The sequence below is a fragment of the Hallella bergensis DSM 17361 genome (assembly GCF_000160535.1).
In the GTDB taxonomy this organism is placed as follows: Bacteria; Bacteroidota; Bacteroidia; order Bacteroidales; family Bacteroidaceae; genus Prevotella; species Prevotella bergensis.
Genome location: NZ_GG704781.1, coordinates 828582 through 943924, shown reverse-complemented (window position 1 = coordinate 943924; position 115343 = coordinate 828582). Strand labels below are relative to the sequence as shown.

The 115343-nt window shown below is 48.8% G+C and carries 84 protein-coding genes and 3 tRNA genes (1 of these 87 only partly in view); 57 read left to right on the top strand and 30 right to left on the bottom strand.

Translation table 11 applies throughout. From position 1 onward, the window contains the following. From HMPREF0645_RS07760 to HMPREF0645_RS07670, 19 genes are all read left to right on the top strand, one after another. Nucleotides 1-889 carry the 3' portion of a sulfatase family protein gene (locus HMPREF0645_RS07760; RefSeq protein ID WP_007174397.1) on the top strand. The gene continues 656 nt to the left of window position 1, outside the view, so 889 of the gene's 1545 nt are visible here — the last part of the coding sequence; the start codon falls outside the window, past its left edge; its stop codon occupies nucleotides 887-889. Nucleotides 890-1130: 241 nt separating this feature from the next. Continuing rightward, nucleotides 1131-4274, top strand: coding sequence for a SusC/RagA family TonB-linked outer membrane protein (locus HMPREF0645_RS07755; protein WP_419185643.1), 3144 nt, complete (start codon nucleotides 1131-1133; stop codon nucleotides 4272-4274). Between the two features lie 14 nt (nucleotides 4275-4288). After that, complete coding sequence (locus HMPREF0645_RS07750) at nucleotides 4289-6001, top strand: RagB/SusD family nutrient uptake outer membrane protein (protein WP_007174395.1); 1713 nt, start codon at nucleotides 4289-4291, stop codon at nucleotides 5999-6001. A gap of 175 nt (nucleotides 6002-6176) precedes the next feature. Continuing rightward, the gene (locus HMPREF0645_RS07745) at nucleotides 6177-8105 is read left to right on the top strand and encodes a heparinase II/III family protein (protein WP_044123379.1); all 1929 of its coding nucleotides are present in this window, start codon (nucleotides 6177-6179) and stop codon (nucleotides 8103-8105) included. Between the two features lie 115 nt (nucleotides 8106-8220). Then, nucleotides 8221-9438 (top strand): glycoside hydrolase family 88 protein, encoded by a 1218-nt coding sequence (locus HMPREF0645_RS07740; protein ID WP_044123469.1) that lies wholly within the window; start codon nucleotides 8221-8223, stop codon nucleotides 9436-9438. Between the two features lie 197 nt (nucleotides 9439-9635). After that, entirely contained in the window at nucleotides 9636-10862 is a 1227-nt protein-coding gene (locus tag HMPREF0645_RS07735; protein ID WP_044123378.1) for an anaerobic sulfatase-maturation protein, read from the top strand. A 211-nt stretch (nucleotides 10863-11073) separates the two neighbouring features. After that, nucleotides 11074-14241, top strand: a complete 3168-nt coding sequence (locus tag HMPREF0645_RS07730; protein WP_007174390.1) for a SusC/RagA family TonB-linked outer membrane protein — start codon at nucleotides 11074-11076, stop codon at nucleotides 14239-14241. A gap of 25 nt (nucleotides 14242-14266) precedes the next feature. Next, entirely contained in the window at nucleotides 14267-16003 is a 1737-nt protein-coding gene (locus HMPREF0645_RS07725; RefSeq protein ID WP_007174389.1) for a RagB/SusD family nutrient uptake outer membrane protein, read from the top strand. A gap of 36 nt (nucleotides 16004-16039) precedes the next feature. Further along, nucleotides 16040-17071 carry a DUF5017 domain-containing protein gene (locus tag HMPREF0645_RS07720; protein WP_007174388.1) on the top strand — a complete coding sequence of 344 codons (1032 nt, stop codon included), beginning with the start codon at nucleotides 16040-16042 and terminating at the stop codon, nucleotides 17069-17071. Between the two features lie 25 nt (nucleotides 17072-17096). Continuing rightward, nucleotides 17097-20129, top strand: a complete 3033-nt coding sequence (locus tag HMPREF0645_RS07715; RefSeq protein ID WP_007174387.1) for a chondroitinase family polysaccharide lyase — start codon at nucleotides 17097-17099, stop codon at nucleotides 20127-20129. 30 nt (nucleotides 20130-20159) lie between these two features. Then, nucleotides 20160-20993 (top strand): hypothetical protein, encoded by an 834-nt coding sequence (locus HMPREF0645_RS07710; protein ID WP_007174386.1) that lies wholly within the window; start codon nucleotides 20160-20162, stop codon nucleotides 20991-20993. 12 nt (nucleotides 20994-21005) lie between these two features. Beyond that, nucleotides 21006-23444 (top strand): DUF4955 domain-containing protein, encoded by a 2439-nt coding sequence (locus tag HMPREF0645_RS07705; RefSeq protein WP_245544013.1) that lies wholly within the window; start codon nucleotides 21006-21008, stop codon nucleotides 23442-23444. A 583-nt stretch (nucleotides 23445-24027) separates the two neighbouring features. Further along, entirely contained in the window at nucleotides 24028-25128 is a 1101-nt protein-coding gene (locus HMPREF0645_RS07700) for a phosphotransferase enzyme family protein (RefSeq protein ID WP_007174383.1), read from the top strand. 7 nt (nucleotides 25129-25135) lie between these two features. Further along, nucleotides 25136-25807: a carbohydrate-binding family 9-like protein gene (locus HMPREF0645_RS07695; protein ID WP_007174382.1), complete on the top strand. Its 672-nt coding sequence runs from the start codon at nucleotides 25136-25138 to the stop codon at nucleotides 25805-25807. A gap of 119 nt (nucleotides 25808-25926) precedes the next feature. After that, complete coding sequence (gene nagB / locus HMPREF0645_RS07690) at nucleotides 25927-26718, top strand: glucosamine-6-phosphate deaminase (RefSeq protein ID WP_007174381.1); 792 nt, start codon at nucleotides 25927-25929, stop codon at nucleotides 26716-26718. A gap of 43 nt (nucleotides 26719-26761) precedes the next feature. Continuing rightward, nucleotides 26762-28753 carry a glucosamine-6-phosphate deaminase gene (locus HMPREF0645_RS07685; RefSeq protein WP_044123375.1) on the top strand — a complete coding sequence of 664 codons (1992 nt, stop codon included), beginning with the start codon at nucleotides 26762-26764 and terminating at the stop codon, nucleotides 28751-28753. 83 nt (nucleotides 28754-28836) lie between these two features. Further along, on the top strand, nucleotides 28837-30132 hold the full coding sequence (locus tag HMPREF0645_RS07680; protein ID WP_007174379.1) for an MFS transporter: 1296 nt from the start codon (nucleotides 28837-28839) through the stop codon (nucleotides 30130-30132). A gap of 269 nt (nucleotides 30133-30401) precedes the next feature. Further along, a tRNA-Ser gene (locus HMPREF0645_RS07675) sits at nucleotides 30402-30488 on the top strand. A 19-nt stretch (nucleotides 30489-30507) separates the two neighbouring features. Next, nucleotides 30508-30579, top strand: a tRNA-Glu gene (locus HMPREF0645_RS07670). A 117-nt stretch (nucleotides 30580-30696) separates the two neighbouring features. Here HMPREF0645_RS07670 and HMPREF0645_RS07665 read toward each other — a convergent pair. Next, nucleotides 30697-30987, bottom strand: a complete 291-nt coding sequence (locus tag HMPREF0645_RS07665; protein ID WP_007174378.1) for a hypothetical protein — start codon at nucleotides 30985-30987, stop codon at nucleotides 30697-30699. A 929-nt stretch (nucleotides 30988-31916) separates the two neighbouring features. Between HMPREF0645_RS07665 and HMPREF0645_RS07660 the strand changes: the two genes are divergently transcribed. From HMPREF0645_RS07660 to HMPREF0645_RS07645, 4 genes are all read left to right on the top strand, one after another. Then, nucleotides 31917-32414, top strand: a complete 498-nt coding sequence (locus HMPREF0645_RS07660) for a DUF4251 domain-containing protein (RefSeq protein ID WP_007174377.1) — start codon at nucleotides 31917-31919, stop codon at nucleotides 32412-32414. Nucleotides 32415-32416: 2 nt separating this feature from the next. Further along, nucleotides 32417-33532, top strand: coding sequence for an energy transducer TonB (locus HMPREF0645_RS07655; protein WP_007174376.1), 1116 nt, complete (start codon nucleotides 32417-32419; stop codon nucleotides 33530-33532). 11 nt (nucleotides 33533-33543) lie between these two features. After that, nucleotides 33544-34515 carry a glycoside hydrolase family 25 protein gene (locus HMPREF0645_RS07650; protein WP_007174375.1) on the top strand — a complete coding sequence of 324 codons (972 nt, stop codon included), beginning with the start codon at nucleotides 33544-33546 and terminating at the stop codon, nucleotides 34513-34515. A gap of 489 nt (nucleotides 34516-35004) precedes the next feature. After that, a complete protein-coding gene (locus tag HMPREF0645_RS07645) occupies nucleotides 35005-35517 on the top strand; it encodes a toxin-antitoxin system YwqK family antitoxin (RefSeq protein ID WP_007174374.1) in 513 nt (170 codons plus the stop codon). A 103-nt stretch (nucleotides 35518-35620) separates the two neighbouring features. Here HMPREF0645_RS07645 and xth read toward each other — a convergent pair whose 3' ends face one another. The 8 genes from xth to HMPREF0645_RS07605 form a co-directional block, all read right to left on the bottom strand. After that, nucleotides 35621-36424, bottom strand: a complete 804-nt coding sequence (gene xth, locus HMPREF0645_RS07640; protein WP_007174373.1) for an exodeoxyribonuclease III — start codon at nucleotides 36422-36424, stop codon at nucleotides 35621-35623. Between the two features lie 4 nt (nucleotides 36425-36428). Then, entirely contained in the window at nucleotides 36429-37031 is a 603-nt protein-coding gene (locus HMPREF0645_RS07635) for a DUF4840 domain-containing protein (RefSeq protein ID WP_007174372.1), read from the bottom strand. A 3-nt stretch (nucleotides 37032-37034) separates the two neighbouring features. Next, on the bottom strand, nucleotides 37035-37616 hold the full coding sequence (gene folE, locus HMPREF0645_RS07630; protein ID WP_007174371.1) for a GTP cyclohydrolase I FolE: 582 nt from the start codon (nucleotides 37614-37616) through the stop codon (nucleotides 37035-37037). Nucleotides 37617-37681: 65 nt separating this feature from the next. Further along, nucleotides 37682-38362 carry an SPOR domain-containing protein gene (locus tag HMPREF0645_RS07625; protein ID WP_052300838.1) on the bottom strand — a complete coding sequence of 227 codons (681 nt, stop codon included), beginning with the start codon at nucleotides 38360-38362 and terminating at the stop codon, nucleotides 37682-37684. 181 nt (nucleotides 38363-38543) lie between these two features. Next, a complete protein-coding gene (tpiA, locus tag HMPREF0645_RS14220; protein WP_007174369.1) occupies nucleotides 38544-39308 on the bottom strand; it encodes a triose-phosphate isomerase in 765 nt (254 codons plus the stop codon). Nucleotides 39309-39339: 31 nt separating this feature from the next. Further along, the gene (locus tag HMPREF0645_RS14215; protein ID WP_007174368.1) at nucleotides 39340-40770 is read right to left on the bottom strand and encodes a BT_3928 family protein; all 1431 of its coding nucleotides are present in this window, start codon (nucleotides 40768-40770) and stop codon (nucleotides 39340-39342) included. Between the two features lie 57 nt (nucleotides 40771-40827). Beyond that, a complete protein-coding gene (locus HMPREF0645_RS07610) occupies nucleotides 40828-41370 on the bottom strand; it encodes a DUF1599 domain-containing protein (RefSeq protein ID WP_007174367.1) in 543 nt (180 codons plus the stop codon). Nucleotides 41371-41921: 551 nt separating this feature from the next. Beyond that, nucleotides 41922-42329, bottom strand: a complete 408-nt coding sequence (locus HMPREF0645_RS07605; protein ID WP_044123464.1) for a hypothetical protein — start codon at nucleotides 42327-42329, stop codon at nucleotides 41922-41924. A gap of 95 nt (nucleotides 42330-42424) precedes the next feature. Here HMPREF0645_RS07605 and HMPREF0645_RS07600 point away from each other — a divergent pair, with 95 nt between their 5' ends. From HMPREF0645_RS07600 to lpxA, 5 genes are all read left to right on the top strand, one after another. Further along, nucleotides 42425-43948, top strand: a complete 1524-nt coding sequence (locus HMPREF0645_RS07600) for a CCA tRNA nucleotidyltransferase (RefSeq protein ID WP_044123463.1) — start codon at nucleotides 42425-42427, stop codon at nucleotides 43946-43948. A 164-nt stretch (nucleotides 43949-44112) separates the two neighbouring features. Then, nucleotides 44113-45312, top strand: coding sequence for an efflux RND transporter periplasmic adaptor subunit (locus tag HMPREF0645_RS07595; RefSeq protein ID WP_007174364.1), 1200 nt, complete (start codon nucleotides 44113-44115; stop codon nucleotides 45310-45312). 54 nt (nucleotides 45313-45366) lie between these two features. Next, nucleotides 45367-48645, top strand: a complete 3279-nt coding sequence (locus HMPREF0645_RS07590) for an efflux RND transporter permease subunit (RefSeq protein WP_007174363.1) — start codon at nucleotides 45367-45369, stop codon at nucleotides 48643-48645. Between the two features lie 66 nt (nucleotides 48646-48711). Further along, nucleotides 48712-50097, top strand: a complete 1386-nt coding sequence (locus HMPREF0645_RS07585) for a TolC family protein (RefSeq protein ID WP_044123373.1) — start codon at nucleotides 48712-48714, stop codon at nucleotides 50095-50097. A 126-nt stretch (nucleotides 50098-50223) separates the two neighbouring features. After that, nucleotides 50224-51006, top strand: a complete 783-nt coding sequence (gene lpxA / locus HMPREF0645_RS07580; protein WP_007174361.1) for an acyl-ACP--UDP-N-acetylglucosamine O-acyltransferase — start codon at nucleotides 50224-50226, stop codon at nucleotides 51004-51006. A gap of 679 nt (nucleotides 51007-51685) precedes the next feature. Here the strand turns inward: lpxA and HMPREF0645_RS07575 are convergent. Together HMPREF0645_RS07575 and HMPREF0645_RS07570 are read right to left on the bottom strand one after the other, a co-directional pair. Beyond that, on the bottom strand, nucleotides 51686-53896 hold the full coding sequence (locus HMPREF0645_RS07575) for a RelA/SpoT family protein (protein WP_007174359.1): 2211 nt from the start codon (nucleotides 53894-53896) through the stop codon (nucleotides 51686-51688). Between the two features lie 26 nt (nucleotides 53897-53922). Then, nucleotides 53923-55110: a CobW family GTP-binding protein gene (locus HMPREF0645_RS07570; RefSeq protein WP_007174358.1), complete on the bottom strand. Its 1188-nt coding sequence runs from the start codon at nucleotides 55108-55110 to the stop codon at nucleotides 53923-53925. Nucleotides 55111-55235: 125 nt separating this feature from the next. On the opposite strand from HMPREF0645_RS07570, the gene serB reads away from it, so the two are divergent. After that, nucleotides 55236-56480: a phosphoserine phosphatase SerB gene (gene serB / locus HMPREF0645_RS07565; protein ID WP_007174357.1), complete on the top strand. Its 1245-nt coding sequence runs from the start codon at nucleotides 55236-55238 to the stop codon at nucleotides 56478-56480. Between the two features lie 138 nt (nucleotides 56481-56618). Here the strand turns inward: serB and HMPREF0645_RS07560 are convergent, their stop codons facing one another. The 4 genes from HMPREF0645_RS07560 to HMPREF0645_RS07545 all read right to left on the bottom strand — a co-directional run bounded on the left by HMPREF0645_RS07560 (nucleotide 56619) and on the right by HMPREF0645_RS07545 (nucleotide 60950). Then, entirely contained in the window at nucleotides 56619-58001 is a 1383-nt protein-coding gene (locus tag HMPREF0645_RS07560; protein ID WP_007174356.1) for an aldo/keto reductase, read from the bottom strand. A 71-nt stretch (nucleotides 58002-58072) separates the two neighbouring features. Beyond that, entirely contained in the window at nucleotides 58073-58981 is a 909-nt protein-coding gene (locus tag HMPREF0645_RS07555) for a TraB/GumN family protein (RefSeq protein WP_007174355.1), read from the bottom strand. 20 nt (nucleotides 58982-59001) lie between these two features. Continuing rightward, nucleotides 59002-60045, bottom strand: a complete 1044-nt coding sequence (locus HMPREF0645_RS07550) for a DUF4435 domain-containing protein (RefSeq protein WP_007174354.1) — start codon at nucleotides 60043-60045, stop codon at nucleotides 59002-59004. A gap of 92 nt (nucleotides 60046-60137) precedes the next feature. Next, entirely contained in the window at nucleotides 60138-60950 is an 813-nt protein-coding gene (locus HMPREF0645_RS07545) for an AAA family ATPase (RefSeq protein WP_044123371.1), read from the bottom strand. 110 nt (nucleotides 60951-61060) lie between these two features. On the opposite strand from HMPREF0645_RS07545, the gene HMPREF0645_RS07540 reads away from it, so the two are divergent. The 3 genes from HMPREF0645_RS07540 (at nucleotide 61061) to HMPREF0645_RS07530 (ending at nucleotide 64563) form a co-directional block, all read left to right on the top strand. After that, complete coding sequence (locus tag HMPREF0645_RS07540; protein ID WP_044123370.1) at nucleotides 61061-62011, top strand: DMT family transporter; 951 nt, start codon at nucleotides 61061-61063, stop codon at nucleotides 62009-62011. A 513-nt stretch (nucleotides 62012-62524) separates the two neighbouring features. Then, nucleotides 62525-63472, top strand: a complete 948-nt coding sequence (gene cysK / locus HMPREF0645_RS07535) for a cysteine synthase A (protein WP_007174349.1) — start codon at nucleotides 62525-62527, stop codon at nucleotides 63470-63472. 215 nt (nucleotides 63473-63687) lie between these two features. Beyond that, nucleotides 63688-64563: an AraC family transcriptional regulator gene (locus HMPREF0645_RS07530; RefSeq protein ID WP_007174348.1), complete on the top strand. Its 876-nt coding sequence runs from the start codon at nucleotides 63688-63690 to the stop codon at nucleotides 64561-64563. Between the two features lie 48 nt (nucleotides 64564-64611). Here HMPREF0645_RS07530 and HMPREF0645_RS12980 read toward each other — a convergent pair whose 3' ends face one another. Then, a complete protein-coding gene (locus tag HMPREF0645_RS12980; protein ID WP_156777865.1) occupies nucleotides 64612-65457 on the bottom strand; it encodes a hypothetical protein in 846 nt (281 codons plus the stop codon). A gap of 207 nt (nucleotides 65458-65664) precedes the next feature. Here HMPREF0645_RS12980 and HMPREF0645_RS07520 point away from each other — a divergent pair, with 207 nt between their 5' ends. From HMPREF0645_RS07520 to rpsA, 7 genes are all read left to right on the top strand, one after another. Then, nucleotides 65665-66243 carry a hypothetical protein gene (locus tag HMPREF0645_RS07520; RefSeq protein WP_007174346.1) on the top strand — a complete coding sequence of 193 codons (579 nt, stop codon included), beginning with the start codon at nucleotides 65665-65667 and terminating at the stop codon, nucleotides 66241-66243. A 2-nt stretch (nucleotides 66244-66245) separates the two neighbouring features. Continuing rightward, complete coding sequence (locus tag HMPREF0645_RS07515) at nucleotides 66246-67130, top strand: tetratricopeptide repeat protein (RefSeq protein ID WP_007174345.1); 885 nt, start codon at nucleotides 66246-66248, stop codon at nucleotides 67128-67130. A gap of 298 nt (nucleotides 67131-67428) precedes the next feature. Further along, nucleotides 67429-68331, top strand: a complete 903-nt coding sequence (locus HMPREF0645_RS07510) for a prephenate dehydratase (RefSeq protein WP_083793814.1) — start codon at nucleotides 67429-67431, stop codon at nucleotides 68329-68331. Between the two features lie 7 nt (nucleotides 68332-68338). Continuing rightward, nucleotides 68339-69523, top strand: a complete 1185-nt coding sequence (locus tag HMPREF0645_RS07505; RefSeq protein WP_007174343.1) for a pyridoxal phosphate-dependent aminotransferase — start codon at nucleotides 68339-68341, stop codon at nucleotides 69521-69523. Nucleotides 69524-69533: 10 nt separating this feature from the next. Beyond that, nucleotides 69534-70598 carry a bifunctional 3-deoxy-7-phosphoheptulonate synthase/chorismate mutase type II gene (locus HMPREF0645_RS07500; protein WP_007174342.1) on the top strand — a complete coding sequence of 355 codons (1065 nt, stop codon included), beginning with the start codon at nucleotides 69534-69536 and terminating at the stop codon, nucleotides 70596-70598. Between the two features lie 79 nt (nucleotides 70599-70677). Then, on the top strand, nucleotides 70678-71460 hold the full coding sequence (locus HMPREF0645_RS07495) for a prephenate dehydrogenase/arogenate dehydrogenase family protein (RefSeq protein ID WP_007174341.1): 783 nt from the start codon (nucleotides 70678-70680) through the stop codon (nucleotides 71458-71460). Nucleotides 71461-71603: 143 nt separating this feature from the next. Further along, nucleotides 71604-73376 carry a 30S ribosomal protein S1 gene (gene rpsA, locus HMPREF0645_RS07490; RefSeq protein WP_007174340.1) on the top strand — a complete coding sequence of 591 codons (1773 nt, stop codon included), beginning with the start codon at nucleotides 71604-71606 and terminating at the stop codon, nucleotides 73374-73376. A gap of 225 nt (nucleotides 73377-73601) precedes the next feature. Here rpsA and HMPREF0645_RS07485 read toward each other — a convergent pair whose 3' ends face one another. From HMPREF0645_RS07485 to HMPREF0645_RS07475, 3 genes are read right to left on the bottom strand one after another with little or no spacing between them, the layout of a single operon-like run. Beyond that, nucleotides 73602-74459, bottom strand: coding sequence for an N-acetylmuramoyl-L-alanine amidase-like domain-containing protein (locus HMPREF0645_RS07485; RefSeq protein ID WP_007174339.1), 858 nt, complete (start codon nucleotides 74457-74459; stop codon nucleotides 73602-73604). A gap of 3 nt (nucleotides 74460-74462) precedes the next feature. Next, nucleotides 74463-75566 carry a DUF4421 domain-containing protein gene (locus HMPREF0645_RS07480; RefSeq protein ID WP_156777864.1) on the bottom strand — a complete coding sequence of 368 codons (1104 nt, stop codon included), beginning with the start codon at nucleotides 75564-75566 and terminating at the stop codon, nucleotides 74463-74465. 9 nt (nucleotides 75567-75575) lie between these two features. Continuing rightward, nucleotides 75576-76559, bottom strand: a complete 984-nt coding sequence (locus tag HMPREF0645_RS07475; protein ID WP_044123459.1) for a Gfo/Idh/MocA family protein — start codon at nucleotides 76557-76559, stop codon at nucleotides 75576-75578. 260 nt (nucleotides 76560-76819) lie between these two features. Here HMPREF0645_RS07475 and feoB point away from each other — a divergent pair, with 260 nt between their 5' ends. From feoB to HMPREF0645_RS07450, 5 genes are all read left to right on the top strand, one after another. Further along, nucleotides 76820-79324 carry a ferrous iron transport protein B gene (feoB, locus tag HMPREF0645_RS07470; protein WP_007174336.1) on the top strand — a complete coding sequence of 835 codons (2505 nt, stop codon included), beginning with the start codon at nucleotides 76820-76822 and terminating at the stop codon, nucleotides 79322-79324. 622 nt (nucleotides 79325-79946) lie between these two features. After that, nucleotides 79947-82238: an NADP-dependent malic enzyme gene (locus HMPREF0645_RS07465; protein ID WP_007174333.1), complete on the top strand. Its 2292-nt coding sequence runs from the start codon at nucleotides 79947-79949 to the stop codon at nucleotides 82236-82238. 40 nt (nucleotides 82239-82278) lie between these two features. Next, entirely contained in the window at nucleotides 82279-83505 is a 1227-nt protein-coding gene (locus HMPREF0645_RS07460) for a sugar MFS transporter (protein WP_007174332.1), read from the top strand. A gap of 80 nt (nucleotides 83506-83585) precedes the next feature. Further along, nucleotides 83586-86450, top strand: coding sequence for an outer membrane beta-barrel protein (locus tag HMPREF0645_RS07455; RefSeq protein ID WP_007174331.1), 2865 nt, complete (start codon nucleotides 83586-83588; stop codon nucleotides 86448-86450). A 181-nt stretch (nucleotides 86451-86631) separates the two neighbouring features. Beyond that, entirely contained in the window at nucleotides 86632-87645 is a 1014-nt protein-coding gene (locus HMPREF0645_RS07450) for a class II fructose-bisphosphate aldolase (RefSeq protein WP_007174330.1), read from the top strand. A gap of 118 nt (nucleotides 87646-87763) precedes the next feature. Here HMPREF0645_RS07450 and HMPREF0645_RS07445 read toward each other — a convergent pair whose 3' ends face one another. Continuing rightward, nucleotides 87764-88873, bottom strand: a complete 1110-nt coding sequence (locus tag HMPREF0645_RS07445) for a DUF4831 family protein (RefSeq protein WP_007174328.1) — start codon at nucleotides 88871-88873, stop codon at nucleotides 87764-87766. Nucleotides 88874-88935: 62 nt separating this feature from the next. Continuing rightward, on the bottom strand, nucleotides 88936-90453 hold the full coding sequence (locus HMPREF0645_RS07440; protein WP_007174327.1) for an NAD(P)H-hydrate dehydratase: 1518 nt from the start codon (nucleotides 90451-90453) through the stop codon (nucleotides 88936-88938). 141 nt (nucleotides 90454-90594) lie between these two features. Between HMPREF0645_RS07440 and hpt the strand changes: the two genes are divergently transcribed. Genes hpt through HMPREF0645_RS07415 form a run of 5 tightly spaced genes read left to right on the top strand, consistent with a single transcriptional unit; the run spans nucleotide 90595 to nucleotide 94950 of the window. After that, nucleotides 90595-91131 (top strand): hypoxanthine phosphoribosyltransferase, encoded by a 537-nt coding sequence (gene hpt / locus HMPREF0645_RS07435; RefSeq protein WP_007174326.1) that lies wholly within the window; start codon nucleotides 90595-90597, stop codon nucleotides 91129-91131. Between the two features lie 40 nt (nucleotides 91132-91171). Continuing rightward, entirely contained in the window at nucleotides 91172-91744 is a 573-nt protein-coding gene (locus HMPREF0645_RS07430; protein WP_007174325.1) for an adenylate kinase, read from the top strand. A gap of 56 nt (nucleotides 91745-91800) precedes the next feature. Further along, complete coding sequence (gene obgE, locus HMPREF0645_RS07425; protein ID WP_007174324.1) at nucleotides 91801-93012, top strand: GTPase ObgE; 1212 nt, start codon at nucleotides 91801-91803, stop codon at nucleotides 93010-93012. Further along, on the top strand, nucleotides 93009-93785 hold the full coding sequence (gene pgeF / locus HMPREF0645_RS07420) for a peptidoglycan editing factor PgeF (RefSeq protein WP_007174323.1): 777 nt from the start codon (nucleotides 93009-93011) through the stop codon (nucleotides 93783-93785). Before obgE ends, pgeF begins: the two co-directional genes overlap by 4 nt. A 46-nt stretch (nucleotides 93786-93831) precedes the next feature. Further along, a complete protein-coding gene (locus tag HMPREF0645_RS07415) occupies nucleotides 93832-94950 on the top strand; it encodes a M23 family metallopeptidase (protein ID WP_007174322.1) in 1119 nt (372 codons plus the stop codon). 49 nt (nucleotides 94951-94999) lie between these two features. On the opposite strand, the gene HMPREF0645_RS07410 is transcribed toward HMPREF0645_RS07415, so the two are convergent. Both HMPREF0645_RS07410 and HMPREF0645_RS07405 read right to left on the bottom strand, forming a co-directional pair. Beyond that, nucleotides 95000-95194 (bottom strand): hypothetical protein, encoded by a 195-nt coding sequence (locus tag HMPREF0645_RS07410; protein WP_007174321.1) that lies wholly within the window; start codon nucleotides 95192-95194, stop codon nucleotides 95000-95002. A gap of 21 nt (nucleotides 95195-95215) precedes the next feature. Beyond that, nucleotides 95216-96397, bottom strand: a complete 1182-nt coding sequence (locus HMPREF0645_RS07405) for a phosphoribosylaminoimidazolecarboxamide formyltransferase (RefSeq protein ID WP_007174320.1) — start codon at nucleotides 96395-96397, stop codon at nucleotides 95216-95218. 852 nt (nucleotides 96398-97249) lie between these two features. Between HMPREF0645_RS07405 and HMPREF0645_RS07395 the strand changes: the two genes are divergently transcribed. From HMPREF0645_RS07395 to HMPREF0645_RS07385, 3 genes are all read left to right on the top strand, one after another. Then, complete coding sequence (locus HMPREF0645_RS07395) at nucleotides 97250-98437, top strand: ATP-binding protein (protein ID WP_007174318.1); 1188 nt, start codon at nucleotides 97250-97252, stop codon at nucleotides 98435-98437. A 51-nt stretch (nucleotides 98438-98488) separates the two neighbouring features. After that, nucleotides 98489-102094 (top strand): pyruvate:ferredoxin (flavodoxin) oxidoreductase, encoded by a 3606-nt coding sequence (nifJ, locus tag HMPREF0645_RS07390; protein WP_007174317.1) that lies wholly within the window; start codon nucleotides 98489-98491, stop codon nucleotides 102092-102094. Between the two features lie 305 nt (nucleotides 102095-102399). Beyond that, nucleotides 102400-103086: a hypothetical protein gene (locus HMPREF0645_RS07385; protein ID WP_007174316.1), complete on the top strand. Its 687-nt coding sequence runs from the start codon at nucleotides 102400-102402 to the stop codon at nucleotides 103084-103086. 150 nt (nucleotides 103087-103236) lie between these two features. On the opposite strand, the gene HMPREF0645_RS07380 is transcribed toward HMPREF0645_RS07385, so the two are convergent. The 3 genes from HMPREF0645_RS07380 to HMPREF0645_RS07370 all read right to left on the bottom strand — a co-directional run bounded on the left by HMPREF0645_RS07380 (nucleotide 103237) and on the right by HMPREF0645_RS07370 (nucleotide 104921). After that, complete coding sequence (locus HMPREF0645_RS07380) at nucleotides 103237-103686, bottom strand: DUF4293 domain-containing protein (protein WP_007174315.1); 450 nt, start codon at nucleotides 103684-103686, stop codon at nucleotides 103237-103239. A gap of 18 nt (nucleotides 103687-103704) precedes the next feature. Next, nucleotides 103705-104025 (bottom strand): DNA-directed RNA polymerase subunit omega, encoded by a 321-nt coding sequence (locus tag HMPREF0645_RS07375; protein WP_007174314.1) that lies wholly within the window; start codon nucleotides 104023-104025, stop codon nucleotides 103705-103707. A gap of 62 nt (nucleotides 104026-104087) precedes the next feature. Beyond that, nucleotides 104088-104921, bottom strand: coding sequence for an outer membrane protein assembly factor BamD (locus HMPREF0645_RS07370; RefSeq protein ID WP_007174313.1), 834 nt, complete (start codon nucleotides 104919-104921; stop codon nucleotides 104088-104090). Between the two features lie 113 nt (nucleotides 104922-105034). Here HMPREF0645_RS07370 and uvrB point away from each other — a divergent pair, with 113 nt between their 5' ends. From uvrB to HMPREF0645_RS07350, 4 genes are all read left to right on the top strand, one after another. Further along, complete coding sequence (uvrB, locus tag HMPREF0645_RS07365) at nucleotides 105035-107068, top strand: excinuclease ABC subunit UvrB (RefSeq protein WP_044123369.1); 2034 nt, start codon at nucleotides 105035-105037, stop codon at nucleotides 107066-107068. Between the two features lie 664 nt (nucleotides 107069-107732). Next, the gene (locus HMPREF0645_RS07360; RefSeq protein ID WP_044123368.1) at nucleotides 107733-108395 is read left to right on the top strand and encodes a DUF4468 domain-containing protein; all 663 of its coding nucleotides are present in this window, start codon (nucleotides 107733-107735) and stop codon (nucleotides 108393-108395) included. A gap of 143 nt (nucleotides 108396-108538) precedes the next feature. Further along, nucleotides 108539-108763 (top strand): hypothetical protein, encoded by a 225-nt coding sequence (locus HMPREF0645_RS07355; RefSeq protein WP_007174310.1) that lies wholly within the window; start codon nucleotides 108539-108541, stop codon nucleotides 108761-108763. Then, nucleotides 108764-111088 carry a putative porin gene (locus HMPREF0645_RS07350; protein ID WP_007174309.1) on the top strand — a complete coding sequence of 775 codons (2325 nt, stop codon included), beginning with the start codon at nucleotides 108764-108766 and terminating at the stop codon, nucleotides 111086-111088. 122 nt (nucleotides 111089-111210) lie between these two features. Here the strand turns inward: HMPREF0645_RS07350 and HMPREF0645_RS07345 are convergent. The 3 genes from HMPREF0645_RS07345 to HMPREF0645_RS14325 form a co-directional block, all read right to left on the bottom strand. Beyond that, nucleotides 111211-111293, bottom strand: a tRNA-Tyr gene (locus tag HMPREF0645_RS07345). A gap of 153 nt (nucleotides 111294-111446) precedes the next feature. Then, nucleotides 111447-112115, bottom strand: a complete 669-nt coding sequence (gene rpe / locus HMPREF0645_RS07340; RefSeq protein WP_007174308.1) for a ribulose-phosphate 3-epimerase — start codon at nucleotides 112113-112115, stop codon at nucleotides 111447-111449. A 31-nt stretch (nucleotides 112116-112146) separates the two neighbouring features. Beyond that, a complete protein-coding gene (locus tag HMPREF0645_RS14325) occupies nucleotides 112147-112272 on the bottom strand; it encodes a hypothetical protein (protein WP_007174307.1) in 126 nt (41 codons plus the stop codon). 179 nt (nucleotides 112273-112451) lie between these two features. Between HMPREF0645_RS14325 and HMPREF0645_RS07335 the strand changes: the two genes are divergently transcribed. Further along, the gene (locus HMPREF0645_RS07335) at nucleotides 112452-113687 is read left to right on the top strand and encodes a hypothetical protein (protein ID WP_156777863.1); all 1236 of its coding nucleotides are present in this window, start codon (nucleotides 112452-112454) and stop codon (nucleotides 113685-113687) included. Between the two features lie 123 nt (nucleotides 113688-113810). Here HMPREF0645_RS07335 and HMPREF0645_RS07330 read toward each other — a convergent pair whose 3' ends face one another. Further along, a complete protein-coding gene (locus HMPREF0645_RS07330) occupies nucleotides 113811-115139 on the bottom strand; it encodes an MATE family efflux transporter (protein WP_007174305.1) in 1329 nt (442 codons plus the stop codon). Nucleotides 115140-115343: the final 204 nt, after the last annotated feature.

Below are 115343 nucleotides of genomic sequence, written 5' to 3'. Positions count from 1 at the left end.
AAAGGCCGTGGATTATATTCAGAACAAAGACAATGTGCGCGATGCATCGAAGCCTTTCTTTATTATGGTGGGCATGAACCCTCCACACAGTCCGTACCGTTCGTTGGAAGATTGCATGGAAGAAGATTTTGTACTTTACAAGGACAAGTCTTTGGAAAGCCTTCTCGTCCGCCCCAATGCCAATCATAGGATGGATAAGGCGGAATCGGCCCGCTATTATTTCGCTTCTGTCAGTGGTGTGGACCGTGCTTTTGGCATGATATTGCAAGCGCTCAAAGATGCCGGGCTGGACAAGAACACTATTGTAGTGTTCACGTCGGACCACGGAGAAACAATGTGCAGCCAGAATACCGACGACCCTAAGAACTCGCCATACGCAGAGTCGATGAACGTACCTTTCATCGTTCGTTATCCTGGAAAGATGTCTCACCGCGTGGATAACCTGCTTTTGTCCTCTCCCGATATCATGCCCACACTCCTCGGAATGGTTGGTCTGCATCAGCAGATACCTTCGGAAGTGCAGGGTACCGACTATTCCGCATTGTTCTTTGACAAGAACGCTAAGATAAAAAGACCGGAAGGGGCACTCTATCTTCAGAATGTGGACGGAGAGAAGAATACAGATGGCAAGGTGATATCTTATTTTCCCAAGGCTCGGGGCATCAAGACGGCCGACTATACATTGGCACTTTATATTGACAAGAACCATAAGCTGAAGGAGGCAAAGTTGTTTGATGACAAGAACGATCCGTACCAAATGCGCAACCTTCCGCTGGAAAAGAACAAAAAAATTGTTGCAAAACTCTGCAAGCAAATGGGGCAACTTCTGAAAGAGATAGACGATCCGTGGTACACAGAGCGTATCTTGCCCAATCTTGTTCAATATTGATATAAGCGATTAGCATGGCAAGTGACAGTTTCTTGCCATGCTAAAAAGCTTTTTAATATGCTAAAATGACACTTGGATGATTTATGCTATACAAATGGACAAAAGTGGTATGTGTATAAATCTTATCGATACTATATTTGCAAAGAATAAGTAAACCATCAACCTGTTATACCTATAATATAAACAAAAACCTAACAATTAAACAATGGAAACTTTTAGCAGTAATCAACATTTCAAAAGGATGTTTATAGGGACAGCGATGTCTCTGACATCCATTGTGTTTTTTGCAGGAGTATCCGTGGGATACGCTGCTCCGCCTGCTGCGATTTCTGAAATTGCGCAGGAGTCCATTACCTTAACCGGGACGGTCTCTGATTCTCGTGAAGCTTTAATCGGTGTTACCGTTATCGAAGAGGGAACAAGCAATGGTGTTGTTACCGATTTGGACGGTAAATTCACAATTAAGGTATCTTCCCCTCAATCAGTACTTGTGTTTTCCAGTATTGGATACATAACACAAAAGATTAAAGTAGGCTCTCAGCGTAGTATTCATGTTACCATGCAAGAGAATAGCCGCTCGTTGAACGAAGTCGTTGTTGTGGGTTACGGTACTCAAAAGAAGGTCAATATGACCGGTTCGGTTTCTTCCATCGATGTTTCGGAACTGACAGAGAGCCGTCCTATCACCAATGTTTCGCAAGCTTTGGCAGGTATGGCCGCCGGAGTATCAGTAAAATCAAATAACAACCAGCCGGGTAATGACAATGCTTCTATCTTGGTTCGTGGTCAGGGCACGTTGAACTCTTCTGCCCCTTTGGTTATCATTGATGGTTCGGAGGCAGGTATCAACACAGTAAATCCACAGGATATCGAGTCTGTGTCTGTGCTGAAGGATGCTGCTTCTGCCGCCATTTACGGTTCGCGTGCTGCCAATGGTGTTATCTTGATTACGACCAAAAGCGGTAAGGCAGGCAAAATCAAGGTGGATTACAACGGCTATGTTTCTTTCGAGTCCATTCGTAAGACTCTGACTCCCGTTTCAAATTATGCTGACTACATGGAGCTTATCAACGAAGGCTATATCAACAGTGGCCAGAAAGCTCAGTTCACCGATGATGTTATCAAGGAGTGGAGAGACGATGCCGGTCGTAATCCTTTGAAGTATCCTAATACGGACTGGATAGACGAAACCTTCAAGAGTGCAGTGTCTACCAATCATGTAGCCTCTGTTTCCGGTGGTTCCGACAAGATACGCTTCTACGGTTCATTCGGTTATCTCAACAATCCTGGTGTTATGGCCAATGCCGGCTTCACCAAATACAACGGACGTTTGAATCTTGACGTCGACGTAGCCAAGTGGCTTAATCTGGGCATGCAAATCAGTGGATATGTTTCTGACATGGAGCCGGGAGCTCATGAGATAGACAATGTCTTTACATATACGTCTGCCACAACGCCGGGTATGGTTTTCAAAGCCCCCGATGGCAGATACGGTGCCATGAACAACGGCCAGGATGCTTCCCAGTCTGCCAACAATAACCCATATATCCGAGCTTACCAATGGGCTGGGGAAAATCGCAAGAACAATTTTCATCCACGCTTCCTGGCAACCATCAAGCCGATGAAGGGCTTGTCTTTGGCGCTCAGCTACTCATACGAGTTGTTGGATCAGACTATCAGTCGCAAGCCGGTATTCCTTGACGGATGGAACTTCCAGACAGAAATGCAGACCTATACCAATAAAAAAAGAACAACCTTCTATAATTATAATGGTAAAACCGAGCGTTATTTCAACGATGCGGTGCTGCGTTATGAGAACCGACTCTTTAAGGACAATCTGACCTATAACGTCATGTTAGGTGGTAGTCAGGAGTTGTATCGTTTCAAAGATTTCAATGTCAGCAAGCAGGATATGATAGACCTGAGCATGGATGCGCTCGACGGTGCTACCGGTCAGGCCAATGCAGGAGGCAGCAAGACAGAATGGGCCATGCGCTCCTACTTCGGCCGTCTCAACTTGAACTGGCAAGACAAATACCTCTTCGAGTTCAACCTTCGTGCTGATGGGTCTTCCCGTTTCAGTTCCAACAAGCGTTGGGGTTATTTCCCCTCTGCATCAGCTGCATGGCGTATAGATCAGGAACACTTTATGGAGGGAGCCTTCAACAATAATCTGAGCAATCTGAAGCTGCGTCTCTCATACGGTTCGTTGGGTAACAACGCCGTGGGCAACTACGATTCCCAGTCGTTGTACACCAGCAACAAGAACGCCTACAACTATGTTCTTGGTAACAGTATGGTTACCGGATTGGCACAGAAAGCCCTGGCCAACTCCTTGTTGACATGGGAGACCACCAAGGTGTTTGATATTGGTTTCGACTTCGGATTCTTCAACAACCGCTTCACCGGTACATTCGATTACTTCAACAAGCGCACGGTAGACATCTTGATTAATCTTCCTGCCCCAGCGGTTCATGGCATCACCTCATTGCCTAAGACCAACAGTGCCACAGTGACCAACAGTGGTTTCGAGTTCTCATTGGGCTGGCAAGACAAGATACAAGATTTCACTTACGGTGCAACCGCTAACTTTACCCATGTTACCAACAAGGTAAACAAATTCAAGGGTAAGGACAAGGGCGGCATGGCCATCAGCAATGCAAACCTCATTTGGGAGGGCCACAGCATCAATTCCCAATACCTGCTGCGTGTAGATCGTCTTTTGCAGACCGATGAAGATATGAAGCTTGTTCAGCAGATGATAGACAATGCTCCTCTGGATGAAAATGGCAAGAAGGTCAATCCGTTTGCAGCCTTTGGAACTCCCGAGAAGGGCGACCTGCTCTATAAGGACGTCAATAATGACGGTGTCATTGACAATACCGATAAGGAAATTGTAAGTGACGGTCCCAATCCCAAGTTCTTGATGGGTCTGAACCTCAATGCCGCATGGCGTGGTTTCGACTTCTCTGTATTGTTGCAGGGTTCCTTTGGTGCTAAAATGTTCTGGCGCAACATGGCCTACAACACTCCCACCGTGCGTATCGGTTATCAGATCAACAAGGAGGTTGCCGACGGCCGATGGTACGAGGGGCGCACTGATGCCACCTATCCACGCCTGTTGCAATATCAGGATAGCAGGAACACCAATCTGAGTGATTTCTACTTGGAAGACTTGAGTTTCGTCAAGATACGCAATATCCAGCTGGGCTACACCTTACCCAAATCCTTGACGGGCAAGGTCGGAATAGAGCGTGTCCGCTTCTACGGGAGCTTGGAAAACTTCTTTACCTTTACCGATTACAAGGGCTTCGATCCCGAGGTCAGCGGTATGGCTTACCCATCTATGAAGCAAGCGGTTCTCGGTATTAATGTATCATTCTAATAAAAGCAATCCAAATGAAAAAGAAATATATAATAGCATCGTTGGCTGTCATGACAATGTCCCTTACCGGGTGTTACGACCTTGATCGTGTGCCGGCAGATCAAATCAGCGATAGCAAGTTCTATAAGAACGAAGACCATGCCAAGGCAGCCCTGATGGCTGTTTACAGCAATATGAAATATGATGATGTGTTCGGCCTGCAGTTTGCAATGGACGGACTGGGCGGCATATCCATGGGTTATGACCCACCCTCGTACCAGATTTTCCAGCGTGGTAGGTATGATGTCAAAGATGGCAAGGTACTTAACAAGTGGCGCTATCTCTATGAAGGCATCGCGCGTGCCAACAACGTGCTGCAGAATATCGACAAATGTGATATGGCCGATGCACTGAAAGCGCAGTATAAGGGAGAAGCCAAGTTCTTGCGTGCGCTCTATTATTTCACCTTGATGGACTTCTTTGGCGGAGTTCCTATCTATGATGAGAGTGTGGTCGTGGCCGAAAGCTACAGCGAGATGAAGGCTCCGCGCAACACCGTTGATCAGGTCAGGGACTTTGTGCTCAAGGACTTGACAGAGGCTGTAAATGCCCTGCCCGAGTCGTGGGGAAAGACCGATTACGGGCGTGCCACCAAGTATGCTGCCATTGCCCTGCAAGGCAAGGTGTATCTCTACAACCGCCAATACGACAAGGCCGCCGAATGTTTCAAGACGATTGTGGACAGCAAGCAGTTTGCACTCTATGATGACTATGCCGACCTCTTCAAGCCGGGTGGTGACGAGAGTTCCGAGATGATATTTGCCATCCAGAACATGGGTGGGGTAGGGACCGACCAAGGCATGCCCATGTGTTTCTATATGGGTTCACGTGCATCTTTCGGAAGCTGTTGGAACAATGTCATGGTGTCTACCAGTTTCGTAGACGAATATGAATGTAAGGACGGGAAGCCCTTCGATTGGGAAGCCTGGTTCCCTGGCATTACCACTAACGACGAAAAGAAGGCCAATACGTTCCGTGCTACTTTGGATAAGAAGACAGGCTTGGTGAACAAATATCCCGCAGGAAAGGAAAAGCTGCTGGAAATGTACAAGCAGCGCGACCCGCGTATGGCTGCCAGCATTATCCTTCCTTATACCTCTTATATAGGCTGGTTTAAGAACCAAACCTCACCTTGCGAATATGTCATTGCGAAGGGTGTGGTAGACGGCAAGGGTTATATCCGTGTGAACCAAGGCTATGAAACCTATCTGTGGCGCAAGTTTGTTCCGGAGAGCAATATGGGTGGGGCTATCAACAACCGTGCCCACACGCCCATCAACTTCCCGTTGATTCGCTATGCCGATGTTTTGCTGATGTTGGCAGAGTGTGAGAACGAGCTTGGTCATCAGGCCGCTGCTGTGGAACTGATCAATCAGGTGCGTGCCCGCAAAAGCGTGAACATGCCCGGTATTAACAGTGGTCCCGAATGGCTGAAAGCCACGACCAAGGAAGAGGTGTTTGCACGCATACGCCACGAACGTGCCGTTGAGTTGGCCGGCGAGGGGCATAGCTTCAGCGACATGAAGCGGTGGAAACTTCTCGAAGAACTCAATGGAAGGGCAGAGAAAGACATGACGGGCAAGAAGCGCTACGAGCGTGTTGTCACCGCCCGCGATTACCTCTGGCCTATTCCTGCTGACGAAATTGAGAAGAATGCTGAGCTGAAACAGAATCCCGGGTGGGGATAATCTCTGTTTGATGTGAAGTAGGTTAATGCTCTTTGTTGGCGTATAACGTTCGGAGTACGGGCGTACTCCGAACGTTATACGAATGTATTGCGAACGTGGTACACCTGTACTGCGGGCGCAATACGCCGACAGAGAGACTTATTGATATGAAATGGGACATAAAAACGCTAAAACAATGAAAAGACATCTTGTTACAATCGGTCTGCTCCTTGCGACCCTCATACCCTTGCAGGCCTATGAGGCGCGCAATCTCTTGCAGAAGGCCGCCACAGAGAACGAAGTGCGCCAATCTTTGGTGATGGATCAAAAGTGGATTCCTTATCCTTCCTATACCGACAGGGCAGGGTGGGACAAGTTTTTTGGAGAATACAAAGATGCCATTATCAAGACGGGCGAAGGCTATTTGGATTACCATTGGCGTGTGGTTCGTGCTACAGACTATTTGGAATACGAGAAGTCGGGCAGCCGTGATATCATGCAGGTGCCTAACAACAAGAATGTGCAGGCATTCAGCTCCATGCTGGTTGCCGAGTTGGCAGAGGGCAAGGGGCGTTTTGTTAACGACCTGATGAATGGCATATTCTTTTTTAGCGAAATGTCTTCCTGGGCGGAGTCGGCTCATCTCATGGCTTATCAGAAGACCAAAAGAGCCCTTCCCGACCACCGAGAGCACATTTTGGAGCTGCATCAAGGTGGTATGGCGCAAATGCTCTCGTGGACCTATTATTTTCTTAAAGACCGATTCGATGCCATCGACCCTATCATTGCCAAGCGGTTGCGCCACGAACTTCAGGTAAGAGAGCTCGACCCTTATTTGCAACGCACCGACTTTTGGTGGATGGCCACCAACTATAAGCCGGGCATGATGATTAACAACTGGAATCCCTGGTGCAATGCCAATGCCTTGTTCTGCTTCATGCTTTTGGAGAACAATCGCGACACGCTGACACGGGCTGTATGCAAGTCGATGCAGTCGGTAGACCAGTTCCTAAACTTTGTCAAGAGTGACGGAGCCTGCGAGGAGGGACCGTCCTACTGGGGGCATGCCGCAGGAAAGCTCTACGACTATCTCTCGGCTCTGTCAATGATAACGGGTGGGAAGGTCAACCTCTTTCATCATCCGCAAGTCAAGGCCATGGGCGAGTATATCGCAAATTCGTATATCGGCGATGAGTGGGTGGTCAATTTCGCCGATGCTTCCGCCCGTGCAGGCGAGGTAAACACCGCACTGATTTATCGTTATGGAGCGGCCGTAAATTCTCAGCCCATGAAATCCATGGCGGTGATGCGTGAGAAGAAACATCCTTCCCGAATTCCCACCAACTGGATGGACCTCTATTTAAGGCTCGAAGACCTGCGTACCCGGTCGCAACTCACACAGGAACAACCGCCATTCACACCGCCGACTTTCGTTTGGTATCCCGAAACCGAATTTTGCTATATGCGCCAAGGCGATGCTTTCTTTGCGACCAAGGGCGGTTTCAACAACGAGAGCCACAACCACAACGACGTGGGAACCTTTATTCTCGCGTTCAACAACATACCCGTTATGATAGATGCTGGTGTGGGCACCTATACGCGCAAAACATTCAGCAGCGAACGTTACACCATCTGGACGATGCAGAGCGACTACCACAACCTGCCCATGATCAATGGTGTGCCCCAGCGTTTTGGTTCTCAATACAAGTCGTCTGACGCGAGGGCAGACCGCAGGAAGCAAACTTTCTCTGCCAATATCGCTACGGCATATCCGGCCGAGGCCGAAGTGGAGAAATGGGTGAGAGCCTACCGGCTTGGGAAAAACAAGCTCACGGTAACTGATGACTTTGTGCTGAAGGCAGCCAAGGCACCCAACAAGGTGAACTTCTTGACTTGGGGCGACGTAGATATTTCTGCCAAGGGACTGGTGAAAATTGATGTCAAGGGTGTGAAAGCACAACTCAACTATGATGCCGGGCTCTTCGAACCCTCCATTGAGGAGATCGAGCAGACGGATGTGCGGCTCTCGAAAGTGTGGGGCAAGAAGATTTACCGCATCACACTCACAGCTAAGAACACCGTTAAGAGTGGACGATACCAATACGACATCAAGGCTGTGAAGTAATCGGTACACGCAACGGTTATATGATATTTCATGAATTTATCCATATTATCAACATAGCAATTTTAAGATTATGAATATGAAGAAAAAGATTCTGACACTATTTTTCCTGTCTTCCATGACAGCTGTTATGGCTCAGCCTGCGTGCGACGGCCACCTGTTGGAAACCAAGAAGGCGATTGAAAATGCCAGCGTACAGCTTAAAAATGAGCTGAACGTCATTGAGCGTAGTGGCAAACTCCTGAACCCCGTTACCCTTACCAAGGATAACAAGGTGTTTTATTGCGATTATGAGGACTGGCGCAGTGGGTTCTTTCCCGGCAGCCTGTGGTATATGTATGAACTTACCGGCGACGATTTTTGGGCTAAGAAGGCGACAGTTTTCACCAAGTCTATTGAGCAGGCCAAGACCTTGACCTGGCACCACGACATTGGTTTTATCATCGACTGCAGCTACGGCAACCAGATGAGGCTTTATCCCGAGGGCTACACCGAGGGCAGGGAAGCCATGATAGAAGCTGCCAAGTCGCTCGCCACGAGGTTCCGTCCAACGGTGGGTATTATCCAGTCGTGGAATGTGGACAGAGGGTGGCAGTCGCAGCGAGGATGGGAGTGCCCGGTTATCATTGACAATATGATGAACCTTGAATTGCTTTTCAAGGCTACTGAGCTTACCCGCGACTCCTTATATTATAAGGTGGCCGTAAGTCATGCCGACCGCACGCTGAAAGAACAGTTTCGTCCCGATGGCAGTTGCTACCACGTGGTGGACTACAGTTTGAAAGACGGACATGTGCGTCATCGTCATACAGCACAGGGTTATGCCCACGAGTCGATTTGGAGTCGTGGTCAGGCATGGGCTATCTATGGTTATACCATGTGCTTTCGATACACGCGTGACCAGCGCTATTTGGATCAGGCCATCAAGACTTTCAAGATGATGAAGAATCATCCTGCCATGCCTGCCGACGCCATACCCTATTGGGATATGAGCACCCCGAAGATTCCTAATGAGCCGCGTGATGTGTCGTCTGCTTCGTGTATCGCCTCAGCCCTCTACGAGTTGTGTACTTACGATCTTCAGAACTCAAACGAGTACAAAGCTTATGCTGATAAAATCATGACCAGCCTCGCCTCTCCCGCATATACGGCAAAGCAGGGTGAGAATGGCAACTTCATTTTGATGCACTCTGTAGGAAGCATACCTCACAACAACGAGATAGACAAGCCCCTCAATTATGCCGATTATTATTATTTGGAGGCTTTGGTGAGAAAGGCAAATCTGGAACTCTATTTCCAGAAAATGTTGAACTGTGGAAAGAAGTGCGGACATTAGGACATACTCCATCTTTCTGCAAGGTATGAACCAGTTCATACCTTGCAGAAGGGAAAACAACAAAAATAATGGAAGCCAAAAGTATCGGATTTAAAGATATTTTTCATATATTTGTACCACGATAGAAGATAAGTGAGTTTCAAATCCTTGCACGTTAATTTCCTCATATTGAATCATTATTTTAAATCATAGATCCAATGAGTACAATAGCACCATTTTCACGTCCTTTGTATATCATGTTGAAGCCAGTTGGTGCACATTGCAACATGGCGTGTGACTATTGTTACTATTTGGAAAAATCAATGCTTTATGCTCAGGTTCCGCGTCATGTCATGTCGGAGGAACTGTTAGAACGATTCACGAAGGAATACATCGAGTCGCAAACCATGAATCAAGTGCTCTTCACGTGGCACGGCGGAGAGACCATGATGCGGCCAGTTTCTTTCTACCGGAAGGCTATTGAATTTCAAAAGCGTTATGCCAACGGCCGGCAGATCGACAATGTGATACAGACCAATGGCACCTTGCTGACCGACGAGTGGTGCGAGTTTCTGAAAGAAAACCGATGGCTCGTGGGCATTTCGATTGACGGACCCCAGGAGTTTCACGACGAATATAGAAGCACGCGGACGGGAAAGCCCACGTGGACGAAAGTGATGCAGGGCATCCGACTGCTGAAGAAACATGGCGTGGAATGGAACGCTATGGCCGTTGTGAATGATTTCAATGCTGACTACCCTCTGGAATTTTACAACTTCTTCAAAGAAAACGGATGTACTTATTTGCAATTTGCCCCGATTGTTGAGAGGTTGGTCGAGCATGCCGACGGCAGGCATTTGGCTCATATGAAAGACGGTGCCGATGCTCCTCTTGCCGATTTCTCGGTCACAGCCGAGCAATGGGGGACGTTTCTTTGTAGCATATTTGACGAATGGGTAAGGCACGATGTGGGAAAAACCTACGTACAACTTTTCGATGCCACATTGGCCAACTGGGTTGGAGTTGCGCCGGGGGTGTGTATTTTGGCAAAGGAGTGTGGGCATGCCGGTGTGATGGAATTTAACGGTGACATATATTCATGCGACCATTTTGTTTTCCCCGAATACAAGCTCGGCAATATCTATCAACAATCTATCATAGAAATGCTTTATGGAGAGCAGCAGTCGCGGTTCAGTATGCTGAAACACCAATCACTCCCCCGACAGTGCAAGGAGTGTGAGTTTGAATTTGCATGTCACGGCGAGTGCCCCAAGAATCGGTTTATCAACGACCGTTATGGGAATGCCGGCCTTAATTATCTGTGCAAAGGCTATCTGAAATACTTCAGGCATGTGGCTCCTTACATGGACTTTATGAAGAAGGAATATCAAAACCAACGTCCGCCGGCTAATGTGATGGATGCCGTCAGAAACGGTATGCTATAACTGTAATCAATGACGTGCAATGTTTTGAAGTTGCTTGTTTTAAGTAATGGTCTTTGTACAAAAATGGCATCAATTCGTACAATTTAGTCCATTTTTCCTAAAACTTTAAGTTACTTTTGCATTAACAACCTATCATTGCTGTAATTGCAGCAACCTAAAAGAAAATTTAATCCTAATAAATATGTGTAAATCAAATCTTGGAATATTAAACATGAGGAACGTTCTCGTGTTTTTGATGCTTTGGATTTTTTCAGTGACCGCATTCGCCCAATCTGTGGTGAAAGGTGTTGTAAAAGATGAAACCGGTGAACCTATGATTGGTGTTACTGTAACGGTGAAGAATACAACCACTGGAACAATTACAGGCTTGGACGGTTCGTTTTCGGTAGATGTTAAGACCAAAGAAGCAACCTTAACATTTACGTATGTTGGTTTTGAGGAATTAGAAAAAAAGGTAACGGCGGGTGAAAATGTCTCCGTTGTTATGAAAGAAGACAACAAACTACTCAACGAAGTAGTTGTGGTGGGTTACCAGGAGGTGCGCAAGCGCGACCTTACCGGGGCGGTTGCTAAGGCCGACATGAAAGAGTTGCTCAGCACGCCGGTAAGTTCTTTCGACCAGACTTTGGGTGGACGTATTGCCGGTGTGAATGTTAGTTCGGGCGAAGGTGTGCCGGGATCAAAGATGAATATTGTGATCCGTGGTAACAACTCCCTGACGCAAGACAACTCCCCGCTTTATGTGGTCGATGGTTTCCCCGTGGAAGATCCATCCATTGCAAGCAGTATCAACCCTTCGGACATTGCATCAGTGGACGTGCTCAAAGATGCGTCAGCATCGGCCATATACGGTGCACGTGGTGCCAATGGTGTGATTATCATCACGACCAAGAGTGGCCAGGCTGGCAAACCCAAGGTGCAATATGACGGTAGCATAGGCTGGCAGACTATCACACGCAAGATTCCGATGATGGACGCGTATCAGTTTGTGAGCCTCCAGAACGAGATGTACCCTGATAAAGCAGCCGACACTTACCTTGCAAACTACGAGAATAAACAATGGACGTTGGACGATTATCGCAACATCAAGCAGTACAACTGGCAGGATATGATCTTCCAGACGGCTCCCATACAGAGCCATAGCGTGAGCATTAATGGTGGCGACAAAGGCGTGAGATACAATGCTTCGCTGTCATACTTCGACCAAGATGGTATTGTGATCAACTCCAACTACAACCGTACGCAGGGGCGTTTGGGCACAACGATTGACAAAAACAAGCTCAAGGTGAGCCTGAATGTAAACTATTCACAGACCAACCAAATGGGTGCGTCGCCATCGCAAGCGTCTTATTCGGGTATGAACAACCTCTTTTACAGTGTGTGGGGCTATCGTCCTGTCACTCAACCGGGCCTGCCGCTGACATCACTGTTGGAGAATGCCACCGATGAGGATGTGAATAATTCTAATGACTACCGCTTCAACCCCTATATGTCGCTCAACAATGAGTATAACAAGCGAAACAACACATACATACAGTTCAACGGATTTCTGCAATATGAAATCATGAAAGGACTGAGACTGAAGGTTTCGGGCGGATATACGGACGCTCGTTGGAACTTGGACAACTTTAATAATTCCAAGACACGCTACGGCGGAAAGACATCCAACGATAAGGTGAACGCACAAGTGACACGCTACAAACGTGCCACATGGTTGAACGAAAACACCCTGACTTACCAGACAAACCTGAAGAAACAGCACTATTTCAATACGCTGTTGGGTTTCTCTCTTCAGAATTCTGACTACGAATACTACCAGTTCAAGACCATCAACATTCCCAATGAGAATCTTGGAATGGCTGGCATGAGCCAAGGTACACCCACCCGCACCAATTCTGCGGCATCGAGTTGGTCGATGATGTCCTTCTTTGGTACGTTCAACTACAACTACAAATCCAAATATTATGCTACGTTCACCATGCGTGCTGACGGAAGCTCCAAGTTTAGGGGCAAGAACCGTTTCGGCTATTTCCCATCGGGAGCGTTGGCATGGAGCTTCACTGAAGAAAAGTTTTGGAGTCCCCTCCGCAACGTGATGAGCAACGGTAAGCTGCGTTTGAGCTGGGGTTTGACGGGTAACAACCGCGTGGGCGAGTATGACACATACGGCATTTACGACCTGCTGAAAGATACAAGGGGTAACCTCAGTTCCATGGGTGCAATCCCAAGCGGTGTATATCCATACAACAATGATGACAAGAATGTGGGTATGGTGCCTGTCTCCATTCCCAACAAAGACCTCAAATGGGAGACTACGGAGCAGTGGAACTTGGGTCTTGACCTCAGCTTCCTGCACGAGCGTATCAACATGACGCTTGATTTGTACAGCAAATCCACTCGCGACCTGCTCCTCATGGCCAGCCTTGTACCGTCATCGGGATTCAGCAGCGCGATGAAAAACATTGGAAAGGTTAGAAACCAAGGTGTAGAGTTCTCGCTTAACACAGTGAACGTGAAGACCAAGAAGTTTGAGTGGACGAGCAATTTCAACATTGCCTTCAATAAGAACAAGGTGATGGGCTTGGCCGAAAACCAAAATGCTCTGCTCAGTTCAGCACAGTTCGACCAGAACTTCAACACCCAAACCAGCTACATTGCTAAGGTAGGCTACTCTATGGGAGCTATGTTTGGCTATATTTATGATGGCACCTATAAGTACGAAGACTTCAACAAGTCGGGTAATTCGTATACGCTGAAAGCCAATGTGCCGCACTTTGCCTCTGAGAGCAACACCCAACCGGGTATGCCTAAGTACCGTGACATCAACGGCGATGGTGTTGTTAACGACGAAGACCGTACCATGATCGGCAATGGTCTGCCTATCCACACAGGAGGATTTACCAACACTTTCACCTACGATGGATTTGACATGAGCTTCTTTTTCCAGTGGTCTTACGGCAACGACATCCTCAATGCCAACCGCCTTATGTTTGAAGGCTCGTGGAACAAGGCTCGCGAACTGAACCAATATGCCAGCTATGCTGACCGGTGGACGGAGGCTAATCCTACCAGCGACATTCCCCGGGCAACGACTTCAAGTTCCAATCGCGTGTTCTCCACGCGTGTTATTGAGGATGGATCATTCTTGAGACTTAAGACCTTGACATTGGGTTACACCCTGCCGAAGAGCTTGACAAACCGCTGGGGCATAGACAAACTACGTCTGTATCTTGCCGGACAAAACCTGCTCACATTCTCGGACTACTATGGCTACGACCCTGAGGTTTCCATACGGGACGGCGCTTTGACTCCCGGACTTGACTTCTCGGCCTATCCGCGTGCCCGCAGTTTCAGTTTTGGCGTAAATCTTTCATTCTAAATCATCCATTCAAATTGAACCAGATATGAAATACATTAAATCAATTATATTGGCCATGGCTATGGCAGTTGGGCTCGGCTCGTGCGATTTCCTCGACAAAGAGCCGACAAACACCACATCAGGCAATTATTTTAACGATGAAGCAGAGACCGAATCTTTCCTTCGGGGAGTCTATGCTATACTGACGCAGCCGTCGTTTTACGGTAATGAGTATTACTATCTTGTGGGTGGCGACGACCTCGAGGCATACGGTGGCGCAGGACGCGCACCCAGCAAGTCGGGATTAATTTGCAACAATGCCATCACCAGCGACCCGTCGGTATATTCCTTTTGGTACACACTCTATTCCGGTATCAACCGTGCCAATATCTTCTTGGAAGAGATAGGTAACGTGTCAAAGATGAATGAAACCAACCGCCAGACCTACACGGCAGAGGCGCGTTTCTTGCGTGCATTCTATTATTTCAACTTAGTACAGTGCTGGGGCGATGTGCCTTTCCGCACACATTCCACCCAATCCGTGGTTGGGCTTGACCAAGAACGCACACCGAAAGCTGAGATCTACGACTTCATTTGCAAGGAAATGGAAGAATCCTCGGCCAACCTTGTTAAGGCTTCTGATATTTCTTACAGACCCGGCAGGGTGACTCGGGAAACGGCTTGGGGCATTCTTGCGAGGGTGTATATGTTCCGGGCGGGCGAGCATTATCGTGACAAGACGTCGCCGGACGAGGCTAAAATCAAGGAGTACTTCAAGCAAGCCTCTCTCTTTGCGTCCAAAGTGAAAGATGAGGGTGGCTTTGGTCTTGCCCCCAACTATTGGGATTTCTTCATCGATCAGTGCGCCAACCGCTACAACTCCACAGCCAACGAGAGTATGTGGGAGGCTGAATTCACCGGAAACTACGCCACCGATACCCGTACGGAGGGACGCGTGGGCAACATTATAGGCATTCAGGCACCCGACCTTTCGAGCAAAACAGAACTTACCGGCAAGGCCGATCCGGGATTTGGCTACTGCTTCTTCTGGAGCACTCCAAAACTCTACGAGTTATACGTTGCTAACGGAGACACCAAGCGTATGAACTGGAGCATCGCACCATTCACCTACACCGAGTCTGCAAAGGGCAAGGGAGTGGACGGACGTCTCTTCGAAAAGGGTAAGTTAGCCGAGGTGAAGGGTCAATATTATGACCAGTCTTTCTCTTATGGCGACACCGACTCCAGGGCCAAAAAGGGCGACCGGGAGAAAACCAACGAGACCAAGGAATATGACCTGGCGTGCGGAAAGTGGCGTCGTGAGTACGAGGCTGATAAGAAGAGCAAGAACTTTACTTCTATCAACTTCCCGATCCTGCGCTATGCTGACGTGCTCCTGATGATTGCCGAATGTGAGAATGAGGTGAACAATGGACCCACGGCGAAGGCCTACGAATGTATCAACGCTGTGCGTAAGCGTGCTGGTATCGAGTTGTTGGAAGACGGAATGACCAAAGATGAGTTCCGCCAGGCTGTCAAAGACGAACGTGCCATGGAGTTATGCTTCGAAATGACGCGACGCTTTGACCTGATCAGATGGGGAGAATTGGTGAAGAACATGAATGAGCTGGCACCACGTGCACAAAATGGTACCAACTGGAAGTTTGGCCCCAGCAACGTGTACACCTACTACCAAATTTCCGATGCATACAACTATTTCCCCATCCCGGCTAATGAGATTGCTGTCAATGCACTCATCCATAAGAACAATCCGGGCTGGTAATAACGAACTGTCTAATCACAATCAACTTTAAACGTTATGAAAATAAACAAATATATATTGTTCTCTGCAGTGGCAACGATGTTCATCGCGTGCAACAACGAGCTTACCGAAGAGGTCGCACTGAGCGTTGATGTGACGCAAAATGAGAATGTCTCCAAAGCAAACGACACCTATGTCGTGAAGAAGGGACAACCGGTACAGTTCACCTTTGCGGGCGATCCGGATAACATAGCCTTCTTCAGTGGTGAGGCCGATCATGAGTTTCAATACAGAGACCGTGACCAGGTGTCGCCCGAAGACATCACTTCGTCCAAGCTGACCTTCTCGGTTTGGGCGCAATATGGCAATGGTGAGTGCACGAAAGATGTGCTGAAGATGATGATTTCGGAAGATTTTTCGGGGTTGAATAAAAAAGACTTCAATGCTGACTCCATGTTGGTGGAATCTCACAAGTGGAACGATTTGGTGCCACAGGCAGAGCTTCCACAGGCACCGGGCAACGCCAAGGGAGCGCTATCTTACGAGATCGACCTCAAACCCTATCTGGGAAAACGTTTTGCGTTGGCCATATCCTATACCGGACACAGCAACAAGGCTGCCCAACCTCGCATGAATTTCGTGGATATGAAGATAGAGAACAAGTTGAAAAACGGAACCACCTCTACCCTTTATGCGGGTAATTTCGGTTTCACGCCCCTCAATATGATGTGGCGACACAACTTGAACGATCAGAAAAACATGAAAGACAACAGGGCATACGGCACGGTTACCAACAACATGAGTGGCATCTGGAACCTGAAAGACGCAGGCAAAGGCAACTTCTTTATCCACAGTTCAGGTGGTGGAAAACCTCTCAAATATAGCTGGCTTGTGTCCGATCTCATCATGTCCAATGCTTGCTCGCCTGATCAGGGTGTAGCCATTAAAAACATCACGAAGGCTCTCAACAGTTATTATTACACCTATAACAAGACGGGAGAATACAAGGCCACGTTTGTAGCAACCAACAGCAACTACAAGCACGAGTCAAGAGTTATCCGCGAAATCAAGGTTAAGGTCGTGGATTGATAAAAACATCTTATTATCAATAAGCATGAAAAAAACAGTTTCTATCATACTTTTAGGTGTGCTCGGTTGGTTCTTTGCTCCTATGGGAGCAAAGGCTCAACTCTTCGACGACCCACGAATGCTCTCTTTTGAGGACGGGAAGGATTTGCAAGCTGCGCATACCGTCAAGTCGAGTGTGGAACTTTCGGCTGCCCATTACAAAAATGGCAAGAAGTCATTACAGTGGAATTATACGCCCGACGCGACGCTCAGCTTCAAGAGAGACCTGCAGTTTGAGCCTAAAATAAAGGGCGATAGGGACAACTACCTCTCGGCTTTTATCGTTTGGGTGTACAGCGAGAAGCCCCAACCGGGTAAGACCATTACCTTCCAATTTCTCAAGAACGGCAAACTTTGTACCTCATTCCCCTTTGGCATTGACTTCAAGGGGTGGCGGGGCGCATGGGTATGCTATGAGCGCGACATGCAGGGCAAAGCCGAAGTGGGCATGGACGAAGTCAAGATCGTGGCCCCCGACACCAAGGGCACGCTCTTTTTCGACCACCTCATCACCGCTATTAAGGTGGATCCCCGACAGCAAACGGCCGATTTGCAAGTGCCTTTCGTCAACAAGAAAACCAAGAATCACTGGTTGGTGGTGAACCAAAGCTATCGCATCAAGCCCGACATCGCCTTGCAACCTGTCACTGACGCACAACGTCGCGATATCAAAAAGCTGGAAGACAAGTTTCGCTCTATCATCTACACACCTGCCAAACTCTATCCCAAGCAGATGGATGAGATGCGGACGCAATTCGCCAAATACCGCATCAGCCGCAAAAAGGGAATCATTTCCGGCATGCCGATATGGTTTGTACGTCATGCCGAGGCCTACGAGCGAATGATTCCCAACTGGAACAAGGACATGTTGACACGCACCGGGTTTGAGATGGCCGACTATTTCAAACTCATGCAGCGCATGGCCATTGGCTACAACAATGCCACCGATGAGGCTGACAAGACCGCATTGAAGGACATGTTCATGCTCATGTTCGACCACATCACCGACCAAGGTGTTACTTTTGGATCTTGCTGGGGCAATATTCATCATTATGGTTATAGTCTTAGGGACATGTACATCGCCTACTTCCTGATGAAAGATGCGCTCAAAAAAGAGGGTAAATTAGACGAAGCCGTCAAGACTATGCTATGGTATGGGCAAACCAACAAGCTCTATCAGAAACCAGTTGGCAACGGCATCGACATGGATACGTTCAACACCTCGTCCGTAGGTTGCATGTCGAGCATTCTCCTCATGGACGATTCACCTGAGAAAGTGCAGTACCTGCGCTCGTGCAGTCGATGGCTCGACTGGGGTTGCCGACCTGCCCCCGGACTGTCCGATGCCTTCAAAATTGATGGATCAGGCTATCACCATTGCAACAATTACCCGGCTTATGCGGTCGGAGGACTCAACGGCGCGACGCAGATGATTTACATCTTGAGTGGCACGCAGTTTGCCGTTGGCGAGCTGGCACACCAAACCGTCAAGAACGCCTTGTTGGCCATGCGTTTTTATTGTAACAAGATTCATTTCCCACTTGCACTCTCCGGTCGTCATCCTGATGGCAAAGGTAGGCTCACCCCCATACACTATGCTTACATGGCCATGGCCGGCACACCCGACAAGCAGCAAGACTTCGACCGTGACATGGCTGCCGTCTACATGCGTTTGGGCAACAACCCACGCTCCACTTTGGAGAAGAAGACCTACCAGCGGTTCCAAATCCTGGGCTGTTTTGCCGAAGATGATCCGCAGGGAAACCTTTCACTTAGCTATGGATGCACCGCCGTGCACCGTCGCGCCAACTGGTCGGCCGTGGTTCGGGGTACCAGCCGCTATCTTTGGGGAGCCGAGCATTATGTGGGCGAGAACCTCTACGGACGCTACTTGGGTTATGGCAGCATGCAGATTATGACCGCCCCCAAGGGCACCGACGTTACGCCTAAAACCAGCGGTTGGGTTCAAGACGGGTTCGACTGGAACCGCATACCGGGTGTCACCTCCATACATTTGCCATTCGACGAGTTGGAGGCTAAGATCAGAAACGTGGACATCTCCTCCGGTGTGGAGGAAATGCTATACTCTGACGAGGCTTTCGCAGGCGGGTTGTCGCAGCTTGGCGTGAACGGGAACTTCGCCATGAAACTGCACGAGCACGACAAGTATAATGGTTCACACCGTGCCCGTAAGTCGTATCACTTCTTCGACGGACTTGTTGTTTGTCTTGGCAGCGACATCGAGAACATCGTGGACCGCTATCCCACCGAAACAACAATCTTTCAGTTAGAGGCCAACGATGATGCCGCCCGCAAGTATTGGAAGGACTTCAACAACAACGGCAAATGGTGGTTGGATAATCTTGGAACGGGCTATTACTCGCCGCAAAAGGCAGAGTTCACACCCTTGGTACTACAAAAGTCGCGCAATGAGGAGACTGGAACCGAAACCGAGGGCACATGGACATCGCTTGTCATCAACCACGGCAAGGCACCCAAGAATGCCGAATACGAGTATGCCGTGATGCCTCAGACCACTCCTGAGCAAATGGAGGCATTCGCTCAACATCCCTCATACACGGTGATTGCCAAAAACAGAGACGCGCACATCGTGTCGTCCAAGGCGGTAAACACAATTTCCTATGCCATTTTCGAGAAGCCACAGGGCTATCTTCCAGGCAGTCCTATCGCCAAAACCGATACTTCGTGCTTGGCCATGGTGCGCTATCTCACGCCCAAACGAATGATTCTTACCGTGGCACAGCCCGACCTCGCACTCTATCGCGGTCCCAGCGACGATGTCTATAAAGATGGCAAGCGCGTGGAGCGCAGCATCTATGGTCGGCCATGGAGAGACAATCCGAGTTTGGAGATACCTGTCACCGTAACGCTCATTGGCAAATGGAACGTTCGTGAAACCGACAACATTAAACTTGTAGCGCAAGACGACAAGACCACTACGCTCAAGTTCATTTGCAAGGACGGACTGAGCTACGACTTGGAACTTACACAACAATAACACAAATATAACCAATTTAAATTTAAGCGTATGAAAACTAAATCTTTACTCATTGCAGGGCTGTGTATGGCAGCGTCTGTAGCAAATGCACAAACCGAGGCAAAAACCTATGATTTCACCAAGTTCACACAAGAACAAATAGCCGAGTTTGAAGAGGCTGTTAGCGATGGCACATGGGGAAAACAGGAAAACATTTACAAAAATATGACGCGTATTGGCATAAATAGTCATACAGACAAGAAGAAGGTGCCTATTACCGTGCAAAACATTGTCAATTATGGTGGAAAACTTACTAATAAGGAAGGTAAGGAGTTTACATGTGTCAAGGGATTGTTGTTTGGGATTTATCTTGATGAGAAAAAGCAATTCAAGGCACATTATCCTAGCAAGAAAACCCACCTTGGAAATATTTGGTTTGTGTGCACTCCTAAAAAAACAAATGCTATCAGACTTAACGGTAATAACTTTGCCATCGTAATTCCAAATCTCAAAAAGGGAATGCAAGTCAGTGTGAGCTATCGTGCAGGCAATGGTAAGGACGAAGAGTTCCTCAGTGGGTATAACTTTGACAGTGGAAACACGTTCGTACAACATCCCGGTGAGGGCAAAAAGACACATGTTGCAGAAGGAAAGGTTGCTGAAGATGGTGCAGCGTGGATTGTTACCACCAACGGAGGAGCTTTCATTTACGACATTACCATCAAGGACAAGGATGGCAATGTCATTACCACGGGAATTAATAATATAACACAAGCCACGCAAGACAACAGGGTTTATGATCTCAATGGTCGCTATGTGGGCAATGATATAAACGCGTTGCAATCTGGCTTGTACATTCAGAATGGTAAAAAAATTATCAAATAATTGTTTTCTTTCGTGAAAATCACTACGTTATTTTTTTCTCTCTTATTCACCACCACCCTGCCCATCATGGCAGATGGTGGTGTTTCTAATACTGCCATTGCTTGGCAAGAGTTTGTGAGCAGCTCGCCCAACAACGTGCTCTTGGATTTCTCCTTTGCCGGATACAAGCACGGCGAAGAGGCTCCCGCCGATGTCAATACCTTGGGCTACACCGTCTATGACGTGACAAAATATGGGCTCGACGGCACTGATGACCGCTCTGACCGTGCCGCTTTTGATCGGTTGGTGGCCAAAATCAACGACAAGGCGAAAAAAAACCGCGGACAAGCCAACGCCATTATTTATTTCCCGGCAGGACGATATATTCTCCACACGAATGCGGACAATTTCACAAACAGCGCCGGGAAGCTTGCCTCCAAGACCATTAATATTGTTGCTGGCAACCTAATTATCAAAGGTGCGGGTCGTGACAAGACCCAATTAGTGATGCAAGATCCCAACTTGCCTAAAGACCCCAATAAGATGTGGACCTCTCCCACCATGATTTCTATTAGGAACAACGGTGAGAATCCAGTCCCCGTATGGGCCAACGTGACTGCTGACGCGCCAAAGGGGAGCTTCGAGGTGGCGGTTGACGATACCAGAAACATCCAAGTGGGCGACTGGGTGACGCTCCATCTCAAGAACAACGACCGCACGCTTATCGGCAAAGAGTTGTTAGGACAACCCTTGTACAACAACATGACAAACCTCATCAACGTGGGTGTGCAGGTTGTGGATTACCACCAAGTGGCAGCAGTAAGCAACGGCAAGGTGACGTTCAAGGAGCCGTTGATGCACGCTGTGGAAAGCCAATACGGCTGGACCATCCAAAACTACAAGTGCTTTGAGAACGCGGGTGTGGAAGATCTCACTTTTGTGGGCTATGCCAAACCCGACTTCAAGCATCACGGCTCGTGGGAAGACGACGGTGCATACAAACCCTTGGACATGGTTAGGCTGGCTAACTCGTGGGTGCGTCGCGTAGCGTTTCACAGCGTGAGCGAGGCTCTTACTTTCACTTGGTGCGCCAACTGTTCGGCCTACGACATTCTCATCACGGGCAACCGCGGGCACTCCGCCATTCGCTCGCAAGGCTCTTCGCGTGTGTTTATCGGCAAAGTGGGCGACTACTCTGACGGCATTTACAACGATACGCGCAATGCATGGGGCAAGTGCGTGGGGCAATATCATGCTTGTGGTGTGTCCAAACAGAGTATAGGCACTGTGGTCTGGAACTGCACATGGGGGGTGGACGCATGTTTTGAGGCGCACGCCACACAGCCGCGAGCCACACTCATAGACGCATGCCGTGGCGGACTGATGCAACTGCGGTGTGGTGGTGACAAATACCAGCTGCCTAACCACCTTGACGACCTCACGCTATGGAATCTATATGTGACCAACACGTCGACTCAAACGCTTAAGATGCTGCCCTACCGTTGGTGGGATAAAAATAATATCTGGATAAAGATTTTGCCACCGACCATCGTGGGCATACATGGAGATTACGATATGCAATTTGACGATGGGCAGACCAAACGTGACGAAAGCCACGGTAAGGCCGTGTTCCCCCGTTCGCTCTATGCGGCACAGTTAGAGCGCCGATTGGGCAAAGTTCCAGACTGGCTGGTGGAACTTGAAAAAGCAGACCATAGGAAGGCGCTCGGCAAGACATGGATTCTCAATATGCCGACAGAACAAGACAAGGAAGCGTTTGAGGAGGATAGCTACAACAATAGCCGGTGGAATAGGACGACAGATACTGCCAATAACCTTGTATTTGAGAACACCACGGCAATCGGAACATCGAGCAATGCGGCTGTCGAGGCCAAAGATGTTTCCCAATATGCGGGCAAACTAATAGCTGACGGCAAGGAAGCTGAATTTACACGTGGACTGCTGTTCTGCATATACGTTCCTGAAACCAACATGGTGAAACCGGTAAGCCCTGGCAAACTCCTTGTCTATACCGATCCGGAGAGACAATCTATCAGGCTCAATGCCAAGAATCTGTCCATTGTTGTACCCCATCTGAAAGCCGGACAAACGGTAGAAGTAGGATGTCGGTCGGTAACCAATGCGGGTATCCGCTTTCTCAATGCCTACAACCTTACTATAGAGCAAGGATTTGGAACGGCAGCAAGCTCAAATCTTGAGGAACAGCTCTGTATAGGCAAAGTTGAGCAAAATGGCGATGTTGTCATTGGTGCGAGCAACGGTATCTACGTCTACAGCATCACGGTGAAGGACGAAAATGGTAATGTTGTGGCAGGCGTTGGAAATCCTTCCGGAAAATTCAGGTCGGACGACCCCAAGATATACAACCTGCTTGGACAAAATGTAGGAACCCGTTTCGACTTGCTCCGCCGAGGCACATATATCTGTAATGGGCGGAAAGTGATGAGGTAGGGGAGTGTCGACCTCGTTTTGTGCCTGGCATGAAGACGGGTTCGCAACGACGTGATTTTTCTTTACATACACCTCTTTATATTTCGCGTATTCAAAAATAAATAGTCTTTGACTCGAAATTCGTAAAATTTGCGATGATTTGTAATTTATTGACAGACAGATATTTATCAAAATCCGGATTGCGTGGCAGTTTTGCTCGCTCGCGATTGGATATCAATTGGGATGATGGTTAGGGCTTGATCACGATGTGAAAGCGGTTTTTCCGCGCGTGCATGAAGTCCAAATCGAAGTGCCGTAAGATAGTAATCGCAAGGCCTCGGGAATTTTCTTTTTCACGAAATCGAAAACCGGAGTTGGAACATGGCGCTTTTTCTTCTGGATGTAGAAAAAAGATTTACCGAAAAATGAGTACTTTATTTTACACCTCGTGACCTTTCGACCGGTCTGCACTTTATTTTATAATCACCTTTTTTGCCGTATCAGTATTATTAATTATTTTTGTGACAGTAACGTTTTAAACCATCTCTGGTGCCGGATTTTTTCTTGCAAACAGCCGGTACAGAATCGAACCAAAACCTAAAATATGGAATATCAACAACTAAATGACGTGGTCTCTCATTTTAAAACAGAGGGAGTGACAGAATCAATCCTGCCGCTTGGCAACGGTCTGATTAACGATACCTACAAAGTGAAGACCAAGGGAGAGAATACTCCCGATTATGTTTTGCAACGCATCAACACTGACATCTTCACAGATGTGGAGATGCTGCAGCACAATATAGAAGTGGTAACCACCCACATTCGCCGAAAATTGGAAGAACAGGGAGAAGGGGATATAGGCAGGAAAGTGCTTCGATTCGTGAGTACCGATGAAGGTAAAACATATTTCAAAGATGCGGAAGGGAAGCATTGGCGGGTGTCCGTATTCATTCCCGACGCCAAGACTTTTGAGTCGGTTACCCCGGAACATTCCTACGATGCAGGGAAAGCCTTTGGGCAATTTCAGTCGATGCTGGTGGATGTGCCGGAGGAATTGGGCGAGACGATTCCGGATTTTCACAATATGGAGTTACGCTTGCGTCAGTTCCGTGAGGCCATACAAGCCAATCCCAAGGACAGATTAGTGGAGGTGCAGGATTGGGTCGACGAGTTGGAGAGTCATGCGCAGGAGATGTGCAAGGCGGAACAATTGCACCGTGAAGGGAAACTGAAAAAGCGTATCTGCCACTGTGACACCAAGGTGAACAACATGCTGTTTGACAGGGATGGGAAGGTGTTGTGTGTCATCGACTTGGACACGGTGATGCCGAGCTTCATTTTTTCTGACTATGGCGATTTTTTGCGCACGGCAGCCAACACGGTGGCAGAGGATTCATCTGCATTCGATCAGATTGATTTTCGCATGGATATCTTTGAGTCGTTCACGCGCGGCTATATAGCCTCTGCCCGGAGCTTTCTGGAGCCGGTGGAAATAGAGAATCTTGTGTATGCGGCCAAGCTCTTCCCGTACATGCAGAGTGTCAGGTTCCTGACCGATTACATCAACGGAGACACCTATTATAAGATTGCATATGAGAATCACAACCTGGTTCGCGCACAGAATCAACTTCACTTGTTCCGCAGTGTGTGCAGACACGAGAATGAAATGAAAGCATTTATTGAGGCCTGCATAGAAGACATATAATTGAACGATGAAACAATTAACAATAAAAAAAATAAGCCAACGACCGGCCTCGGCAGCCGATGTCCCTGCGGCATTGGATGCGCTGGGGGTAGACTATCAGGCTATATCAAATGCCAACTGGGCATCTGAGTATCCATATACGCCTCATGTAACCTTTCGGATGGCCTACGATGATGAGGCGATATACCTGCATTATGGTGTGGAAGAAGACAGTGTGCGTGCTGTTGCGCCCAACGATAACGGACACGTGTGGGAAGATTCGTGCTGTGAGTTTTTTTTGCAACCGGCCGATGATGATGTCTATTATAATATAGAGTGTAATTGTGCGGGAACCCTCCTGGTGGGCTATGGCCAAGGGCGGGAAGACCGTGTGCTGGCTCCGCAGGAAATCTTGAACGGCGTAGATCGTTGGTCTTCGTTGGGTCGCGAGACTTTCGAAGAGCAAATAGGAACCTGCAGATGGCAGTTGGCACTGATTGTTCCGCTGAAAACATTTTTTAGACACGCTATAGAATCCTTGGACGGACGAATTCTTCGCGCCAATTTCTACAAATGTGGAGATGCCCTGTCGAAACCCCACTTCCTGTCATGGAATCCCATCGAGATAGAAAAGCCAGATTTTCACCGTCCGGATTTTTTCGGAAGGCTGAAATTTGAACCCATGGAGCATGGTATATAACCAGCGGAGGTGCAATCTGCCCCTGTGTGAAAAAAAATAAAAAAAAATTAGCACAGCGAATATTTTTGTACCTTTGTCCATTATTTTTCAGAGTATTCATATAATAAATTTTTAGTATTATGAGGGTCATTATTAATTCGAATTACGAAGCAATGTCCAAATGGGCAGCCAATTATGTTATTGAAAAAATCAATTCGGCTCATCCGACAGCAGAGAAGCCTTTTGTGCTTGGATTGCCTACTGGTTCCACGCCGGAAGGAATGTATGCTGAACTCATAGAGGCTGTGCGCAGCGGACGGGTTTCTTTCAAGAATGTAAAGACATTCAACATGGACGAATATGTTGGTTTGCCGGAGTCTCATCCCCAGAGCTATCATTCTTTCATGCAAACAAATCTTTTCGACCACATTGACTGTCCGAAAGAAAACATTCACATACTCAATGGAAATGCTGACGACTTGGAAAAGGAATGCCGGGAGTATGAAGAGAAAATCAAGGCTTGTGGAGGCATCGACCTCTTTATCGGAGGTATTGGTCCTGACGGTCACATTGCCTTCAATGAACCCTTTTCTTCACTAACCTCACGCACAAGAATCAAGACGCTGACAACAGACACACTGATTGCCAATTCAAGATTCTTTAACAACAACCCCGCAGAAGTGCCCGGCAAGGCATTGACGGTAGGTGTGGGTACTGTGATGGATGCCAAGGAGGTGCTTATTCTCTGCAACGGCCATGCCAAATCGCTGGCTCTGAAAGCAGCTGTGGAGGGTCCGGTTACTCAGCAATGGACCATCAGTGCTTTGCAAATGCATCGTCACGGAATCATTGTGACGGAGGAAGGTGCCGTAGATGAACTGAAGGTTAGCACATACAAGTATTTCAAGGATATTGAACGTAGTGCTTTGTAAGCAGCCCCTAGTATTAAAGAATTTAATAAATAAAAGCGAAAGCATGGTAAGACTCAATTTAAGTTCTCAAATCGTTTTCAATAAAGTTCCCAGAAATCTGTATCAATTTAAAAACATTCTTGATCGGTCGCAGATTACCCGCATGGAGCGGGTACCGACCGATGTTTTCGCATCGATCAGTGAAGGGGCAAACTCCATAGCCGACGGGATAGAAAAAGTGATCCGCGCCAAGGAGCAGGAGAAAAAGCCTTGTGTTATGGCTTTGGGTACGGGTACCTCTTTGATACCTATCTATGAAGAATTGATACGCCGTCATCAGGCCGGCCTGAGCTTTAAAAACGTGGTTGTGTTTAACGGATATGAATATTATCCGCTCACATCAGAGAGTAGCAGCACCTGTATCTCCCAACTAAAAAAAGTGTTTCTTGACCGGATTGATGTTGAGAAAGAGAATGTATTCTCTTTAGACGGCAAGATAAGTCAGGATTCGGTTTCTGAACATTGCAGGCAATATGAAGAGCACATCGATAAATTAGGTGGGATAGACATTGCGCTTTTTGGCATAGGCCGGACAGGAAATATCGCAGCCAATGAGCCAGGGTCCAGTTCTGCCTCAATCTCGCGTGTCATTCTTACGGATGACCTGTTGAGAGCGGAGATGGCCAGGAGTTTTGGCAGCAACGACCAGGTTCCACCATGTTGTATCACCATGGGTATAGCTACCATTCTCAAAGCCAACAATATCTATATTGCCGCTTGGGGAGACGAGAAATCGATGATTATCCGGGATATAACCGAGGGCAAAATGACGGAGGCAGTACCAGCTTCGTTCTTGCAGTCTCACAATCATGTCAGATTGGTTGTCGACCTGCCGGGTGCTTCGCAACTCACCCGAATCAAATTGCCGTGGCTGGTTACATCGTGCAGCTGGACAGACAAGCTGGTTAGGTCGGCGCTTATATGGCTTTGTAGCATCACGCAAAAGCCTATCCTGAAGCTCACCAACAAAGACTATAATGAGAACGGGCTTAGTGAACTTCTCGCTCTTTATGGGTCGGCATACAATGCGAATATAAAGATATTCAACGACTTGCAGCACACCATTACGGGCTGGCCGGGTGGAAAACCCAATGCGGACGATACCTATCGCCCGGAGAGAGCCACTCCATATCCTAAGCGTGTTCTTGTTTTCTCCCCCCATCCAGATGACGACGTGATCTCCATGGGTGGAACGATTCAGCGCTTGGTGAACCAGAAACATGATGTGCACATTGCTTATGAAACCAGTGGCAATATTGCTGTCGGGGATGAGGAGGTGGTAAGATTCACACACTTTGTCAAGGGCTTCAACAAACTTTTCACGAACGCCAATGACAAGGCTGCCTCTGACAAGATTGAAGAAATCAGAGATTTCATCGCTTCGAAGAAAGAAGGAGAAACCGACAGCCGGGATGTACTGGCCGTGAAGGGACTCATTCGTCGCGGCGAGGCTCGCATAGCCTGCTTATACAACAAAATTCCGCTGGATCATGTTCACTTCCTCAACCTGCCCTTTTATGAAAGCGGCAAGATTGAAAAGCTGCCGATGACAGTGAAGGACGTGGAAATCGTAAGACAACTGTTGCAGACCATTAAGCCTCACCAGATTTATGTTGCTGGCGACTTGGCCGATCCTCACGGTACCCATAGGAAATGTACCGATGCGGTATTGGCTGCCATAAACTTGGAGAAAGATGACAAGGCTGAATGGCTCAAAGACTGCCGTATTTGGATGTACAGAGGCGCCTGGGCTGAATGGGAAATGGAAAACATAGAGATGTGTGTACCCATGAGTCCGGAAGAGCTGAGAAACAAGCGAAATTCCATTTTGAAGCATCAGTCGCAAATGGAAAGTGCACCGTTCTTGGGGAACGATGAGCGTCTTTTCTGGCAACGTGCTGAAGACCGCAACCGTGGAACGGCAGAACTTTACGACAAGCTGGGCTTGGCATGCTATGAGGCAATGGAGGCATTTGTGGAATACAAACCTCTGTAAAACTCATATAAGAAAACTCTAAATTCCGGGTGGGAGTGTGTATGCTCCCACCTATTATCAACACCTAAATCTTAATACAACCAATGAAGAAAAATTATCTTGCAATCATTGTAATGATGTTTCTGTTTGCTATGATTGCGTTTGTTACTAACCTTGCGGCTCCTATAGGTATCATTTGGAAGAATGCCTTTGCAGGGTCAGAGAATGCAAATACAATAGGAATACTGGGTAATGCCATGAACTTCCTGGCTTATCTGTTTATGGGTATCCCGGCGGGGAAACTGCTGGTGAAATTAGGCTACAAGAAAACAGCCTTAGTTGGAGTCACTGCAGGTTTCGTTGGTATTTTCATGCAGTATCTTTCGGGCTTCTTTAGTCTTGATATCAGTGGCTTTTCTGTTTATCTGATGGGTGCTTTTGTTTCGGGAGTTGCAGTATGTGTGCTCAACACGGTGGTCAACCCCATGCTCAATTTACTGGGTGGTGGAGGCAACCGGGGAAATCAGTTGATTCTCATCGGAGGAACATTGAACTCGTTATCCGGTACACTCACGCCGATGTTGGTTGGTTCTTTGATCGGAACCGTAACGGCACAGACACTTATTGTGGATGTTAATCCGGTATTGTTTATCGCCATGGGTGTGTTTGCAGTTGCGTTTGCTATACTGTTTTTTGTTCCCATTGAAGACCCACAGGCGGCTAAAGTCACCGACACGACCGTCTTTGAACATTCGCCATGGTCATTCCGTCATTTCAAGTTAGGCACCTTGGCCATTTTTGTTTATGTAGGCTGTGAGGTTGGTATTCCGAGTACACTGATATTCTATATCTCAGACACCACACTCAAGGGCGGCGGAGCTGGCTTGAGTCAGGCTGCGGCTGTTGCAGGCTGTGTTGCAGGAACTTATTGGTTCTTGATGTTGGTAGGACGATTTATAGCAGGATTCATTGCTAAAAAGGTATCAAGCAAGAGCATGATGACAGTCATGACCGCGATGGGAATTGTTCTCCTTACCTGTGCTATTTTTTTTGGTAACAGCTCGCGTATTGACATGTATGTGTTTGATGGAACCTCGTTCTTCACAGCATACGTGCCTATTGCTGTACCTTTCTTGGTATGCTGTGGCCTTTGCACCAGTGTGCTGTGGCCTTGCATTTTCAACCTTGCCACTGAGGGCTTGGGCAAATACAGCAATGCCGGGTCGGGAATTTTCATGATGATGGTGGTTGGCGGCGGTGTCTTGCCCTTGCTGCAAAACTATGTTGCTGACAGATCGTCTTATATGCTTAGCTATCTCATACCGTTGGTGGCTTTCATCTACATGTTTGTCTACGCAGTCTATGGCAGTAAGAACGTAAATACCGACATTCAAGTTTAAGCACATGTTGGTAACTCTCCGCAACCGTTCGACTTGTAAATGAAATACAGCTGCTCGCTAAAACATTTGAAGGTTTTAGCGGGCGGCAATAAAACAAAATAGAGCTGAATGGCTTTTTGAACTTTTTTTCGAGCAGATATGGTCCAAAAAACGGTAGTGGATTTTTTTGAATTGAAAAAAGTGAGAAAAGTTTGGCAATGTAAAAATAATACATTATCTTTGCAATCGCATTTGAAAAGAATGTCCTAAAGGTTTACAATCCCTGCAAAGGAAGTGTGGGTGAGTGGCTGAAACCACCAGTTTGCTAAACTGACGTGCGGGTTACCGTACCGGGGGTTCGAATCCCCCCGCTTCCGCAAGGATATAACTTTTCTTGGTCGGTTCATCTAGCGGTTAGGATTCAAGATTCTCATTCTTGCCACACGGGTTCGAGTCCCGTACCGACTACTTGTTTTAATCTAAAGCTTCAGACCAAGGTCTGAAGCTTTTTGTTTAACTATCATCTATGCCCTTTCAGTTCAGGCAGCCAAACAGCCACCGTCATAATACGCATTTGTCGCTATATTAATTCCTGACAAGCATTCTTTTTGATCCTTTTTCAACTGGTCCTGAGATATTTACAATGTTCTCATTCTTCACGTCGTCAAGAATCATCATGTGGCGACGGTCTGGAGACAAGGTGCGGAAATGGACATTGTTTACATATAGTCCGTCAACATGGCGTGCGTAAAGTCCATAAGCAGGTGTCGGATCCGCCCAGCGTGGCTCGGGGTAGTTTTTTGCTTGTTCGCGATACTCCTTATCACGAAGAGAGGGATTTCCGCCTCCGCGGTATTCTATCGAAATGTTTTGCAAACGATGTTACGAAATGGTTCATCCTTCATGCCGGTGATGAATTGTGAGCATCCTGTTTTCAAATATGTTCACTTTTTGAGAATTCAATATTATAAACTTAAACTTGTGAGAGCAACGTTCATTTACCCGCGAATAAATCCTTCAACGGGCATCAGCTAAACTATCTACACGTCGTATGTAAATGGAAAAAGGAACCTACTACGACGATTACGCAAATGATCAGGATTGGGCACTGTGTTACTATTTGACGATCAACGAACAGTCTGCCGGACTATAAGAGATCGATATACATTTCAGTTCCGGTGAGGAGTCCTATCTGTTTGTAAAAGACATTAACCAAATTCTGACGGCTTCCAACCGTGCCAACCAGAGCCAAACGCGCCACCTTTTGAAGGCTGCAAACAGGTGGGAAGGGTGGGACTGTCCGAGACTGCGGTGTCGTTAGGTTCTAACGGCACTGCGGTGCGGGCTTTGTGGTCATGCCGCGGAGCCTTCGTCGCAGGACGATTAAGCCTCAATCGTCATGCCATTCCATATGCGATCGCGGCCGATGAAACTGGAATCGCAGCACGATATTTTGTAATTCGCAGATTGACAGCCTGTTGATAAACAGGCGCAAATTTCTCGAATTTCGGGCCGAGACTAACTTTTTTGAAAATACTCAAAGCATTTCAGGGCGTTTGTCAATAAAAATACACAGGATATTTACCGAATAGATCTATCGAAAAATGCTCCGGTAGATTATGAAATTCCAAGCAGCTTATGGTGATCGCTTGGTTCCGGATTTGAGAGATTCAAGAAACAAGTTCGTATAGTGACAAGTGCGACTGATGCTGAACAATTGCAAGAACCATTGCAATTATTAAAAAGAACTAAACACAATGAGTTTACAGAAAAATATAGTAAATTAGCATCATAAATGTGCTGATATGAAACATGTGTTGGGAATACTGGTTGCTGCATGCTGCCTGATGGCATGTGCCACAACCAAGACAAAAGATCAGAGAGAGGCTGAAGAACAGCAGGCTTACAGGCAAATAACCGACTCGGTGCACAATCGTAGTTTCACCGTGGAGATTAATTATGTGACACCCAGGAAGTTGCAACCTCGCTTTCTCACCTCGGAGTACATCGTGCGGGTGCAGGGAGACACGATTGTGAGTTTCCTGCCATATTTTGGAGTGGCTTACCGTGCTGATATCGCCAATCAATCCCGTAGTCCGCTGGATTTCAAAAGTGCCATTACTGACTTTCGCGCAGGATGGACCAAGAAGAAGAAAATGCACATCAAACTGAAGACCAGGAACAATATGGACTACATAACCTACGGCTTGGACATCTTTACCAACGGCAATGTGAGCCTCGACGTTACGCCTACAGATCGGGAGTCTATAACGTTTACAGGCAGACTCATAACAGATCAATAGGCATGGACATGAGAAAGGCTTTGCTTGTACTCTTCCTCCTGCCGATCGCCCTGTTCGGACAGGTATTGGACAACACGTCACAGCAATATGCCATGAGGTATGTGAGGGACCATTGGTATTTGAAAAACGGAGACGACCTGAATGTGATCGACACGGACATAGAATGGCCGGAGGCTCTGAATTACGAGCGCCCCAAGTCGCTGCAAGCCTATATGGCGAAGTTTCTCTTTGGCGAAGACACTGCGAACTTTGACTCGGCATACCATGCGCTTAAAGTCAAGCACGGACAACCCGTGACAGAACAATTCAAAGAGTTGCCCGACGACCGCCGCTATTGCTACATCACGGCATCGGCACGCGTCAAGAACCACTGTCCCGGCAAGTGGATAGCTTATGTGGTCAGCTATGAGGCCAAGCCTGAAAAGCTGTCTCGGATAAAGCCGAGGAAGGAAACACGATATTTTGTATACGACATCGGGCGACAACAGGTGATGTCTCCGGACATGGTGATCAAACAGAAACGGATTCAGGACGGATACGTGGAGCAGGAGTTTTTTGATACCGTGTTTGCGCCTCTGGATGAGCAAGACTATGGCGATATCAGGTCGGCCAGTATCGAGGGTGCCTGGTTTGAGGAAGAGGGCAAGACTTTGGGCTTGCATATCTCCTGCAAAACCGATCAAACCACATTGGGCTACGATGTTTTCATGCCTTATGAAAACGTGCGTTATCTCATCACTAAAAGTGCGCGCAGGCTGGTTGAGAAACCCACGCTCAAGCCTAATCCGGAATACATTGCTCCGCTGGAAACATGGAGAGGTGAGCCAGTGTATAAAACCGTAGACACCATGCCGGTGTTCAGGGGAGGCAACGAGGGGTTGAAATCATACCTTGCCAACGTTGCACCTCCTGCTGAATCGGAAGGCGGAAAAGTCATGGTTTCGTTTGTTGTAGACCAGGACGGCGGAGTAGGGGATATCCGGGTGGTTGGTTCCTTGAACCCTGTCCTTGACCGACATGCTGCAAGTCTTGTGCGGGGAATGCCGAAATTTACCCCTGGTAAATTGAATGGGCAACCCGTCTGCGTAAGAATTTACACGCCCATACAATATAGATAGAAGTACAGCCAATGAACAGTCGGCAGAATACGAACACAGAAGACAGCAGGGATGAGCTCAAGTCAGGTCCTCCGACAAGTCCGGCGGAAGGGCACCCGCGCCACAGACATGAGGATGCTGAAGGCTACCGGCACCATCACAGGTACCGGCATAGCTATGAGGAACACTTGAAACGCAAGATCAGGGCGAAGAGACTTAAACGATGGAAAGCAGTTCGCAACACAGCATTGATACTCTTTCTGATTCTGGCTCTGTTGCTGATCATCACGGTGTTGATTGCCCCGAACCTGTTCTTAAAGTTTACACCCTATGGGACGGAGTTGGGAGGCGGCATTCGTTCCTTTCGGACTGACAACGCACACCTGAGGCTCGACTATGACGGTATTGATGTTTCGCACCACCAGGGTACTATCGACTGGAATCGGGTGGGGCAGGACTCGTGCGTAAGATTTGTATATATCAAAGCCACCGAGGGTCGCACGCTGGTCGACAAGAACTATCTACAAAACATGAAAGGGGCTCGGGAAGCTGGAATTCCCGTAGGGTCATACCATTACATGACGTCTCAAAGTAGTGTTGTCGAGCAGTTTAGAAACTTTTATGGCGTCGTGAATCGCAAGCATCAGGACATTATCCCGATGATCGATATTGAACAGGAAGGCGTAAACAGGTGGTCAAAGCAAGAAATACAAGACAGTCTGGCCAAGATGATTAGCTTGATAGAGCAGCACTATTATTGCAAGCCTGTTATATATGCATACGCAAGATTCTACAACGATAATCTTGCCCCGCGTTTCAACAACTACCATTTGTTCCTGGCCAGATACAACGTACATGAGCCTGTGGTGAGCGGAGCAGGAAACCATAATATATGGCAACATTCTGACCAGGGTATCATCGACGGTATAGAAACACCTGTAGACCTTGATGTATTTGCTCAAGGAACGACACTCAATGATATCAAAATGCCACGGAAAGAATAATCTGCGGTCATCCCTACGCTCATCTCCTCAGCTTAACACAGTTGATTCTGAATCGCAACCGTACGAATTTCGGCTGCAAACGTTGCTTTGTGTTCTGCAAAATAGATGTTTTCTGGCATTTTGATAACTATAAATGAGGTCATGATTCCATTTGTATAATATTTCTTTTATATTTACAAATAAACTCTAAGCTACCCTTGGTTTTGAGCAAAAAATCATGAGGTGATACTTATAGAAGTCAATTAAATGGTGTCATTTAGTCAATTTGTTTGAGGTATAATACGACGCATGGTGGTTTGTAGCTTACGTTTTGATAGATTTAGCCTGTTTTTTATTAATCTTTCAAATTATAAGCTATAGTTTAAAAACAGTAGATTTTCAGATGAAATATAATTATAAAATACTGTTAAATAATTGGTTTTGCCGATATATTATGTGTACCTTTGCAGCACAATTAATTTAAACAACTTATTACAAGAGGACATAAAAATGAAAAATATTGTTCTTATTTCAGTTATGCTGTTGCTGACCGTTTCAAGCTATGGTCGCAAACGTGTTAGTGAAAACGCAACAATCGTTGCTGATACCATCTATTATGCAGCCGACCAAACCTCGGTAACGAATGCGAAACAAGCTTCTTACTACCGCCTTTTACTTTCTCAAGGCAAGGGTATGGACAAGGAAGATGTCTTTACAGACTATTATATGGACGGCACATTGAAAGCAGAAGGCGGTTATAGTTTCATCGATTTGGGTAATGACAAGAATACGATTCTCGATGGAAAAGTAACGACCTACTATGTCAATGGGAAGGAAAAGCTCCATGGTAAATATGTAAACGGCAAGCGTGAAGGCTATTTCACCCTGCAACTTCGCAGCGGAGGCGTGGCAATCATTGCTTATCACGGTGGAAAGTCGAGATTCGACTACTTCATGGTGACCAATCAGGACGGCACGCAGGAAAAGCGACCGCTCTCGGAAATTAATTCTCTCTTACAATAACAATACAATTATTCGCTACTAAACAAAGAATAAAAGCCCGCATTCGTGAGAACGCGGGCTTTTGCTTGTCAGGCCAATGACCTGCCGGCCATGCACTGGAACATTACAGATTCAGTTCCAGTTCCACCGGGCAATGATCACTTCCATATATCTCTGTATGTATCCTTGCATCAACAATCTGGTTTCTCAACCGTTCTGACACGAGGAAATAGTCGATGCGCCACCCGGTATTTCTCTCGCGGGCACGAAAGCGGTAGCTCCACCAACTGTAGATTACTTGTTCAGGATACATCGTCCGGAAGGTATCGATAAATCCATTGTCAAGTAAAATGGTCATCTTTTCGCGTTCTTCATCAGTGAAGCCCGCATTGTTGCGATTGGTCTTGGCATTCTTGATATCGATTTCCTGATGGGCTACATTCAGGTCGCCACACACGATAACTGGCTTGGTTTCATTCAGCCTTTTGATATATGCCCTGAAATCCTCCTCCCATTTCATCCGATACCCCAAGCGCTTGGGTTTCACCTCACCGGGCAGGGATTCCTGCGAGTTCGGTGTATAGACGTTGACGAGATAGAACTCCGGGTATTCCAGTGTTATCACGCGTCCCTCGTTGTCGTGTTCTTCGATACCCATGCCACAGGCTACATTCATTGGCTCGTGCTTGGTATAAATAGCCGTTCCGCTATAGCCTTTTCGCTCCGCATAGTTCCAATACGACCGGTATCCATTAAATTGCAGGTCCAACTGTCCAGCCTGCATCTTGGTCTCCTGCAAGCAGAAGAAGTCGGCATCCAGTTCATTAAAGTATGCCTCAAAGCCTTTGCTGATCACATTTCCCTCAGCATCGACCTTGGGTTTCACACAAGCTCGAAGACCGTTAACGTTCCAAGAAACAAATTTCATAGACTTAATGCTTTGAGGTTGACACAAATTTAAAATAGGTACGGTTGAACAATCCGTTGTCCTGCAAGACGTCATCAAGGTAAAGTCCATACGTGTTCATCATGAATTCAAAGTGCTTGCTTGACTTCTGATAAATCGCAACAGATTTGTCATTATGACTTAGGAACAGCACCTTGCAGTTGCGGGCCTTGTCGCCTGTCCTTGCACTAAACTCCAATGCAAGTGGAACCACGTTCATGGTATGGCCTTTCTCCCCCACATCGTAGAAGCCCAAGTAGCACTTCAAATCCTTTTCGGACAGAGCTTTCACGTCTGCCTTAAAGGTGTCGTCAGCCGATGCAGATAGGCTTTTGGCCAAAACGCTTAGTGGGAAAGCCTTGATCGTCAGCACGGAGTCTATTGTCCATTGCATGTTTTTCACTGTGTCGGGTACGTCTATCAGGTTTGATGCATACACCATATAACCTTCATATGTACCACTTAACTCATTCATGGCCGCACGCATTTGCTCCTGCGTCAGCTCCTTTTCGTTGTCGTCACTGTTCAGGCATGAGCTCATGCCACACACTACTGCAACGAACAAAAAGATGGTTAGAATTCTCTTCATGTCTTATTTTTGATGTATTAGGTTCATAAATTCCGCGCGAGTCACGGCCTGTTTGAATGCTCCGCTGAAATCAGACGTAGTTGTTATGGAGTTTTGCTTTTCCACACCACGCATCTGCATGCACAAATGCTGCGCCTCGATCACCACCATCACCCCGAGGGGTTTTAGTGTTTCCTGTATGCAATCTTTGATTTGCTGGGTAAGCCGCTCCTGAACCTGCAGCCTATGGGTAAAGATGTCCACCACGCGGGCTATCTTGCTAAGCCCCGTAATATACCCATTGGGAATATAAGCCACATGCACTTTGCCATAAAATGGCAGCAGATGATGCTCGCACATAGAATAAAAACCGATGTCTTTCACAATCACCATCTGGTTGTAATCCTCCTTGAACAGTGCATCTGTCAGCACTTTGTGCGCATCCTGATGATAACCACGAGTCAGTGTTTGCATGGCTTTGGCCATGCGCAGCGGCGTTTTCACAAGCCCCTCGCGCTCCGGGTCTTCGCCCAAAAGTCTTAAAACCTCCTTGTAATGAACTGCCAGTTCGTCTAATCCTTCACGGAATTCTGTTTCAGGATTCATCTGCTATATGGTGATTGATGTATGATATATAATGTATTGTGTTGTCTGCCATTTGCTGTGGCATGTTAATACTGTACTGTGATCTGGCCCTTGACTATCGTCGCGGCACCATATCCCATTGCCTTCACCTGCTTCAAGAACTGCTGTGCCTCCTGATAGGCTCTGAAGTTTCCGACGCGGCATATCCACCTTGGCGAATAGAAATGCACATATACAGGCTGTTCGGGATACCTCATTTTAATGGCATTGCCCACCTGCTGAGCCCTCTGCTTGTCGTTGCGGGTGTTGCCTCCGGCAAATGCCTGTACCCGATAGCCCGGCACCTTTCGGCTACGGCGCATCACTTTCTTGCGCATGTCGGCCACGGGAGCCTCTATCTCAGTTTCGTTTCTTTCATTCTTTTCAGTCTCCCGCATCCGAGTTTCAGCCTCCTTGCGGGCTGCTTCGGCCTTAGCCGCCACCGAATGAGTGTTGGTCAGCTCTGCAGGGGTTTTACCGGCGGTCAGGGCATCCGTCCGGGATTTCTTCGTTTCATTTGTCCTGACATCAGGCTTTTTCGCAGCTGAACCGACGGGCGACAGACCCTTGCCATCCACAAGGTCATCAATGGCCTTGCTTTGCGTAACGGTTACACTCCCTTTCCCGGTTTTGTCCTGCCTCAGGTGATTCATATAGTTCTGTGCCCGGACACTGATCAGGGGGCACAGGACGATCATGGCAAATGCTGCTAATTTCTTTCTACTCATTGTATCTTGAACTCTGGTCATTGATTTTAAAGACGCAATGACATGTCATTTTCACCGCTATGTTTCCGAACTCGAACACCGAGCATTCACTCTCCCGCTTCCCGACATACGCATGTCATGTGACGGGAAGAGCGGGAGGGCGTCATGCTCCTTGTTCTATGTTCAACGCTATCACGAAGGGTTACTTCTTCCAGGCGTCGATGATACCCTTGAAGTCGGCAGCCTTCAGAGAGGCTCCGCCAATCAATCCTCCGTCAATATTGGGCTTGGCAAAAAGTTCGGGGGCATTGCTTGCCTTGCAGCTACCGCCATAGAGGATAGAAGTTTCCTCGGCAACATCCTTGCCATACTTCTCAGCTACAATCGAGCGGATATAGGCCAGCATCTCCTCGGCTTGATCCGAAGTGGCAGTCTTGCCTGTACCGATAGCCCAGATGGGTTCGTATGCCAGGATAATGTTCTTCCATTCGTCTTCAGAGAGATTAAACACAGAACCTTCCAACTCAGCCTTCACCACCTCGTTTTGCTTGTTGGCCTCACGCTCCTCCAGCGTCTCGCCACAGCAGAAGATTATTTTCAGACCATTGGCCAGAGCCATTTGCACCTTCTCCTTCAGGATTTCGGCTGTCTCACCATAATATTGGCGACGCTCTGAATGGCCGAGGATGACATACTGAGCACCGGTAGACTTCACCATGGCGGCAGAAACCTCGCCCGTATAGGCACCCTTTTCCTTATCGGCACAGTTTTCGGCACCCAGTCCCACCACGCTCTGATCAAGCTCATCGGCCACCTTGGCCAGATGGATAAACGGCGTGCAGACTACCACGTCGCAGTTTGGCTTGTCGGTTGCAAGCATGTCATTGATTTCCTTGGCCAGTGCCACACCTTCCTGCAGGTTCAGGTTCATTTTCCAGTTGCCTGCTACAATTTTCTTTCTCATCATCTATTTTTTAATTGTTAAACGTTATCTATCATTATTGACGAATCTCTTCCTCGTCTGCATCTTTTTTCTGCTTTCTCATACTTAGTAGCCGGGTCTTACGCCTCAGCCGCATACTCCAGTCCCACGTGCGGTCGGCCAGAGTGAGAAGAATGAGGGGCAGGAAGAACCACAGAAAAACCTTTGCAAGCGTCTTGCCCACCGTGTCGTCAGACATCTGCCCTATCTTCAGTGTGCCAAGCTGTGCTGTCAGCTCGCTGCTCTTGGGCAGCTCGTTGTGGCTCCACTTCCGAATGATAGTGCCGTCCTTGAGCAACAGCAGTCCCGGATTGCTCCTGATGATGGTTTTCAGCGTGGTCTCATCGGTCTGGCAGAAAGGATATTCTGCCCCGGTGAGGTTTTCCCAATGTTCTATTTCCTCTTTGCCCGATGCCGTGAGGCAGTAGAAGGCCACCTTTTCATCCTGTGCATACTCGTAAATTTGGTCGATGTCGCCGAAATTGGTATCGCTGGCTCTTCCCAGGTGGGGGGATATGAGCAGGAACAAATAACCCTTGCGCGCGAGCACCTCTTCGGTGATGTCGTCGCCATCGAGTGTCTGTATCGAAAAATCATGGATGGTCGGCACATATCCTTCCTTGGTCTGCACGGTCTTCGCGTCAACAAACTGCCATGTGGAGTCAGGATAGTTTTCCAGCGAAAACTCCCGGCGCTCGCCGTTTTTCTCCATCACAAATGTTGTCTCAAACTGTGGCTGCTCCGCATCCTCGGGAATCTCCATACTCTCGGGGATATTTGCCCCCACATGATAGGGGCGGAAATCGAATATCGGCAGCTTGTAGAGGCTGTAGACACTCGTCGCGATGATGAACAGCACCGTGAAGTTGAAGGCAATCCACTGGTTGGACCTTGATATGAACCGATACATGCTCAAGGGGTATTTCCACAGTACCACGGCACACGCCAAGAGCACCACGTTCTTGAGCAGCGTCTCTATGTTCGACAACACAATGAAGTCGCCAAAACATCCGCAGTCGCTCACGGGATTGGCCACGGCTATCCATATCGTGATCAGTGTCATCACCCCCATGAACAGCAGTGTCAGCTTGGAGACCAGTCGGCGGCGTATAGCAAACAGCATGAAGATGCCCAGCGAGAACTCTAATGCCGAGAGCAACACCGAAGTGCCCAGCGTTACAAAGTCGGGCACCATGCTGTTAAGGTCAAGTGCTGTCAGGTAATCTTGTATTTTATATTGAGTTCCCAGTGGGTCGACAGCTTTCACATAGCCCGAAAGCACAAAAACCACACCCAGGACAAATCGGCACACGTTCACGGCGAGCTTCGTGAGCCGCCGCCTGCCGTTGCTTGGCCTGCCATTGCGGCTATTCTGCCCGCCAACTGTTGCCTGCGATTCCTGTTGCTGTTCTGGGTTTTGTCTTTGTTGTGTATCCTTGTTGTCCATCTACAACCGGTCTTTCATTTTCTGTTGATTCCGTAGAGGCTATGGCTCATGGTCTACCTATTCTTTCAGCCTAATGCATCCGAACACCGCATAGTTGATGATGTCGAGGTAATTGGCATCCACCCCTTCCGACACCAAGGCGTCGCCACCGAGGTCTTCCAACTCCTTTATTCGTTCTATCTTGGTCAGTATCAGGTCGGTATAGCTGCTCACGCGCATTGATCGCCAAGCCTCGCCATAGTCGTGGTTCTTCTTGGTCATCAGTTCGTAGGCAGTCTTGGCATGACCGTCATACAGTGTCAGGGCCTGATCCACGGTCACATCCACCGTGTCGGCAAAGCCGCGTTCCAGCTGGATGAGTCCCACGATGCCATAATTGACCAGTGCCACAAACTCAGGTCGGATACCCTCGCCCACAAGCGACTTTCCCGTTATCTCGAGCGAGCGTATGCGCTTGGCCTTGATGAATAGCTGGTCGGTGAGCGACGATGGGCGCAGGATACGCCAAGAGGCTCCATAGTCATGAAGTTTCTTGGCAAAAAGCTCCCGGCATTCTGCCATCACGTCCTTGAACTGCTGATCTGTATTTGGTTTAGCCATAACATATGCAAAGTTAGCGAATTTTATTGTAAATCGCACATTGCATCATGAAAAAAATAAAGGTTCCGCCCTGGAACCCCTTTGCCATGTTTCGATTCTGGTCCTCACGGTTGTGCACAGGTTTACTGGGAAGACGAGCTGATTTTGTCAAAATTTCTATACCAAAAACGGTGCTTCCGAATTTCTTGTTCCAGAAGCCGTAAGTCCGTCGCCGGCTGTTAAAAAGGCCAACTTTTCGTCTTTTGTGAATAAGCCGGTTGCCTTAAAGCCCCTTTGACACTACGGTTAGGCCTTAGTCGCGACGCGTGGAAGGCTTAGTTGCCATATGTTTGAGTCTTGATCGTGATGCCATTCGATAGTAACCGCACCCAATTTTCGAGCCTGAAAATCATCCCATAAAGCCTTATTTTTCCAACCAACTGTGCATCAATTGGTTACGAAAATGCTGCTATTTTGGCGTATTTGAAAATCCAAAGCTGTTGGTTTCAAATTCGCCAAAATTACGAGGGTGTTTGTAAGAATATTTCAACGCTATGTTCGAAGGGCAATTGCTAAAGCTCCTTCTGCCGCCTGTGGATCACCCGCACCGTTCCGCACAGCGCGTCATAGCGCACTTGCAGCGAGTCGCGCCTAACGCCCAAGCGGTTGCGCTCCCCGATATTTGTGGCGGCATCAAACGTCTTGTTGGCGGCTTGCAGAGCCGAGTCGGTTCGGGCAATATCTTCCTGCGTCATCTTGAGTGAGGCCTCCTGCCACAATTTCAGGGCACGTTTGCGCGATTCCACCGCCTTGGGGTGGTTTTCGCGGAGTTCTCTGATGGCATTCAGGGTTTTCTGATACTCCCTGCGTTGGTACAGCGAGTCTATTGCCTGCATCGCGGGGGCGGCCTTCTCGTCGGCCGAAGGCTTGCAGGACACCAAGCCGGCTACTGCAAAAAACAGAATGAAAAACTTTTTCATGAACACAAAGATAATGAAAAATTTGAATCCGCCACCCCCTGTTATGCAATATTTTTCGTATCTTTGCAAATCTTTCAGGATGTATCCAAATGATTATGCGACAACTCAGCAACGACGATTTAGCAAGGCTTCTCGATAAAGATATATTTCACAAAATAGGCGATGCAGCCGACAGCCTCAGCATGGAATGCTATGTGGTTGGAGGCTACGTACGCGACCTGTTTCTCCAACGGCCCTCCGATGACATTGATGTCGTGGTGGTTGGGAGTGGCATTGAAGTGGCCACAAAACTCCGGCAACTCTTAGGCGGAAAGGCACACCTAACTGTTTTTCGCAACTTCGGCACAGCTCAGGTGAAGTTCCGCGGAATAGAGGTCGAATTTGTGGGCGCGCGCAAGGAGAGCTACAGCCACGACAGCCGCAAGCCTCATGTGGAAGACGGCACGCTCGAGGACGACCAAAACCGGCGCGATTTCACCATCAACGCCATGGCCGTATGCCTGAACAGGGAGCGGTTTGGCGAATTGGTGGACCCGTTCGACGGGCTTGCCGACATGGAAGACGGCATCATCCGCACACCGCTCGACCCCGATATCACGTTCTCAGACGACCCGCTACGCATGATGCGGTGTGTGCGTTTTGCCACCCAGCTGAAGTTTTATATTGAGGACGAGACTTTCGAAGCTTTGGAACGAAATGCTGAACGCATCAAGATTATCAGCGGCGAGCGCATCAACACAGAACTCAACAAAATCATGCTATCCGACCAGCCGAGCCGCGGTTTTGTAGACTTGCAGCGTTGTGGACTGCTTGCCCTCATCTTGCCGGAGCTGACTGCACTCGACGTTGTGGAGACCAAAAACGGACGTGCTCACAAAAACAACTTCTACCACACGCTTGAGGTGGTGGACAATCTGTGCCAGGCACAGCAACAACGCATGGAGCGAATCAACAAGGAGTTGGCACAACACGCCCCGGATAGCAAGGAGGCCCAAGACCTGCAGGCCGATTTGGAACATCTGCAAGCCAACCAACTGTGGCTGCGCTGGGGCACCTTGCTTCATGATGTCGGCAAGACCAAAACCAAACGTTGGGATCATGCGGCTGGATGGACTTTCCACAACCACAACTATGTGGGCTCCAAGATGGTGCCGGGCATTTTTCGACGTCTCAAATTGCCGATGGACGCGAAGATGAAATATGTGCAAAAACTCGTGGATCTGCACATGCGACCCATTGCCATTGCCGACGAGGATGTGACTGACAGCGCCGTGCGGCGATTGGTGAACGATGCCGGAAACGACGTGGACGACCTCATGATGCTCTGCGAAGCTGATATCACGAGCAAGAATCGGGTGAAGAAACAGCGGTTCCTCGAGAACTTCAGGCTTGTGCGGGAGAAGATAGCCGACCTCAGGAAGAAAGATTTTGTTCGGGAACTGCAACCCTGCATCGATGGTAATGAAATCATGCAGATGTTCAACCTCAAGCCTTCGCGCGAAGTGGGAATATTGAAACAAACCCTAAAAAACGCCGTACTCGACAATGTGGTGCCTAATGAACGGGAACCATTGATGCAGCTTTTGACGAAAAAAGCGAAAGATATGGGACTTTGCTAAAAACATACAATCTTTGTTAAAAAACCAAGGGGCGTCGGCGAGTTTTCAACGTTGTTTTGTATTTTTGCATCAAGATAAAACTAAAATCCAATTGTTAGTTTGGGAAAAACATACATGTCCAGGATAAGAATCAACTGAATATAAATATAAACTATAGAATAGGTATGAGAATTAAGAATTGTTTGTACGTTGCTGCAACAGTCGTTGCCCTTGCATCGTGTGGTGGAAAGGGTGGCAGTGGCATGCCAAAGTTTGGAGACAATGAGTTTCCCGTGCGTACGGTTGGTACCCGGAACGCAGATCTGCAAACCACTTATCCCGCTACCATTAAGGGTATTCAGGATGTGGACGTGCGCCCGAAAATATCTGGATTTATCACGAAGGTACTTGTCCACGAGGGTCAGACGGTAAAGGCCGGACAGGTGATGTTTGTGATAGACAGCGAGACTTATAAGGCCAGTGTGCGTCAGGCGCAGGCTGCGCTGAACACAGCCAAATCGAGAGCCAACACTGCTCAGATAACCTATGAGAACAACAAGAAACTCTTTGAGCAAAATATCATTGGTCAATATGAGTTGTCTTCCTCACAGAACAATTATGCCACGGCTCAGGCGGCCGTTGCACAGGCACAGGCCGGACTTGTTTCTGCTCGCGAAACCCTGGGCTGGTGTACGGTCAAAGCCCCAGCTGCGGGTATCGTGGGGAGTCTTCCTTTCAAGGTGGGAACGCTCGTGAGTGCATCCAATGCGCTGACGACGGTGTCGAATATATCGACCATGGAGGTGTTCTTCTCAATGAGTGAGGGCGAAATTCTCGCCATGTCGAAGAATGTAGGAAGTGCTGCCGCCGCCATCAATGAGATGCCTTCGGTGAAATTACAGATGGCTGACGGCACCATTTACAACCATCCGGGCAAGGTGGTCAAGATGAGTGGTGTGATCGATGCCGCCACGGGTTCTTACTCGCTCATAGCCCATTTCCCCAACCCTGAACGTTTACTCAAGAGCGGTGGAGCCGGACGGATTGTCGTTCCGCAGGTCAGCAGCAATGCCATTGTGGTGCCGCAGGAGTCTGCTGTGCCAGTACAGGATAAGATTTTCGTGTATATTGTGGATAAGGACAACAAGGTGAAATACACCGAAATAAAAGTCCACGACCAAAACGACGGCCAAAATTATATTGTGACCGAGGGACTGCATGCAGGAGACCGCATTGTGACCAACGGCATATCAAAGTTGGAAGACAACATGGAAATTAAGCCTATATCCGAGGCGCAGTACATGAACAAAATCAAGAAAGCCCAGGAAATGGGAGCTGCCCAAGGCGATGCCAGTGAGTTTGCCAAAGCCATGGGTGGAAAATAAGATGCATAGAACCGTCTCCGCGAGACGATTTCAAATCGATAAAACACAGAAAATATGTCATTTTCAAACTTTATAAAACGCCCGGTGCTGTCCACGGTGATATCCGTGTTCTTCGTGTTGCTGGGTTTAATTGGCTTGGTGTCGCTGCCCATCGAGCAGTATCCTGACATCGCACCGCCTACCATCACGGTGTATACAAGCTATCAGGGTGCGGATGCCAAGACGGTGATGAACTCCGTTATCACACCGTTGGAGGAAAGCATCAACGGTGTGGAGGGCATGACCTATATGACCTCCACGGCCACCAATTCAGGATCGGCCAACATTACCATATTTTTTAAACAGGGCATTAATCCCGATATGGCTGCCGTGAACGTGCAAAACCGTGTATCGCAGGCTCAGGCACTGTTGCCAGCCGAGGTGAATCGGGTGGGAGTGACGGTGCTGAAACGGCAAACTTCCAACGTTATCATATACTCACTGACCACGGAGGATGGACGCTACGACGGTAAGTTCCTAACCAACTACAATAACATCAACATTGTTCCGCTGCTGAAACGTGTTGGCGGAGTGGGTGACGTACAGAGCCCATCGGTAGCCGACTACTCCATGCGCATATGGCTTCGCCCGGACAAGATGAAGCAGTACGGGCTGGTTCCGACCGATATCATTGGTATTCTCTCTGAGCAGAACATAGAGGCAGCGCCGGGATCGCTCGGCGAGCAGAGCGATATGTCCTATGAGTACGCCCTACGCTATAAGGGAAGACTCTCTACGGTGCCTGAGTTCGAGAACATTATTATTACGAGCAAGCCCACCGGCGAGACGCTTTACCTCAAGGACGTGGCCAAAGTAGAGCTGGGTAGTCTGATGTATAGCGTGAATCTGAAGAGCAACGACAAACCTGCCGCGATGGGTATGGTGCAGCAAGTGGCCGGTTCAAATGCCACGCAGATTGCCACCGACGTGAAAGAGGCTCTCGATGAAGCACAGAAGAGTATGCCGCCTGGAATGATATATACTATCGAGCAAGACGTGACCGAATTCCTGTTCGCATCGATACAGGAGGTGGTCTTTACGCTTGTCATCACCCTGCTCTTGGTATTCCTCGTGGTTTACATATTCTTACAAGACATCCGCTCAACGCTGATACCGATGATTGCGGTACCGGTGGCACTGATGGGAACCTTTCTTTTCCTTTGGATGTTTGGTTTCTCCATCAACCTACTCACCCTCTCGGCCTTGCTTCTGGCCATCGCCATCGTGGTAGACGATGCCATCGTGGTGGTCGAGGCAGTACATGCCAAGTTAGACCAGGGCTACAAGAGTGCGCTAACGGCAGCGATCGACGCCATGAATGAGATTTCGGGTGCCATCATTTCCATCACATTGGTGATGTCGTCTGTGTTTGTTCCGGTATCGTTTATAGGCGGCACGTCGGGTACATTCTACCGTGAGTTCGGTATAACGATGGCGGTTTCGATCATCATCTCGGCCATCAACGCGCTGACTTTATCGCCCGCTTTGTGCGCCATATTCCTCAAACCCCACAAGGAAGAGGAGGATGAAACGAACGCTACGTTCATAGACCGGTTCCACAACGGCTTTAATCGTGTGTTCAACAGGGCTACCGAGAAATACAAGAAGGGTGTGAGCCGACTGATAGGGCACCGCATTGTCACTGCCATTATTGTTGTGGCAGGTATTGGTGTGCTCATTTTCAGTATGGCAACAACGAGTACTGGTCTTGTGCCTAACGAGGACACGGGCACACTGTTTGTTACCGTGTCTGCGGCACCGGGCACAAGTCAGAGCCGCACCCAGCAAATTGTGGATCAGGTGGACAAAATGCTGGCATCTAATCCGGCTATTAAGCGTCGTGAGGCCATAACGGGATTCAACTTCATTGCCGGTCAAGGTTCAAACCAAGCCACCTTTATTATCAAGCTGCAAGATTTCGATTACCGTGCGCCCAAGAACCTATTTGCCCGGCTATGGGGCGTGATTACCGGCAAGGGCGTAGAGCAACTGTTCATCAATCCGATGGATGCCAACATGGTACTCGGAATGATTTACAAGCAGACGGCTACCATTAAAGATGCCCAGATCCTTGCTTTCGGACCACCTATGATACCGGGATTCTCGGCCAACAACAGCGTTGCAATGACGCTGCAGGACAAGACCGGTGGAGACTTGAATAGGTTCTTTGGCATCGCACAAGGCTATCTGAAGGAGCTTAACAAGCGCCCTGAGATACAAAATGCCATGACCTCGTACAACCCTAACTATCCCCAGTACATGGTCGATGTCGATGTAGCCAAATGTAAACGGGCGGGTACATCGCCCACTGCGGTTCTTGCGACATTACAAGGCTACTACGGCGGCCTCTATGCATCGAACTTTAATGCCTATGGCAAGCTCTATCGCGTGATGGTGCAAGGCGAAGTGGCCAGTAGAATGCGACCTGAGGACATGAGCAACATCTATGTTCGCGTAGGTGCAGGCAACATGGCTCCGGTGTCGGAGTTTGTCACCCTGAAGCGGGTGTACGGGCCTTCTAACATTGGACGCTTCAATCTTTTCACCGCCATCAATCTTAACATCACTCCCAATGCAGACTACACCTCAGGCGATGTGCTGAAGGCCTGTGAGGAAGTGGCTGCCGAATACCTCCCCGAGGGCTATGGCTATGAGTATTCAGGACTGACTCGTTCGGAAGCCGAGTCGAGCAATTCAACGGCTCTTATCTTCCTGCTCTGCTTCGTATTCGTGTATCTCATCCTGAGTGCGCAATACGAGAGTTACCTACTGCCGTTATCGGTGTTGCTGTCGGTGCCCTTCGGACTTGCCGGAGCCTTCCTCTTTACCAACCTCTTCGGTCACTCCAACGACATCTACATGCAGATTTCTCTGATCATGCTGATTGGACTGCTGGCCAAGAACGCTATTCTGATCGTCCAATTTGCCCTGGAGCGTCGTCGTATGGGTATGGCCTTACGCTATGCCGCCATACTTGGTGCCGCAGCCCGTTTGCGCCCCATTCTGATGACCTCTCTGGCCTTGATTATCGGACTTCTGCCCTTGATGTTTGCCTCCGGCGTAGGCAAGAACGGCAACCAGACGCTTGGAGCAGCAGCCGTGGGTGGTATGCTCATCGGTACGCTTATACAGGTTTTTGTGGTGCCGGCACTATTTGTCATATTCCAGTGGTTACAAGAGAGGTTTACACCTATCGTCTTTGACGACGAAGTTAACCACGAGGCCAACGCCGAGCTGGAGCAGTACGCACAGCCGGGAATGCTTTCGGCCAACAACAATCAGCACGACAGATAACCCGCCTCCCTCTCCCCATCCATCAAGGTATGCATGGGGAGCGGGGCGATATACAATGAACAAGTTATGAAAATCATTAGAAATATCATATTAGGAACCCTAACGCTGCTGTCGATGTCGGGTTGTAAGAGTCTCTATGGTAAATACGAACGACCCGAGGTGAATACCCGCGGATTGATCCGCGACTCGCTTTCGCTAACCGACACGCTGGTATCGACCGACACGCTGAGCTTCGGCAACATGGCTTGGCGCGAGGTTTTCACCGACCCACAGCTGCAAAGGCTCATCCAGAAAGCCTTGGACAACAACCCCAATCTGCTCAATGCCGCCTTGAACATCGAGATGGCACAGGCACAACTCAAGGCGGCCAAGCTGGCCTTCCTGCCGCAGTTCGTCTTTACACCGCAGGGTAACATCACCCGTTTCAACGACAATACCACCAAGTCGTACGACCTCCCCGTGACAGCCAGTTGGAACGTTCCGCTCTTTGGCGGTCTGACAGCAGCCAAGCGCGCCGCACAGGTGTCGCTCATCCAGATGCAGGACTACCAGTTGAGTGTGAAAACATCGCTTGTCTCGGGCGTGGCCAACCTCTATTACACGCTCCTCATGCTCGACCGGCAGATGGAATTGGTGCAGGAGATGGAAACTCTGACCAAGAAAACGTGGACGCAAATGGAGGCGATGAAAAACAGTCGCATGGGCTATCGTTCCACCGCTGTGCAGGCGGCGGAGTCAAACTATTACTCGGTGCTCACCCGCAAGGCCGACCTCAAGCGCCAGGTGCGCGAGATGGAGAATAGTCTCAGCCTACTGTTGGGCGAACCTGCACAGACAATTACCCGCGGAAAGCTGGACGAACAAGACCTGCCTGCGAGATTCTCCACAGGCGTAGGCATACAGCTCCTGCGCAACAGGCCTGATGTACATGCCAACGAAATGGCACTGGCCGCATGCTTCTACGACGTGGAAAAAGCGCGTGCCAACTTCTATCCGAACATCAACATCAGCGGAACCGGTGGATTTAGCAATGGTAAGGGCATGATCAACCCGGGGCAATGGCTGCTCTCGGCTGTCGCATCGCTCACCCAGCCCATTTTTATGAATGGCAAAATCGTAGCTGGGCTGCGTGTGGCTGAAGCAAAATATAAGCAGGCATACAACACTTGGCAGAACAGCATACTCACCGCAGGAAACGAGGTGAGCAACGCCCTGGTGCTCTACAACAGTTCCCAGGAGAAGAGCTCCATTGAGGCCAAACAGATCGAAGTGCTCAAGAAAAATGTGGAACAAACCCATATCCTGCTCGACATGGCTGGAAGCACCTATCTTGAAGTGATCACTGCCGAGAGCAACTTGCTCAACGTGCAACTCTCCAAGGTGGCCGATGACTTCAGCAAGATGCAGGCCGTGGTCAACCTTTACCAGGCTCTTGGAGGCGGGACACGATAAGAACCACTCCGACCACCCCGCCCCAAGGGGTGCGGGCAAAAGTATAAATCAACAATCATAACCAGTCAATGACCCCACTGCAACACTGGGCAACCTCCTAAGCCGGGAGGGACGGGGCAGACAATTATGGCAAAAGAAATCAGTCCACAGGCCGTGGTTTCTCCAAAAGCGAAAATCGGAGACGGCTGCAAGATATACCCATTCGTCTATATCGAGGATAATGTGGAGATTGGTGACAACTGCACCATCTTCCCCTTTGTGAGTATTCTCAACGGAACCAAGATGGGCAACAATAACAGTGTACACCAGAGCACAGTGCTTGGTGCCCTACCACAAGACTTTAATTTTAAGGGTGAGGAGACCGAACTCATCATCGGCAACAACAACACCATACGCGAGAATGTGGTGATCAATCGGGCCACGCACGCCGGAGGACAAACCGTTATTGGCGACGACAACTTCCTGATGGAAGGTGCTCACGTGAGTCACGACACCAAGATAGGCAACCACAACGTGATGGGGTATGGCACAAAGATTGCCGGCGACTGCGTGATTGGCAATGGGGTGATCTTCTCCTCATCGGTCATCGAGAATGCTGGGACGCGTGTTGGCGACCTGGCTATGATTCAGGCAGGAACCACATTCTCCAAGGACATACCACCTTACATCGTTGCAGGCGGCAAGCCTGTGAAATACAGAGGCATCAACTCCAAGATGATGACTATGGCTGGAATAGAAGAACGTATACAGAAACACGTGGCCAATGCCCACCGATTAGTGTTCCATGGGCAGAACAGTGCATTTGATGCTGTGCTCCAGATAAACGATCAGGTGCCCGACAGTCCCGAAATCCGCAACATTATCGATTTCATCCAAGCATCCACAAAGGGGATTATTGGTAAGATGTAGACTATCTTTGTTCTGCAAACCATACGCAAGGGAGCCGGCCAAAAGGGTCGGCTCCCTTGCGTATGGGATGGCGGGACTGCATGCCGCGTTGCTGAAGTTTGTCAAATGAAATGACCAAATTCTGACGTTTATTTTCGGAGCATCTAAAGAAAAAGACGCCATGTTTTTGGCGGAATAATTAGTCGGAATGGACGAAAAATAAAGGAGGCTTTGCGGTTGATATCCTTTCGCAGTGCGATTCGGGCTTGACCATCGTGCGACGGAAGCCAATCCGCAGTGCGACTAAGCCTTAATCGCATGGCCGTTCGATACTCAACGGTGAGCGTCGAAACGGATGACGAAAGAGGGGTTTTACTAAATGGTTGATAATCAAAGTAGTGCGGATTGAAGAAGTTTTCGCGAATTTCGGCGTAAGATGTTTTTATTTTCAAATTATCGAAATATGAACGGGTGTTTGTCAAGAAAAATACGAGCCATTCGTGCTTCAGGGTTTTACCCGACACCAACGGGCTTCTTTCTGCTCTTGAACATCCTGAAGGCATTCCGCATGTGCATTCCAATGGTTGGTGTCAAGTTGATAGCTAACTATTTCCACTGCTTTTATTCGCTATAAACTTCTGAACTGCCGGGCGGACAGGCATCCATTGCCTGTACCGTGCCCGTGTAGTCATGATGCGGTTTATATACGTTGCACGTTTTTCACGCCTTTGACGGATTGCAGTTTCTTGATGATCTCTTGCAGTCTGTTGGTATCCTCAAGCTGCACAACAATGTTGCCCGAAAACAGTCCGTCGTTGGAGTCGATGTTGATCGAGCGCATCACCACCTTCTCATCTTTTGAAATGATGTTGGTAATGTTGGATACAACACCGATGTCGTCGTTGCCAATGACACGCAAGGTGATGGCATATTTCGAGGCGTTCTTGCCGCTCCAGCGTGCCTTGACGATGCGATAGCCAAACCGGCGACGCAGTTCGGGAGCGTTCGGACAGTTCTGGCGGTGAATCTTCACGGTGCCGTTCACGGTAACAAAGCCAAAGATACGGTCGCCGTAGATAGGTTTGCAGCATGGTGCAAGCTGGTGGTCAATGCCTTTCAGGTCTTTGTCAATGGTGAGGATGTCTTCGTTTTCCTCCACGATTTCCTTGTTCGGGTTCTCGAACTCGAAATTATCGGCCGACCGAGCCTCGTGGTCTCGTCCCGTGTTTTGCACATGATTGCGAACCTCAATATATCCTTCTATCACCTCGTTGGGGTCGAGTTTGCCATCCGCGATCTGTTTATAGAAGTCGGAAACCTCTTTGAAACCCAGTTTCTTGACGAGTTGCCCCATATAGGTTTCCTCCATCTCGATCTTCCGGTTTCTGAATCTTCGTTCCAGCAATTCTTTGGCATACAGGCCGTCCTTGATGGTGGTTTCTTTCAGCGCAAGTCTTATCTTTGACTTGGCTTTGGTGGTCTTGACAATGCTTATCCAGTCCCTTTTGGGCGTTTGGCTGTTCGAAGTGAGCACCTCCACGGTGTCTCCCGAGTGCAGTTGCTCGCGAATGGGGACTGCCTTGCCGTTGATTTTGCCTCCTACGCAGGTGTTGCCAACTTTGGAGTGGATGCGATAGGCAAAGTCGAGTACTGTTGCCCCGGCGGGAAATTTGATGAGGTCGCCTTTCGGTGTGAACACGTACACCTCTTCCGGAGCCAAGGACATTTTGAACTGATCCATCATCTGCAGGTTGTCGCCGGCTTCGAGTGCCGTCCTGATGTTGGCCAGCCACTCGTCCATCTGTCCGCCGCTCTTCACGCCTTTGTATCGCCAGTGTGCAGCCAGTCCGTGCTCTGCAATGTCGTCCATGCGCTCGGTGCGAATCTGAACCTCTACCCATTTCTTCTCCGGGCCAAGCACTGTGATGTGCAAGCTCTCGTAGCCGTTTGATTTGGGCACCGAGAGCCAGTCGCGCAGTCGCTTGGGGTTGGGCTGGTACATATCGGTCACGATGGAGTAAGCCTGCCAACATTGCTGCTTCTCTCTTTCTTTGGGCGAGTCGATGATAATGCGGATGGCAAAGAGATCGTATATCCCTTCGAAGCCACACTTCTGCTTTTTCATCTTCTGCCAAATGGAGTGAATCGACTTGGTGCGTCCTTTCATGTGGAATTTCAGGCCGGCTTCTTTTAATTTTTCTTCTATTGGGGCGATAAAGCGTTCAATGTATGCGTCGCGTGAACGTTTGGTGGCATTCAGTTTTTCACTGATCATGTAGTAAGCATCGTGCTCCAAATATTTAAGAGAAAGATCCTCCAATTCGCTCTTCAGCGTGTAAAGTCCTAATTTATGGGCTAATGGGGCATACAGATAGCTGGCTTCTTCAGCCACCCGATGCTTGGCTTCGGTGTTTTGGGTGTCTCTGATTTGGCGCATCACGTTCACCCGATCGGCAATCATGATAAGAATGACGCGCATGTCTTCGGCGAAACTCAGTAAGAGGTTGCGAAAGTTTTCGCTTTCGATAACTGGATTTTTTTCGTAGAGTTTTTGTATCTTCGAAAGTCCGTGGATGATGTGTGTTACATTCTTGCCAAACTTCCCGGTTATCAGTTTGGTGGTTTCTTCATCTTCCGGCAGGCTGCCGTAGAGTATTGTTGCCACAATACCATCGCGGCCCAATCCCATGTCTTCTGCGGCGATTTGGGCTGTTTGGAGAGAAGAGAGCACGGGGTTTAACCCAAAAACATCACGGTTGAACCTGCCGTTCATGATGCCCTGGTTTATGAAATCATGGAGCAAGGCCTCGTCGTCATCGTCCAAAGACTGTCCAATGGTTTCTTGGAGATGGGTTCGCAAAGTGATTATTTGCCGAAGCTCATCCGGTGTAATTGTCAACTTCCCTTCCATATATTCTTATCCGTTTGATGGTTTGATTATTCTTCCAGACAGTTGTCCAAAGCGGTTTCTATGTCTTTCCGATTCATGCCTTGGCCTATGAACACGATCTTCTGCATTCTGTCGCCATATTTTTCGTCCCAATCTCTTTGTAAACCTGGATTTTGCGCCATGAAATTGTCAAGTTCATCCTTGGCCATCGTGGCATACCATTGGCCGGCATTGGTGATGTTGAATTGGCGGCCGGCTTGTTCAAACAGGTAGCATGTGTCTCTCTCGTCACTGAAATAACATACGCCTTTCGCCCGGATCACGCTACGCGGCCATTTCCGGGCTACTAATTCGTCAAATCGTCCGAGGTTCATCGCCTTGCGCCTGCAATATACGAATGTCTCTATGCCGTATTCCAAAGCCTCGCCTGACTCTTCATTTTCCAATTCATGGTGATGGTGGTCGTGGTGGTGACCTTGTTCTTCGCCGTGCTCATGGTCGTGTCCCTCGATGGCATCAATCCATCGTGCAGAAGTGGCTACCTGCTCGAAGTCGAATGTCCGGGTGTTGAGCAGTTTGTCAAGTTCCACGTTGCCATAGTCGCACTCCATGATTTTGGCCTTGGGTTGAATCTCACGGATGATGGCTTTCAGGTGTCTTAGGTCATCCTCGCTTATCTCTGAAGCCTTGTTCAGCAATATGATATTGCAAAATTCTATTTGTTGTATCACCAAGCTTGCCAAGTCCTCCTCGTCCTTGTTCGCCTTTTTCAATTCGTCGCCTAATCCAAATTCATCGCGCATGCGCAGGGCATCCACCACTGTGACGATGGCATCCAATCGTGCAATGCCATTCTTCATCATCTCGGGTGCCATCATTTGAGGGTAGGAACAGATCGTTTGGGCAATGGGTGCTGGCTCGCAGATGCCACTGGCCTCGATGACAATGTAGTCGAACCGATTCATGTTGATGATATCGTGGAGTTGTTTCACCAAATCCATCTTCAGCGTACAGCATATACATCCGTTTTGCAAGGCCACAAGGCTGTCGTCTCCCTGTCCCACAACACCACCTTTTTCTATCAGGCTGGCATCAATGTTCACCTCGCCGATATCGTTCACGATGACTGCGAATTTCAAACCTTTCTCATTCGCTAAAATCTTATTTAATAATGTGGTTTTACCGCTTCCAAGATATCCTGTAAGAAGCAGCACCGGAGTTTCCTGAGTATTCATATGATTATTGTCTCCTTAATTATAATGGCTTTGTAAAACTGTAATGCAAAGTTACAAATTAAATGACAAAACGAGTCGGGCAACACATATTTTATATTACCTTTGCATAATAAACGCATTTTAGCATGGAAGGACTCAAAAATAAGGAGGAACAGATATTAATTAGCATTACCGGGCAGGATCGTTTGGGCATGACCTCGTCTATCATGGCCATTTTGGCTCGTTATGATGCAGAGATTTTAGATATTGGTCAGGCAGACATTCATTCCACATTGTCACTCGGCATACTTATCAGGACGGACGAAACCAATTCGGGACAGGTTATGAAAGAGTTACTTTTCATGGCCAACGACCTGGGCGTAAATATAGGTTTTTCGCCGATTACAGATGACGAGTATGAGGCTTGGGTGAACCAACAGGGAAAGAATCGTTATATATTAACGGTCATTGGCCGCACGCTTACGGCACACAACATAGAGCAAGCCACCAATATTATTGCTTCTCAGGGGCTCAATATCGACTCCATTCTCCGCCTTACGGGACGTCTGAGCATCAAGCATCCTGAGCGAAACGTCAGGGCGTGCATTGAATTCTCTTTACGAGGTACCCCTGCCGACCGGCAGTTGATGCAGGCGGAACTGATGAGAGTGTCGCAGGAGATGGGCATAGACTTTTCTTTTCAAAAAGACGATATGTACCGTCGCATGCGCCGTCTGATTTGTTTCGATATGGACTCTACACTCATTCAGACCGAATGTATTGACGAATTAGCCGAGCGTGCCGGTGTTGGTGAACAGGTCAAGGCCATTACGGAGCGAGCCATGAGGGGCGAAATTGACTTCAAGGAGAGCTTCCGGGAGCGAGTAGAACTGCTCAAAGGACTTGATGTGGGCGTGATGCAGGAGATTGCCGAGAGCCTGCCCATCACGGAAGGGGTGCCCCGACTGATGAAAGTTTTGAAAAGATGTGGCTATAAGATTGCGATTTTGAGTGGAGGGTTTACTTTCTTTGGCGAATACCTTCAGAGGCTCTTTGGTATTGACTATGTGTATGCCAATGAGCTTGAAATAGATGACGACGGTAAGCTTACGGGCAGGTATGTCGGCGAGATTGTAGATGGGAAGCGCAAAGCCGAGCTATTGAAACTCATTGCTCAGGTTGAGCGGGTCAATCTTGCCCAGACCATTGCCGTAGGAGACGGGGCGAATGATCTTCCCATGATTAGCGAAGCCGGACTGGGAATTGCTTTCCATGCCAAGCCTCGGGTGGTGGCTAATGCCCGCCAAAGTATCAACACGCTCGGACTTGATGGCGTTTTGTACTTCTTAGGGTTTAAAGACAGCTACTTGGGCGACCAAGGAAAACTATAGGTTCTAACAGCAAGGGCGGCTTGGGTAATCAAGGAAAACTGTAAAATCTAACAGCAAGGGCGGCTTGAGTAATCTTACCAACTCCGCCCTTGCTTTTCTTATCCTTACAGCATCATGTGATGTTGGCCGCCTTGTGCTTTATGCCTCTTCTATCCGTAGCATTTCCACAAGCCTTGCCATTTGGTTGGGAATACGAATCTGCTGAGGACATTTAGGCAGGCACGCTTCACAATCCACACACTGAATGGCTCGTCCTTCTTCTGGAATCGAAGCATTATATTTTTCATAGAAGGCCTTTTGCTTTGCAGCATAATCAGGGGCCGTCTTGTCTGTTGGAGCTGACTTGTTATTCACTGCTTCATTATACACAGTAAAGTTTGTTGGAATCGCAACTCCATATGGGCAGGGCAGACAGTAGTGGCAGTTGGTACAAGGGATGACGGGAATCCCCGCCATGTGGTCGGCAATCTTGGCAATAAAGTCATTTTCTTGTGTTGTACATGGGTCGAGAGGGGAGAAGGTTCTTACGTTTTCCTGTAACACAGCCATGGTTGTCATACCACTGAGTGTCACCAAGATATTAGGATGTGACCCAACCCAGCGAAATGCCCATGAAGCAGGGGAAGCATCGGGTCGTCGTTCTGCAAATTCCTTTCTGACATCCTCCGGTACTTTGGCCAGACGACCACCAAGCAAAGGCTCCATCACAACACATTGCAAGCCGGCCTTCTCACATTTGGCATAGAGATACTCGGCATCAGCGTCAACCTTGTGTCCTTGTTTGGCATGCCTCCAGTCAATATAGTTCATCTCGATCTGCACAAAGGTGAACCCAAACTCCTCGCTGTGATCAATCAACCAATCGAACACCTTGACATCCCCATGATAGGAGAACCCAAGGTTACGTATTCGCCCGGCATCGCGTTCCTTACACAGAAAGTCGAGCACCCCATTGTCCACAAATCGCTTGTTGAACAATCCCATGCCATCGCCGCCACCTACGGAGTGGAGGAGATAATAGTCAAAATAGTCGGTTTGCAGTCGTCTGAACGATTCCTCATACATGGCTTTGCTTGCCTCAAAGCTTGTATCACCGAAGTTAGACATCTTGGTGGCAAGGTGATATGACTTGCGTGGATGCCGGCTTAGAGCTATACCCGTAGCTATTTCCGACCCAGGATAGGCTGGTGCGGTGTCGAAATAGTTGATACCATGTGCAAGGGCGTAGTCAACCTCCTGATTCACCATGTCCTGATCTATTTTCCCATCCTTTTTGGGCAGACGCATCATGCCATAGCCCAACAGAGAAATCTTGTCTTGGGTATGGCGGTTTACGCGATAGGTCATGGCTGCTTTATCTTGGTTGTCATTTCCTTCGTAGAGACGTGCGGGTTTCTTTCTGAGGCCGGCAAGACTTGTCAAAGGTTCAATGCTGAGCAAGGCTGCAGAACCTACACCCATGCCAAGCTGTCTTAGGAACTTTCTACGTGACAGGTTCAGGTCGCTGTTGTTCTTTCCCATTTCTTCTTGTATAGATGTATCTATATTTATGGTTGACAGCACGGATTGTCAACGCTTCTGCGATTGCATAGCTATCGAACTCCCTCCACGGTGTATCCCAGCTTTTTAAGTCCCTCGAGCACTCCTTTTTCACCGGGCAGATGGCCTGCTCCCACAGCAAAGAAAGTAGGCTTGGCAGCCATAATGGCAGGCATTTTGGCAAGCCAGTCTGCATTGCGGCTGTTGATAAGCCGGTCGTCTTCCTCAGGTTTGTTGTCGCAACTGTTGTTCAGCTTTTTATCCATCGCCGCATTCAGGGCATCCAGATCTTGTGCATAGAAGGCCTTACTTATCTCTTCGTTCATCTGCTCAGTGAACTCCGTGTGGTCGAGGAAGCACATCAACAGCTCTACTTGGCGACTCATGGGGAAGCTTTTGAACAGGGTTTCCGTTTGAAAGGCCACTGTCTCCAGCCCGCCCACATACTCGTTGTTCTTCTTGGCCTGTGCTTGGAAATACTGGTCGAAAGTATTTGTGGGGTCAAATTCGCCCATGTGTTTCATCATGAATGAGAGCAAGGTGAGTTGATTGGTCATGGCCATGGGTGTCATCGAACCCATCTGCGCCGCCACCAATGGGTTGCTGAGGTCAACCTGCATGGCTTTTTTCAGATAGGAGTTGAGCTTCGCGTATTGCTCAGCAGTGAGCACGTCCTTCAGTTTTTTCCCCTCTGGCAAAACCATGGCAGCCTGCATGTATTTCAAACTGTCCGGATTCATTGCGTCATCCCACGACAGTTCGCCGTACACTTGATCCGTGTTGGTGAGTGCATCGGTAAGACCGGCGATCTTGTTGACAAACCCTGTATTGGCCAGATGGTGCGTTCCTATGATGTAAGAAGGCTTTTCCAGACCATTTCCAGAAATCTTATAAAGCAGTTGTGCATGAGCACCGAACGTGCATACGCCAATGAAAAGCGCGGTGGTAATCATTTTTTTCATGTGCTATATCTTGTTGATGGTTATGTGTTTTGTTCTTGCTTTGGCGCTTTGTCGTTCATGTTTCTTTCAAAGTTTTCAATAAACTTGGCCACATCTGCCTTGATGACCTGGAATTGTTCAGAACGCATGTATCCGTAGTTCTTCCTCAGCATGGGGATAACGTCTTCCACACTGTTGGTGTAGCACGTCAGTTCGTTGCGACGCTGGGTTCCGTGTACGCTCTGGCTTGTTATTTCTCTCTCGCGTTCCCTCATCAATCTCTCACATATCTTGACCAACATCGGCACCACGACTTTGTTAAACAGGTGATGCCCCTGAATGTAGAGATATGTTGTTTTCGGCGTTACGCCTAACCTCTTGATGTCCTCTTTTACCTGTGCATAACTTTCCCGGGCATTTGGATTCATCTGCTGCAGCTGTTCCACTTTCCTGCCAACCTTGCGCCTGACGTTTCTGATGATATTGCCTGCGTTGTTGAACGAAAAGTGACCGGTTTTTATAATATTAAGGAAATGCGTGATGGTGAACTGGTTGTAGTTGGGCGTTCGGTAATACCATATACTCCACACGAACAGTGGAAAGATAGCTTCTGAATAGTCGGCAAGATATTTTTCAATATCAAAGACGTGGTGGTCGTTCAGCGTTACCGCCACGCACACATTGTGAAGTGACTCTGCATAGCATTGCAGATTCTCAATAGCATAAGCGTAGGTGTGGAAGATATAGGGGTTTGTGTTGATTTCTTTCGATGTGGCGGTGGCCCCCTGTTCCAGGTAGTCGTAGTCTGCATCAACACAGGCAATCATGTTTTGCCCCACCTTGTTGAACAGCAATTGCATCAACACCGCCTTTTTACCACGCTCTAATCGCTTGATGCGTGAGGGCAGCATGACTTCAAAATAGAACTTGTCCGTTTCAAATTGACTCAGAATCTGTCTCCAGAAAAAAACATCATCATAGCTTTCTACATAAGCCACTATCTTCTGTCTGGAGCTTTTGGATTTGAGACGGTTGGCCGCTTCAAAATAGGATGAATTTAGATTGTCGTATAGTCGTTTACCCATGTTTTCTTCGATTGTTTGACTGCTGGCAGACAAGCGGTACGCAACAGTTTGTGGAAGAGCCACACACGCATGCCTGCTGTGGCAGGAACCAACTATTCCGAAACCGTGATGTCACTCACCTCGGTCACCTTGTCCATCCATCCGTTCATAATGACGGCAGGACTGTGCGTTGTCAGGATAATCTGTACGTTTGGATTAAGGTCGAGTATCAGGTCGATCAGCTGCTTTTGCCATTCAACGTGGAGGCTCACCTCCGGCTCATCCATAAATAGAACATAGTTTTGGTTGTCTTGCACAAGCACGGTGAGCAATATGGCAAGAATTTGCTTCTCCCCGCTCGAAAGCTGGTAGGGTACTAATTCTTCACCTATCTGGCTGAAGCGTATCTCGTTTTCTGTCCTGATGATTTTCTTACCGGTGTCGGCAAACAATGAGTCTACGATATCCTGAAATTTCTTTTTCGGCTCTGACAGTTGCTGTGCAGCATCAGAGTTGCCGCTTTGCAACACCTGTATGATGCGATTGCCAATGTTCACCTGATAGTCCAAATATCTACGCTGGAGTTGGAACAGCTGCCAGTCAAGTTCCGTAACGAGAGACAGGTTAATCTGGTTCAACGTCTTGGCATTGAGCAGGGGGCGGTCGAAGCTCCTGATAATATCGTAGCGTATGTGGGTTGTGTCCTCCGGCACACATTTCACGTGTATACCCTGAATCACGTTGTCACCCAGCCTTTTGCCTTCAGCAAGAGCTTTGGTTACCCTGTTGATTATCGTCGATTTGCCCACGCCGTTCACACCGCTCAGAATATTTACCTGTCGGTCGAGATTCCAAATAATGTGCTTGCGGTTTCCCCATAGCGAATCGATCTCTATTTGCTGGATATAATCTGCGTAAATTTCCATGTTGTCAGGTTTCTCGTTTTGTGGCAAATATAGTAAAAAAAACTTTATTCGCAAACCCTCAATCAGTTTTTATTCGTATCTTTGGGATGTTTTTTAGGATATGTAACAAAATGAACAATATTAAACCTTTTCGGGCTCATCTAAGCATGCTTACGGCCGCGGCAATATGGGGGCTGATGGCGCCACTGGGCAAGGATGCCATGAACAATGGCTTGGACGGCATCTCCATGGTGAGTTTCAGGGTCTTGGGAGCCGCTGTTTTATTTTGGACCGCCTCTTTTTTTGTCAAGTCGGAGCGTGTCCCCCGTCGTGACAGATTCCTCTTTGCCGGAGCTGCATTGCTCGGCATCGTGTTCAACCAATGCCTTTACACCGTGGGGCTGAGTTTCACATCGCCTGTCAACGCGAGCATCGTCACAACTTCGATGCCTATCTTTGCCATGATTCTCTCTTTTTTCATCCTGAAAGAACCCATCACGTGGAGGAAGGCCGGAGGCGTTTTTGCGGGATGCTGTGGGGCGGTCATGCTCGTTCTCACCAGTATGTCTGCAGCCGATGGCCGAGTGGGTGATGTCCGGGGTGATCTGATGTGCATGGGTGCGCAAATGTCGTTTGCGCTTTATCTTTCCGTGTTCAATCATCTTATCAAGAAATACAGCGTCGTCACAGTGAACAAGTGGATGTTTGCCTGGTCGGCAATCCTGATACTCCCTTTCTCCGCTGTCCATGTGGTGGGATTGTCGTGGGCCGACATTCCAGTCAAAACCTGGCTCGAAACAGGCTACGTGGTGGTTTTTGGCACATTTGTCAGCTATTTGCTTTCCATTGCCGGCCAGCGTGTGTTGCGCCCCACGGTGGTCAGCGTGTATAATTATGTGCAACCTATCGTGTCGGTTGTGATTACTGTTCTGATGGGCTTGGGCGTCTTTACATGGCCCCAGGCTGTGGCCATCATCCTTGTGTTCACAGGTGTGGGACTTGTGGTGAAGTCCAAGTCGCGAAAAGATCAGCTCGAGGCTGACTCGTCAAAGGGTAATGCACAGATGCGTGGGGTGGAATGATAGGCATTCGAACATGAAGGATTTGTCGTTTTTTCTTGACAAATCCTTCTTCACACTTCGAAAATTCAAAAACAATCTTCCTTTCGCTCGAAAAAATGCTAAAATAACGGATATTCATAGTGTGTTGATAATCAGAATTTTGTAAAATTTTGCCCCTTTAGCCTCGATGGTATCGGCTGCGATTGGATATCTTATGGCAGGGCGAATAGGCTCGAATCGCAGGGCGACAAGGCTGTTTTCGCACGACCGATGAGCCCCAAACGCACGACCAGGAAGCCCGAATCGCACGACCCCTAACATTTTAGTTCCGCTCCAACGGTTTCAGACCGCGCGAAACATGGCGCTTTTTTCTCTGGATGATCCTATACAAAATACCCTGTTTTTTGTCATACTATTTGACAAATTCGAAGCATCTCAGATGAGATTTTTTGTCAATTTTTTCTGAACTTTTGCTTGCTTTTTTCTACATTTTATGTTAGTTTTGTAACTAAACCCTTTAAAAGCAGACAAGATATGACAAAAGTATTTAGGAAAATCACGGATTTAATAGGTCGAACCCCTTTGGTTGAACTGCCTGGTTTTTCAGAGGCAGAGCATTTGAAGTCCCCTCTTGTTGCCAAGGTTGAGTTTTTTAATCCCGGCGGTAGTGTGAAGGATCGCATAGCCCTGGCCATGGTTGAGGCTGCCGAGAAAGACGGGCGCCTGAAACCCGGTGCCACGCTCATCGAGCCAACCAGTGGAAACACCGGTGTTGGCTTGGCTTTGGTGGCTGCTGCGAGAGGCTACAAGCTGATCCTGACCATGCCCGAAACCATGAGCGAGGAGCGTCGCAACTTAGTAAAGGCATACGGAGCGGATGTGCGCCTGACGAGTGGTGCAGAGGGAATGAAAGGTGCAATAAAAGCTGCGCAGGAACTCTGCGAAAGCATCCCCGGTTCAGTGATCCTCGGGCAGTTTGACAACCCGGCCAACCCGCAGAATCACTACGAGACCACGGGTGTAGAAATCTGGAATGACACCGATGGGAAGGTCGATGTTTTTGTCGCTGGCGTGGGCACTGGTGGTACCGTGTCGGGCGTGGGCAAGCTTTTGAAAGAGAAGAACCCTGACGTGAAAATCATTGCCGTGGAACCAGAAACGTCACCGGTGCTCAGTGGTGGGAAGCCCGGATCGCATAAAATACAGGGTATCGGCGCAGGCTTCGTCCCAGAGACATACGATGCCAGTGTGGTGGACGAAGTGGTGAAGGTGGGCAATGACGATGCCATTCGCACCGCTCGTATGCTGGCCGGCAAGGATGGATTGTTGGTGGGTATCTCTTCCGGAGCCGCCGCGTTCGCCGCCGCCAAAATCGCTAAACGCTCGGAAAATGAAGGTAAAACCGTGGTGGTTCTGCTGCCAGACACGGGCGAACGCTACCTTTCCACGGTGCTCTATGCTTTTGACGAATATCCGCTGTAAAATCTTGCGGTTTCGCGGTAACGGGTAGCCAGAATCCCCTTGGAGTAAGCGGCTCTCGTAACCACCGCGCTGCTGACTAATCATGCGACTCTCAGTAGACGGTCGCATGGTTAGTCAGATTTATACGAACTTGAAAAAAGGGCTGCAATCTTTTGGTTTTTCTCTCTTTTTGTCTATATTTGCCTGCTAATGAATAACTTTAAACCCCGACTCCTATGCAAAAAAGCAAATACATGGTTGCCAACTCGCACGACAGCTTATGGGGACTGACCGTGTCGACAGTGGGGTATGAGGAGATAGCTCCGGGGGAAGAATATCCCACCCACGGTCATGCGGACGGATATTATTTTAGGCCGGAAAAGGGACGTATACTCAATGAGTACCAATTGTTGTATATCACAGAAGGCGAGGGCGTTTTCAGTTCGTCATCGGTGAAAAAGGCCAAGCTCAGGGCTGGCGATCTTTTCATGTTGTTTCCGGGGGAATGGCATAGTTACCACCCAACACCCGATGTGGGCTGGAAGAGCCATTGGATCGGGTTCAGGGGCAAGAATGTGGACGACAGGGTGAATGCGGGTTTTCTGTCTCCCCGGAAACCAATATACCATGTTGGGTTCTCAGCACGCGTGGATGATACGTACCGTTTTGCTTTCGAAACCGCGCAAGAGGAGGGGGCATACGTGCAGCAAACACTTGCCGGAGCGGTGAACTTGCTGGTCGGGCTGATGTATTCGCTTGAGCGAAACCTACAGTTGAGATCCAATCACGACCATGTGGACATGGTGAATCACGGCCGTCATCGCATCCGAGAGTCGCTCGAGGCCGATCTCACCATTCAGCAGATTGCCGAGGAAATGAGCGTGAGCTACAGTAATTTCCGCAAACTGTTCAAGGAGTTTGCGGGGGTGTCTCCTTCGCTTTATCAGCAAGAGCTACGCTTGCAGAGAGCCAAGGAACTGCTGACAACAACCGATTTGAGCATCAAGCAAATTGCCTATCAGCTTCGATTTGAATCTCCTGACTACTTCTCTTCCAAGTTTAGAGCCAAGACGGGAATGAAGCCCAGCCAGTACAGGGAACAGACCCGATAGTGTCTCAGTCCGTCAGGTAGGGAAGCAATTCGGCATGGGGTCAGGCTGTCATTGGTTGTCCGGTATCGGATAGTTGTATTTATAGCGGTTGGCATAGCCGAGTTCCGGGGTGGGGTACCAGTTTTTCTCCACCGACAACTCTATCGACATCGTGGGATTGGGCGTCCAACGGATGGCCGCGCCGAGCTTGTCGCCAAAATCATTGTACATCATGGGCGAAAAGTTTCGCAATCCTGCCCCGTACGGGTAGCCGTAGGGATAAATCCCATGATTCGTCACCGACTTCTGACCGTATATATATCCTGCCCAATATTCATTGAACTGATAGCCCAATTCTCCGTATATGCCACCCGAAGTGTAGTTTTTCCCACTCCAGTTGATGTTGTTCAGATATCCCCCCATGGCTACCCATGCTTGTTTGCCAACGGGTTGGAGCCATGTGGCGGAAAGGTTTTGGGTGAATCCGGCACCGCGTGGGGCATGTTTGCCAAACATGGCAAATACTCCCAATCCGATATTGACGTTTAGCCCTTGGTGCAGGCCGCTGTAGGTGTTGTATGGCCAGAGCGGGGTGGGATAGGTTCGCGTTGCGCCGGTTTGCGCCAAGTGGCCTGGGGCGTCGAGACGTGTGGTGTCGGTTGGTTGGGTGGTCTGGGATTGTGCTGCGGCCTTATTTGTGGAAGCATGAGAGGAGGGGTGAGCCTTGAAAGCAGAGAGACTACCCTGTGCAAGGGGCTGCGTCTGCATGGTTTTGGGTGTGGCAAATGTAACGGCTGAAGAGCCGGGAATAACGAAGCCCGATGCTCCGTAGCCACGGGTCTTGTCGGCCTGTGCTTGGGCAGAAATGGTGATGCCAAGCGATAGGGCTGCGAATAAATAGCTGTAACTTCTCATTGTGTTTCCGTTCATTGCACGCGAATAGTGCAGTTCCAACTCTGCAAATATACAGAATGAAGTTGGTGGGCATGCCGTGTTTATACATTTTTATTATACTTTTTCATAAAAAAAGCTAACTTAGGACCCTAATTGTCCCGCATTCACTAACTTTGCTGTCAAACATACTGGCTCGCCAATGAGCCTGTTCATAGAGGAGAAGAACTGATGAAAAGGAAAATAACAACGGCATGCGCGCTGCTTCTAATGGCGCTTTCGATGCATGCACAGGTTTATAAGGAAGTGGACAAGACCCCGGGCGAACGTCTGGGCACTCTGCTGAAAGACTTCGAAAAAGGGATGAAGAAAACGGGTGAAAGTCTCTCAGGCCTGTTGGGGTTAGAGGGAAAAACCGATTCGACCTTGATAGAGATTGACGGTGTGAAATACATGCCGGTCTATACTGTCGACCGTTTCACGGCCGACTCATTGTCGATGTACGAGGCATGCCGTAAGGATTTTGCCAAGCGCTACAATGCTGCCACCATCGTATCAGTGGCCATTCCGCAGGAAAACTGGTTGGAGACCGTGGTCATGGAGAACAAAAAGGTGGCTATGTACAAGCGCAAAGCCTATTGCTATGTGCTGGGCAAGGACGGCAAGGACGGCTATATCAATGCCCGCTACGCTTTTATGCAATCTCGCAAGCCCGGCAAGAGATGGTTGTCTGCTGCAGGATATTGGCCTAAGTTTGAGCGCGCTGACGCCATTCCGATCATGCACTATAAACGTCTGAAGAAAAAATAACCATGATGAATTTTCTGAAAAAACTGTTTGGCAGTGAGGAGACAAGTCCTGAAGAAGTAAAACAAGAGCAGCAGGCCAAGGATTTCGACATCTTGAAATATGATGGCGTAACGGCACTGAAGCAGCATTTGTTTGACTATGCGGTCAAGTGTTTTACACATGCACTTGAGCTGAAGGACGACGGGGAGACCCGCGACTACTTGGCTCAGGCGTTGATCTATACCAACGATCTGCCCGCCGCCTACGCGCAGTTGAAGCATTTGTCACACCTTGAGCCTGACAACAAGCGCGTGTGGCTGCGCATGGCCGAAGTGGCCTATATGATGGCAGACTATGATGCCATGGCTGATGCGTGCGAGAAGGCCAATGGCCTTGACAGTGAGGATGTATATGTGAATTATACATACGCCAGGGCATGTATCGGGAGAGGCGATTTCGGCAACGGCATAGCCTTGCTTACCAAGGCCGTCAACCTTTCGGCCGATAATCCGCTCTGGGAAGCTCGCCTGCTGCGCGGTCAGACTCTGCTGAAGATGGGCGACATGGAACAGGCTGAAGCCGATGCGGACTATATGCTGGAACATATTGGCGACAACGAGGATGCATTGCTGCTTAAGGCACGATGCCGTAAGGCGCAGGGCGATAATGAGAATGCACTGGCGTATTATGGAAAAGTAATAGAGGTGAATCCGTTCTGTACAGATGCCTTCAGGGAAAGGGCGGAGATCCGCAGGGCGATGAGCGACACGCAGGGAGCGCAGGAGGATGAGGCCATGCTGGTGGAACTGGAGAGCCGCGGGCCACAGGTCAGCAAAACGACAGAGGCCGAGCAAAACATACAGCAGAAAACGGAACAGGCCTACAAGGATGTGAATCCTTTTGGCTGAAAAAACTTGTAGGAATATCCATACGAAAGAAAAATTCGCTTTTTTCTCCCAAAATGTTTGTGAGTTTCGGAATTTTATCTTACTTTTGCAAGCAAACAAGTAAATAGCTTGAGAAAATGAAGTTATACGCATCTTACCGATATTTTTATTTTTACTTTGCAAGAAATTGTGAAGCGGGAAGTTGCGTATAGATTTCAACTTAAGACTATGATATACAATTAGGAGGTATACGAAAAGGTCCCGCTTCATGAAAATGAGGCGGGATTTTATTTGTTCCTCCCGGGAAAAGGATCAGGAGATGAAGAGAATTGCGATACAAGGCATACCAGGCTCGTTTCACGACATAGCGGCTCGTCAGTATTTTCACGGCGAGCAGGTGCAGTTGGTCTGCTGCTCCACGTTCGAACAGGTGTTCGAAAACATCAAGCGCGACCCCACAATGATAGGCGTGCTGGCCATCGAGAATACCATTGCGGGCTCGTTGCTTCATAACTACGACCTGCTGAGGGCGAGCGATACGACCATTGTTGGCGAACACAAACTGCATATCTGTCACAGCATCTGTTGTTTGCCCGAGGATGATTGGGCAACCATTCGCGAGATACACTCGCATCCGGTGGCCCTGATGCAGTGTCGGGATTTTCTTGCCAACCACCCTGACATGAAAGCCGTGGAGAGTGAGGATACGGCTGGAAGTGCGGAATATATAGCCAAGCAAGGTTGCAGGGGGTGGGCTGCCATCTGCCATGCCGACGCGGCCAAGCTCTACGGGCTGAAGGTTTTGGAAAACCACATCGAGGACAATAAGCATAACTTCACGAGGTTTCTGGTGGTGAGCAATCCCCGCAAGGCTGACTTCCTGAGATCGTTAGACAGATCGGAGAAGGCAAGTCTTGTGTTTTCGCTGCCACATGCTGAAGGCTCGCTTTCCAAAGTGCTCACCATTCTGAGTTTCTACGACATCAACCTGACTAAGATACAATCACTGCCCGTCGTTGGGCACGAGTGGGAATATTTGTTTTATGTAGATGTTACGTTCGACGATTTAGTGAGATACAGGCAGTCGATAGATGCGATTACTCCCCTGACCAAGGGTATAAAAATCTTGGGAGAATATCGGGAGGCTCCCAATTCGCCTGCGACAGACCCAGAGTCAAGGTGTGGCGGACTGGCACAGGAAATGACGATGATTGAAAAATAACAATACGATGATACAACCAGCAGAGAGGATCAACTCCATTCAGGAATATTATTTCAGCAGAAAGCTGAAGGAAGTGGCTCGGCTTAATGCCAATGGGCAGGACATTATTTCGTTGGCAATCGGGTCGCCCGACATGCCGCCATCGGAACAGGCTGTCAACAAACTGTGTGAGGTGACGCGCATGTCGTCGGCTCACGGCTATCAGCCCACCGCCGGTCTGCCGGAGTTGCGTCGTGCCATGGCAGGCTTTTACAAGCGTGTCTACGATGTAGACCTGGATTGGGAAACAGAAGTCAGACCCATTATTGGATCCAAGGAGGGTATTATGTATGTGACGCTGGCATTTTGCAATCCTGGTGACGAGGTGCTCATTCCTGATCCCGGTTACCCGACCTATACGGCCGTTAACCGTATTTTCGGCACTAAGATTGTGAACTACGACCTCTGTGAGGATAGGGGCTGGCAGCCCGATTTTGAATCCTTAGAGCGCATGGATCTCTCCCGGGTGAAGGTGATGTGGACAAACTATCCCAATATGCCGACAGGAGGGAATGCCATGATGGAGACCTACGAAAAGCTTGTGGACTTTGCCCGCCGTCATGATATCGTGGTGGTGAACGACAATCCCTATTCGTTGATACTGAACGAGCATCCCCTTAGCATCATGCAAGTGCCCGGAGCCAAGGATTGCTGCATAGAACTCAATTCGATGTCGAAGAGTCACAATATGCCCGGATGGCGTGTGGCGATGATCATCAGCAATCGTGAGTACGTATCATGGATGTTTAGGATACAGAGTAATATTGAGAATGGAACGTTCAGAGGCATTCAACTTGCAGCAGCTGAGGCACTGGTGAATAACACCGAAGACTGGCACCGCACGAACAACAGGGAGACTTATCGCCGTCGTCGTGCCGTGGCAGAGCAAATCATGACGGAGCTTGGCTGTACATTCGATACCCGTCAGGTGGGAATGTTTCTATGGGGCCGGATACCCGATGGCTATGCTGATGCCGAGGCACTCACCGAACGGGTGCTTCACGAAGCGCGAGTATTTATCACTCCGGGATTTATCTTTGGACAAAACGGCAGACGATATGTTCGAATTTCCCTATGTGCCAAGGATGAAAAAATAGAAGAGGCATTAGCACGAATTAAAGAATGGAAAGAATCTGATCATCAAAACAAATAATTATAAGAATATGGAACTCGATTTGCAACCGTTGAATTTACCCAGCGACAATGAGCGCCCCTTTGTCATAGCAGGCCCATGCAGCGCAGAAACGGAGGAACAAGTGATGACAACAGCCCGCCAGCTGAAAGACAAAGGCTGTCATATCTTTCGTGCGGGAGTGTGGAAACCCCGCACCAAACCGGGAGGTTTCGAGGGACTTGGCGAGGTGGCCTTGCCCTGGTTGAAACAAGTTAAGGAGGAAACCGGTATGCTGGTTTCTACCGAAGTTGCCAAGCCTCAACATGTGGAGTTGTGTTTGAAATACGGTGTCGACATCCTTTGGATTGGTGCACGAACGGCTGCCAACCCATTTGCGATGCAGGATGTGGCCGACAGCCTGAAGGGGACGGACATCCCTGTATTCGTGAAAAACCCTGTTAATCCGGACTTGGAGCTATGGATTGGCGCAATGGAACGCATTAATCAAGCTGGTATCAAGCGGATGGCAGCCATTCATCGCGGATTCTCGAGCTATGACAGAAAAATCTATCGTAACCTCCCGATGTGGCAGATTCCGATGGAACTTCACCGTCGTTTCCCCAACCTGCCGCTTATCTGCGATCCCAGTCATATTGGCGGGTGCCGTGAACTGATAGCCCCGCTCTGCCAGCAAGCCATGGACATGGGTTTCGACGGACTTATTGTAGAAAGTCATTGCAACCCAGATAGTGCGTGGAGTGATGCCCGACAACAGCTCACGCCTGATGTGCTTGACTATGTGTTGAGCTTGCTTGTGGTGCGCGACGAGACTTGTACCACTGAGGGAATACAGCAACTTCGCAGGCAAATCGATGAATTTGATAATCAGTTATTGGAGCTATTGTCAAAGCGTATGCGTGTTTGTCGTGAGATAGGACAGTATAAGAAAGAACACAATATGACTGTTTTCCAGGCAGGTCGCTATAACGAAATATTGGAAAAGCGAGGTGCTCAGGCAAGCCTCTGTGGTTTAAGTGCTGAGAATGTAGCTCATATCTTCGAACTTATCCATGAGGAGAGCGTAAGGCAGCAGCTGGAAATCATTAACCAATAAATCAAGTTGGGGAGTGTGAACCGAGTGATTGATGGAATCACATAACAGGTCTACTCCCAGATTTTCCTAAAAGAACACAATGAAAATTCTTGTGATGGGAGCCGGGAAAATGGGCTCATTTTTTATAGATTTGTTGAGTTTTGAGCATGAAGTGGCTGTATATGAGAAAGATGCCAGGCGACTCCGCTTCACGTACAACTGTGAACGCTTCACCTCTTTGGACGAAATCAAGGTCTTTGCACCTCAATTGGTCATCAACGCTGTGACGGTGAAGTACACCATTTCGGCCTTTGAGGAAGTCATGCCCATACTTCCTAAGGACTGCATTATTTCGGATATTGCCTCTGTAAAGACCAATCTGAAAGAGTTTTATGAACAGTCCGGACATCCATACGTGTCTACTCACCCGATGTTTGGGCCGACATTTGCCAACCTCAGCAAATTGACAGAAGAGAATGCCATCATCATCAGCGAAGGCGATTACATGGGGCGAATCTTTTTCAAGGATTTGTACCGGAAATTAGGACTCAACATCTATGAGTACACATTTGAGGAACATGACAAGACAGTTGCCTATTCGTTGAGTATTCCTTTCGTCTCTACTTTTGTGTTTGCTGCTGTGATGCAACATCAAGATGCCCCTGGAACAACGTTCAAACGACACATGAATATAGCCAAAGGGGTGCTTTCGGAAGATGATTACCTGTTGCAGGAGGTGCTGTTCAATCCCTATACACACGACCAGGTGACTCAGATTCGCGTAGAACTGAAGCATCTGCTCGAAATAATCGACCATAAGGATGCGGAAGGAATGAAGAAATACCTTACTAAGGTGAGGAAGAACGTTAATTATGTTAAATAATACAAATCGCATATTAATCAATAGGTTATATGCTCAGTAATTGTGAAAAAAGATGTAATTTTGCACACCGATTGCAAGCATGGGTAAATCATGCCCATGCGCATGAGTATAAAGTCTAACTTTGTTAAATTAATTAATTATTTATGTCTAATTTAAAAAACATTCAACCCTTAGAGGATTTTGACTGGGATGAATTTGAAAATGGCACTTCTCAGTCAGCGAGTAGAGAAGCGCTTGAGAATGCTTATGATGAAACCCTGAATAAGATTCAGGAGCATGAGGTTGTCGAAGGTACCGTAATTTCCGTTGACAAAAAAGAAGTTGTTGTCAACATCGGCTACAAAAGCGATGGTATTATCCCGGCATCCGAGTTCCGCTACAACCCCGAATTGAAGGTTGGCGACAAGGTTGAAGTGTATGTAGAAGACCAAGAAGACAAGAAAGGACAGTTGGTTCTTTCTCACAAGAAGGCCCGTCTGACCAAGAGTTGGAACCTCATTAACGAGGCAATGGAAAAAGACGAGGTTATACAAGGTTACATCAAGTGCCGTACCAAGGGTGGTATGATTGTCGATCTCTTCGGCATTGAGGCTTTCCTCCCGGGTAGCCAGATTGATGTTCATCCTATCCGTGACTACGATGTGTTCGTAGGCAAGACCATGGAATTCAAGGTTGTCAAGATTAACCAGGAGTTCCGCAATGTGGTTGTATCTCATAAGGCTTTGATCGAGGCTGAGTTGGAAGCCCAGAAGAGGGAAATCATCTCTCACCTTGAAAAGGGTCAGGTACTTGAAGGCACAGTCAAGAACATCACTTCATATGGTGTATTCGTGGATCTTGGCGGTGTAGACGGACTGGTACATATCACCGATCTTTCTTGGGGACGTGTAAGCGATCCGCATGAGGTTGTGGAGCTTGACCAGAAGATTAAGGTTGTAATTCTTGACTTCGATGAGGAGAGAAAGCGTATTGCACTCGGTTTGAAGCAGCTCACGCCGCACCCATGGGATTCTCTTGATACAGAACTCAAGGTGGGTGACCATATCAAGGGTAAGGTAGTTGTTATTGCCGACTATGGTGCTTTTGTAGAGATTCAGCCTGGTGTTGAGGGCTTGATCCATGTTTCAGAGATGTCTTGGAGCCAGCACTTGCGTTCTGCACAGGAATTCCTGCATGTAGGCGATGAAGTGGAGGCCGTGATTCTGACCCTCGATCGTCAGGAGCGCAAGATTTCTCTTGGTATCAAGCAGCTCAAGGACGACCCATGGGAAAATATCGAGACCAAATATCCTGTTGATAGCAAGCATACCGCTAAGGTGCGCAACTTCACCAACTTCGGTATCTTCGTTGAGCTTGAAGAGGGTGTTGATGGCTTGATTCATATTTCTGATTTGTCATGGACCAAGAAGGTTAAGCATCCTTCTGACTTCACTACAGTAGGTGCCGACATCGATGTGGTGGTTCTTGAGATAGACAAGGAAAACCGTCGCTTGAGCCTTGGCCACAAGCAATTGGAGGAGAATCCTTGGGAAACATACGAATCTATCTATGTTCCAGGTTCTGTACACGAGGGTAAGATTACCGAGATGATGGACAGAGGCGCAGTCATTACTTTGAACGAAGGTGGTGAAGGCTTTGCCACTCCCAGACATCTCACTAAAGAAGACAAGTCTCAGGCTAAGCTTGGCGAGGAGTTGCCATTCAAGGTAATCGAGTTCAACAAGGACTCACGCCGCATCATTCTTTCTCATTCTCGTACATTCGAGGAGGGCAAAGACGATATCAAGCCACGTCATCACAGCGACAATGCCCGCAAGCAGAATGATACTCCGGTTATCAACAACGTTGCTGCCGGCACATCACTGGGCGACCTTGATGTATTGGCCAAGTTGAAGGCTGATTTGGATAAGAAATAAGTAGAAGAACTTATATAATTACATGTCAATCCCCTTGGAGTGTGGAGAAATCCCATTCCAAGGGGATTTGCTTTCCGTTGAAGTCTATGATGTCCGTCGCACGAGTATCCTGACAGAGCCAAAGAAGGATGAGAGCCTAATGATGCACAGTTGTCAATTGAAACAACAGCATACCAATGGAGTGGGAAGGTGGTCGTCGGTTTATTCGGCTGGCACCTTGTGCACTTACAAAGGACGCACCAAGCGGATGCCGGTATGCGATCGATGCTCTCTCATATAGGTCTCGAGTAGTTTGGGTTCTTCCACCACTTTCCGGTGGATGCTTGATGCATTGAGCAGGTGCAGTCCGTCGTCATGCCATATTGCGATACCGATATGGCTGGTGTCAAGACCATGCCGGGAAGTCAGGATAGCAATGATGTCGCCATCTTGAACGGTTTGGCGCAGTAGTTTGCTGTCTTTCAATTTGTTTTTGGGGATGTAAGCATACTTGCTTCCGGTTATCGCATCTTCCATTTTCCTTATTCCCGGAATCCATTCTTTATGTCTCATCAGCATGGGATAGCGGCTCACATGTTTTGTTATATAATCAGCTCTTACTGTTTGTGTTGCCGAGAAGAGATTCTGATTACCCTCGACGTGCCGCACAATTCCTTTTTTAACATTTTCGTTCATCCAATAGGTGAAGTAGTGTAGGCGGTTCACATAATGAATCTCCCCGTCTTTATAGCGCACTTGCTGTAAGTTCTGACAGAAGTCTTCAAAACTTGTCTCACCTTTCTTGGCACTCATGGTCAGTGCCAATACAGATTCAACATAGGTGGTGCAATCCAGTTGACGAAGGTTCACAACCAGTCTTTCCTCATCGTTTTTCTCCAAAGTTTTAGCCACATAGGGCAGTCCGCACAGCTGCCGGGCAAAGTAAATCATATATTCGGCACTACTATTCAGACGTCCAGCCTGTTTCAGTAGCTTTACTACTTTGATCGAATCGCTGCGCCAAAAGTCAGGCTTGGCTGCTCCGGCAACCTGGGGAGTCATGAGGGCGACCAATCCCAAAGCCAATAATTTGTATCTTTTCATGTGTTATCTTTTCCCGAAGTTAAAGCCAACATAGAAGTTTACATTCCCGAAAATGTTGTTTGTCGAGAATTGGCTCCTGTGATAGTTGTAGGCATGTAGAATCGTGTTGGCACCGGCAAACCATCGAGTGTTGTTCCAAACCACACCCAATCTCAGTATGCCATCTATATTAATGTTCTTTAAGTCAAAATTTCGCAGCAGCTTATTGGCCGATATGTTCGTGTCGCTTGTAGTGTGCTTGTAGCTCAGTCCGGTTTGCAAGGATATGTCGAAAAGCCAGTTGTAAGCAAACACCCAGTTGTAGGCATAGCCCCCGGAGAGTGAGTAATCACTATAATTCACATTGCTCGACATCATCGTTGAGTCAATCAGCTGAGTAGGATAGGATTGTTGCAAACGGTCCACCAACAATTGGTTGAACGCCTTCCAATCCACATCCAACTTATGCTTGGTATAGCCAACCCCGGCGATCACACTCCCGCATGAACGTCGTTGCACCGTTGTTTGGCTGTAAGCGGCGGGGTATGAGAACTTCTTGTGGTTGAAGATATAATAGATATTGAATCCCTTGACACTTGAGTTGAACCCACCGAAGTTGGCATTCTTCATGGGACTGGTGTCGCAACCGTCCCCCAGAGATACTCTTTTAACGCGATAGCTGTTTCCCGACTTTCGGTAAAACAGGTCCAGGCCAATCTGATTGCTGTACAAGCTCACGTTGAAATCCACTCTCCTGTCACTGTTTTTCAGATGTGTAAGGTCCACGGTATAGCCCAGGAAAATCCATCTCCAACCGAAATAGGGTCCCAGTCTATAAGCCGATCGGGGCGAAAAAACCACTTCCTGCCCCTTTTCATTGCTCATATGATACACCTCGTATGTATTCGTGTTTTGTAGCATGAAGGCGTAGTTATAATGTTGTGGTTCAATGTAATTGGTATCTACGCGCGAAAAATCTTTCACAAATTGATATATCTTATTCAGAAAGGGCGTACGCAACTGATGGTGGGAAGTGTAGGGTGTCTTTTGGGGCACGCTGTCGTTCTCCGAGGCATAGGCGCATCCACACCACAACATAAGAAGCAAGAACCAGCACCGTCTTTTCATTGTCTTGATTTAGAATTTACCCAGAATACGGTCCATCACCCAGTTCACCGGCGTGGCGCTCACGCTTGTGCAATCACAATGGCCGATGCCTTGCAGATGCTGAATAACCGATTCAATAATTGGCAGCTGGACGTAAGCCGGATTGGCCACTTCGATATTGGTGTTCTCTTCGCCGGTCATGAGGCGAATCGGGGTGTAGTTGAAAACCGAGAATACCACCGAACCTCTGTCGCCCACGACGGTGATGCTGTCTTCCTTGGCGCTTTCATGACCGACAAAGCACCACGAGGCACTCCCCGGAATGCCGTTCGCAAATATATATGCTGCGCTGATGGTATCTTCAGCCTCGTACAAATGTGCCCGGTTGGTGGAGTAGCCATGTGCGCGTATGATAACCCCAAACAAGTCCTGCAACAGGTCTAACTGGTGAGGTGCCAGGTCGTAGAAATAGCCACCACCCGAAATGTCAGGTTGCAATCGCCAAGGACGGTTAACTCCAGCCTTGTAGTCCAGGTCGCGGGGTGGCACCGAGAATTGTATCTGCACGTTGAGAATCTTACCCAAAGTCCCATCGTTGACAATCTCCTTGACCTTTTGAAAGTAGGGAAGATACCTCCGATAGTAGGCCACGAAGCAGGGTACGCCGGTCTCCTCGCTGATGCGGTTGATGCGCAGGCAGTCCTCATAACTGGCCGCCAGCGGTTTTTCGATATAGCAAGGCTTCCCTGCCCGCATCGACATAATGGCAAACGTGGCATGGCTCGACGGTGGCGTGGCAATGTATATGGCATTCACGGCGGGGTCGTTGATAAGCCTGTGTGGGTCGGTGTACCATTTGCGGATACCGTGCCGCTCGGCATACGAGCGAGTCTTCTCCTCGTTCCGAGCCATCACGGCTTCTACGTGTGACCCTGGAACCTCGTTGAATGCAGGCCCGGATTTTTTCTCCGTGACCTCCCCGCAACCGATGAACCCCCAACTGATTTCCTTCATCATAACATCCGTTTTATGCAAAAGTAATAAAAACTCTCGTAATGCAACCATTCAAAACATATTTTATGAAACAGACATCATGCCGCCTGTCGGTTGTCCATGTTGATTTCTGCACATTCGGCTTTCCATGCTCTCCACGCCTACACCTTTTCGACTCCGCCCGCATCCCCATTAGTAGGTATTTTTTGGATGTGTCTCCGCAAATATATACTTATTGTTTGCATTTCTTTGTATCTTTGTCATTCAGTAAGAATGAAGGCATGAAATTATCGGAACTACATACAGGCGAAAGTGGAATAATCGTGAAGGTGAACGGGCATGGTGGCTTTCGCAAACGTATTGTCGAGATGGGATTCATCAAGGGTAAGAAGGTTGAGGTATTGCTGAATGCACCCCTGAAAGACCCTGTGAAATACAAGATCATGGGTTATGAGGTCAGCCTGAGACATAGTGAGGCCGAACTGATAGAAGTGATGACCAAGGAGGAAGCCCTGAAACTGAAGGCTGCCGAGCAGCAATCCGCGGGTGGCGACACCAAGACACAGGCCCCTTCCGCACGGGTCGGCGAAACTGCGGCAGAGCTGGAATTGCAGTCTGCCTCCGAACTGAGCGACGCTCAGGTGAAAAGTGCCGCGCTGGCCAAGCGCCGTAGCATCAGCGTGGCCTTGGTGGGCAATCCCAATTGCGGCAAGACTTCGTTGTTCAATTTCGTGTCGGGAGCCCACGAAAGCGTGGGCAACTATTCGGGTGTGACCGTGGATGCCAAGGAAGGACATATCTCTTGGAAAGGCTATCACATCAATCTGGTGGATCTCCCCGGCACCTATTCGCTGTCGGCCTACTCCCCAGAGGAACTCTATGTGAGAAAACAATTGACGGAGCAGACACCCGACGTGGTGATCAACGTCATCGACTCGTCTAACCTTGAACGCAGCCTCTACCTCACCACACAACTCATCGATATGCACGTTCGCATGGTTGTGGCACTCAATATGTTCGACGAGACGCGCCGACGGGGCGACCATGTAGACTTCGAAAAACTTTCCCAACTCTTTGGTGTACCCATGATGCCTACGGTTTTTAAATCGGGCGAGGGGGTGAAGGCCTTGCTCGACATGGTGATCCGAATCTATGAAGACACTGAAGACCGGGAGCCACATTTCCGCCATATACACATCAACTACGGCCACGAGTTGGAAGACGGCATTACCTATATACAGGAACATCTGAAACAGGAAGAACACCTGCGCGAACGTTTCTCCACCCGCTATCTGGCCATCAAGTTGTTGGAAAACGACAAGGAGGTGGAAGACTATATACGTACCCTGCCCGATGCTGACAAGATTTTTCGTCATCGCAACAAAACCGCGTCACGCGTGCTGGAGGAAACCAATATGGATACCGAGACGCTCATTATGGATTCCAAATACGGATTCATCAACGGCGCGCTCAAAGAAGCCAATTACCATACCGGTACAAACGAAGACACCTATAGGCTCACCCACTTGCTCGACCGCATGTTGACCCACAAGGTGGTGGGCTATCCTATCTTCATTCTCGTGCTGTGCATCATGTTTTTCTCCACCTTCATGCTTGGTGCCTATCCCATGGAGTGGATCGAGGCGGGAGTGGCATGGCTGGGCGACGTTGCGACCACACATCTGCCCCCCAGTCCGCTGCGGGCGATGCTTGTCGATGGCATCCTTGGAGGCGTGGGTGCCGTCATCGTTTTCCTGCCACAAATTCTTATTCTCTATTTCTTCATCTCGTTCATGGAAGACTCCGGCTACATGTCGCGGGCAGCCTTTATCATGGATCGTCTGATGCACCGGATGGGCTTGCATGGCAAGTCTTTTATCCCGCTCATCATGGGATTTGGCTGTAACGTTCCGGCCATCATGGCCACGCGAACCATCGAGAGCCGGCGGTCGCGCTTGGTCACCATGCTCATTCTGCCAATGATGAGTTGCGAGGCGCGCATCCCCATCTATATCATGATTGTGGGGACATTCTTTGCCCTGAAGATGCAGTGGCTCGTCATGATGTCACTATATATAATAGGTATGCTGATGGCTGTTCTGATGAGCAAGTTGCTCACCACGGTGGTCATCAAGGGTGAGGACACTCCTTTCGTGATGGAGTTGCCGCCCTATAGGTTTCCCACGGCTAAGGCGTTGTTCCGCCATACCTGGGACAAGGGCAAGCACTATCTCAGGAAGATGGGTGGCATTATCCTCATTGCCAGCATCATTATCTGGGCACTGGGCTATTTTCCCCACAACGACACCCTGACCCGACAAGAACAGCAGGAGCAGAGTTTCATTGGTCGCATTGGCAAGGCGGTTGAACCCGTGTTCAGACCTCAGGGTTTCAACTGGAAACTCGATGTTGGGCTTTTGGCCGGTGTGGGCGCCAAGGAGGTCGTGGCCTCCACACTGGGCGTCATCTACTCCAACGACGACAGCTTTGCTGACGGTGATGCGAATCCCAACGATGGCAAATACGACAGGTTGCGCAGTCAGATCACAGCCGACGTGGCCGAGTTGCACGGGGTGAGTTTTGTCGAAGCCGAACCCATAGCTGTTCTCACGTCGTATAGTTTCCTGCTTTTCGTACTGCTCTATTTCCCTTGTGTGGCCACCATTGCCGCCATCAAGGAGGAGAGCGGGTCGTGGAAATGGGCACTCTTTGCAGCCGGATATACCACCATCTTGGCCTGGGTGGTGTCGGCCTTATTCTTCCGGGTGGGCATGCTGTTTCTCTGATTATGACGCGTCGACCGACGCTGACTGTCAAGATAAGGTCACAAAAAAGTGACCTTGCAAAGTTGGTGTTCTGGAAAATCAAATCTTCTTTTTTGTAAACAATTGTTCAAATCCGATGCATGGAAAGTGTGTCGGCTTTGCGATTACTGCCTTGTCACGGTGCCGATAAGCCTTTTCGGCACTGCGGATAGACGTTTGGCGCAGTGCGGTCAGGGCTTAATCGCAACGCCAAAAGATAGTAACCGCAACCTTGCAGACTGGGCAAGAACGACACAGTAGTCTTGTTTAGTTGTATATGTCTGGTAATCAGAAAATTACGAAGAACGCCGAAATTTTGCCTATTTCGAAACTTCTCTTTTCTTTTTTCAAATACGAGCAGCATTTGAAGGCTTTTGTCAAGTTATTTCGAAAAATAAGGCATGGTGGGTAGCAGATGTATCTTGGGACAGGTGCAGAATGACCAAGATGAAAGCAAAAACATGGAAATGTAAAACACTCGTTGTATTTTTTCGAAGTATTGCTTTCAATTCAGAAATAAAATTTATAACTTTGCTGATATGTTTATGGTGGGAAACTGTAACATTGACTCAAGCACAGTATAGAAAGTATAAAGCATAACACAATGGTGAAGATAACAAAAGAAGCTGCCCTCGAATATCATGAGCAGGGCAGGCCCGGTAAAATCGAAGTAAAACCAACCAAACCCTATAGAACGCAAGCTGACCTGAGCCTGGCCTATTCTCCGGGGGTGGCTTACCCCTGTCTTGAGATTCAGCAAGACCCGGACAGTGTATATAGATACACCAACAAGGGTAACCTGGTGGCTGTGATTTCCAATGGAACAGCTGTGCTCGGTCTGGGTAACATTGGAGCTATGAGTGGCAAACCCGTGATGGAGGGCAAGGGATTGTTGTTCAAGATCTATGGGGGTATCGATGTGTTTGACGTCGAGATAGACGAAAGCGATCCCGAGAAATTTTGCGAGACCGTGGAGCGCATTGCACCCTCGTTTGGCGGTATCAACCTTGAGGACATCAAGGCCCCGGAATGCTTCTATATAGAGGAACGTCTGAAAAAGAGCCTCGACATACCCGTGATGCACGATGACCAGCATGGCACGGCCATCATTTCGGCAGCCGGCCTGAAGAATGCGCTTGAGGTTGCCGGTAAGGATATCACCCAAGTGAAGGTTGTGGTCAACGGTGCCGGTGCGGCTGCCATTAGCTGTACCAAGTTGTATGTGGCGCTTGGTGTAAAGGTGGAAAATGTGGTGATGCTCGACTCCAAGGGCGTGATCACCACCGACCGACCAAACCTGACGGAACAGAAGAAACTGTTTGCCACCGATCGCCGCGATGTTCATACGCTTGAGGAGGCCATCAGGGGCGCCGATGTGTTTGTGGGACTTTCCAAGGGCAATATCCTCACGCAGGATATGATACGCTCTATGGCCGACAGCCCTATCGTGTTTGCCTTGGCCAACCCCATTCCCGAGATAAGCTATGAGGACGCGGTGGCCAGCCGCCCCGACGTGCTGATGGCAACGGGACGCTCTGACTATCCCAACCAAATCAACAATGTGATAGGCTTTCCGTTCATTTTCCGAGGAGCGTTGGACGTTCACGCCCGCGCCATCAATGAGGAGATGAAGATGGCTGCCGTGCATGCCATTGCAGAATTGGCCAAGCAGCGTATTCCTGACATTGTGAACGAGGTGTATCATGTGAACGACCTGACGTTTGGCCCCAACTATTTTATCCCGAAACCTGTGGACCCACGCCTTCTCACCGAGGTGTCGGCAGCTGTGGCCAAGGCCGCGATGGACAGTGGGGTGGCCCGCACACCCATTGGCGACTGGGAGGCCTATAAGAACCGTTTGCGCCAGATGCTTGGTCAGGAAACCAAACTGACACGGACGCTCCACGCCACTGCGGCCATGCATCCCCAACGCGTGGTGTTTGCCGAGGGTGGTCACCCCACGATGATGAAGGCAGCCGTCCAAGCCCGTCAGGAGGGATTTTGCAAGCCCATCTTATTGGGTAACCCCGACCGCCTGAACCGTATCGCCACCCGACTCAAGTTGGATCTTACGGGTGTTGAAATCATAGATATGCGTGCCGACAAGGAGCAGGGTCGTCGCGCTACGTATGCCAAGCACCTGGCAGAAAAACTGGCACGGCAAGGCTATACCTTCGAGGAAGCATACGACAAGATGTATGAACGCAACTATTTCGGTATGTCGATGGTGGAACACGATGATGCCGACGCCTTTATCACTGGACTGTACACCAAATACAGTAACACCATCAAGGTGGCCAAGGAGGTGATTGGTGTTCGCCCGGAATATGGCACGTTTGGTACCATGCACATTCTGAATACCAAGAAGGGTGTGTTCTTCCTGGCCGACACGTTGATCAATCGTCATCCCGATCAGGATGTGCTGTTCGATATAGCCCGCCTGTCGGCTCACACGGTGAGGTTCTTCAACACCGAACCGACCATTGCCATGATCAGCTATTCCAATTTTGGAACCGACAACACTGGTTCCCCGCTGGCCGTGCACCATGCCGTGGAGCGCATGCAGGAGAGATATCCCAACCTGGCGATAGACGGCGAAATGCAGGTGAACTTTGCGCTGGACAGAGAGTTGCGCGATGACAAGTTCCCCTTTACGCGGCTGAAAGGCAAAAACGTCAATACTTTGGTCTTCCCAAATATGAGTTCGGCCAACGGCAGTTACAAGTTGCTGCAAGGCCTCGATCCGGACGTGGAAATCATAGGTCCCATCCAAATGGGTCTGAAGAAGGCGATTCACTTTACGGATTTCGAAGCCAGCGTGCGTAGTGTGGTCAATGTAACGGCTGTGGCTGTGATTGATGCCTATGTGGAGAAGATGAAAAAGGCAAAGAAATGAAAGTGTCCTGCATCAATCTGCTGAAAGTGTATTACATCTTATGAAAACCAGTCGCACACCTCTTACCAACAGGAAATATCTGTTGCCGTTCGTTCTTGTCACATCGCTGTTCTTCCTTTGGGGCTTTGCCCGCGCCATTCTCGACGTGCTGAACAAGCATTTCCAAAATGCACTCGACATAACGATCACGCAGTCATCGCTCATTCAGGTAACCACTTACTTGGGATATTTCATCATGGCCATTCCGGCCGGATGGTTTATCAACCGACGTGGCTATCGCATGGGCGTGGTGTTCGGACTGACACTCTTTGGCATTGGGGCGTTGCTGTTCATACCTGGCGCCGAGGCCGGAACGTTCTATGCTTATCTCGGTGCATTGTTCATCATAGGTTGCGGATTGGTGTTCCTGGAGACGGCGGCCAATCCCTATGTCACGGAGTTGGGCGACCCGTCGAGCTCCACCAGCCGTCTAAACTTCTCGCAGTCGTTCAACGGTTTGGGCTCGCTCTCGGCCACATTTATTGTGGGACAGTTCCTGTTCAATGGCACGGAGAGTGGAGGAAATGTTGTGATTCCCTATACCGTGCTGGGTGTGTTGGTGCTGGGCATTGCCGTGGTGTTCTCCCGTGTGAATCTTCCTGAAATCCAACATCGGGAAACGGAGGAGGATCGCAGTCAGGGCACACGTATCATGAAACTGTTCCGCCATCACCCCATGTTTGTCTTTGGTCTTTTGGCGCTGTTGGCCTATGAGGTTGCGGAGATTTCCATCAACAGTTATTTCATCAACTATGTCACGGGAAAGGGCTGGATGAGCGACAACACGGCGTCGATTGTGCTGACCGTAGCCTTGGCGCTGTTTATGCTGGGTCGGTTTGTTGGCAGCTGGATCATGCGATGGGTGAAGGCCGAGCGCATGTTGTTTTATTGTGCCATTGGCAGCGTTGTGAGTGTTGGGTTGGTTATGCTCAACTTCGGTGTTATCTCCATGATAGCCCTGATTTGCAACTACGCCTTCGAGGCGATCATGTTTCCCACGATTTTTTCGCTGTCGCTTCATGGGCTGGGCAACCTCACCAAGAGTGCTTCCTCGCTGCTGATGATGACGCCTATCGGAGGGTGTGGCTTCCTGCTGATGGGGCTCATAGCTGATGCCACCCACATGATGAGTATGCCATTCATCATTCCGTTCCTTGGATTTTTTGTGGTGCTGCTGTTTGCTTCGGAGCTGACCAGAAAAGGCAAGGGTACTGTATTGACATTGTAGAATTGATAGTAAAAGTTTCATAGGTATTGTTTTTTCGTAGATTATTCTTTGTAATAGTATTGGTGGTAGGAGTGTGCAATATGTTGCAAGCCCGCCACCTGACCGGTCACGTGCTTGATGCGAAGACCAATGAGATGTTGCCCGGTGTTACGGTGGAGTTGCTTTCGGCTACCGACAGTAGTCTTGTGCGGGCTACGGTGACGGCAGAGCATAGTTTTTGGGGACAACAAATCGTCAAGTATGAAATCGATGTAGAGAACCATACGAGTTATATTCTGCGTTTCTCGATGCTGGGCTACAAAACGGTTTATAAGAATGTAGACGTGGAAATGGCCGACCGTGTGAACGAACAGTATGTTGAATTTGTGAAGATGGAGGAGGATTCCAAGCTTCTGGACGAAGTGGTGGTGAAGGCTACGAAGATAAAAATGGTGATGCGGGGCGACACGTTGGTCTATGATGCCACAGCGTTTAAGCTGAGCGAAGGTTCCATGCTCGATGCCCTGATTCGGCAGTTACCGGGTGCGACACTTGAGGATGGGGTGATTAAGGTGAATGGACGCGCAGTGAACTCGCTGCTTGTGGATGGTCGCGACTTTTTTAAGGGTGACGCCAAGAAGGCCTTGGAAAACCTTCCGGCCTACACGGTGGACAAAGTAAAGGTGTACGACAAGCGTGGCAAGGAAAGCCGATTGATGGGTCGCGATATGAATGACCGCGAATATGTGCTCGACGTGGGATTGAAAAAGCAATACCAGCACGGCATGATGAGCAACTTGGATCTTGCCATCGGTACGGATAGCCGATATAGTAGTCGACTGTTTGCGATGGGATATAGCAAACATTCGCGGCTGTCGCTTACCGGAGCGATGGACAATGTGAATGCGTATGGGATGCCTGGAGCCGGCCGAGGAATGAGAGCCATGCCTACGGCTGGTGGTGGACTCACTTCCACGAAGGAGGCTGGACTGAACTATCGCTATGACGGCAAGAGTGAAGACGACTATTTTGACACCCGTATGGACTTACGACATTCGGACAATGAGACGCAAACGCGTACTACGTCGCAAACGTTTCTGACGGGCGGCGACTATTACGGGCTAAGCAGAAACAGCAACAGAAGGAAGAATACGACGTGGTCTGGACGTGGCTCATTTGGCCTGCATCCCGGGAAACACATGCTCGATGGAAACCTGAGTGCCAACTATTCCAAGAGCGAGGGGTGGGGGAGCAACCTGTCGGGACGCTTCAATGCCAATCCCTCTGGCAGCAGGACGCTCGACAGTCTGTTTCTGCCTATGGCCGGGAAGAAGCTGTTGGCCATGACGATAAACCGCGTACGCAATGACAACAAAGACAATGGAGAGAATCTCGGGTATTCGCTTGATCTGAATGAACGTATGAGTTTTGGGACGGGCGAAAGCTGGCATAATATGCTTTCGGCCTCGGCCTCGTTCGACTATGGGCGTTCGAAAAACTACCGATATGCCCTCAATCAGATTGATTATCTTGCCAACAACCCCTCCTCGGATCACCGTAACCAATACTCCACCACGCCCAACCACGACTATACGATCAATGCCAATGTGGATTATACACGATTGTTTGAATGTGATTCGAACCAGGTGGCTACACTGTTCTTCCGTCCGGGTTATCAGTTCAGTCAGCGTTACAGCGACACGGACTATTCGCTCTACCGCCTCGACCAACTTGAAGACTATACCGATGAAGCTTACACCTTGGGTGTGTTGCCGTCCACACGCGATGCGCTGATGCGGGTGAGGGACGGCGACAACAGCTATCGTAACAGGGAACGCACAGTTTCGCACACGGGAACCATGAACGTGTCGTATACTCATGGAGACGGAACACGCATGCCAAGATATGCGATCGATATTACCCTTCCGCTCGAATCGCGTTATGAGAAGATAGACTATTATCGTACGAAAAGCTACACTAAAGACCGAACGACACTCTATTTCAATCCGTCATTGCGGGCCAACTATCAGTTCAACGACTCGACGGGCACCCGCATCGTGTCGTTTGGCTATAACACCAACCAGAGCCAACCCTCACTCACGTCTCTGCTCGATATACGCGATGATGCCGACCCGCTCGTCGTGACGCTGGGAAACCCTAATTTAAAGAGGTCAAGGAGTCATTTGGTCAATATCCTGGGTGGAGTGTTTCACATGGCCACGCAGCGTAATGTGATGGTCGGACTCAACTATCAGGTCATGCAAAATGCCATCGCCACATCAACATTGTACGACAAAGAGACGGGAAAGACAACGACGCAGCAAGTGAATGTGAATGGCAACTGGAGCATGGGAGGAAACGTGAGCTTGGACTGTCCGATTGACAAAAAGCGGCGGTGGACCTTTCAGGGAGGTCTCTTGGGTAATTACAGCGATAACGTGGACCTTACCACGGTGGAGGGTACGCAATCGGTACGCAGCAAGGTGCACAACTGGAACGTGACAAACCAAATGTCGCTGCAATATCAGTTGGGACAGAAACTGCGCAGCTATGTTAGGTCTAACGTCACTTATCAGCGTGCCACCAGTGACCGTAAGGGTTTTCAGACGGTGAGCGCATGGAACTATAATGTGACTCTTGGCGGAGAAGTTCAACTGCCCTGGGATTTCGAACTGTCTACAGACATCACTGACTACAACCGCAGTGGTTACAATGATGAACAGATGAACACCAGTGAAATGGTGTGGAACGCTCGTCTTTCCAAGAATTTCATGAAGAAGAAACTGGTTGTTTCGCTCGATGGTTTTGATATATTGGGTAACCTGAACAGTACCTCTTTTACGCTCGACACGCAGGGTCGCACTGAAACTTGGACCAACGGCCTCACCCGTTACCTCATGCTCCACGCAGCTTACAAGTTTACGTTGGGCATGAAAAGGCAGGGGTTGGGTGGCATGTGGTTTTAAAATAGAAAATGTAAAACCCATGTTACAAAATGATAGGGATAAAGCGATAGTAGTTTGCTAATTAACCTTTTTAACCACCATGTAACATTAAATAATGCATTTCACCTTTGAAGTAAAGAAATAAAATGCTATTTTTGCAAAAAGATAGTAATTAGGATTATTCATTTTTAAACATTATAAAATGGCAGTTAGTTATAAAGATTTAGGTCTCGTTAATACAAGAGACATGTTCAAGCGTGCTGTAAGTGGCGGTTATGCCATTCCAGCATTCAATTTCAACAACCTCGAACAGCTTCAGGCCATCATTACCGCTTCTTCAGAATTGAAGTCTCCGGTGATTCTCCAAGTGTCCAAGGGCGCTCGCAACTATGCTAACGCTACGTTGCTCCGCTATATGGCCGAGGGTGCTGTGGAATACGCCAAGGAGCTTGGCTGTAAGCATCCTGAGATTGTACTTCACCTTGACCATGGTGACACTTTCGAGCTGTGCAAGGACTGTGTGGATATGGGCTTTTCTTCAGTCATGATCGATGGTTCCTCTCTTCCCTATGAGGAGAATGTCGAATTAGCCAAGAAGGTTGTGGACTACGCTCACAAGTACGATGTGACGGTTGAGGCTGAACTTGGTGTACTCGCCGGCGTAGAAGACGACGTGGTAGCTGAGGAATCTCACTATACCAAGCCTGAAGAGGTTATCGACTTCTCCAAGCGCACAGGCTGTGACTCGCTGGCTATCTCGATTGGTACCAGCCACGGTGCCTACAAGTTTACACCGGAGCAGTGCACACGCGACCCGAAGACAGGACGTCTTGTTCCTCCACCATTGGCATTTGATATCTTGGCTGAGATAGAGAAGAAACTTCCTGGTTTCCCCATTGTGCTTCACGGTTCTTCTTCCGTACCACAGGAATATGTTGACATCATCAACAAGTTCGGTGGCCACTTGCCTAATGCTGTGGGAATCCCCGAGGAACAGCTTCGTCAGGCTGCCAAGAGCGCAGTTTGCAAGGTTAACATCGACTCAGACTCTCGCTTGGCCTACACAGCAGGTGTTCGTGAGACATTGTCAGAGCATCCCGAATACTTCGATCCTCGCCAGTATGGCAAGGTAGCACGTAACTACATGATCGACCTCTACAAGAGCAAGATTACCAACGTGCTTGGCAGTAACAACAAGTTGGCTCAGCTCGACTAATGAGTTGGTGCTTTGCGTGGCATAATGTTCACGCAAAGTTTATCATAATTAAAAAGAAAAAGGCAGGTTCGATGATGATTCGAACCTGCCTTTTTAAGATCTGGGTTGTGTCGCAGGATTAATCCACCGGTATGGCTTCTATGGTTCTTATGCTACCCGTGAGCGGATCGAGAATAATCCTGGAAGAGTTTTTCCTGCCAAACAAATCGCCACTAAGCGACTCCACTGTGCCAAACTGTGGGGCGGAAAGTTCGTATGTCCCTATGGTTTGATTGTCGCAGTGTACGGTCATGGTAATTTTTCCAGGCTGACTTACGCGTAGCCCGATATCGTTTTTATCTTCCTTTTTGTTCGCAGGAGCTGGTTGCTGGGTAGCTGCGGTGTGATGGTCTTCCACGTTGATATAATAGGGAACACCAGACAAGTCATCCTTGTCTACAAGTCCAAGATGTTTGGAAAGGCGAAAAAGTACCTCCTGTCCTTCTGTGGTGGGTAGGAAATCAATAGTTGTCCATGTGGTGTCTCGGGTCACAACACCTTCGAAGAGTTGCGAGAGCCCTTGCTCCTGCCTGTCGAGATTGGCGAGCATCATGCGAAGCTGGGCTCCATCTTTAGGCATGAAGTCAGCCTCGCCTCGGCTGAGCTGGTTACGGCTGTCGCGTATGTCGTAGATTTCACGTGCTGTCAGTTCAGCCATTTTGGCATTGCTACCGGCATTAAGAATCTCCTCCGACATTAAGTCTTTTGGGTTGATAGGCCGAGGACGTGGAGCTGGAGTGAAAGTGGGTGTGACCACTTCCATGGGCTGAGCATCTGCGTTGATGGCTAGCAACTGCCCGTTGTCACCACGAGTTACCTTATTGATACTACGCTTCTTCTCTATGATGAGTTGAAAATGCTTGGCTGTGTCGGGTACGGCAAGTTGCGTCATATCCATCCCGATAAGCCGGTAAGTTACAGTGGCCTCCTGTTGCACGTTCTTCTTAAGATAGCGAGGGGCATACGTTGCAAGCCTTCCGGGTGTGTATTGTGTCTTTTCCACCTTGATTGTGAAACGTGCCACAGCCTTTGGAAGATAGTAGGAGGTGCCCTCCACAGACTGTGCCGAGGCAAACAGGGGGATGAAAAGGAGAAGGAAGAGAACTCCCCACGCCTTTGCATGGAAGTGTTTGTTAAGATAATGTCGTGAGAAAATGTAGTTCTTTGTTGTCGTTGTGGTCATCATCATTTCTAATTACTGACTTATTATTTCCGAATTGAGAACGCTTAATACCCGGTCTCTGCGATCTTTTAATCTTCCATTTGCATAAAGGCCTTGGGCAGGAACCTAATAATGTCGCCGGCTACAAGACTCTCCTTGCCCACCTGTTTGGCAGCAATGTCTCCTGCCAAGCCATGCAGATACATGCCCAGCATGCAGGCTTCGGCTCGCTCATATCCACGTGCAAGCAGAGCCGCAAGTATTCCGGTGAGCACGTCGCCACTACCGGCAGTGGCCATTCCGCTGTTGCCCGACGAGTTGAATACCACGTGCCCATTGGGCATGCAAAGTGCCGAGTGGTGCCCTTTCAAAATGACATAGCCTTGCAAGCGTTCCGCAAGTTGCAGTGCGCGTGTCAGGCGATCGTAATCGTTATTGCTCACACTACCCACGAGTCGGTCGAATTCCTTGGGATGTGGGGTCAGGATAATGCCTTTGGGGAGTTGTTGCAACCAGGCCTGGTGGTTGGCAAGAATATTGATGGCATCGGCATCTACCACGACAGGGCACTGTGTGCGTCGTATCTGTCCGATAAGGGCGATGCTCGTGTTCTCGTTTCTGCCCAAGCCAGGTCCAATGGCTACTGCATCGAATCCGTCGGTGTCTACACTTTCAGAGAAGTATGTTTCCTCATGATCCATTTGCATGATGGCTTCGGGAACAGCCGTCTGCATAATGCTGTAGTTGCGCTTTGGGGTATGAGTGGTAACTTTACCGGCTCCGGCTCTCAGACATCCCCGGGTTGCCAGTATGGCTGCCCCGGCCATGCCATAACTTCCGGCAATGATAAGGGCATGCCCCATGGTTCCTTTGTGTGCAAAGTCATTGCGTTGACGGAGCCGTGGGCGAAGCTCATGCTCTTCTATAATTCGATATGCAGTTTCTGTGTTGCGTATATATTCGGGACTGAGCCGGATATCGAGCACACGCAATCGGCCAATGTATTGTTGGCAATCGGCAAACATCATCGACAGCTTGAGCTGCTGTAGGGTAAGTGTGAGGTTGGCTCGAATGATGTTAGGCCGAATGTTGTAGCTGTTGTCCTCACACATCAGTCCGGAGGGAATGTCAATGCTTACCACCTTCGCTGGACTTTGATTAATATATTTCACGAGGGATGCAAACCCTCCCATGAGGGGCTTATTGATGCCCGAGCCGAACAGACTGTCAATAATGAGCGTAGCCGGCGTAAGCTCGGGAGGGTCGAAGTCGAGGGTGACCTCCGTGAACTTGCTCACCTTTTTGCAGTTGATGATACGTTGGCGGTTTGTTGCACACTCCTCTGAAAGTTTGTTGTGAATGTTGAAAAGATAAACACTGACCTGATAATCGGCCTCGGCCAGTATGCGAGCAACGGCCAAACCATCGCCTCCATTGTTGCCCGGCCCTGCAAATACGATTACGGGAGTGTGCTCGATCCATTCCTCCATAATGGCATGGGCAATGGCCTTGGCGGCACGCTCCATGAGGTCGATGGCCTTGATGGGCTCGTGCTCTATCGTATATTTGTCAAGCTCCCGAATCTGAGCTGTATTGAGTATCTTCATAACCCTGCAAAGATAATCAAAAGATTGCAGAATGGTGGGTGGCATTTAAATAATTTTACAAAGAATCATAAATTCTTTTACAGGCGCCACCCTTTGTCATTACTTTTTAGTATTTTTGCATCAACTTATAAATGATATGCTATGAGTATAGTCAAAATTAAGGATAAGTCGTTCAGGACGTTTATCCCGGAGGAGGAAATCCAGAGGCGCGTGAAGGCTGTGGCAGACAGGATCAATAAGGATATGGACGGCAAGAACCCCCTGTTCCTTTCCGTGCTCAACGGCTCGTTTATGTTTGCGGCCGACCTGATGCGTTATGTCACCATACCCTGCGAAATCTCGTTTGTGAAATTGGCCTCATATCAGGGGACGGCATCTACCGGTGTGGTGAAGGAAATTTTTGGTATTAACGAAGATCTACAGGACCGTACTGTAATCATTGTAGAAGATATTGTTGATACGGGATTCACCATGAAACGCATGTTGGAATCGCTTGGCACACGTGGCCCGAAGTCTTTGCATGTTTGTACGCTGCTCCTCAAACCGGACAAGTTGCAGGTGCCCTTGAACATTGAATATGTCGCCATGGAAATTCCCAACGACTTTATTGTTGGCTATGGACTTGATTATGACCAGCAAGGACGCAACTTGAGAGATATCTATACGTTGGCGGAATGAACATCCCCTTAACATCCAGACATTAATTACATTTACAACAATGAAGAATATAGTGATTTTCGGTGCTCCCGGTTCAGGCAAGGGCACCCAGAGTGACAAGATGATTGCCAAGTACGGATTCGAACACATTTCTACCGGCGACGTACTGCGCAGCGAGATTAAAAACGGCACAGAGCTGGGCAAAACAGCCAAGAAATATATCGACAACGGGCAACTTATTCCCGATGATTTGATGATAGACATCCTGGCAAGCGTATATGATAGTTTTGGCAAAGAGCACAAGGGTGTGATTTTTGATGGATTTCCCCGTACCATTCCTCAAGCCGAGGCGCTGAAGAAGATGCTGGCTGAGCGCGGTCATAAGGTGGCATCGATGGTCGAACTTGATGTCCCCGAGGATGAGCTGATGAAGCGACTGTTGCAGCGTGGACAGCAGAGTGGGCGCAGTGACGATAACGAGGAAACCATCAAGAAGCGTCTGTCCGTGTATCATAACCAGACCTCCCCACTCATCGAATGGTATGAAAAAGAGGGAATTCACCATCATATCAATGGATTTGGCGAGCTCGACCGCATTTTTGCAGACATTAGTGCTGTTATCGACGCCTTGTAAACATTGAACCTTGACCTTTGAACAGTTCAATGTGTAAGCATCAAACATGAGATAAAATGGAAAGTAATTTTGTAGACTACGTCAAGATTATATGCCGCTCGGGTAAGGGCGGCCGTGGCTCCATGCACCTGTGCCGACTCAAATACCAGCCCAACGGTGGACCCGATGGCGGCGATGGCGGCAAGGGAGGGGATATAATCCTTCGCGGCAACCATAATTACTGGACATTGCTCCACTTGAGATATCAAAGGCATATATTTGCAGAGCACGGCGAAAACGGTGCCAGATCCAAGCGCAGCGGAGCCAACGGCAAGGACGTATATATAGATGTGCCTTGCGGTACGGTGGTCTACGATGCCGAGAACGGCAAGTATGTCTGTGATGTGTCTTATCATGGACAAGAAGTCGTGCTGCTGAAAGGTGGTCGCGGTGGATTGGGAAACTATCGGTTCCGCAGCGCCACACGTCAGGCTCCACGTTATGCTCAACCGGGTGAACCGTTGCAGGAGATGACCGTTATCCTTGAGTTGAAACTGCTTGCCGATGTTGGTTTGGTGGGCTTCCCCAATGCGGGCAAGTCAACATTGCTCACGGCCTTGTCGAGTGCAAGACCCAAAATAGCCAATTATCCCTTTACCACGCTCGAACCATCGCTCGGCATTGTGAGCTATCGCGACAACCAGTCGTTTGTGATGGCCGACATTCCCGGTATTATCGAAGGAGCAAGTGAGGGCAAAGGGCTTGGCCTGAGATTTCTCCGGCACATAGAGCGCAACTCGCTGTTGCTCTTTATGGTGCCTGGGGACAGTGAGGATTCCCAACACGACATTATGCGCGACTACGACATACTGCTTGATGAAATCAGGAAGTTCAATCCCGAATTGCTCGACAAGCAACGCGTCTTGGCCATTACCAAGAGCGATTTGCTCGATGAGGATTTGATTGAGATGCTCCGCGAGACACTGCCTACGGATTTGCCTGTGGTATTTATCTCGTCGGTGACGGGCTATGGTTTGGCCGAACTAAAGGATGTGTTGTGGAATAAGCTCAACAGCGAAAGTAATAAACTTCAGGATGTTGTTGGCGAAGACACAATTGTGCACCGAGATAAGGACTGGGCTTTGTTCCAAGCGGAAATGCGAGCCGAGGGAGCTGACGAAGTGATCGAAGTTCCCGAGGAGGACATCATTGATGTTGATGAGGACGATTTAGAGGATATAGACGAACTCGATGATTATGAGTACGTAGATCCCAATGAGCTTCCATGAAGCCAAGTCTAACCTATTATTCTATAGCCGATGGTGTGACGGCTTTCTCCACAACTCGTCATGGTGGGGCAAGCCAAGGCAATTACGCCAGCATGAATATCAATTCCCATTGTGGCGACAGCCTCGAGACAGTTGCTGCCAACCGAAGGATGCTGGCCGCGGAATTGAAGATCGAAGAGCAGCGCATCATGGTGCCGCATCAGGTACATGGCACGATCTGCAAGGGGATAACCGACGATTTTTTCAACCTCTCGCCGTCTGGACAGTGCGAATTCCTTGATGGAATAGATGCTGTCATGACACGATGCACAAACCTGTGCATAGGGGTTTCCACGGCCGACTGCATTCCGATTTTATTATATGACAGCCGAAATCATGCGGCGGCAGCAGTCCATGCTGGCTGGCGAGGTACTGTGAGTTACATAGCCCGCAAGGTTGTCGAGGCGATGGTCAGCACTTTCGGATCACGTCCGGAGGATATCTTGGCCGTGATTGGTCCGGGCATTTCGCTTAGGAATTTCGAGGTGGGTCAAGAAGTCTACGATGCCTTTGCTGCATCCGGACACGACATGACTGCCATTGCTGCAAAATATGCGAAATGGCACCTGGACCTCCCCTTGTCGAACAAGTTGCAGTTGGAAGCTGCCGGACTCAAACCGGCCAACATCACCACAACCGACATCTGTACATACGATGCGGTGGACGACTATTTCTCCGCCCGGAGGCTGGGTATTGCTTCCGGCAGAATTTACACGGGAATTGTTCTCCGATAATTATGCAGGGTGAACAGTCGTTGTGTATTCCTTAGTTGATTGAGATATGAACCCAACCATTAAAATATATTTATCAGTCTTGTTTTTGGCTGTGGCAGCATCGTTGTCTGCCCAGCAAATGGTGTTGTTCACTCCTGCCGAACAACAGCAAGTTAGCATCACCACTCCGGGAATCTTTGCCAAGGGCAGTAGTTTTACGATTGACTTCGAAGGACTGAGCGATGCCGACTATTCCTTTCCGCTGCCTGTTGGCAAGGCAGTGGTGACCAATGGGCGTGCCCTTGAAATTACGACAGTCAAGGGAGATGCGGTGAAAGCCATGTTTGATGGTGCCGTGCGCATGTCACGTAAAAGTCCTCAGTATGGCAATATCGTGATACTCCGCCACGACAACGGACTGGAAACGATATATGCCAACAATGCAGAGAATCTTGTCAAGGTGGGTCAGCGCGTTAAAGCTGGACAAACCGTAGCCATTGTAGGAGGTGAGAAGGGTAAGTATTCCTGTCTGTTTGCGTTCATGGTAAACGGTGGATGGATCAACCCCTCTATCATTGTTGATCCCGGAAGTCATCGCTTGCGCAACGCCGCTATTCAGTGCCGCAGGGTGGGCAGCCATGTCAATGTGTCGGCAGTGAAGGTTGGACATCCACGCGCAAACAGCTTGGATCCCGATGATTTCAAAAAGGATCCCTTTGCCGACAAGTTTTCCGTCAAACTCAATCTTGGGCATATCTCGAAGGCCCATTGGGCTTATCCGCTACCCGGGGGGCATGTCATCAGTCCCTATGGCGGCAGACGCAGACATTCGGGTGTGGACATCAAGACCAAGCCCAATGACAAAATTGTTGCGGCATTCGATGGCGTTGTGACCAAGTCATCACCGTTCTCCGGCTATGGCAACTGCATTGTCATACGCCACGCCTATGGCTTTGAGACGCTGTACAGCCATCAAAGCAAGAACTTGGTGCGCGTGGGGCAGAAGGTAAAGGCCGGTGAGGTGATTGGGCTAACCGGAAGAACGGGGCGTGCCACCACGGAGCATTTACACTTCGAGATGAAATTCCGTGGACGGCGACTTAATCCCGCTGTGCTCTTCGACCACGGCCGCCGTGCCCTGAAAAACATCACGCTCACGCTCACCAAGTCCGGAGGTGTCAAATAAGAATTGCCGAACAAGTCTTTGCAGCGTGTCAACCTGCTGGCGGTATTCCTTATTTTTTTTGTGACTTCCTGTTTGCGCGCTGTTTTCTGTACTTCGCTTTCTGCATGGCGGAACCCGAACCATGAGCACCGGTGATATATTTCTTTTTCCTGGCCTTGGTCTTCAGCTTGTTGTCTTTGGGAGCTTCCTTGGGCGCACCCTTGAAGGTGATGCCCTGCTCTAATATCTTGTCAAAATCGTCCATAATCAAAGGAGTAAAGGCGGATTAGTGGTGGAACAGTCTGACGCCCGTGAATGCCATCGCTATGCCGTATTTGTCGCAGGTTTCGATCACATGGTCGTCGCGGATGCTGCCCCCGGCCTGTGCGATGAACTCCACGCCGCTCTTGTGGGCGCGCTCAATATTATCGCCGAAGGGGAAGAATGCGTCCGATCCGAGAGCCACCTTGGTATTCTGTGCGATCCACTCTTTTTGCTCCTCGCGTGTGAAGGGTTCCGGTCTCTCGGTGAAGAACTGCTGCCATGCCCCGTCGCGCAGCACGTCGTCGGCCTCTTCTGACAGATAGATGTTGATGGTGTTGTCGCGGTCGGCACGCCGTATTTTTTCCTTGAAGGGCAGGTTCAGCACCTTCGGACTCTGGCGCATCCACCATTCGTCAGCCTTGCTGCCGGCCAGGCGGGTGCAATGTATGCGGCTCTGCTGTCCGGCTCCGATGCCAATGGCCTGACCGTCTTTCACATAGCACACGCTGTTGCTCTGTGTGTATTTCAGGGTGATGAGCGCTATCTTCAGGTCGCGCAACGCCTCGGGAGTGAAGTCCTTGTTCTGCGTGGGAATGTTTTCAAACAAGGAGGGATCGTTGAGGTTAACCTCGTTGCGCCCCTGTTCGAATGTCACGCCGAACACCTGCTTGTGCTCCAAGGGTTCCGGCACATAGTTGGGGTCGATCGTGATGACGCAGTAGTTGCCCTTGCGCTTCTCCTTGAGTATCTTGAGTGCCTCGGTGGTGTAGCCGGGTGCAATCACGCCATCGCTCACCTCGCGCTTGATGAGGCGTGCCGTGGCCTCGTCGCAGGTGTCACTCAGTGCGCAGAAGTCACCGTATGAGCACATTCGGTCGGCACCTCGGGCGCGGGCATACGCGTTGGCCAATGGGGTGAGCTCAAAGTCTACGTCGTCTACAAAGTATATTTTCTTCAGGGTGTCGCTCAGCGGCAGTCCCACGGCAGCTCCGGCAGGCGACACGTGCTTGAAGCTGGCTGCGGCAGGTAGTCCTGTTGCGGCCTTGAGTTCCCTGACTAATTGCCAACTGTTGAGGGCGTCGAGAAAGTTGATATAGCCGGCGCGGCCGTTAATCACTTCCACGGGTAACTCTCCCTGCTCCATGTAGATGCGGGCAGGCTTCTGATTCGGATTGCATCCGTACTTGAGTGCGTATTCTTTCATAACTTATGATTTTTTAACCTATGGCAAAGGTAGCGAAAAAAATGCAAAAACCGGAGTCTTTGCCACCCTTTTTGGCTAAAAGTTTGTCGTCGTATTCGTTTTCGGTTTGGTGGTGCTTGGTTGTGCCTGGTTGACGCTGCCCGAAACATCCGTGGAAGACGGTTTCTCCAGACTACTTGTTATTTGTTTGAAAATATACAACAAAGGGCCTCTTATGCTTCGCGAATTTGAAAACGAAAAACATCTACCCCGAAATACGCGAAAACTAACGTTGTTTTGCAACTTGCTGGCTTACATAGACTTATGCGGGTTTCATAATATTGGCTTCGAATTTTCTTTCGATTCGTGTTGCGTTTAGGCCTTGATGGCATCGCCGTTAGGCTGTTGTCGCCGTGCCAAAGAGGCCTTGCCGCATTGCCTCTACGCCCTAACCGTCGTGTCAATAACGTCTAACCGCAACGGTATTGGTTTGTTAAGATGGGTTGACAGAGTTTTTGTTTACAAAAATAAGGAATTGATGATCCAGATCGCTAAAAAATGATGACCCGTTCATGGTGAAGTTTTTCTGACAAAATCAGAATGTATTCGATAATTCTTTTTATGCTTCCAGCAGGGCGTCGGAAACATCATACTGGTCATGTTGTTATTGGGGTGTCGCAACGCGGCATGGTTGCGCCTTTTGCGGGCAACGAATTTGGACAAGGAACTCGGTTGATGCAGAATGACTCTCTCTATAGTTTTGATATCTTTAAAAAACGTAAAATACAAATTTTTTGCTATCTACAGTTTGCAATTTATAAAATAATATACTAACTTTGCATAAGTAATATAAGCGACTCAAATACGTAGCAGATGGAAGCTTTTTTTCGCACTCACTCATATCTTGTAGACCATACGGATGCCCCGGTTCGGCGCACCCTGATGGACGAGATTGACTGGAATGACCGATTGATTGGCATCAAGGGCACGCGTGGTGTGGGGAAAACTACATTTCTGTTGCAGTATGCCAAGGAAAAGTTTGACAAGGATGATCGGCAGTGCCTCTATGTCAACATGAACAACTTCTACTTCCAGGGTCGTGGCATTTGTGATTTTGCGCGCGACTTCGTCTCGCAGGGCGGGCGGACGCTGCTCATTGACCAGGTGTTCAAGCAACCCATGTGGAGCGCAGAACTTAAACGGTGCTACAATGAGTTGCCGGAGTTGAAGATTGTGTTCACCGGATCGAGCGTGATGCGGCTGAATGAGGAAAATCCTGAGCTGAAGGGCATTGTGAAAAGCTATAACCTCAGGGGTCTGTCGTTCAGGGAATTTCTGAACTACAAGACCGGATTAGACTTCCAGCCCTACACACTTGGCGAAATATTGAATGGTCATGAACACATTGTGAAGAAGATATTGCCCCATGTCAGTCCACTGAAATATTTTCAAGACTATCTACACCATGGATTTTACCCGTTGTTTATGGAACAGCGTAACTTCTCGGAGAACCTGCTCAAGACCATGAACATGACGATCGAGGTGGACATCCTACTCATCAAGCAGATAGACTTGAAATATCTTACAAAGATTAAGAAGTTGTTTTATTTGCTTGCCGTGGAGGGCACCCACACGCCTAACATCAGTCAGTTGGCTGAAGAAATCGACACCAGTCGTGCCACGGTGATGAAATACATTAAGTATTTGGCAGATGCACGCCTGATTAATATTATCTATGGCTATGGGAGGCGTTTCCCCAGAAAACCCTCGAAGGTTATGCTTCACAACCCCAATTTGATGTATGCCATCTATCCTATCCAGGTGGAATCGCAGGAGGTGATGGAGACGTTCTTTGTAAACAGTCTTTGGAAGGACCACAAGGTGAACGAGGGCAATGGTGCGCACACTTTCCTCATAGATGGAAGTCGCAAGTTTCGGATATGCGATGCTCATGAAGGAGTGAAGCAGCGGTTCAATAATGAAACGACCTACGCATTATACAATACGGAGATTGGACACGAAAATCATATTCCCTTGTGGCTATTTGGTTTCCTATATTAATATATTATACAAAAACAACAAGAACATTATAAACTTTATTATCTATTTAAAATGGCAAAAGAAAAAAAATTTACGACATGTGATGGTAATACCGCCGCAGCCCACATCAGCTATTTGTTCAGTGAGGTAGCCGCAATTTACCCCATCACACCGTCTTCCACCATGGCTGAGCACGTCGACGAGTGGTCTGCCAAAGGCCGTAAGAACTTGTTTGGCCAGGTTGTGTCTGTGCAGGAGATGCAGTCCGAAGCTGGCGCTGCCGGTGCTGTTCACGGCTCATTGCAGTCGGGTGCATTGACTACGACCTACACTGCTTCGCAAGGTTTGTTGCTCATGATTCCCAATATGTACAAGATTGCCGGTGAGTTGCTGCCCTGTGTATTCAATGTTTCTGCACGTACCTTAGCCACTCATGCACTGTCTATTTTCGGCGACCACCAGGATGTGATGGCTTGCCGCCAGACTGGCTTCGCCATGTTCTGCTCGGGCTCTGTACAGGAGGTGATGGATCTTTCGGCTGTTCCCTATCTGGCTACGCTGAAGACCTCGGTGCCTTTCATCAACTTCTTTGATGGATTCCGTACTTCACACGAGTATCATAAAATCGAGGCCATCGATGAAGAGGCTCTGAAGAATATGATTGATATGAACGATGTGAAGCGTTTCCGGGACCGTGCGCTCTCTCCACAGCGCCCTGTGACACGTGGTACGGCCGAGAATCCTGAAACATTCTTTACACACCGCGAAGCCAGCAACGAATACTATGACAAGGTGCCGGAAGTGGTGGAGCGCTATCTTGGTGAAATTTCTAAGCTCACCGGACGTGAGTATCACCTTTTCAACTATTATGGAGCTGACGATGCTGAGAACGTTATCGTGCTCATGGGTTCGGCTACAGAGGCTGCTCGCGAGGCCATCGACTACCTGATGAAGCAAGGCAAGAAGGTGGGTATGGTTGCCGTGCACCTTTACCGTCCGTTCTCTGTGGAGGCCATTCGCAAGGCTATCCCTGAGAGCGTGAAGCGCATTGCTGTGCTTGACCGTACCAAGGAACCGGGTGCAGAGGGCGAACCATTGTACCTCGACGTGAAATCGGCTCTTTATGATGATCCGCGCAAACCTCTTATCGTGGGTGGTCGCTATGGCTTGAGTTCGGCAGACACCACTCCCGCCATGATTATCTCTGTGTTCAACAACTTGGAGATGCCTATGCCCAAGAACCATTTCACCGTGGGTATTGTAGACGACGTAACCTTTACCTCGCTGCCTGAGGTTCCTGAGATTCCGATGGGCGACGACTCACTGTTCGAGGCCAAGTTCTATGGTTTGGGTTCCGACGGTACCGTTGGTGCCAACAAGAACTCGGTACAGATTATCGGTAACAACACCAACAAGTACTGCCAGGCATACTTCTCATACGACTCTAAGAAGTCTGGTGGGTTCACTTGTTCACACCTCCGCTTTGGCGACACACCGATTCGTTCAACTTATCAAGTAAATACGCCTAACTTTGTGGCATGTCATGTTCAGGCTTACCTCAACATGTATGATGTTACCCGCGGCTTGCGCGACAATGGCACGTTCCTGCTGAATACCATTTTTGAAGGCGAGGAGCTGGTGAACTTCATCCCCAACAAGGTGAAGCGTCACTTTGCCAAACACAATATCCGCGTGTATTATATCAACGCGACGAAGATTGGACTGGAAATTGGACTCGGTAACCGTACCAATACCATTCTTCAGTCGGCATTCTTCCGTATCACTAACGTGATTCCTATCGACCTCGCCATTGAGCAGATGAAGGCTTTCATCGTGAAGTCATACGGCAAGAAGGGTGAGGACATTGTGAAAAAGAACTATGCTGCCGTAGACCGCGGCGGTGAATACAAGGAACTCGAGGTTGATCCCGCATGGGCTAACTTGCCTGATGATGAGGTTGACAACGACGATGCTCCTGAATTCATCAAGGAACTTGTTCGTCCGATCAATGCACAGGCCGGTGACTTGCTGAAGGTTTCCGATTTTGTGAAACATGGTACTGTGGACGGAACCTGGCAGAACGGAACCTCTGCTTACGAGAAGCGTGGTGTAGAGGCTTTTGTACCCCAGTGGAATCCGGAGAACTGTATTCAGTGTAACAAATGTGCATACTCTTGTCCTCATGCCACGATTCGCCCATTTGTGATGGATGACGAGGAGAACAAGGCTGTCAGCCTTGAGTCGCTTGAAATGAAGGCTCCCAAGGAAATGAAGGGTATGCACTTCCGTATTCAGGTTTCTGTTATGGACTGTCTGGGCTGTGGCAACTGTGCCGATGTCTGCCCCGGTAGGAAGGATCGTGAAACCGGTGAGGTGAGCAAAGCCTTGAAGATGGTTCCGTTTAACGTGGACAATCCTGAGATGCAACAGGAAGCTAAGAACTGGGACTTCATTGTCAAGAACGTAAGTTCTAAGCAACACTTGGTGAATATCAAGCAGTCTCCTAAGAACTCTCAGTTTGCCACACCATTGTTCGAGTTCTCCGGAGCTTGTGCAGGATGTGGTGAGACTCCCTACGTGAAGCTCATATCTCAGCTCTTTGGTGACCGCGAGATGATCGCCAATGCTACTGGATGTTCTTCAATCTATTCAGCATCACTTCCTTCGACTCCGTATACCACCAATCCGGACGGTCATGGACCAGCCTTCTGTAACTCCTTGTTTGAAGACTTCTGTGAGTTCGGACTCGGTATGGTTCTTGGCAACAAGAAGATGCGCGAGCGTATTACGCTTCTGCTCAATGAAGGCATGACCGGTGATCACACTTCAGATGGCTTCAAGGCCGCTGCAGAGAAATGGATTGCCTCTAAGGACGATGCCGATGCTTCCAAGGAAGCTGCTGCAGAGTTGAAGCCATGGATAGAGGATGGTGCCAAGGAAGGATGTCCCATCTGCACAGAGCTGAAGACACTTGAACATTATCTTGTGAAGCGCAGCCAGTGGATTATCGGTGGTGACGGTGCTTCTTATGACATCGGCTACGGTGGTCTCGACCATGTGCTTGCTTCGGGTCAGGACGTGAATATTCTCGTGCTCGACACTGAGGTTTACTCCAACACCGGTGGTCAGTCTTCTAAGGCTACACCGCTCGGAGCCATTGCTCAGTTTGCTGCTTCAGGCAAGCGCATGCGCAAGAAGGATCTGGGTTTGATGCAGACTACCTACGGCTATGTCTACGTGGCACAGATCGCAATGGGAGCCGACAATGCTCAGACACTGAAAGCTATTCGTGAAGCTGAAGCTTACCCAGGCCCATCGCTCATTATCGCATATGCTCCATGTATCAACCACGGTATCAAGGGTACCAAGAACATGAAACGCAACATGGGAACATCGCAGCGTGAGGAGGCCTTGGCAGTGGAGTGCGGATACTGGCACCTCTGGCGGTATAACCCACAGTTGGCCGATGAGGGTAAGACTCCGTTCATACTCGATAGCAAAGAACCTAAGTGGGAGAACTTCCGCGAATTCCTGATGGGTGAGGTGCGCTACTCTTCGGTAGCCAAAGCTTTCCCACATGAGGCTGAGGAGCTCTTTGCAGAGGCTGAAAGAATGGCGAAACTTCGTTATCGTTCCTATCTTCGCAAGAGCGAGGAGGATTGGAGCGAGGAGGCATAAGTCAATCGCTGTACTTTATTATACAAGAGAGTCCGGGGCGATTTGTCCCGGACTTTTTCATTTCTCCTTGAAGTTAAGTTGTACTTTCGGACTGTTGATAGGGCCGAAGTAGTGCTGTTTATTCACCACTTTTGTCATTCTCATTCCGCCTGTAGATACTTTTGCCTTTAACATTTTATACGTTAAAACTCATAAATAACAAGACTACTGTGTCTTTTTTTTCATTATCTTTGACAAAAGAACGCCGATGTGGCTTTAAGTTTACCATTAAATTTTCAAATTAATAGTAACATAAATCAGAGAATATGAAGAAATTATTATTTATTATTGCTGCCATCGCAGCACTCGTGTTTGTAGGTTGCGGAAGTAAGTCGAAAACCAAAACAGAAACTGCTGAACCCTTGGTGGATACTACAGAGCTTGCTCCCGACCTTAAGTTAGGTTTCGATGCATTGAGCACTCAGCTTACTAACGCATTGAAGAGCAATGATGCTGAGAGCGTTACGAAAGCTTTGGCTAATCTCACGGCTATGTACAAGACTTTGGCAAACTCCGGTCAGCTGGATGAATTGAAGAGATATGGCATGCTTGCGAAGAATCTTGTAGAAGAATATGCAGGAGAAATCAAGAACTTGGCTACCGAAATCCCAGCAATTTCCAAGTTGTATTCCAATATTGAAGCCCTCCCAGTGTCTGCCAATACTACTCTTGACGAAGCAAAGGCTGCCGTTTCTGATGAAGCGATAAGCATGGCCTCGGAGACGTTTCAGAAGGGTGCCCAGGCCGGTGCAACTGCAGAAGCTGCTGCTGAGGCATTGAAGAATGCTCCTGCGGCTGCCAAGGAGACGATGAGCGAAGCTCTTACTGACACGAAGGAAACTGCAAACGATGCTGCGAAGAGTGCCAAAAAGGAAATGACAGATGCTGTCAATAACACGAAGGCAGCAGCATCTGATGCGGCAAAAAATGCAAAGAACAAGTTCGGCTTGTAAACTAACTGACTATCATTTTCTGAAAATTCAGAGGAAATAAGACTTTGAAGAACGATTAAAAAGATAGATAACGACAAGCCCCGGAAAGGTAAATGGTTTACTTTCCGGGGCTTGTCTTACTCATATATTGGGTCAGAACCAGTGGCTGACCTACCTTATTCTATCCATAGATCTCACCAGTTTCTCGTCGGCAATGATGCCCCTGCGTGCCAAGATGAGCAAAACGAAGGCGACAAATGGCAAGCAAGCAGCAAAGGCCACATGGAATGTGTCACCCGTCTGGAACTCGTTGAGCGCGCAAAAGGCATAGTAGGCATACCATGCCAGGCAGAGAATCATGCTCGCGGTGCACAGTCTGGCCTGAAGCATGCGCTTCTTATACAGGAATATGGCGATGAAGGATAGCGTGCCGGCTATCACCAAGTCCACGAAAGGTACGGGTTGGGTATGAACGGCACCATCGGTGAATAACCCTAAGTTGTACCAGATGGTTGGCATCTCCATGCCCTTGGGTTCAATCCTTCCGATGGGCAGGCAGAGACAAACAATGAGTGCCGACACTGCCAATAATAAAAAAATAGTTTGCTTACGCTGAATCATGTGTGTCGTTCCTCCGTCTTAATCCTTGGAAGCATCTCTGAAATAGACATTTCCCTCGATGTATTCTTGTGTGGCGAGCATGGTTGGTTTTGGCAATTTTTCGTAATAACGGCTGATTTCAATCTGCTCACGGTTTTCAAAAACCTCTTCGAGAGAGTCGTTATACGAGGCAAATTCAGCAAGTTTCTTGTTCAGATCCTGCTTGATTTCAATTGCAATCTGATTAGCGCGCTTGCCAATAATTACCACACTCTCATAGATATTTCCGGTTTGTTCACACAGTTCCATGATGTTTCGCGTCACCGTGTTTACTGGAGCTTTTGACTTTTTGTAATCCATGTCTATATTATAAATTTAGTATTTGCAAATGTTCGTTATCAAACAGGGGTGCCCGTGCGGACTTAGTCAACGGCATTGGCTGTAAATTTCTTGCACTGTTTGATATAGCTTTCTGCGTTCTTCCGCTCTTTGGAGTCAGGATATTCGTTGATGAAGCCGTAGCATTCGTCCTCCGCATCCTGGTATCGCTCTATTTTTTTTGACTCCACGCTTTGCTGTGCAAGTTCGTATTTGCTTTTCATAATGAGCACGGCAAAGTCTTCCCGACGTGATGAATAGGGGTAGTCTTTCAGTGCATTCTGGGCCGTTACGATGCAGGCCTCGTAGTTGTTGCCGCCGCTGGAGCAGTTGCCGAAATATGCTCCGAGGTCATAATATAACTGAGCGGAGTACAATTCCTTCTCCACCAGCTTGTCCTGCAATTCAAAAAGCCGTTGTTGAGCCTGGTCTTTGAGTTTGGCACCGGGATAAAGGTCGAGATACTCCTGGTAGGAAGATATGGCCTGAACCGTGCTGCTTTGATCCAGCCGGGGTTCGGGCGTGCTCATATACAGGCTTTCACCTACATAATATGAGGCCATTTCTGAATACAATCCACGTGGATACGACTTCACATATTGCTTGAATGTCTCGGCTGCCGTTTCGTAATTTCGGTTGCAAAATTCTGACATGGCCAACATGTACAGGCTCTCTTGTGCCTCGGTGGTTCCCTTCTGCTGAATGATGAGTTCCTGAAGCAGGGTAGCGGCGCGGGTATATTTGCCATTGGCAAAGCATTCCTTGGCATACTCGTACTTATAACGGTAGTCGGGAGACTTGTATACTTGATTGAACTCCTTGGCACAACTGCCGAAAAGCAAGGCCGTGGAGAGGGCAATCAAAACCAATTTCTTCATATTCAATCTTTTGACTTGCAAAAATACACATAATTCTCTGATTCACAAAGAAGCGATAGTTATTTTTAGCAAAAAAGCTGACTTTGCGAATGGATTTTAGTAATTTTGCATATATGGAATTTAAACTGACATCGCAATACGAACCTACGGGCGACCAGCCGCAAGCCATTGCACGGCTCACCGAAGGTGTGCTCCACGGCGATCCGGCACAGGTACTGTTGGGCGTTACGGGTTCGGGTAAGACGTTTACTGTGGCCAATGTCATTGCCAATGTGGGTAAACCCACACTGGTCCTCAGTCACAACAAGACGTTGGCGGCCCAACTCTACGAGGAAATGAAGGGATTCTTTCCTGACAACGCCGTGGATTATTATGTGTCCTACTACGACTATTACCAGCCGGAGGCCTATTTGCCCACTACAGACCTCTACATCGAGAAGGATCTCTCCATCAACGACGAGATAGACAAGTTGCGTCTCAGAGCCGTAAGCGACCTGCTGTCGGGGCGGAAAGATGTGATCGTGGTTTCGTCGGTGTCGTGTATCTATGGCATGGGTGGTCCTGTGGGCATGCAGCAAAGCATTATCAGCATCAAGCGCGGCCAACGCCTCGACCGAAACGAGTTCCTCCGTCGTCTCGTCAACGCCCTCTACACCCGCAACGATGTAGATCTGCAGCGCGGTTTCTTTTCCGTGAAGGGCGACACGGTGAACATTGCCATGGCCTACAGCGACCATATATTGCGTGTCACATGGTGGGACGACGAAATAGATTCCATTGAGGAAGCCGATCCCGTCACCATGCGATCGCTACAGAGTTTCGCAGAATACCAGATTTATCCGGCCAACCTGTTTGTCACGAGTAAGGATCAAACCGAGATCGCCATACGTAATATTCAGGATGATCTGGTCGACCAAATTGAATTTTTCAAGGAGGCGGGTGACGATATCAAGGCGCAACGCATCAAGGAGCGTGTGGAGTACGACTTGGAGATGATCAAGGAACTGGGTCACTGTTCGGGCATTGAGAACTACTCTCGCTATTTCGACGGACGCCAGCCGGGGCAGCGTCCTTATTGCCTGCTTGATTTCTTTCCCGACGACTTTCTCATTGTCATCGACGAGAGCCATGTCAGCGTGCCACAGATCAGTGCGATGTATGGTGGTGATCGCGCCCGCAAGAGAAATCTCGTGGAGTATGGATTCCGTCTTCCGGCCGCTTTCGATAACCGTCCCCTGCGCTTTGAGGAATTTCATGAAATGGCCAAACAGGTGATCTACGTGTCGGCCACGCCGGCCAACTATGAATTGCAGGAGGCTGAGGGCGTGGTGGTGGAACAACTCATTCGCCCCACCGGACTACTCGATCCCGAAATTGTTGTCAGGCCTTCAGAGAATCAGATTGATGACCTGCTCCACGAAATCCAAATCCGTTGTGAGCGCGATGAGCGCATTCTGGTGACAACTTTGACCAAGCGCATGGCTGAGGAGCTGACCGAATACCTTTTGAACAACGACGTTCGGGCTAATTATATTCACAGCGATGTGGCCACGCTCGACCGTGTGCAGATCATGAACGACCTGCGTGCCGGACTCTATGATGTGCTGGTAGGTGTCAATCTGCTGCGCGAGGGATTGGACTTGCCCGAGGTGTCGCTCGTGGCCATCCTCGATGCTGATAAGGAGGGTTTCCTGCGCAGTCACCGGAGTCTGACCCAGACCGCCGGCCGCGCTGCAAGAAACGTGAATGGGAAGGTGATCATGTATGCAGACACCATAACCGAGAGCATGCAACGCACCATTGACGAGACGGCTCGCCGTCGCTCCATCCAGATGAAATATAATGCCGACAACGGCATCACTCCACGCCAAATTGTGAAGGATATCAAGGGCACGCTGCCCAATGCCCGGGGCGAGGAGTACAAGTCGGCGGGCGACATGGGCAAGCAACGAGTCTATCTGGAGCCCGACAGCGCTGCCTTTGCGGCTGATCCGATTGTGCTTCGCATGACAAGACCCGAACTCGAAAAGAGCATAGCGAACACCAAACAACTCATGGAACAGGCTGCCAAGGCGCTCGATTTCATTCAGGCGGCACAGTATCGCGATGAAATCCTACGGCTTCAGGCACAGCTGGAGCTGAAATAAGCCAGATAGTTGCCGCTTCTGATTGGGCGCGCTATTTTTCTTGACAAATACCCTTCTGTATTTCGCTTATTTAAAAATCAAATGTCTTTGGTTTGAAATAGGCGAAATATGCCACGTTTTGCAGGCTGCTCATTTACAGCCGTTTAGCGGTGTCGCTCTCATTAGGCCTATTTCATCGCTTGCGATTACATATCGATCGGCGTGACGGTTAGGCATAGATCGCCATGCGACTAAGCCTCTGACGTGTGCCCACTACGGTCAGATCGCACCGCCAAAAGGCTCTAACCGCCATTCCATTTAAATTTTTTAGTCCGTTCGCCCTGATTTTATCCGGCCAACATGGCGTCTTTTTCTCTGGATGCTCCGAGAACAGCCATCCGAAAAATGGTAATTATATTTTACATGATGCCTGAAGATGCGGCGCAGCTTCGCTTCTCTACTAAATTTTGCAAAAGTGAAAAAGAACCTGTAATCTGGTTTACCAGATGATGGTTTTACGGAGAATCGCGTTTTAAATCCCTTCTGTTTTTTGCGGGATATCTCCATGATGGGTGATGCTGCGAGCGTTCGCAGGACACCAATAAACGTTAAAAAAAAAGTTTCTCACCTGTTATACAACATTATTTATTAATTTTGTCTCCTATAAATGTATGATTTAATAGTGATGAAAAAAATAATTGTACTACTCCTTGCCTGTCTTCCCTTGGCAGGAATGGCTCAGAATACATGGGAGATTCCTCAGGAGGAAGCCCAGCAGAGCCAGCTTAAGCAGAAAAAAGCAGTTTTCGACACGAAGAAAAAAGAAAACGCCAAATACATGGTCGGTGCTGTGCCAGAGGTGGATGGCAAGGTGGTGTTCACGCTTGACAAGGCCGTGCCAGGCATGACAGCTGCTGATATCTACCAGAAAGTGTATGGCGTGATCAGCGCCATAACGAAGGAAGACAATCAGTTTCCGCAAAGTAAGATTGCCGTGGTCAACAAGAGTGAGCACACCATTGCTGCTCGCATGAAGGAATGGTTGGTGTTTCGGAACTCGTTTCTCTCTCTCGACCGCACCGTGTTCAACTACACTCTCATTGCCAGGGCTACCGACAACCATCTCGTGCTGACGATGGAGCGCATCAGTTATCAATATGAGCGCGACCGCACGGATGTGCAGGGTGGACTTGACGTGAAAGCCGAAGACTGGATTACCGACAAGGAGGCTCTGAACAAGAAGCAGACCAAACTCTTGAAGTACAGTGGTAAGTTTCGCCGTAAGACCATCGACCGCAAGGACAACATCTTCGGTAGGGTGTGCCGTGCCTTAGGCGTTGAATATTAAGTGGCACGCGGTTCCCGATTCATGGCAAAGGTGAATTCTGTAAATGAACACCACGGCATGGCATGTTAGAAATAAGGGTTACGACTCATTATACTCAAGGTTCATTCACATAACTTTTCAAAAATCATTTTACGCATACGTTCATGGACAATGACAATCTGCAACTCAATCGACGCCGGCGCGGCGACGACGAGGCTCCAAGAAAAAACTTCCTCAGGCTTCGCAACTGGCTCAACCTCGTATTCATGATAGGGGCGGTGGCTGGCGTGTTGCTCTACTTCTTTGCTGACCAAACGGCAGGCACGATAGTCATCTTGGTGGCAATGGTATTCAAGATCGTTGAGACGGCCCTGCGATTTCTGCATTAAATGAAAAAATACACACTTGGCTTTCTGTTCTGGTTTGTTTCCCTGTCCATCTTCGCACAAATGGGCGTGGAGGAAAATGGCTATAACCAGATAGACGAAAACGGAAACATCATGTCGCCCGAACAGCGCCGCAAACAAGGCGACTCGCTCGGCACCGACAAGGAGATTCCGAAGGGCATCTATGTGTGGACAATCGATTCGCGATTTGGCGACCGCCGAATGGTCGAACCGGACACGCTGTCGCACATGTATATGAACACTATCTTCACCACGGGCCTGCGAGGTGAATACAATACCACCGGAAACCTTGGTGCGCCACGGCAGGCTCGCATCTTTCTTGACCGAGACGAGCAGGGGGAGTTTATCTTTACCAATCCCTACGACTTTTTCATCATGCCCGTATCCGATTTTCATTTCACCAACACCCTCTCTCCGTTTACCAACCTCAGTTACAACAACTGCGGAAACCGCACGAACGGTGAAGACCACTTCACGGCCAAGTTTGGGGTGAATGCGGGCAAGAAGTTGGGTGTGGGCTTTAAGTTCGACTATATTTATGGGCGAGGATACTACAGCAATCAGTCGACCTCGCACTTCAACTATACGATGTACGGTTCTTACCTCGGCGACCGCTATGAGGCTCATCTGCTGGCCACAACCAACCACCAGAAAGTGGCTGAAAATGGAGGAATCACCAACGATAACTACATCACACATCCCGAGTCGTTCAATGAGGACTTTCAGACATCGGAAATACCGATGATGTTGTCAAAAAACTGGAACAGAAACGACAATCAGCACGTGTTTCTCACACATCGGTACAATGTGGGTTACAACCGCAAGGTACCTATGACCAAGGCCGAAATCGAGGCGAGGAAATTTGCCATTGCCTCTCAAAAAGAGGCAGCTCGAGAAAAAGCTAAGAAAAAAGCGCGTAAGGAGGGACGCGAGATAGACGAAGAAGAGACAACCTATGTCGGTCGGCCTGATGATGCCAAGGTGATCGATAAACCCGAAAACCGTGCCGACAGCACTGCGGCCGACTCGCTGGCACGCGCCGGGCGCATCACTGTGGACAGCAAGGCCATGGGCGATAGTCTGGCGGCGGCAACCGGGACGGCAGCTGAAGACACGTCTTGGCTGAAAAACGAATATGTGCCCGTGACGAGCTTTATCCATACACTTGACTTCAATAACTACAAACGCATATACCAAGCCTACGAAACGCCTGAGAACTTTTACCTCGACCACTTCACGGTGGCCGAGAAATTCGCGAACGACTCCATCTATGACAAGACCAACCACTGGTCTTTGCGCAACACGTTGGCCATCTCGTTGCTCGAGGGTTTTAACAAGTGGGCAAAGGCAGGACTCAAGGTTTTTGCTTCGCATGAGATGCGCCATTATACTCTGCCTGATGCCGAAACCGACCGGGCGTGGACCGAAAATGACGTGTTCGTAGGCGGACAAATCTCTAAAACCCAAGGACGAACCCTTCACTATAGTGCCGTGGGAGACTTTTATGTGCTTGGCGCTAATGCCGGAGATATACAGGTTGATGGCAGTGTAGACCTCAACTTCCCCTTGTTCAAGGATACCCTGACGCTGGCCGCATCCGGATTTTATCATCACATGAAGCCTGGATTCTATTATCGGCACTATCAAAGTCGGCATTTCTGGTGGGACAACGCCGACCTTTCGTTCATCGACCACATTCGGGTGCAGGGCTTGCTCAACTATCAGAAAACCCGCACACGCCTGCGCGTGGGCTACGATATTATCAAGAACCATACCTATTTTTCCTTGGGATATACTCCCGGCGAGTCAGGACGACTCTACAATGTGGTTGCGGTGAAGCAACATGGCGATCCTATCAGTTTGTTGACGGCAGAACTTTCGCAGGACTTCAGTTTCGGACCGGTCAATTGGGAGAGTGTTGTGACATTCCAAAAATCGAGCAGTGACAAGGCTTTGCCGTTGCCCATGCTTAACGTTTACAGTAATCTCTATCTGCGATTCAAGGTGGCCAAGGTGCTCAAGTGTGACCTTGGTGGGGATGTGCGCTACTTTACCAAATACAACGCATCCGAATATGTGCCGGCCATCGGACAGTATGCTGTGCAGGGCAACGATGAGAAGGTGTCAGTTGGCAATTATCCCGTGGTTAATGTCTATGCCAATTTTCATTTGAAGCACACGCGTTTTTTTGTGATGATGAGTCATGTGAACGCCGGAACTGGCAAGAAGAACTATTTTCTGGTACCTCATCATCCGCTCAACGGCCGGGTGTTCAGGATGGGACTGAGCTGGAATTTCTTTAATTGATCGGTTCTTCCTGGCGCATGCACCTGCAATGTGGGTGAGCCAGGGTATGGGAAAGGAGATAAACGAAACAAGCCATTACTGTCGGATTCGACAATAATGGCTTGTTTCGATCATAATCAATGTGGGTGGTGATGGATTCGAACCACCGTAGGCAAGAGCCAGCAGATTTACAGTCTGCCCCATTTGGCCACTCTGGTAACCACCCCTGAAGCTCTAAAGCGTGTGCAAAGGTATGACCTTTGGGTGAGAATAGAGAATAAGCAGGCCATGTTTTGTGTTTTTTTAACGGATAGTTTTGCCGTTGTCGCATTGTTGCATGGCTTCCAAATCCATGGTCATCCCTCGTTGGGAGGGAGGTTTAAGCTCGTTGGGATGTGCTCATGTTTTTCAGATCGTGTATGGTTTGGATGGGGTCTGCTGCGCCGAACACGTAGCTGCCGCTCACCAAGACGTCTGCTCCGGCTTGGATGAGCCGTGGTGCCGTGGTGCCGTTGACGCCGCCATCGACTTCTATCAGTGCGTGTGAGCCACTTTCCTCAATCATGCGGCGAAGCCGGCGAACACGCCCGATGGTGTTTTCGATGAACTTCTGGCCGCCAAAGCCTGGGTTCACGCTCATGATCAGCACGAGGTCGGCGTCTTCGATAACATCCTCGAGCATGCCAACGGGTGTCGATGGATTGAGTACCACGCCGGCCATCATGCCTTCCTCCTGAATCTCGTGAATGGTACGGTTCAGGTGAACACAGGCCTCATAGTGTACGCTCATCACTGCTGCACCAACCTTGGCTGTCTGCACGATGTATCGCTCCGGATTCACGATCATGTAATGCACATCGAGAGGTTTGGTACAAATCTTCTGCACGGCTCTCATCACCGGGAATCCAAAGGAGATGTTGGGCACAAAACTGCCATCCATCACATCACAGTGGAGCCAGTCGGCCTCACTGCGGTTGATCATGTCAACCTCATCTTTCAGATTGGCAAAGTCTGACGCCAACAGCGAAGGCGAAATCATTGTCTTCATAGAATTATGGGAAGTTAAGGATTTACAACTGTCAGTTCATGCAGCATGGTATGGGCTGACTTCCACCCTTGATGGTGCGGTAGGTGTGGGCTATCTGACGAATAATATTCAGCGTGGTCTCCGTGGGGTTCGGTTCTTCGTGGGTAAAATACTTCATAGGCAGTCATGAAATGTGTAAGTTATACGATGATAACGTTCCTACTCTGGCTTTTATTACATGTTGAAAGAAATATATTAATATTCATCGTTTTTTCATACCAATACTATTGCATTATTCCGGCAACTTTCATACATTTGCAATGTAACACATATGTTTAACTTTTAAATTCATTACTTATGAACAGAATTTTACGCTCAACATTACTTTTATCCTTCACCATGCTTTTCGGCTTGAGCTATGGACAGGGGACAACATTCGATTTTGATGCGAATGGCGGGCAGGGAGCCACTGAATTGTTTGGAATATCAGAAAGGTCATCCGGTGAATCTCAAGCTGGAGATATCACAACTCCCGTTTCGGCTACTGTTGGTGACATTACCATTACAGTGTCTCCATCTACAGGTAGGACGCCAAATCGTCTTTGGCAAACAAGGTACTGCGTGTTGCGTATGTATGGTGGCGATATGAAAATTTCCTCCAAGGGAAAAAACATCACAAAGATTGTTTTCTCGCTCAACAGCAGAGCTTCAAGTGCAAAATGGTCTGCAACAGTTGATAATGGTACTTTGACAGACTTTATTGAGGGTACTTCCACCGAGGTAACATGGACGGGTGATGCTAAAGATATTGTTCTTACAGTTACAAGGAATACACAGTTCTCAAAGATTACTGTATATACAAGTGGCAGTGAGAGCGGAGGCGAAGAACCAACTCCTACTCCTAAGGGAGAGGTTGCAAATATCAAAACCTTTACAGCTTTGGCTAATGGAACGGTGGCAAAGCTGACATTGAAAGATGCGGAGGTGTTGTATTCCTGGACAAGCAACAAAGGCAACACGCAGACTTTCGTGCGTGATGCTACGGGTGCATTGATGTTCTTTAATACAGGATTGGACCTGAAGGCCGGACAGAAGCTCAATGGTACGGTTACCTTAAAGCGTGGTGCTTACGGTGAAACGGCAGAGGCTATGAAGGCTACCGAGACCAATGCTGACGGTTATACCGCTGTTGACGGTACGGTAGAGCCTAAGACTATCGCTCTTACGGAGGTTAGCAACAACCTTTCGGATCTTGTCAAGCTTTCGAATGTGAATATTATTTCAGAGGTATCAGGTAAATGGACCAACTACTATATAGTATCTGGAAGCGATAAGGTTCAGCTGTTCAACGGATTCCATCTTGCTGGATACGAACCTGCTGAGGCTCAGAGTGTAGATATTGTTGGAATAGTGACGATGTTCAAGGGCAACTACCAAGTTCAGCCTATTACTGCTCCTGTTGCCACAGGTATTGATGCCGTAGGAGCTGTCGAGAGCGATAATGCTCCTGTCTACAATGTTTCCGGACAGCGAGTAGGAGCTGGTTACAAGGGACTTGTTATTAAAAACGGCAAGAAGTTTATCAGGAAGTAAGTAGAAAGGTAACAGCAAAGGGTTTTCCTCCTTGTTACAACATAAAAGCATCCACTGCAGCGCGCGGTGGATGCTTTTTAGGACTTAGGGGAAGTCTGTTTATGAAGTTGGTGTTCTGTTTGATCAGGCTAACCGCGACAGTGTTCGGCGGAAGAAATAATAGTAGAGCGTTCCGGAAACCGACAGTCCTATTGGGAAGGCAAACCATACGCCAACCAACCCGCCATTCATCGTGATGCCGAAGATATAGCTCAGTGGTATGGACACTACAAAATAGGCGATGAATGCCACAAGCATCAGCGGCTTGACGTTCGACAGACCGCGCAGCGAGTTGGAGAACACACATTGCAGGCCATCGGGAAGCTGGTAGATAATCAATGGCAAGATAGCTCCGGCCACAATGGTTGATATCTCTTCTGAATCGGCAAAGAGCCAACCGATGTCTTGACGGAAAGCCCACACGGGCACGGCCACCAGCATGGCCACAATGCAGCACAAGTGGAAGCCCGCCCACGCCGTGGGAGTAATCTTGCTAAACTCGCGCTGACCATGGAAAAGGCTTATCCTGATGGCTACTGCTGCCGACAGGGCATAGTAGATTTGGAAAAATAACTGGCTGATGGAGAGCATCACCTGATGCCCTGCCAGCGCAGTGGCACCAATCCATCCGACGATGATGCTGCAAAGCGACCAGGCTCCCGATTCCATACCCATCTGCATTCCCAGCGGCCATCCCATGCGATTGAGCAGCAACTGGTCGGCTCGCGTCACCTTGCTTTGCCAGAACGACTGGGCAAAGGGCTTGTAATGCTTGCTCCGGAAGAACACACAGGCAATGGTTACTGTCATGAGGATGCGCGAGAGGAGTGTGGCCAAACCGGCACCCAGAATGCCGAGTTCGGGCATGCCCAGTTTACCATAGATGAGAACCCAGTTGGCCAGAATGTTCACCAGATTGCCCGAAAGCAGTATCCACATCGGCGTCTTGGTATCGGTGGAGCCGTCGGCCGTCTGCTTGAATACATTAAACCAGCATACAAATGGGATTGACACGAGGTTTACAATATAATAAGGTCGCATGTAGGGCAAAAGCTCTTCGGGCTGCCCAAGTCTGTCTATAAAAAAATAGAGCACGCTGTAAACTGCAACCAACAACAGGGCCAGCATCGTGTTGGCAGCAAGTCCGTTGCGCACTAATGCACCGATTCGTCCTGTTTCCTCGCGCCCGTAGCTGTTGCCCACCAGTGGGGTGAGTCCGTATGCAAATCCCATGGCCACAAGAATACCAAGCATGAATATCTGCCCCACGAAAGCTGCAGCTGCCAGTTCGGGCGTGGAGTGGTGCCCAATCATGATGGTGTCGGCAAATGTGAGGATAATGGTGCCTATCTGGCCTATGACAATGGGGATGCCCAGCTTGATGATGGAGGTGTAAATATCTCTTGAATACATAGTGAATTTTCTGATCGAGATGCAAAGGTACACATTTCCTCCTACACAATGACCAATATCGATTGATAATCTGACAGCGCCCACCGTAAGTAGACGATTTATGAGATGATGTGGTTCTTTTGTCTTGTTCGGTCCTTTATTTTTATGGATTAGATGATGTTTCCAATATTATTAAGACATTCATAAAAATAAATTAGTACTGGT

Coding starts and splice junctions, on each gene's coding strand:
- HMPREF0645_RS07465 (WP_007174333.1), top strand. CDS start 79,947: ATGGTGAAGATAACAAAAGAAGCTGCCCTCGAATATCATGAGCAGGGC.
- HMPREF0645_RS07710 (WP_007174386.1), top strand. CDS start 20,160: ATGAAAACTAAATCTTTACTCATTGCAGGGCTGTGTATGGCAGCGTCT.
- HMPREF0645_RS07530 (WP_007174348.1), top strand. CDS start 63,688: ATGCAAAAAAGCAAATACATGGTTGCCAACTCGCACGACAGCTTATGG.
- HMPREF0645_RS07515 (WP_007174345.1), top strand. CDS start 66,246: ATGATGAATTTTCTGAAAAAACTGTTTGGCAGTGAGGAGACAAGTCCT.
- HMPREF0645_RS07330 (WP_007174305.1), bottom strand. CDS start 115,139: ATGTATTCAAGAGATATTTACACCTCCATCATCAAGCTGGGCATCCCC.
- folE (WP_007174371.1), bottom strand. CDS start 37,616: ATGAATCCTGAAACAGAATTCCGTGAAGGATTAGACGAACTGGCAGTT.
- HMPREF0645_RS07740 (WP_044123469.1), top strand. CDS start 8,221: ATGACAGCTGTTATGGCTCAGCCTGCGTGCGACGGCCACCTGTTGGAA.
- HMPREF0645_RS07370 (WP_007174313.1), bottom strand. CDS start 104,921: ATGAAGAAATTGGTTTTGATTGCCCTCTCCACGGCCTTGCTTTTCGGC.
- HMPREF0645_RS07510 (WP_083793814.1), top strand. CDS start 67,429: ATGAAGAGAATTGCGATACAAGGCATACCAGGCTCGTTTCACGACATA.
- HMPREF0645_RS07645 (WP_007174374.1), top strand. CDS start 35,005: ATGAAAAATATTGTTCTTATTTCAGTTATGCTGTTGCTGACCGTTTCA.
- HMPREF0645_RS07750 (WP_007174395.1), top strand. CDS start 4,289: ATGAAAAAGAAATATATAATAGCATCGTTGGCTGTCATGACAATGTCC.
- HMPREF0645_RS07735 (WP_044123378.1), top strand. CDS start 9,636: ATGAGTACAATAGCACCATTTTCACGTCCTTTGTATATCATGTTGAAG.
- HMPREF0645_RS07575 (WP_007174359.1), bottom strand. CDS start 53,896: ATGGAAGGGAAGTTGACAATTACACCGGATGAGCTTCGGCAAATAATC.
- HMPREF0645_RS07685 (WP_044123375.1), top strand. CDS start 26,762: ATGGTAAGACTCAATTTAAGTTCTCAAATCGTTTTCAATAAAGTTCCC.
- HMPREF0645_RS07585 (WP_044123373.1), top strand. CDS start 48,712: ATGAAAATCATTAGAAATATCATATTAGGAACCCTAACGCTGCTGTCG.
- HMPREF0645_RS07480 (WP_156777864.1), bottom strand. CDS start 75,566: ATGAAAAGACGGTGCTGGTTCTTGCTTCTTATGTTGTGGTGTGGATGC.
- feoB (WP_007174336.1), top strand. CDS start 76,820: ATGAAATTATCGGAACTACATACAGGCGAAAGTGGAATAATCGTGAAG.
- hpt (WP_007174326.1), top strand. CDS start 90,595: ATGAGTATAGTCAAAATTAAGGATAAGTCGTTCAGGACGTTTATCCCG.
- HMPREF0645_RS07605 (WP_044123464.1), bottom strand. CDS start 42,329: ATGAAAAAGTTTTTCATTCTGTTTTTTGCAGTAGCCGGCTTGGTGTCC.
- HMPREF0645_RS07430 (WP_007174325.1), top strand. CDS start 91,172: ATGAAGAATATAGTGATTTTCGGTGCTCCCGGTTCAGGCAAGGGCACC.
- HMPREF0645_RS07550 (WP_007174354.1), bottom strand. CDS start 60,045: ATGGGTAAACGACTATACGACAATCTAAATTCATCCTATTTTGAAGCG.
- HMPREF0645_RS07725 (WP_007174389.1), top strand. CDS start 14,267: ATGAAATACATTAAATCAATTATATTGGCCATGGCTATGGCAGTTGGG.
- HMPREF0645_RS07460 (WP_007174332.1), top strand. CDS start 82,279: ATGAAAACCAGTCGCACACCTCTTACCAACAGGAAATATCTGTTGCCG.
- HMPREF0645_RS07355 (WP_007174310.1), top strand. CDS start 108,539: ATGGACAATGACAATCTGCAACTCAATCGACGCCGGCGCGGCGACGAC.
- HMPREF0645_RS07495 (WP_007174341.1), top strand. CDS start 70,678: ATGAAAATTCTTGTGATGGGAGCCGGGAAAATGGGCTCATTTTTTATA.
- rpsA (WP_007174340.1), top strand. CDS start 71,604: ATGTCTAATTTAAAAAACATTCAACCCTTAGAGGATTTTGACTGGGAT.
- HMPREF0645_RS07505 (WP_007174343.1), top strand. CDS start 68,339: ATGATACAACCAGCAGAGAGGATCAACTCCATTCAGGAATATTATTTC.
- HMPREF0645_RS07560 (WP_007174356.1), bottom strand. CDS start 58,001: ATGGGAAAGAACAACAGCGACCTGAACCTGTCACGTAGAAAGTTCCTA.
- HMPREF0645_RS14215 (WP_007174368.1), bottom strand. CDS start 40,770: ATGGACAACAAGGATACACAACAAAGACAAAACCCAGAACAGCAACAG.
- HMPREF0645_RS07730 (WP_007174390.1), top strand. CDS start 11,074: ATGAGGAACGTTCTCGTGTTTTTGATGCTTTGGATTTTTTCAGTGACC.
- HMPREF0645_RS07570 (WP_007174358.1), bottom strand. CDS start 55,110: ATGAATACTCAGGAAACTCCGGTGCTGCTTCTTACAGGATATCTTGGA.
- HMPREF0645_RS07415 (WP_007174322.1), top strand. CDS start 93,832: ATGAACCCAACCATTAAAATATATTTATCAGTCTTGTTTTTGGCTGTG.
- HMPREF0645_RS14325 (WP_007174307.1), bottom strand. CDS start 112,272: ATGAAGTATTTTACCCACGAAGAACCGAACCCCACGGAGACCACGCTG.
- serB (WP_007174357.1), top strand. CDS start 55,236: ATGGAAGGACTCAAAAATAAGGAGGAACAGATATTAATTAGCATTACC.
- lpxA (WP_007174361.1), top strand. CDS start 50,224: ATGGCAAAAGAAATCAGTCCACAGGCCGTGGTTTCTCCAAAAGCGAAA.
- HMPREF0645_RS07755 (WP_419185643.1), top strand. CDS start 1,131: ATGTTTATAGGGACAGCGATGTCTCTGACATCCATTGTGTTTTTTGCA.
- rpe (WP_007174308.1), bottom strand. CDS start 112,115: ATGAAGACAATGATTTCGCCTTCGCTGTTGGCGTCAGACTTTGCCAAT.
- tpiA (WP_007174369.1), bottom strand. CDS start 39,308: ATGATGAGAAAGAAAATTGTAGCAGGCAACTGGAAAATGAACCTGAAC.
- HMPREF0645_RS07475 (WP_044123459.1), bottom strand. CDS start 76,559: ATGAAGGAAATCAGTTGGGGGTTCATCGGTTGCGGGGAGGTCACGGAG.
- HMPREF0645_RS07445 (WP_007174328.1), bottom strand. CDS start 88,873: ATGATGATGACCACAACGACAACAAAGAACTACATTTTCTCACGACAT.
- HMPREF0645_RS07715 (WP_007174387.1), top strand. CDS start 17,097: ATGAAAAAAACAGTTTCTATCATACTTTTAGGTGTGCTCGGTTGGTTC.
- HMPREF0645_RS07440 (WP_007174327.1), bottom strand. CDS start 90,453: ATGAAGATACTCAATACAGCTCAGATTCGGGAGCTTGACAAATATACG.
- HMPREF0645_RS07395 (WP_007174318.1), top strand. CDS start 97,250: ATGGAAGCTTTTTTTCGCACTCACTCATATCTTGTAGACCATACGGAT.
- HMPREF0645_RS07650 (WP_007174375.1), top strand. CDS start 33,544: ATGAACAGTCGGCAGAATACGAACACAGAAGACAGCAGGGATGAGCTC.
- HMPREF0645_RS07680 (WP_007174379.1), top strand. CDS start 28,837: ATGAAGAAAAATTATCTTGCAATCATTGTAATGATGTTTCTGTTTGCT.
- HMPREF0645_RS07655 (WP_007174376.1), top strand. CDS start 32,417: ATGGACATGAGAAAGGCTTTGCTTGTACTCTTCCTCCTGCCGATCGCC.
- HMPREF0645_RS07450 (WP_007174330.1), top strand. CDS start 86,632: ATGGCAGTTAGTTATAAAGATTTAGGTCTCGTTAATACAAGAGACATG.
- xth (WP_007174373.1), bottom strand. CDS start 36,424: ATGAAATTTGTTTCTTGGAACGTTAACGGTCTTCGAGCTTGTGTGAAA.
- nagB (WP_007174381.1), top strand. CDS start 25,927: ATGAGGGTCATTATTAATTCGAATTACGAAGCAATGTCCAAATGGGCA.
- nifJ (WP_007174317.1), top strand. CDS start 98,489: ATGGCAAAAGAAAAAAAATTTACGACATGTGATGGTAATACCGCCGCA.
- HMPREF0645_RS07410 (WP_007174321.1), bottom strand. CDS start 95,194: ATGGACGATTTTGACAAGATATTAGAGCAGGGCATCACCTTCAAGGGT.
- HMPREF0645_RS07695 (WP_007174382.1), top strand. CDS start 25,136: ATGAAACAATTAACAATAAAAAAAATAAGCCAACGACCGGCCTCGGCA.
- HMPREF0645_RS07405 (WP_007174320.1), bottom strand. CDS start 96,397: ATGAAAGAATACGCACTCAAGTACGGATGCAATCCGAATCAGAAGCCT.
- HMPREF0645_RS07335 (WP_156777863.1), top strand. CDS start 112,452: ATGAACAGAATTTTACGCTCAACATTACTTTTATCCTTCACCATGCTT.
- HMPREF0645_RS07540 (WP_044123370.1), top strand. CDS start 61,061: ATGAACAATATTAAACCTTTTCGGGCTCATCTAAGCATGCTTACGGCC.
- HMPREF0645_RS07600 (WP_044123463.1), top strand. CDS start 42,425: ATGCGACAACTCAGCAACGACGATTTAGCAAGGCTTCTCGATAAAGAT.
- HMPREF0645_RS07625 (WP_052300838.1), bottom strand. CDS start 38,362: ATGAGTAGAAAGAAATTAGCAGCATTTGCCATGATCGTCCTGTGCCCC.
- HMPREF0645_RS07660 (WP_007174377.1), top strand. CDS start 31,917: ATGAAACATGTGTTGGGAATACTGGTTGCTGCATGCTGCCTGATGGCA.
- HMPREF0645_RS07590 (WP_007174363.1), top strand. CDS start 45,367: ATGTCATTTTCAAACTTTATAAAACGCCCGGTGCTGTCCACGGTGATA.
- HMPREF0645_RS12980 (WP_156777865.1), bottom strand. CDS start 65,457: ATGAGAAGTTACAGCTATTTATTCGCAGCCCTATCGCTTGGCATCACC.
- HMPREF0645_RS07595 (WP_007174364.1), top strand. CDS start 44,113: ATGAGAATTAAGAATTGTTTGTACGTTGCTGCAACAGTCGTTGCCCTT.
- HMPREF0645_RS07520 (WP_007174346.1), top strand. CDS start 65,665: ATGAAAAGGAAAATAACAACGGCATGCGCGCTGCTTCTAATGGCGCTT.
- HMPREF0645_RS07360 (WP_044123368.1), top strand. CDS start 107,733: ATGAAAAAAATAATTGTACTACTCCTTGCCTGTCTTCCCTTGGCAGGA.
- obgE (WP_007174324.1), top strand. CDS start 91,801: ATGGAAAGTAATTTTGTAGACTACGTCAAGATTATATGCCGCTCGGGT.
- HMPREF0645_RS07375 (WP_007174314.1), bottom strand. CDS start 104,025: ATGGATTACAAAAAGTCAAAAGCTCCAGTAAACACGGTGACGCGAAAC.
- HMPREF0645_RS07485 (WP_007174339.1), bottom strand. CDS start 74,459: ATGAAAAGATACAAATTATTGGCTTTGGGATTGGTCGCCCTCATGACT.
- HMPREF0645_RS07385 (WP_007174316.1), top strand. CDS start 102,400: ATGAAGAAATTATTATTTATTATTGCTGCCATCGCAGCACTCGTGTTT.
- pgeF (WP_007174323.1), top strand. CDS start 93,009: ATGAAGCCAAGTCTAACCTATTATTCTATAGCCGATGGTGTGACGGCT.
- HMPREF0645_RS07635 (WP_007174372.1), bottom strand. CDS start 37,031: ATGAAGAGAATTCTAACCATCTTTTTGTTCGTTGCAGTAGTGTGTGGC.
- HMPREF0645_RS07455 (WP_007174331.1), top strand. CDS start 83,586: ATGTTGCAAGCCCGCCACCTGACCGGTCACGTGCTTGATGCGAAGACC.
- HMPREF0645_RS07555 (WP_007174355.1), bottom strand. CDS start 58,981: ATGAAAAAAATGATTACCACCGCGCTTTTCATTGGCGTATGCACGTTC.
- HMPREF0645_RS07745 (WP_044123379.1), top strand. CDS start 6,177: ATGAAAAGACATCTTGTTACAATCGGTCTGCTCCTTGCGACCCTCATA.
- HMPREF0645_RS07720 (WP_007174388.1), top strand. CDS start 16,040: ATGAAAATAAACAAATATATATTGTTCTCTGCAGTGGCAACGATGTTC.
- HMPREF0645_RS07350 (WP_007174309.1), top strand. CDS start 108,764: ATGAAAAAATACACACTTGGCTTTCTGTTCTGGTTTGTTTCCCTGTCC.
- cysK (WP_007174349.1), top strand. CDS start 62,525: ATGACAAAAGTATTTAGGAAAATCACGGATTTAATAGGTCGAACCCCT.
- HMPREF0645_RS07545 (WP_044123371.1), bottom strand. CDS start 60,950: ATGGAAATTTACGCAGATTATATCCAGCAAATAGAGATCGATTCGCTA.
- HMPREF0645_RS07700 (WP_007174383.1), top strand. CDS start 24,028: ATGGAATATCAACAACTAAATGACGTGGTCTCTCATTTTAAAACAGAG.
- HMPREF0645_RS07500 (WP_007174342.1), top strand. CDS start 69,534: ATGGAACTCGATTTGCAACCGTTGAATTTACCCAGCGACAATGAGCGC.
- HMPREF0645_RS07610 (WP_007174367.1), bottom strand. CDS start 41,370: ATGGCTAAACCAAATACAGATCAGCAGTTCAAGGACGTGATGGCAGAA.
- uvrB (WP_044123369.1), top strand. CDS start 105,035: ATGGAATTTAAACTGACATCGCAATACGAACCTACGGGCGACCAGCCG.
- HMPREF0645_RS07380 (WP_007174315.1), bottom strand. CDS start 103,686: ATGATTCAGCGTAAGCAAACTATTTTTTTATTATTGGCAGTGTCGGCA.